Source organism: Acinetobacter sp. 1130196, assembly GCF_000588095.1.
Lineage (GTDB): Bacteria > Pseudomonadota > Gammaproteobacteria > Pseudomonadales > Moraxellaceae > Acinetobacter > Acinetobacter nosocomialis.
Genome location: NZ_JFWX01000008.1, coordinates 1 through 107028, shown reverse-complemented (window position 1 = coordinate 107028; position 107028 = coordinate 1). Strand labels below are relative to the sequence as shown.

The 107028-nt window shown below is 39.8% G+C and carries 95 protein-coding genes, 6 tRNA genes, 3 rRNA genes, 2 pseudogenes and 2 riboswitches; of the genes and pseudogenes, 68 read left to right on the top strand and 38 right to left on the bottom strand.

Going from position 1 to position 107028, the window contains the following annotated elements; genetic code table 11:
• Window positions 1-174: 174 nt before the first annotated feature.
• The 7 genes from J671_RS10590 (at window position 175) to cysK (ending at window position 7401) form a co-directional block, all read left to right on the top strand.
• Window positions 175-1712: ribosomal RNA gene (locus tag J671_RS10590) — 16S ribosomal RNA — on the top strand.
• A gap of 59 nt (window positions 1713-1771) precedes the next feature.
• A tRNA-Ile gene (locus J671_RS10585) sits at window positions 1772-1848 on the top strand.
• Between the two features lie 55 nt (window positions 1849-1903).
• A tRNA-Ala gene (locus J671_RS10580) sits at window positions 1904-1979 on the top strand.
• 340 nt (window positions 1980-2319) lie between these two features.
• Window positions 2320-5210, top strand: a 23S ribosomal RNA gene (locus tag J671_RS10575).
• Between the two features lie 179 nt (window positions 5211-5389).
• A 5S ribosomal RNA gene (gene rrf / locus J671_RS10570) occupies window positions 5390-5504 on the top strand.
• The 16S, 23S and 5S rRNA genes sit together here with 2 tRNA genes alongside, the layout of an rRNA operon.
• Window positions 5505-5707: 203 nt before the next feature.
• Window positions 5708-6250 (top strand): GNAT family N-acetyltransferase, encoded by a 543-nt coding sequence (locus tag J671_RS10565; RefSeq protein ID WP_031982205.1) that lies wholly within the window; start codon window positions 5708-5710, stop codon window positions 6248-6250.
• A 152-nt stretch (window positions 6251-6402) separates the two neighbouring features.
• Window positions 6403-7401, top strand: a complete 999-nt coding sequence (gene cysK / locus J671_RS10560; RefSeq protein ID WP_031982204.1) for a cysteine synthase A — start codon at window positions 6403-6405, stop codon at window positions 7399-7401.
• A gap of 51 nt (window positions 7402-7452) precedes the next feature.
• On the opposite strand, the gene J671_RS10555 is transcribed toward cysK, so the two are convergent.
• From J671_RS10555 to J671_RS10540, 4 genes are all read right to left on the bottom strand, one after another.
• Window positions 7453-8061: a lytic transglycosylase domain-containing protein gene (locus J671_RS10555; protein WP_006581200.1), complete on the bottom strand. Its 609-nt coding sequence runs from the start codon at window positions 8059-8061 to the stop codon at window positions 7453-7455.
• A gap of 280 nt (window positions 8062-8341) precedes the next feature.
• The gene (locus J671_RS10550) at window positions 8342-8575 is read right to left on the bottom strand and encodes a DUF2798 domain-containing protein (protein ID WP_031982202.1); all 234 of its coding nucleotides are present in this window, start codon (window positions 8573-8575) and stop codon (window positions 8342-8344) included.
• A gap of 4 nt (window positions 8576-8579) precedes the next feature.
• Window positions 8580-9146 (bottom strand): flavodoxin family protein, encoded by a 567-nt coding sequence (locus J671_RS10545; protein WP_031982200.1) that lies wholly within the window; start codon window positions 9144-9146, stop codon window positions 8580-8582.
• A gap of 18 nt (window positions 9147-9164) precedes the next feature.
• Window positions 9165-9650, bottom strand: coding sequence for a DUF2938 domain-containing protein (locus J671_RS10540; protein ID WP_031982199.1), 486 nt, complete (start codon window positions 9648-9650; stop codon window positions 9165-9167).
• A gap of 81 nt (window positions 9651-9731) precedes the next feature.
• Between J671_RS10540 and J671_RS10535 the strand changes: the two genes are divergently transcribed.
• The 4 genes from J671_RS10535 to J671_RS10520 all read left to right on the top strand — a co-directional run bounded on the left by J671_RS10535 (window position 9732) and on the right by J671_RS10520 (window position 14953).
• The gene (locus tag J671_RS10535) at window positions 9732-10136 is read left to right on the top strand and encodes a helix-turn-helix domain-containing protein (protein ID WP_031982198.1); all 405 of its coding nucleotides are present in this window, start codon (window positions 9732-9734) and stop codon (window positions 10134-10136) included.
• Window positions 10137-10282: 146 nt separating this feature from the next.
• Complete coding sequence (locus tag J671_RS10530) at window positions 10283-11542, top strand: esterase-like activity of phytase family protein (RefSeq protein WP_009505540.1); 1260 nt, start codon at window positions 10283-10285, stop codon at window positions 11540-11542.
• 216 nt (window positions 11543-11758) lie between these two features.
• Window positions 11759-14137, top strand: coding sequence for a YgiQ family radical SAM protein (locus tag J671_RS10525; protein ID WP_004711003.1), 2379 nt, complete (start codon window positions 11759-11761; stop codon window positions 14135-14137).
• Between the two features lie 315 nt (window positions 14138-14452).
• Entirely contained in the window at window positions 14453-14953 is a 501-nt protein-coding gene (locus J671_RS10520) for a DUF2726 domain-containing protein (RefSeq protein ID WP_002048972.1), read from the top strand.
• A gap of 154 nt (window positions 14954-15107) precedes the next feature.
• Here J671_RS10520 and J671_RS10515 read toward each other — a convergent pair whose 3' ends face one another.
• The 5 genes from J671_RS10515 to J671_RS10495 form a co-directional block, all read right to left on the bottom strand.
• Window positions 15108-15461 carry a RidA family protein gene (locus tag J671_RS10515; protein ID WP_004711002.1) on the bottom strand — a complete coding sequence of 118 codons (354 nt, stop codon included), beginning with the start codon at window positions 15459-15461 and terminating at the stop codon, window positions 15108-15110.
• 321 nt (window positions 15462-15782) lie between these two features.
• Window positions 15783-16838, bottom strand: coding sequence for a DNA polymerase IV (gene dinB / locus J671_RS10510; protein WP_031982196.1), 1056 nt, complete (start codon window positions 16836-16838; stop codon window positions 15783-15785).
• Between the two features lies 1 nt (window position 16839).
• Window positions 16840-17598 (bottom strand): GH25 family lysozyme, encoded by a 759-nt coding sequence (locus J671_RS10505; RefSeq protein WP_004883694.1) that lies wholly within the window; start codon window positions 17596-17598, stop codon window positions 16840-16842.
• Between the two features lie 77 nt (window positions 17599-17675).
• Window positions 17676-19067 carry a multidrug transporter subunit MdtD gene (gene mdtD / locus J671_RS10500; protein WP_006581192.1) on the bottom strand — a complete coding sequence of 464 codons (1392 nt, stop codon included), beginning with the start codon at window positions 19065-19067 and terminating at the stop codon, window positions 17676-17678.
• A 168-nt stretch (window positions 19068-19235) separates the two neighbouring features.
• On the bottom strand, window positions 19236-19859 hold the full coding sequence (locus tag J671_RS10495; RefSeq protein WP_001089658.1) for a TIGR00730 family Rossman fold protein: 624 nt from the start codon (window positions 19857-19859) through the stop codon (window positions 19236-19238).
• Window positions 19860-20185: 326 nt separating this feature from the next.
• Between J671_RS10495 and J671_RS10490 the strand changes: the two genes are divergently transcribed.
• The 6 genes from J671_RS10490 (at window position 20186) to J671_RS10465 (ending at window position 28759) form a co-directional block, all read left to right on the top strand.
• Complete coding sequence (locus J671_RS10490; protein ID WP_031982193.1) at window positions 20186-21778, top strand: TerC family protein; 1593 nt, start codon at window positions 20186-20188, stop codon at window positions 21776-21778.
• Between the two features lie 71 nt (window positions 21779-21849).
• Complete coding sequence (locus J671_RS10485; protein WP_031982192.1) at window positions 21850-22317, top strand: YchJ family protein; 468 nt, start codon at window positions 21850-21852, stop codon at window positions 22315-22317.
• Between the two features lie 45 nt (window positions 22318-22362).
• Complete coding sequence (locus J671_RS10480) at window positions 22363-23007, top strand: trimeric intracellular cation channel family protein (protein ID WP_002048969.1); 645 nt, start codon at window positions 22363-22365, stop codon at window positions 23005-23007.
• Between the two features lie 82 nt (window positions 23008-23089).
• On the top strand, window positions 23090-24409 hold the full coding sequence (locus J671_RS10475) for an MFS transporter (RefSeq protein WP_031982191.1): 1320 nt from the start codon (window positions 23090-23092) through the stop codon (window positions 24407-24409).
• A gap of 153 nt (window positions 24410-24562) precedes the next feature.
• Window positions 24563-26782: a DNA topoisomerase IV subunit A gene (gene parC, locus J671_RS10470; protein ID WP_031982188.1), complete on the top strand. Its 2220-nt coding sequence runs from the start codon at window positions 24563-24565 to the stop codon at window positions 26780-26782.
• A 297-nt stretch (window positions 26783-27079) separates the two neighbouring features.
• Window positions 27080-28759: a long-chain-fatty-acid--CoA ligase gene (locus J671_RS10465; protein ID WP_002048927.1), complete on the top strand. Its 1680-nt coding sequence runs from the start codon at window positions 27080-27082 to the stop codon at window positions 28757-28759.
• A 41-nt stretch (window positions 28760-28800) separates the two neighbouring features.
• Here the strand turns inward: J671_RS10465 and J671_RS10460 are convergent, their stop codons facing one another.
• On the bottom strand, window positions 28801-29184 hold the full coding sequence (locus J671_RS10460; protein ID WP_004883685.1) for a hypothetical protein: 384 nt from the start codon (window positions 29182-29184) through the stop codon (window positions 28801-28803).
• A 106-nt stretch (window positions 29185-29290) separates the two neighbouring features.
• On the opposite strand from J671_RS10460, the gene J671_RS10455 reads away from it, so the two are divergent.
• Both J671_RS10455 and ppa (J671_RS10450) read left to right on the top strand, forming a co-directional pair.
• Complete coding sequence (locus tag J671_RS10455) at window positions 29291-29689, top strand: MAPEG family protein (protein ID WP_002048944.1); 399 nt, start codon at window positions 29291-29293, stop codon at window positions 29687-29689.
• A 127-nt stretch (window positions 29690-29816) separates the two neighbouring features.
• Window positions 29817-30344 carry an inorganic diphosphatase gene (gene ppa / locus J671_RS10450; protein ID WP_002048945.1) on the top strand — a complete coding sequence of 176 codons (528 nt, stop codon included), beginning with the start codon at window positions 29817-29819 and terminating at the stop codon, window positions 30342-30344.
• A gap of 107 nt (window positions 30345-30451) precedes the next feature.
• On the opposite strand, the gene J671_RS10445 is transcribed toward ppa (J671_RS10450), so the two are convergent.
• Window positions 30452-31771, bottom strand: coding sequence for an OprD family outer membrane porin (locus J671_RS10445; RefSeq protein ID WP_031982187.1), 1320 nt, complete (start codon window positions 31769-31771; stop codon window positions 30452-30454).
• A gap of 965 nt (window positions 31772-32736) precedes the next feature.
• Between J671_RS10445 and J671_RS10440 the strand changes: the two genes are divergently transcribed.
• Complete coding sequence (locus J671_RS10440; protein WP_002048960.1) at window positions 32737-33558, top strand: TorF family putative porin; 822 nt, start codon at window positions 32737-32739, stop codon at window positions 33556-33558.
• Between the two features lie 42 nt (window positions 33559-33600).
• On the opposite strand, the gene J671_RS10435 is transcribed toward J671_RS10440, so the two are convergent.
• Both J671_RS10435 and J671_RS10430 read right to left on the bottom strand, forming a co-directional pair.
• Window positions 33601-34479 (bottom strand): dihydrodipicolinate synthase family protein, encoded by an 879-nt coding sequence (locus J671_RS10435; protein WP_002048953.1) that lies wholly within the window; start codon window positions 34477-34479, stop codon window positions 33601-33603.
• Window positions 34480-34494: 15 nt separating this feature from the next.
• Entirely contained in the window at window positions 34495-35271 is a 777-nt protein-coding gene (locus tag J671_RS10430) for an aldolase (protein ID WP_031982186.1), read from the bottom strand.
• A gap of 111 nt (window positions 35272-35382) precedes the next feature.
• On the opposite strand from J671_RS10430, the gene J671_RS10425 reads away from it, so the two are divergent.
• Window positions 35383-36807, top strand: coding sequence for a PLP-dependent aminotransferase family protein (locus J671_RS10425; protein ID WP_031952165.1), 1425 nt, complete (start codon window positions 35383-35385; stop codon window positions 36805-36807).
• A 29-nt stretch (window positions 36808-36836) separates the two neighbouring features.
• On the opposite strand, the pseudogene J671_RS10420 reads toward J671_RS10425, so the two are convergent.
• Window positions 36837-37496, bottom strand: a pseudogene (locus tag J671_RS10420) (ATP-binding protein); the annotation flags it as partial.
• A gap of 147 nt (window positions 37497-37643) precedes the next feature.
• On the opposite strand from J671_RS10420, the gene J671_RS10415 reads away from it, so the two are divergent.
• The 5 genes from J671_RS10415 to J671_RS10395 are packed head-to-tail and all read left to right on the top strand — an operon-like array spanning window position 37644 to window position 43758.
• Complete coding sequence (locus tag J671_RS10415; protein ID WP_016654432.1) at window positions 37644-38354, top strand: heteromeric transposase endonuclease subunit TnsA; 711 nt, start codon at window positions 37644-37646, stop codon at window positions 38352-38354.
• Window positions 38355-40265 (top strand): Mu transposase C-terminal domain-containing protein, encoded by a 1911-nt coding sequence (locus tag J671_RS10410; RefSeq protein WP_016654431.1) that lies wholly within the window; start codon window positions 38355-38357, stop codon window positions 40263-40265.
• A gap of 4 nt (window positions 40266-40269) precedes the next feature.
• The gene (locus tag J671_RS10405; protein ID WP_016654430.1) at window positions 40270-41190 is read left to right on the top strand and encodes a TniB family NTP-binding protein; all 921 of its coding nucleotides are present in this window, start codon (window positions 40270-40272) and stop codon (window positions 41188-41190) included.
• Window positions 41191-41219: 29 nt separating this feature from the next.
• The gene (locus J671_RS10400; RefSeq protein WP_016654429.1) at window positions 41220-42335 is read left to right on the top strand and encodes a TniQ family protein; all 1116 of its coding nucleotides are present in this window, start codon (window positions 41220-41222) and stop codon (window positions 42333-42335) included.
• The gene (locus tag J671_RS10395) at window positions 42328-43758 is read left to right on the top strand and encodes a hypothetical protein (protein WP_016654428.1); all 1431 of its coding nucleotides are present in this window, start codon (window positions 42328-42330) and stop codon (window positions 43756-43758) included. Before J671_RS10400 ends, J671_RS10395 begins: the two co-directional genes overlap by 8 nt.
• Window positions 43759-43760: 2 nt before the next feature.
• Here the strand turns inward: J671_RS10395 and J671_RS10390 are convergent, their stop codons facing one another.
• Window positions 43761-44123, bottom strand: a complete 363-nt coding sequence (locus tag J671_RS10390; RefSeq protein ID WP_016654427.1) for a hypothetical protein — start codon at window positions 44121-44123, stop codon at window positions 43761-43763.
• Between the two features lie 131 nt (window positions 44124-44254).
• Window positions 44255-44322: riboswitch (Fluoride riboswitch) on the top strand.
• A gap of 126 nt (window positions 44323-44448) precedes the next feature.
• On the opposite strand from J671_RS10390, the gene crcB reads away from it, so the two are divergent.
• Genes crcB through ppa (J671_RS10375) form a run of 3 tightly spaced genes read left to right on the top strand, consistent with a single transcriptional unit; the run spans window position 44449 to window position 45708 of the window.
• Window positions 44449-44829, top strand: coding sequence for a fluoride efflux transporter CrcB (gene crcB, locus J671_RS10385; protein WP_016654426.1), 381 nt, complete (start codon window positions 44449-44451; stop codon window positions 44827-44829).
• Between the two features lie 16 nt (window positions 44830-44845).
• Entirely contained in the window at window positions 44846-45175 is a 330-nt protein-coding gene (locus J671_RS10380) for a DUF190 domain-containing protein (RefSeq protein WP_016654425.1), read from the top strand.
• Window positions 45175-45708, top strand: coding sequence for an inorganic diphosphatase (gene ppa / locus J671_RS10375; protein ID WP_025470733.1), 534 nt, complete (start codon window positions 45175-45177; stop codon window positions 45706-45708). Before J671_RS10380 ends, ppa (J671_RS10375) begins: the two co-directional genes overlap by 1 nt.
• A gap of 315 nt (window positions 45709-46023) precedes the next feature.
• On the opposite strand, the gene J671_RS10370 is transcribed toward ppa (J671_RS10375), so the two are convergent.
• The 4 genes and pseudogenes from J671_RS10370 to J671_RS10355 all read right to left on the bottom strand — a co-directional run bounded on the left by J671_RS10370 (window position 46024) and on the right by J671_RS10355 (window position 50803).
• Complete coding sequence (locus J671_RS10370; protein WP_016654423.1) at window positions 46024-47478, bottom strand: SulP family inorganic anion transporter; 1455 nt, start codon at window positions 47476-47478, stop codon at window positions 46024-46026.
• Between the two features lie 304 nt (window positions 47479-47782).
• Complete coding sequence (locus J671_RS10365; protein WP_031982180.1) at window positions 47783-49570, bottom strand: hypothetical protein; 1788 nt, start codon at window positions 49568-49570, stop codon at window positions 47783-47785.
• 100 nt (window positions 49571-49670) lie between these two features.
• Window positions 49671-50510 (bottom strand): annotated as a pseudogene (locus J671_RS10360) (YifB family Mg chelatase-like AAA ATPase); the annotation flags it as partial.
• A gap of 65 nt (window positions 50511-50575) precedes the next feature.
• The gene (locus tag J671_RS10355; RefSeq protein WP_002048939.1) at window positions 50576-50803 is read right to left on the bottom strand and encodes an accessory factor UbiK family protein; all 228 of its coding nucleotides are present in this window, start codon (window positions 50801-50803) and stop codon (window positions 50576-50578) included.
• Between the two features lie 279 nt (window positions 50804-51082).
• Between J671_RS10355 and glnK the strand changes: the two genes are divergently transcribed.
• The 6 genes from glnK to J671_RS10330 all read left to right on the top strand — a co-directional run bounded on the left by glnK (window position 51083) and on the right by J671_RS10330 (window position 56587).
• Window positions 51083-51421, top strand: a complete 339-nt coding sequence (gene glnK / locus J671_RS10350) for a P-II family nitrogen regulator (RefSeq protein WP_000780326.1) — start codon at window positions 51083-51085, stop codon at window positions 51419-51421.
• 57 nt (window positions 51422-51478) lie between these two features.
• On the top strand, window positions 51479-52876 hold the full coding sequence (locus J671_RS10345; protein ID WP_002048891.1) for an ammonium transporter: 1398 nt from the start codon (window positions 51479-51481) through the stop codon (window positions 52874-52876).
• Between the two features lie 160 nt (window positions 52877-53036).
• Entirely contained in the window at window positions 53037-53495 is a 459-nt protein-coding gene (nrdR, locus tag J671_RS0104375) for a transcriptional regulator NrdR (RefSeq protein ID WP_004710970.1), read from the top strand.
• A 15-nt stretch (window positions 53496-53510) separates the two neighbouring features.
• Window positions 53511-54596 (top strand): bifunctional diaminohydroxyphosphoribosylaminopyrimidine deaminase/5-amino-6-(5-phosphoribosylamino)uracil reductase RibD, encoded by a 1086-nt coding sequence (gene ribD / locus J671_RS10340; RefSeq protein ID WP_031952207.1) that lies wholly within the window; start codon window positions 53511-53513, stop codon window positions 54594-54596.
• Complete coding sequence (locus J671_RS10335) at window positions 54593-55885, top strand: DNA adenine methylase (RefSeq protein ID WP_001083669.1); 1293 nt, start codon at window positions 54593-54595, stop codon at window positions 55883-55885. Before ribD ends, J671_RS10335 begins: the two co-directional genes overlap by 4 nt.
• 42 nt (window positions 55886-55927) lie before the next feature.
• Complete coding sequence (locus J671_RS10330; RefSeq protein WP_002048938.1) at window positions 55928-56587, top strand: riboflavin synthase; 660 nt, start codon at window positions 55928-55930, stop codon at window positions 56585-56587.
• Between the two features lie 59 nt (window positions 56588-56646).
• Here the strand turns inward: J671_RS10330 and J671_RS10325 are convergent, their stop codons facing one another.
• The 4 genes from J671_RS10325 to J671_RS10310 form a co-directional block, all read right to left on the bottom strand.
• The gene (locus J671_RS10325) at window positions 56647-56865 is read right to left on the bottom strand and encodes a hypothetical protein (RefSeq protein WP_002048916.1); all 219 of its coding nucleotides are present in this window, start codon (window positions 56863-56865) and stop codon (window positions 56647-56649) included.
• 130 nt (window positions 56866-56995) lie between these two features.
• On the bottom strand, window positions 56996-57634 hold the full coding sequence (locus tag J671_RS10320) for a hypothetical protein (RefSeq protein WP_017393526.1): 639 nt from the start codon (window positions 57632-57634) through the stop codon (window positions 56996-56998).
• Window positions 57635-57672: 38 nt separating this feature from the next.
• On the bottom strand, window positions 57673-58080 hold the full coding sequence (locus J671_RS10315; protein ID WP_031982176.1) for a DNA polymerase III subunit chi: 408 nt from the start codon (window positions 58078-58080) through the stop codon (window positions 57673-57675).
• Window positions 58073-59521 carry a leucyl aminopeptidase gene (locus J671_RS10310; RefSeq protein WP_031982175.1) on the bottom strand — a complete coding sequence of 483 codons (1449 nt, stop codon included), beginning with the start codon at window positions 59519-59521 and terminating at the stop codon, window positions 58073-58075. The genes J671_RS10315 and J671_RS10310 overlap by 8 nt, the downstream gene beginning before the upstream one ends.
• 143 nt (window positions 59522-59664) lie before the next feature.
• On the opposite strand from J671_RS10310, the gene lptF reads away from it, so the two are divergent.
• The 4 genes from lptF (at window position 59665) to J671_RS10290 (ending at window position 64708) form a co-directional block, all read left to right on the top strand.
• Window positions 59665-60765, top strand: a complete 1101-nt coding sequence (lptF, locus tag J671_RS10305; protein ID WP_002048889.1) for an LPS export ABC transporter permease LptF — start codon at window positions 59665-59667, stop codon at window positions 60763-60765.
• Window positions 60765-61835, top strand: coding sequence for an LPS export ABC transporter permease LptG (gene lptG / locus J671_RS10300; RefSeq protein ID WP_031982174.1), 1071 nt, complete (start codon window positions 60765-60767; stop codon window positions 61833-61835). Before lptF ends, lptG begins: the two co-directional genes overlap by 1 nt.
• Window positions 61836-61960: 125 nt before the next feature.
• Complete coding sequence (gpmI, locus tag J671_RS10295; protein ID WP_016803678.1) at window positions 61961-63508, top strand: 2,3-bisphosphoglycerate-independent phosphoglycerate mutase; 1548 nt, start codon at window positions 61961-61963, stop codon at window positions 63506-63508.
• 15 nt (window positions 63509-63523) lie between these two features.
• Entirely contained in the window at window positions 63524-64708 is a 1185-nt protein-coding gene (locus J671_RS10290) for a S41 family peptidase (RefSeq protein ID WP_004883636.1), read from the top strand.
• 3 nt (window positions 64709-64711) lie between these two features.
• On the opposite strand, the gene J671_RS10285 is transcribed toward J671_RS10290, so the two are convergent.
• From J671_RS10285 to J671_RS10275, 3 genes are read right to left on the bottom strand one after another with little or no spacing between them, the layout of a single operon-like run.
• Complete coding sequence (locus J671_RS10285) at window positions 64712-66133, bottom strand: sigma-54-dependent transcriptional regulator (protein WP_031982171.1); 1422 nt, start codon at window positions 66131-66133, stop codon at window positions 64712-64714.
• Between the two features lie 23 nt (window positions 66134-66156).
• Window positions 66157-67725: a sensor histidine kinase gene (locus tag J671_RS10280; RefSeq protein WP_031956174.1), complete on the bottom strand. Its 1569-nt coding sequence runs from the start codon at window positions 67723-67725 to the stop codon at window positions 66157-66159.
• A gap of 10 nt (window positions 67726-67735) precedes the next feature.
• Complete coding sequence (locus J671_RS10275) at window positions 67736-68371, bottom strand: response regulator (RefSeq protein WP_000633799.1); 636 nt, start codon at window positions 68369-68371, stop codon at window positions 67736-67738.
• A 211-nt stretch (window positions 68372-68582) separates the two neighbouring features.
• Between J671_RS10275 and pbpG the strand changes: the two genes are divergently transcribed.
• Entirely contained in the window at window positions 68583-69629 is a 1047-nt protein-coding gene (gene pbpG, locus J671_RS10270; RefSeq protein ID WP_004710943.1) for a D-alanyl-D-alanine endopeptidase PBP7/8, read from the top strand.
• Window positions 69630-69737: 108 nt separating this feature from the next.
• Here pbpG and thrC read toward each other — a convergent pair whose 3' ends face one another.
• The 4 genes from thrC to xerD all read right to left on the bottom strand — a co-directional run bounded on the left by thrC (window position 69738) and on the right by xerD (window position 74361).
• Window positions 69738-70877: a threonine synthase gene (gene thrC / locus J671_RS10265; RefSeq protein ID WP_031982170.1), complete on the bottom strand. Its 1140-nt coding sequence runs from the start codon at window positions 70875-70877 to the stop codon at window positions 69738-69740.
• Between the two features lie 55 nt (window positions 70878-70932).
• Window positions 70933-72234 (bottom strand): homoserine dehydrogenase, encoded by a 1302-nt coding sequence (locus tag J671_RS10260; RefSeq protein ID WP_002048970.1) that lies wholly within the window; start codon window positions 72232-72234, stop codon window positions 70933-70935.
• A gap of 244 nt (window positions 72235-72478) precedes the next feature.
• Window positions 72479-73294, bottom strand: coding sequence for a DsbC family protein (locus J671_RS10255; protein WP_022575142.1), 816 nt, complete (start codon window positions 73292-73294; stop codon window positions 72479-72481).
• A gap of 146 nt (window positions 73295-73440) precedes the next feature.
• On the bottom strand, window positions 73441-74361 hold the full coding sequence (xerD, locus tag J671_RS10250) for a site-specific tyrosine recombinase XerD (protein ID WP_002053149.1): 921 nt from the start codon (window positions 74359-74361) through the stop codon (window positions 73441-73443).
• A gap of 143 nt (window positions 74362-74504) precedes the next feature.
• Between xerD and J671_RS0104370 the strand changes: the two genes are divergently transcribed.
• The 5 genes from J671_RS0104370 to ftsW all read left to right on the top strand — a co-directional run bounded on the left by J671_RS0104370 (window position 74505) and on the right by ftsW (window position 79597).
• A complete protein-coding gene (locus J671_RS0104370) occupies window positions 74505-74765 on the top strand; it encodes a FeoA family protein (RefSeq protein WP_002053176.1) in 261 nt (86 codons plus the stop codon).
• Window positions 74762-76618 (top strand): ferrous iron transporter B, encoded by a 1857-nt coding sequence (feoB, locus tag J671_RS10245; protein ID WP_004710937.1) that lies wholly within the window; start codon window positions 74762-74764, stop codon window positions 76616-76618. The genes J671_RS0104370 and feoB overlap by 4 nt, the downstream gene beginning before the upstream one ends.
• Window positions 76619-76630: 12 nt before the next feature.
• Entirely contained in the window at window positions 76631-76882 is a 252-nt protein-coding gene (locus J671_RS10240; protein WP_002053159.1) for a DUF6587 family protein, read from the top strand.
• A gap of 147 nt (window positions 76883-77029) precedes the next feature.
• Window positions 77030-78376 (top strand): UDP-N-acetylmuramoyl-L-alanine--D-glutamate ligase, encoded by a 1347-nt coding sequence (gene murD, locus J671_RS10235; RefSeq protein WP_016803682.1) that lies wholly within the window; start codon window positions 77030-77032, stop codon window positions 78374-78376.
• A gap of 24 nt (window positions 78377-78400) precedes the next feature.
• Window positions 78401-79597 carry a putative lipid II flippase FtsW gene (ftsW, locus tag J671_RS10230; RefSeq protein WP_004710933.1) on the top strand — a complete coding sequence of 399 codons (1197 nt, stop codon included), beginning with the start codon at window positions 78401-78403 and terminating at the stop codon, window positions 79595-79597.
• 50 nt (window positions 79598-79647) lie between these two features.
• Here ftsW and gluQRS read toward each other — a convergent pair whose 3' ends face one another.
• The 6 genes from gluQRS to J671_RS10200 all read right to left on the bottom strand — a co-directional run bounded on the left by gluQRS (window position 79648) and on the right by J671_RS10200 (window position 86119).
• A complete protein-coding gene (gene gluQRS / locus J671_RS10225; RefSeq protein WP_081404866.1) occupies window positions 79648-80631 on the bottom strand; it encodes a tRNA glutamyl-Q(34) synthetase GluQRS in 984 nt (327 codons plus the stop codon).
• Between the two features lie 2 nt (window positions 80632-80633).
• Window positions 80634-81170 (bottom strand): RNA polymerase-binding protein DksA, encoded by a 537-nt coding sequence (gene dksA, locus J671_RS10220; protein ID WP_001262524.1) that lies wholly within the window; start codon window positions 81168-81170, stop codon window positions 80634-80636.
• A 210-nt stretch (window positions 81171-81380) separates the two neighbouring features.
• Window positions 81381-82193, bottom strand: a complete 813-nt coding sequence (gene cpdA / locus J671_RS10215; RefSeq protein WP_031952226.1) for a 3',5'-cyclic-AMP phosphodiesterase — start codon at window positions 82191-82193, stop codon at window positions 81381-81383.
• Window positions 82194-82197: 4 nt separating this feature from the next.
• Window positions 82198-82824 carry an NUDIX domain-containing protein gene (locus J671_RS10210; RefSeq protein ID WP_031952228.1) on the bottom strand — a complete coding sequence of 209 codons (627 nt, stop codon included), beginning with the start codon at window positions 82822-82824 and terminating at the stop codon, window positions 82198-82200.
• 75 nt (window positions 82825-82899) lie between these two features.
• Window positions 82900-84777 (bottom strand): phosphomethylpyrimidine synthase ThiC, encoded by a 1878-nt coding sequence (gene thiC / locus J671_RS10205; RefSeq protein ID WP_031982167.1) that lies wholly within the window; start codon window positions 84775-84777, stop codon window positions 82900-82902.
• Window positions 84778-84867: 90 nt separating this feature from the next.
• Window positions 84868-85002: riboswitch (TPP riboswitch) on the bottom strand.
• A 34-nt stretch (window positions 85003-85036) separates the two neighbouring features.
• Window positions 85037-86119 carry a hypothetical protein gene (locus J671_RS10200; protein ID WP_200003969.1) on the bottom strand — a complete coding sequence of 361 codons (1083 nt, stop codon included), beginning with the start codon at window positions 86117-86119 and terminating at the stop codon, window positions 85037-85039.
• Between the two features lie 110 nt (window positions 86120-86229).
• Between J671_RS10200 and J671_RS10195 the strand changes: the two genes are divergently transcribed.
• The 4 genes from J671_RS10195 to phoU all read left to right on the top strand — a co-directional run bounded on the left by J671_RS10195 (window position 86230) and on the right by phoU (window position 89966).
• A complete protein-coding gene (locus J671_RS10195; protein ID WP_016803685.1) occupies window positions 86230-86811 on the top strand; it encodes a TetR/AcrR family transcriptional regulator in 582 nt (193 codons plus the stop codon).
• A complete protein-coding gene (locus tag J671_RS10190; protein WP_031982162.1) occupies window positions 86804-87709 on the top strand; it encodes a DMT family transporter in 906 nt (301 codons plus the stop codon). Before J671_RS10195 ends, J671_RS10190 begins: the two co-directional genes overlap by 8 nt.
• Before the next feature lie 94 nt (window positions 87710-87803).
• Window positions 87804-89135 (top strand): TolC family outer membrane protein, encoded by a 1332-nt coding sequence (locus J671_RS10185; RefSeq protein WP_081404865.1) that lies wholly within the window; start codon window positions 87804-87806, stop codon window positions 89133-89135.
• A gap of 108 nt (window positions 89136-89243) precedes the next feature.
• The gene (gene phoU, locus J671_RS10180; RefSeq protein WP_031982158.1) at window positions 89244-89966 is read left to right on the top strand and encodes a phosphate signaling complex protein PhoU; all 723 of its coding nucleotides are present in this window, start codon (window positions 89244-89246) and stop codon (window positions 89964-89966) included.
• 314 nt (window positions 89967-90280) lie between these two features.
• Here phoU and J671_RS10175 read toward each other — a convergent pair whose 3' ends face one another.
• Both J671_RS10175 and argH read right to left on the bottom strand, forming a co-directional pair.
• Window positions 90281-90550 carry an oxidative damage protection protein gene (locus J671_RS10175; protein ID WP_002053140.1) on the bottom strand — a complete coding sequence of 90 codons (270 nt, stop codon included), beginning with the start codon at window positions 90548-90550 and terminating at the stop codon, window positions 90281-90283.
• A 9-nt stretch (window positions 90551-90559) separates the two neighbouring features.
• Complete coding sequence (gene argH / locus J671_RS10170) at window positions 90560-91993, bottom strand: argininosuccinate lyase (RefSeq protein WP_006581161.1); 1434 nt, start codon at window positions 91991-91993, stop codon at window positions 90560-90562.
• On the opposite strand from argH, the gene J671_RS10165 reads away from it, so the two are divergent.
• The 19 genes from J671_RS10165 to J671_RS10075 form a co-directional block, all read left to right on the top strand.
• On the top strand, window positions 91984-93123 hold the full coding sequence (locus J671_RS10165; RefSeq protein WP_006581160.1) for a sensor histidine kinase: 1140 nt from the start codon (window positions 91984-91986) through the stop codon (window positions 93121-93123). The two genes, argH and J671_RS10165, sit on opposite strands and share 10 nt — an antisense overlap.
• Window positions 93124-93183: 60 nt before the next feature.
• Entirely contained in the window at window positions 93184-93924 is a 741-nt protein-coding gene (locus tag J671_RS10160; RefSeq protein ID WP_004710910.1) for a LytR/AlgR family response regulator transcription factor, read from the top strand.
• A gap of 99 nt (window positions 93925-94023) precedes the next feature.
• Entirely contained in the window at window positions 94024-94941 is a 918-nt protein-coding gene (gene hemC / locus J671_RS10155; RefSeq protein WP_031982156.1) for a hydroxymethylbilane synthase, read from the top strand.
• Window positions 94942-94945: 4 nt separating this feature from the next.
• Window positions 94946-95713, top strand: coding sequence for a uroporphyrinogen-III synthase (locus tag J671_RS10150; protein WP_031952237.1), 768 nt, complete (start codon window positions 94946-94948; stop codon window positions 95711-95713).
• An 8-nt stretch (window positions 95714-95721) separates the two neighbouring features.
• Window positions 95722-96561: a hypothetical protein gene (locus tag J671_RS10145; RefSeq protein ID WP_031982155.1), complete on the top strand. Its 840-nt coding sequence runs from the start codon at window positions 95722-95724 to the stop codon at window positions 96559-96561.
• A 9-nt stretch (window positions 96562-96570) separates the two neighbouring features.
• Window positions 96571-97764 (top strand): hypothetical protein, encoded by a 1194-nt coding sequence (locus tag J671_RS10140; protein ID WP_031952241.1) that lies wholly within the window; start codon window positions 96571-96573, stop codon window positions 97762-97764.
• 7 nt (window positions 97765-97771) lie between these two features.
• Window positions 97772-98212: an acyl-CoA thioesterase gene (locus tag J671_RS10135; RefSeq protein WP_004710900.1), complete on the top strand. Its 441-nt coding sequence runs from the start codon at window positions 97772-97774 to the stop codon at window positions 98210-98212.
• A gap of 194 nt (window positions 98213-98406) precedes the next feature.
• A complete protein-coding gene (locus tag J671_RS10130; protein WP_002053185.1) occupies window positions 98407-98733 on the top strand; it encodes an H-NS family nucleoid-associated regulatory protein in 327 nt (108 codons plus the stop codon).
• A 331-nt stretch (window positions 98734-99064) separates the two neighbouring features.
• Window positions 99065-99808, top strand: coding sequence for a type II secretion system protein N (gene gspN, locus J671_RS10125; protein ID WP_004710896.1), 744 nt, complete (start codon window positions 99065-99067; stop codon window positions 99806-99808).
• The gene (locus J671_RS10120; protein WP_002053163.1) at window positions 99808-100647 is read left to right on the top strand and encodes a type II secretion system protein N; all 840 of its coding nucleotides are present in this window, start codon (window positions 99808-99810) and stop codon (window positions 100645-100647) included. Before gspN ends, J671_RS10120 begins: the two co-directional genes overlap by 1 nt.
• 41 nt (window positions 100648-100688) lie before the next feature.
• Window positions 100689-102965, top strand: a complete 2277-nt coding sequence (gene gspD / locus J671_RS10115) for a type II secretion system secretin GspD (RefSeq protein ID WP_002053167.1) — start codon at window positions 100689-100691, stop codon at window positions 102963-102965.
• A 40-nt stretch (window positions 102966-103005) separates the two neighbouring features.
• Window positions 103006-103635 (top strand): FHA domain-containing protein, encoded by a 630-nt coding sequence (locus J671_RS10110; RefSeq protein WP_031982153.1) that lies wholly within the window; start codon window positions 103006-103008, stop codon window positions 103633-103635.
• A gap of 65 nt (window positions 103636-103700) precedes the next feature.
• The gene (locus tag J671_RS10105) at window positions 103701-104369 is read left to right on the top strand and encodes a phosphoglycolate phosphatase (protein WP_002053177.1); all 669 of its coding nucleotides are present in this window, start codon (window positions 103701-103703) and stop codon (window positions 104367-104369) included.
• Between the two features lie 108 nt (window positions 104370-104477).
• Window positions 104478-105971 carry an anthranilate synthase component I gene (trpE, locus tag J671_RS10100; RefSeq protein WP_031982151.1) on the top strand — a complete coding sequence of 498 codons (1494 nt, stop codon included), beginning with the start codon at window positions 104478-104480 and terminating at the stop codon, window positions 105969-105971.
• A 98-nt stretch (window positions 105972-106069) separates the two neighbouring features.
• Window positions 106070-106145 (top strand) — tRNA-Thr (locus J671_RS10095).
• 56 nt (window positions 106146-106201) lie between these two features.
• Window positions 106202-106285: transfer RNA gene (locus tag J671_RS10090), tRNA-Tyr, on the top strand.
• 36 nt (window positions 106286-106321) lie between these two features.
• Window positions 106322-106397: transfer RNA gene (locus J671_RS10085), tRNA-Gly, on the top strand.
• A gap of 13 nt (window positions 106398-106410) precedes the next feature.
• A tRNA-Thr gene (locus J671_RS10080) sits at window positions 106411-106485 on the top strand.
• Between the two features lie 159 nt (window positions 106486-106644).
• On the top strand, window positions 106645-107028 hold a 384-nt coding region (locus tag J671_RS10075), incomplete at its 3' end, for a GTP-binding protein (protein WP_031982150.1).

Genomic DNA, 107028 nt, shown 5'->3' with positions numbered 1-107028 from the left:
ATCATTAAGAGAATTGAAGAACAACTTGTGTGGATTTTTACTGATTGATTAATCGAAATAATTTTCATTGATTGATTGGTTTAAATTACTCGAAGTTTATTTGAGCGAAATTTAAGTCAGTAATTGATGAGCCAGAATTGGCACCTTGTCTATAAATAAGGTGCAAAATGATTTTAACTGAAGAGTTTGATCATGGCTCAGATTGAACGCTGGCGGCAGGCTTAACACATGCAAGTCGAGCGGGGAAAGGTAGCTTGCTACTGGACCTAGCGGCGGACGGGTGAGTAATGCTTAGGAATCTGCCTATTAGTGGGGGACAACATCTCGAAAGGGATGCTAATACCGCATACGTCCTACGGGAGAAAGCAGGGGATCTTCGGACCTTGCGCTAATAGATGAGCCTAAGTCGGATTAGCTAGTTGGTGGGGTAAAGGCCTACCAAGGCGACGATCTGTAGCGGGTCTGAGAGGATGATCCGCCACACTGGGACTGAGACACGGCCCAGACTCCTACGGGAGGCAGCAGTGGGGAATATTGGACAATGGGCGCAAGCCTGATCCAGCCATGCCGCGTGTGTGAAGAAGGCCTTATGGTTGTAAAGCACTTTAAGCGAGGAGGAGGCTACTTTAGATAATACCTAGAGATAGTGGACGTTACTCGCAGAATAAGCACCGGCTAACTCTGTGCCAGCAGCCGCGGTAATACAGAGGGTGCAAGCGTTAATCGGATTTACTGGGCGTAAAGCGCGCGTAGGCGGCTAATTAAGTCAAATGTGAAATCCCCGAGCTTAACTTGGGAATTGCATTCGATACTGGTTAGCTAGAGTGTGGGAGAGGATGGTAGAATTCCAGGTGTAGCGGTGAAATGCGTAGAGATCTGGAGGAATACCGATGGCGAAGGCAGCCATCTGGCCTAACACTGACGCTGAGGTGCGAAAGCATGGGGAGCAAACAGGATTAGATACCCTGGTAGTCCATGCCGTAAACGATGTCTACTAGCCGTTGGGGCCTTTGAGGCTTTAGTGGCGCAGCTAACGCGATAAGTAGACCGCCTGGGGAGTACGGTCGCAAGACTAAAACTCAAATGAATTGACGGGGGCCCGCACAAGCGGTGGAGCATGTGGTTTAATTCGATGCAACGCGAAGAACCTTACCTGGCCTTGACATAGTAAGAACTTTCCAGAGATGGATTGGTGCCTTCGGGAACTTACATACAGGTGCTGCATGGCTGTCGTCAGCTCGTGTCGTGAGATGTTGGGTTAAGTCCCGCAACGAGCGCAACCCTTTTCCTTATTTGCCAGCGAGTAATGTCGGGAACTTTAAGGATACTGCCAGTGACAAACTGGAGGAAGGCGGGGACGACGTCAAGTCATCATGGCCCTTACGGCCAGGGCTACACACGTGCTACAATGGTCGGTACAAAGGGTTGCTACACAGCGATGTGATGCTAATCTCAAAAAGCCGATCGTAGTCCGGATTGGAGTCTGCAACTCGACTCCATGAAGTCGGAATCGCTAGTAATCGCGGATCAGAATGCCGCGGTGAATACGTTCCCGGGCCTTGTACACACCGCCCGTCACACCATGGGAGTTTGTTGCACCAGAAGTAGCTAGCCTAACTGCAAAGAGGGCGGTTACCACGGTGTGGCCGATGACTGGGGTGAAGTCGTAACAAGGTAGCCGTAGGGGAACCTGCGGCTGGATCACCTCCTTAACGAAAGATTGACGATTGGTAAGAATCCACAACAAGTTGTTCTTCATAGATGTATCTGAGGGTCTGTAGCTCAGTTGGTTAGAGCACACGCTTGATAAGCGTGGGGTCACAAGTTCAAGTCTTGTCAGACCCACCATGACTTTGACTGGTTAAAGTTATAGATAAAAGATACATGACTGATGATGTAAGCTGGGGACTTAGCTTAGTTGGTAGAGCGCCTGCTTTGCACGCAGGAGGTCAGGAGTTCGACTCTCCTAGTCTCCACCAGAACTTAAGATAAGTTCGGATTACAGAAATTAGTAAATAGAGATTTCGATCTTGGTTTATTAACTTCTGTGATTTAAGTATCACGGTATTAAGCATGACCTGACGAAGGCATGTTTATTCATTAACAGATTGGCAAAATTGAGTCTGAAATAAATTGTTCACTCAAGAGTTTAGATTAAGCAATTAATCTGAATGAATTGAGAACTAGCAAATTAACTGAATCAAGCGTTTTGGTATATGAATTTAGATTGAAGCTGTACAGTGTTTAAATACACAGTGCTCTAAACTAAAATGTTGAAGTTACTAACTTGTAGGTAACGTCGACTGTTTGGGGTTGTATAGTCAAGTAATTAAGTGCATGTGGTGGATGCCTTGGCAGTCAGAGGCGATGAAAGACGTGATAGCCTGCGAAAAGCTCCGGGGAGGCGGCAAATATCCTTTGATCCGGAGATGTCTGAATGGGGAAACCCACCTACTTTAAGGTAGGTATTGCAACATGAATACATAGTGTTGCAAGGCGAACGAGGGGAAGTGAAACATCTCAGTACCCTTAGGAAAAGAAATCAATTGAGATTCCCTCAGTAGCGGCGAGCGAACGGGGATCAGCCCATTAAGTTATGTGTGTTTTAGTGGAACGCTCTGGGAAGTGCGAACGTAGAGGGTGATATTCCCGTACACGAAAGGGCACACATAATGATGACGAGTAGGGCGAGGCACGTGAAACCTTGTCTGAATATGGGGGGACCATCCTCCAAGGCTAAATACTCCTGACTGACCGATAGTGAACCAGTACCGTGAGGGAAAGGCGAAAAGAACCCCTGTGAGGGGAGTGAAATAGATCCTGAAACCGCATGCATACAAGCAGTGGGAGCACCTTCGTGGTGTGACTGCGTACCTTTTGTATAATGGGTCAGCGACTTATATTCAGTAGCGAGGTTAACCGTATAGGGGAGCCGTAGAGAAATCGAGTCTTAATAGGGCGTTTAGTTGCTGGGTATAGACCCGAAACCAGGCGATCTATCCATGAGCAGGTTGAAGGTTGGGTAACACTAACTGGAGGACCGAACCCACTGTCGTTGAAAAGCCAGGGGATGACTTGTGGATAGGGGTGAAAGGCTAATCAAGCCTGGTGATAGCTGGTTCTCCCCGAAAGCTATTTAGGTAGCGCCTCGGACGAATACCATAGGGGGTAGAGCACTGTTTCGGCTAGGGGGTCATCCCGACTTACCAAACCGATGCAAACTCCGAATACCTATGAGTACTATCCGGGAGACAGACTGCGGGTGCTAACGTCCGTAGTCAAGAGGAAAACAATCCAGACCGCCAGCTAAGGCCCCAAAATCATAGTTAAGTGGGAAACGATGTGGGAAGGCATAGACAGCTAGGAGGTTGGCTTAGAAGCAGCCACCCTTTAAAGAAAGCGTAATAGCTCACTAGTCGAGTCGGCCTGCGCGGAAGATGTAACGGGGCTAAAACTATGTGCCGAAGCTGCGGATTTGACATTAGTCAAGTGGTAGGGGAGCGTTCTGTAAGCCGATGAAGGTGTATTGAGAAGTATGCTGGAGGTATCAGAAGTGCGAATGCTGACGTGAGTAACGACAAAACGGGTGAAAAACCCGTTCGCCGAAAGACCAAGGGTTCCAGTCCAACGTTAATCGGGGCTGGGTGAGTCGACCCCTAAGGCGAGGCCGAAAGGCGTAGTCGATGGGAAATTGGTTAATATTCCAATACTTCTGTGTAATGCGATGAGAGGACGGAGAAGGTTAAGTCAGCCTGGCGTTGGTTGTCCAGGTGGAAGGATGTAGGTATGTATCTTAGGCAAATCCGGGGTACTCTATACTGAGATCCGATAGCAAGCTGTACTTGTACAGCGAAGTGGCTGATACCATGCTTCCAGGAAAAGTCTCTAAGCTTCAGTTACACAGGAATCGTACCCGAAACCGACACAGGTGGTCAGGTCGAGTAGACCAAGGCGCTTGAGAGAACTCTGCTGAAGGAACTAGGCAAAATGGTACCGTAACTTCGGGAGAAGGTACGCTGTTGTTGGTGATGGAACTTGCTTCCTGAGCTGATGACAGCCGCAGAAACCAGGCCGCTGCAACTGTTTATTAAAAACATAGCACTCTGCAAACACGAAAGTGGACGTATAGGGTGTGATGCCTGCCCGGTGCTGGAAGGTTAATTGATGGGGTTAGCGTAAGCGAAGCTCTTGATCGAAGCCCCAGTAAACGGCGGCCGTAACTATAACGGTCCTAAGGTAGCGAAATTCCTTGTCGGGTAAGTTCCGACCTGCACGAATGGCATAATGATGGCGGCGCTGTCTCCAGCAGAGGCTCAGTGAAATCGAAATCGCTGTGAAGATGCAGTGTACCCGCGGCTAGACGGAAAGACCCCGTGAACCTTTACTGCAGCTTGACACTGAACTTTGACCTTACTTGTGTAGGATAGGTGGGAGGCTTTGAAGTTGGAACGCTAGTTCCAATGGAGCCGTCCTTGAAATACCACCCTGGTAATGTTGAGGTTCTAACTCTGTCCCGTTATCCGGGACGAGGACCGTGTCTGGTGGGTAGTTTGACTGGGGCGGTCTCCTCCTAAAGAGTAACGGAGGAGTACGAAGGTGCGCTCAGCGTGGTCGGAAATCACGCGTAGAGTATAAAGGCAAAAGCGCGCTTAACTGCGAGACCCACAAGTCGAGCAGGTACGAAAGTAGGTCTTAGTGATCCGGTGGTTCTGTATGGAAGGGCCATCGCTCAACGGATAAAAGGTACTCTGGGGATAACAGGCTGATACCGCCCAAGAGTTCATATCGACGGCGGTGTTTGGCACCTCGATGTCGGCTCATCTCATCCTGGGGCTGAAGCAGGTCCCAAGGGTATGGCTGTTCGCCATTTAAAGAGGTACGCGAGCTGGGTTTAGAACGTCGTGAGACAGTTCGGTCCCTATCTACCGTGGGCGCTGGAAATTTGAGAGGATCTGCTCCTAGTACGAGAGGACCAGAGTGGACGAACCTCTGGTGTACCGGTTGTGACGCCAGTCGCATCGCCGGGTAGCTATGTTCGGAAGGGATAACCGCTGAAAGCATCTAAGCGGGAAGCCTACCTCAAGATAAGATTTCCCTAGGAATTTATTCCTCTAAAGAGCCGTTCGAGACTAGGACGTTGATAGGTTGGATGTGGAAGCATAGTGATATGTGAAGCTGACCAATACTAATTGCTCGTGAGGCTTGACTATACAACACCCAAGCAGTTGTATATAAAGCATCAATCGATTCATAAATCTACAAAGCAACTTGATTTAGTTATTCCACTAGATAAAATGAACACAGTCAGATTCAATCAGCCCAATCTGTAAAGATTTGGAAAACGCTTCGGCAGTCAATAAGACCAAAGCAAGTATCCATAAACAGTTGTGCTGGCGACCATAGCAAGAGTGAACCACCTGATCCCTTCCCGAACTCAGAAGTGAAACCTCTTAGCGCTGATGGTAGTGTGGGGTTACCCATGTGAGAGTAAGTCATCGCCAGCTCATTATTCTAAACACCCCAATCTCAAAAGAGCTTGGGGTGTTTTTTATTGCGCGGTATAAAGTGAAAACACATAACTAAAAATCAGATTTGCACGGTTGCCGTGCTTCAGAGATATAGGGTCTTAGTTCAATGTAATAAAAAACATTTCATAATATTCCAATCTTTGCTTAATCTATAAATAATTAAATTTGAGTTTTCATCTATGCAGTTCAAAATTATCGCAGCCCAAGATCTAGATAAAAATCAACGTCATCAGATTGCTGAGTTATGTTTTTCTGCTTTTGATGAAGATCCTTGGAGCCAATATGCTTTCATGCAAAAAGCATTTCATATCGTGGGTATATTAGATGATCAAATTGTTTCACATGCCTTATGGACGGATAGAGTTTTTACTATAAATGGTAGCTGCGATGTAAAAACTGCTTATGTAGAGTATGTGACCACTGATTACACCATGAGAGGTAAGGGGCTTGCATCACAATTATTAAAATATTTAGTTGAAGCATTAACGGACTTGCAATATGGACTTGCTGCATTACAACCAGAAGATGAAGCGTTTTATAAAAAATTAGGTTGGACTACTTGGTGGGGAGATTTGTACATCAAACAAGATACATCTACTTATCTGACTGATGACTATGAAATTATGCTATATCCTTTAAGTATTCCTATTAAAGATCTACTATTGTATCGCTCACAGGGCGATAGTATTTGCGCAGAATGGCGAGAGGGTGAGGTTTGGTAGTTAGAATGGTCTAATAATTTTATTATTTTTTTTCTAAGTCTAATTTAGATGTAGCTGTCATTTTTTTATATTACTTAACTTTTTCTACTTTCCTGTTTATTAGACAAGCCTATAATGATTCAGAATCATTCCAAATCTAATAAGGATATAACATGTCTACCGATCAGCAATTTCCAACTCCCAACAATTTAGGTATCGCGGTATATTCCAATAATGCCGAAGCTATTGGTAATACACCTTTAGTACGTATTAACCGTTTGATTAAAACGGGTGCAACCGTATTAGCAAAAGTGGAAAGCCGTAACCCTGCATTTTCTGTGAAATGCCGCATAGGAGCGGCACTTATTGCAGATGCAGAGAAACGTGGTGTATTAAAAGAAGATATGCATATTGTTGAGCCAACCAGTGGTAATACTGGTATTGCATTGGCGTTTGTTGCTGCGGCAAAAGGATATCCAATAACTTTAACTATGCCTGCAAGTATGAGCCTTGAGCGTAGAAAAGTACTGAAAGCTTTAGGTGCTAATTTGGTTTTAACTGAACCCGCGAAAGGTATGAAAGGTGCAGTTGATGAGGCTATACGATTAGCAACTGAACAGCCAGATCTTTATTTCTTGCCACAACAATTTGAAAACCCAGCGAATCCACAAATTCATGTAGACACAACTGGTCCTGAAATTTGGCAAGCTACAGGTGGGCAAGTCGATATTTTAGTTGCGGGCGTCGGTACAGGCGGTACGATTACAGGTATTTCTCGTTACTTTGAACAGGTTCAAAATAAACCTTTGTATTCAGTAGCAGTTGAACCTGCTGAGTCTCCAATTATTACTCAAACCAAAAATGGTGAAAACATTACACCTGCACCACATAAAATTCAGGGAATTGGTGCGAACTTTATTCCAAAGAATCTTGATTTGGACCTTGTGGATGAAGTCTTACCAGTGAGTAGCGAAGAAGCAATTCAATGGGCGAGAAACTGTGCAACCCAAGAAGGTATTTTAGTGGGTATTTCAAGTGGCGCTGCATTAGCAGCCGCTGCAAAAATTGCAGAACGTCCTGAAAATGCTGGTAAAACCATTGTTGTTATTCTGCCAGACAGTGGGGAGCGTTATTTGTCTTCTGTCTTATTTGAAGGTTTATTTGACGAATAAAATTAATCGCATAAAAAAGCCCATCCATTGATGGGCTTTTGTTTAAGTTTTTTATAGAGCACTTTTTAAATTTTTTTGATGATGCTTAATAGATCGAGCATATTTTTTCGCTTTGTGACGGGTCCAGAAGCTTCTCTCATATCCTGTTGGCCCAACATTATAATAAGCTGTAGCTTTAAACCAGCTATCTGCGGTTTGATAGTAATGATTTAAAATATAAGCACCACATTGGATATTTGTAGATTCATCATACAAATTACCAGCACAAGTTTGTTGCCAATAGCTTGGAATAATTTGAGTTAAACCAACAGCCCCAGTCGGAGAGCGGGCATTACTATTATAGTTCGACTCTTGTCTGATAACTGCCGCGAGTAAAAGTGGAGGAACATTATATTTGTCAGCACTTTGAATAATCATTGGAGATAATCGATTGGCTGTACTCGGTGGAACGGAATAAGCTTTTTGTAAACCAGATGATAGCTTATTTGAACGCCAAGTAAATGAGCCACTATTAGGGCCTAAGCTTGTACATCCTGTCATTATGATCATCAAGAAAATTATGAAAAATTTCAGACCAAGGATGTGTAATTGTGATGGTTCAAAACGATTTTGGGTTAAAGATGGGGTAAGCAAAATACAAAACCAATAATGAAGTTTCAAATAAAATGATGGTATTTAGCCGTACTTATAGGATCAATATTAGTTCTGTTGCTCAGCACATCTAAAAAGTAAGAATTTTGTATAATTGAAATGAAAAAACCCCGACATCCTGTCGAGGTTCCTTCGTATTCAGCTTTATGTAGCTAACTCCTGTCAACTACCGCTTCCTGCGTTCTTATTCTTCTTTAATGAGACATCCTGTCTCTCTATGATTCATATATTATGAAATAATACTAAAGCTGAATATCCGCAAATCACCGCAAGTTTTGTAGGTTTTAACTTACAGACGTACTTTTTTAACATTCTTAAATACAAGGTCAACGAGTTTCTGGGCTACAGGAGCACAAATCAATACACTTGGGAAAGCCAGTATCCATGCAATAATCCAAGCTGATACCCATAATGAAACGAAGTGATGATTGAGTCCTACTACTTTAAAAGTTGAAATACCTGAAACGATAAAAGACATCATTCCCGATAAAATTAAGAGGAATAAAAGTTTCTGTGCTTTCATGGTTTTATATTCCTTGATAAGCACTTAAGGTCAATGCAAAATTTTCTCCAAATTGTTGAGCAGTTTTAATATCTCCTTCCTCAAACCTATCGGCATTACTGCCGTGTTCAGCCTGAGCCATTAAGCCTGACCATGAACCAAGACGGTTGGCTGCTTGAGCATAAGGAATACCTTGGTGCTGCTCAGGCATAATCGGATTGCCGACCCAGAGCATGCCGTGTTGCATACAAAAGGTAAAAATCGAAATTAGTGTCGATTGTTTATCACCAGCGGGAAGAGAGGAAACGGTAAATCCAGCTGCTAATTTTCCTTTAAAATTCTGCTTTTTCCATAATGGCCCTGTTGCATCCATGAGTTGTTTTAATTTGGAAGATACGCCACCTAAATAAGTAGGAGATCCCCAAATTAAGCCATCATATTGATTAAGAATTTCTGGGCTCTCGATAAGATCTTCAGCATTAAGTAAATCTACTTCAATATCTTGATGGCTTAAAATACCAGTTTGAATTTGCTGAGCAATAAATTGGGTATGTCCTTGGCGACTATAGTAAATAATGGCAACAGTTTTCATGGATAATTTCCTCTTTATCTAAATTTGAAATATTTTTGCAGTGAGATATAAACCACAGCCAAAAAAGCTATGATTCAGTAAACTTTTTAGACAGTTCAGAAAAGGGTGCGGGGTTTTTGACGAAGCAAAACCACTACCCATGGCCGGTTGCATAATAAAAAAGGGAATTAGAACAGTGACTACACCAAAGATTAGTGCTGAGTAAAACTGAGGATGAATGAGCCAATCTGAGCCGACAATGACAAGAAAGCTCAATGCAAAAATAATCCCGACACTATAATGAGCAATCCAGCCCAATAAATATTCACCCTTAATTTGAGGGCTTTGAGCGATAGATTGATGGATGAGTTTTCCTTGAAATATCCAACCTACCCAGCGTCCAAGAAAGGAAAAATTTAAAGTCGGGATCTTAAATATTTTTAGTATTAACAGCCATATATCCATAATAACTGTTGCACCAACACCAAGACATAAAGCTTGAAAGAATAATGTGGAGGTATTCATTTTTACACCTTCCTTTTATACGTATGAAACGTGATAAATTTATTGTGCAAGTTCAAGTTCACTTGAAGTCAAGAGGATGTTATGGATATTGGTGAAGTTTCTCAGAAGGCAAAAGTCACAACAGCTACGCTACGTTTTTATGAAGAGAAGGGGTTAATTAAGTCAATTGGGCGGCAAGGTTTACGTCGGCAGTATGGTAAGCAGGTGCTTGATCAACTGGCACTTATTGCTTTAGGACGTGCTGCCGGATTTTCTTTAAATGAGATCGCTACTATGTTTGGACAAGATGGTCGGCCTGATCTTGACCGTCAAAAACTAAAAGATAAAGCTGAACAGCTAGAGCAAATGGCAAAGCGATTACATTTTATTAGTCAAGGATTACAACATGCAGCTGTCTGTCCAGCCGAAAATCATATGGAATGCCCAACCTTTCAGAATTTTTTGAAAGCAGCAATTGCTGGAGAATATCAGCCAACAAAACTTTAATTTTTTTGATGAAGTTATTTAGTTTGTAACTGTATTGAATAGTTGGGTTTGTCATATATTCGCCATAAAGATTTCATCTTTTTGAAGTAAAAACTTCATATAAGCTTGATTAAATTTGCTTAATTTTTTACCAAATGTATAAAATCATGAGCAAAAAAACTTTAGTCGCATTATTATGCTGTGCCAGTTTAGGATTGACGGCATGTAATGATGATAACGATCAAGAACAAACTTCACCTGCAGAAAACGTTACCGAACCAACTTTAATTTCTTTTGCCAAATTGCCTGTAGAAACCTATGCTGCTGGCCCAGACTCTGGTGCATATGTAAAAGGTGCAAATGGAATTTATCCGCCATTTAAAGGCCAGCCTGTACAAGGTTTTTCGGCTGCATTAAAAAATGAAGATGGTAGCTATATGGCAATGGCCGATAATGGTTTTGGTACCCAAGATAATTCTTCTGACTTTTTGCTTCGTATTTATAAATTAAAACCTGATTTTAAAACTAAAGCCAAAGGTACAGGGCAAGTTACTGTACAAAGCTTTATTCAATTGCGTGATCCAAACAAGTTAATTCCTTTTAATATCGTGAATGGTAACACGCCTGAGCGTTTATTAACGGGTGCTGATTTTGACCCAGAGTCAATGCAACGTACTAGCGATGGCACTTATTGGATTGGGGATGAGTTTGGCCCTTATTTACTTCATTTTTCAGCGGATGGTGTGTTATTAGATGCCCCAATTCCTTTACCAAATCCGTTAAATCCGACTCAAGAATTACGTTCACCACAAAATCAGTTTAATAAAGCACAAATTAATTTTGTAGAACCTCTAGTTCAGCAAAGTGGTGGTTTTGAAGGTATGGCAATTTCACCAGATGGGCAGTATCTTTACCCTCTTATAGAAAAGCCAATTAAATCAATTCGGGAAACGGAAAGACAATTACTGATTTCTCAATTCGATATTAAGAAAAAAGCCTATACAGGAAAATATTATTGGTTCCAGCTAGATAGTAAGGCAACCAACATTGGAGATTTCCAACTCTTTAATGATAAAGAAGGCATTATTATTGAGCGTGATGCAACTCAGAATAATTTAGGCGGATATAAAAAATTAATTCGTATTAAATTGAATGAGTCAGGCCAGCTAGTAAGCCGTGAAGATTTAGTCGATTTAATTAAAATTGCTAACCCGAATATGTTGTATGGCACAGCTAGAGCGGGGGATATTGGTACGGGACAGGTGTTTGCTTTCCCGTTTGAAACCATTGAAGATGTGATTATTGAAAATGGTACAACGCTCACGGTACTAAATGACAATAACTTCCCTGGTTCAACAGGACGCAACGCAAAACTGGCTGATGATAACGAGATTATTCAAATTCGTTTACCAAAAGCTTTGTTCTAATACCTATAAATAAATTATGTTAAGACTACGGCGGATTTTATTCCGTCGTATTTATTCTGAGAATAAAAATATTGGATAAACTTTAATCAAATTAATTTCTATATTATTGTTTCCGTATGTTTTATAAACAAGGAAAATGAATGAAATTCATGTTAAAATGATCGGCTTTCATCTTTAGATGTCTCTCCTTCATCTGCTAGCCGAGATTCGCAAGCCATGTCTACCGCTTATACCATGCAAACTGCGCCAAAAGCGCTGTTTGATTACGACAAATATTGGGCGTCGTGTTTTGAACCAGCGCCATTTTTGCCGATGTCACGAGAAGAAATGGACCAACTCGGCTGGGATGCGTGTGACTTTATTTTAGTCTGTGGTGATGCTTATATTGACCACCCATCATTTGTGTCGGGTGTGATTGGGCGTGTACTTGAAGCACAAGGTTTCCGCGTCGGAATTATTGCGCAGCCCGACTGGACCAACGTTGAAAGCTTCCGCGTTTTAGGTAAGCCAACGATTGCTTGGGGTGTAACCGCAGGTAATATGGATTCGATGATTAACCGTTATACGGCAGATCGTAAAATCCGTTCGGATGATGCTTATTCTCCAAACAATGAACCAAATAAACGTCCTGACCGTGCTGCAACAGTATATTGCCAACGTTGTCGTGAAGCATTCCCAGATGTACCTGTACTATTAGGTGGTATTGAGGGTAGTTTACGTCGTATTGCGCACTATGATTATTGGTCAGACAAAGTCCGTCGTTCAATTTTAATGGACTCAAAAGCCGATATGCTTATGTATGGTAATGGTGAACGTGCCATTATTGATGTGATGCACCGTTTGGCTAAAGGTGAAAAAATCCACGAGATTACAGATGTTCGTGGGACAGCATTTATTATTAATAAAAATAACAGAGCATCTAAAGCAAAATTTGTTGAAATTGCCAGTAATGACGTAGATACGATTGGGCGTGTTGATCCAATTATTAACCCTTATGTCATGACTGAAGATATTGATGGCTGTGAGGTTGAGAAAGAAAAAGGTAACTCTTTAGCTCAATATCAAAATTTCCAAAAAGAGATTGTTGCAAATCCGATTGTACGTGAAGGCGATAAACTAGATGACGACACTCAAATTGTTCAACTAAAGCCTGCGCAATCAAAAGCAATTAAACACAAATTACCACCACGAGAGTTAGCGGTCATTCGTTTACCTTCTTTTGAAGAAGTGGCAAATGATCAAGTGCTTTATGCGCATGCAAACCGTATTTTGCACCTTGAAACTAATCCCGGTAATGCCCGTGCATTGGTGCAACGCCATGGTGAACGTGATGTCTGGATTAACCCACCTCCAATTCCTCTAACGACTGAGGAAATGGATTATGTATTTGATTTACCTTATGCACGGTTGCCACATCCTACTTATGGTGATGCTCGTTTTCCTGCATTTGATATGATCAAATTCTCGGTCAACATTATGCGTGGCTGTTTTGGTGGTTGTACGTTCTGTTCAATTACAGAACATGAAGGTCGTATTATTCAAAACCGTTCGGAAGATTCAATCTTACGTGAGATTGAAAAAATCCGTGATACAGCACCAAACTTCACAGGTATTATTTCAGACTTAGGTGGCCCAACGGCAAACATGTACCGTTTGCACTGTAAAGACCCAGAAATTGAGAAGAACTGTCGTAAACCTTCTTGTGTTTATCCGGGCGTTTGTCAAAACTTGCATACCGATCATGCGCCATTAGTGCAGCTTTACCGTAAAGCGCGCGAAATTAAAGGTGTGAAGAAGATTCTGATTGGTTCAGGTTTACGTTATGACCTTGCAGTATTGAACCCTGAATATGTCAAAGAGCTGGTGCAACACCACGTGGGTGGTTATTTAAAAATTGCTCCTGAACATACTGAGCAAGGCCCGCTATCTAAGATGATGAAACCGGGTATTGGTACGTATGATCGTTTTAAACAAATGTTTGATCGTTTCAGTAAAGAAGCAGGAAAAGAGCAATATCTAATTCCTTACTTTATTGCTGCGCATCCGGGTACTTCAGATTATGACATGATGCACCTTGCTATTTGGTTGAAAAAGAATGGTTTCCGTGCCGATCAGGTACAGACTTTCTATCCTTCACCAATGGCAACTGCAACAACGATGTATTATTCGGGTAAAAACCCGCTTGCTAAAGTCGCTCGCTATACTGAAAAAGTTGATATTGTAAAAGGTGAAAAACGTCGTCGTTTGCATAAAGCATTCTTACGTTACCATGATCCAAATAACTGGCCATTACTTCGTGAAGCCTTAAAAGAAATGGGCCGTGCCGATTTAATTGGTAATTCAAAGCAGCATTTAATTCCGACTTATCAGCCAAAAGGTACTGAAGGGGAATATAAATCTGCCCGTAAGAAAAATTCGTCTACAGCAGGGGACTCAGTTAAACGAAATAACCAGCAAACGAATAATCATTCAAATCACAAGCGTCCACAAAAAGGTCAGGTACTTACCCAACATACGGGTTTACCTCCTCGTGAAACAGGTGAGAAGAGACCATTTGGTGGCAAAAGTAAACCAAAATCCAAAGCTCGTGGATAATGATAAAAAAGGCTCTTAAACAGAGCCTTTTTTATTTTTGAAGAGGGGATTTAAATCGTATAGTGAGATTTTTGAGAATTTTTAACCTAAAAAATGTAATGAAAAATGATAAATTCTAAAAATCTGACGAACTGCACTTGATTGTTGCTGACTCTATGATTATAAATAATGTGAGGGTGGCTAAATTTAAGCCAAGCTTGATAACTACAAGTGAAATTACTAAGTGAACCTTTTAAAAAAACGGCTATGTCGTTATCAATTAAAACAAAGCGTGATCTAGCAAAATCATTATAAAAAACTTAAAGGATTGGACCCATGTACTATTTAATTACGATCTTATTACTCTTTTTGACTGTCGTGATGGCAGTGAAAAGTCTCTCAAGAAAGCACCAACAAGACAGTGCTTTAAAGCGTCGCGCCGTGTTAAGTAGTCATGAACAAATGACACTAACCCGCTTACAAACAGTATTGCCTAAATTTACTGTATTAGCTCATGTTTCATTTGATGCCTTATTAACGACTAAATATGCTCATACTCGCCGCAAATATCAGAATATGACGGCTGACTTTGTTGTACTTGATCAAAATTATCAGGTTTTTGTGGTGGTTATGCTTGAGGAAAATGGGCTACGTCGAGCACATCAGCAATATGAGCGCCGTTTATTACAACTTGCAGGGTATCGTGTACTTCGTTATAGCAGTGTGCCTGATTATCATGACTTAAGAAGAGATTTATTAACTCCTGAATCGGAGATGGCAACTTTACCTGCCACACCTCAGTTAGAGAGAATTTCAAATGCTTTCGTGAAGTCTTAAAAGTTATAACTAGATGTTATAGCAATTTAATTTTAGGGCTCATTAAAGAAGATTTGAATAAAATGCTGAAATTAAAATTTCTAAAAACATAAAAAACTGAGCACTATCTTAATCAATATTGCTCAGTTTTTTTATTAATTAAAATCAAAGAGAATTAAGGAAGTACTGCAACGACAGTCATTTCTACCAGTACATCAGGTGCATAAAGTTTAGACTCCACACAAGTACGAGCAGGCGGATGCTCTTTGCTAATCCATGCATCCCATACAGCATTCATAGCCGCATAATCCGTTTCAATATCTTTTAGAAAAATCATGACAGAAAGAATATGACTCTTGTCCGTACCAGCTTCAGCAAGTAAGCGATCAATATTGTCTAAAGTTTGTTGGGTCTGCGCTGTAATGTCCACGCTGGTATCATCAGCGAGCTGTCCTGCTAAATGAACCAAATTACCCGAAATCGCCACTTCACAATATCTTGAAGTCACGTGTAAGCGTTTTACCGTCATAAAAATGCTCTAAAGTTTCTTTATGGAATAGTTCGATTTTATGAAGAGTTAGTAGGCAGGTGCAAGCAAGTGCAAAAGAATTTGGGTAGATTATTGTTGTGATTTATAAGGATGGGCAAGCTCCATGTATTTTAAGTGCCCTGTAATATTCGGATTTGGTCGTCGCGCCAATCACAGGACGATATGCCAAAAATAAAGGTTGTTTTTGACATGTTGCAAATACATGGGTAATGAATATGCGCTGATTAGATTACTTCAAACTTTGAGCAAAAGGGAATAGATTTTGTTTAAAAGTTGTTCTTTTGTATAAAAAAACAACACTTACCATAATGACAACTGAAAGTCGTCAGCTTTGGTCTGTAATTGATAAACTCCAATACCAATCAGCCGAAATTGGAAGTTTTCGGGAATATGCATCTCATTTAAAAGTAAGAATAAAACTTGAATCAGGTCTTGTTGAGAATGAATTGGGTTCTTAAAACTTTTACTGTGTTGCAAAGTCTGGAAATTCTTAAGTTTGAGCTTAATATTTACACCACGAGCATTAAGTTGCTTTTTCTCTAAACTTTGCCAGACTTTTTCGGCTAGGCCATGCCAGTAGGGTTGGCACTGGGCTAAAGTAAAGTCACTATCAAATGTGGTTTCTTTTGAAATTTGCTGACGAGCACGTTCAGCTTGAACAGGGCGGTTGTCGATGCCTTGGGCATATAAATAAAGCTGTTGCCCATATTTACCAAAGTGGTGAACTAAAAGAGCTTCTTCAATTTTTTGTAAGTCACCCAGCGTATGTAACTCAAGCTGTTGGAGTTTTTCTTGGGTAACTTTACCGACCCCCGGAATTTTTTTTAAGGGCAAGTCTTGAATGAAACTGGCCACCTGAGAGGGCTTTATCACAAACAGGCCATTCGGTTTATTCCAGTCAGATGCGACTTTTGCCAAGAATTTATTGGGTGCTACACCAGCCGAGGCAGTCAGTCCTGTTAGCCTAAAAATATCTTCCCGAATATGCATGGCCACTTCGGTTGCACTCGCGATTTGTTTTAAATTTTCAGTAACATCGAGGTAGGCTTCATCTAAAGATAAAGGTTCAATAAGAGTGGTGTATTGTTGAAAGATACTATGAATTTGAGCCGAGATAGCACGATATTTTTCAAAATTAGGTTCAATAATAACAACGTGAGGACATAGTTTTCTTGCTTGGCTCATAGACATAGCAGAGCGTAAACCAAACTCACGAGCAGGATAAGAAGCTGCCGCAATAACAGCGCGCGGATGATGTGAAGATATAACGACGGGCAGATGCTTTAGATCAGGACGTTCTCGCAATTCGACCGATGCATAAAAGGCATCCATATCGATATGAATGATTTTGCGCATATTATTGTGCTTTCACGATGCCTTGCTGCTGTAAAAATTGGTGCCATTCTTTGACTGAACCCTCATAAACATTTAAGTCTACTGGCTTGGTCATACCTTCAATTTTACCTTGATTACTATGTTGCCAAAAGAGCCATTTTCTTTTGTCTTTAAGCTCAGGTTTTCCTTCGTAATCTCTGACCCACAGAGGTGTATTAGGGAAACTACCTATTAATACAATGTGGTAAAAAGTTTTGGAAATATAAAAGATAGGCTGTTTACCATAATGCTGTTTTAAGCGGTCATGCATGATGCCTATTTCTTTAAGTAGTTGTTCTTTAGTGTGCGCATTAATACAGTTGCCGTCATATTCCAAATCAATAACAGGGGGAAGGGCATCGGTCTTGTTGGGCACAGTGGCAATAAAATTTTCAGCTTGTGTTTTACCATCACGGCATAAACGATAAAAATGATAAGCCCCGACATGAAATCCATGTTCGCGTGCTTTTAGCCAGTTTTCTTGAAATTTTGGGTCTTTATAATCACCGCCTTCAGTTGCTTTTAAATAAACAAATTGGAATTTTTTTTGGGATATTTTTTTCCAGTTGATATCGTCTTGATGATGAGAAATATCAAAGCCTTGAACAGGGTAATCTTGAGCGATTGCTTTTTGTTGGTAGAACAGACCGAAGTAAGTTAGAACCCCCATAACACAAGCTAAAACAATCCCAATTAGGGTATTGTAGCGTGGTGCAGAAAAGGTTTTTGCCAGCTTGGTCATGCAAAACTCAGTATTGATATGAAGCCCACATCATAGCGTGATTTAAGAAATATAAACCATGCTAAAAATGCAACTGCTTACACAGGTGTATTTTTTGGAATTTGCCAAAAGATAAGCGCAGTAATGACATTAATACAACCTAAACAAATAAGGGTGACATGGAACGCTGTTGTTACATGGGCTGTACCATAGTAATTGGTAAATACATTGATGAGTGTACCTGCTAGCGCAACACCAATACTCATTGAAAGCATCATAATCATTGATAAGAAACTATTCCCACTACTCGCATCTTGCTGAGGCAAATCTTTTAAGGTGAGCGTATTCATTCCTACAAATTGTAATGAGTTTAATGTACCAAATAAGAAGAAGTGTAAAGCTCTAAACCAAGTTGGGGTGTCGACAGTCATAATTGCAAAAGACGCAATACATAGTCCCACTAAAGTTGTGTTAATTAACAGAAAACGACGATAACCCAGTTTCTGAATGATCGGTCTAACAATCGGCTTGGAGAAAAGCGAGCCTAACACTAGCGGAATCATCATTAATCCCGCAATGAATGGCTCAAAACCAAAAGCGACCTGTAGCATGAGTGGTAAAACAAAAGGTAGGGCATTACCACCAAAGCGGGCGAAGAAATTACCTAAAATACCAATCGCATAAATTTTATTTCTAAAGAGACGGCTACGGAATAATGCATTTTGATGTGTATGTGAATGATAGGCATACCAAAGCGTTGCGATTACTCCCACCACTAACAGTGAAATACTGAACCATTTGGAGTATTCAGGCGAGGCAATATGTTCAATACCTAAAGACCAGCCAATCATTGCAACGACTAAGAGCACAAAACCAATAAGATCAAAGGATTTTACTGTAGGTTCTTTTACATTTGGCATGACTTTTAATGTCATTAATATACCGAGTATACCCATTGGAATATTAATAAGAAAAATCCAGTGCCATGTTGCAACTTCAACGAGCCAGCCTCCGAGTGTGGGACCTGCCAAAGGACCAAGTAAACCTGCCAGACTCATAAGGCTCATGGCAGCTAGGAACTGAGTTCGGGGAATAATTTTTAAAAGTGATAAACGACCAACGGGGAGTAATAATGCCCCCCCAACGCCCTGAATGACACGGAAAAATAGAAGTTCATTAAGGCTTTGAGAAAGACCACAACCTAAAGATGCAAGCGTAAAAATAACAATTGCTGATAAAAACGTATTTCTAACACCAAAGCGGTCGGCTAACCATCCACTTAAAGGAATACAGGCCGCCACAGATAAAACATAAGCTACCACCACGCTATGCATACGTAATGGATCTTCATTTAAATGATGTGCCATTGCAGGAATAGCTGTATTTACAATTGTTGTATCTAATGCCTGCATAAAAAAGCCAATGGAAACCAAAAGAACCAATAGGCGATATTCAGGTTGCAAAGCTTGATGAGTCGGCGTGGCATTCATAACATTTGAAAATTAACGTTTTCGCTTAGTGTAAAACAAATTGAAAGTAAAAAGAGTAAGGCAATGTTGAGTACCCCTTTACTAAATCTAATTGCTTTTGAAGGCAATCGTGAAAATAGTTAAAACAAAAAAAGCGGAAGAACCGCTTTTTTATTGAGATAGGAGAGTTTACACAACAAATCTTTTTGGCATTTTTAAATTTTTAATGACGTTATAAATTTGATCGATTTCTTCACATACAATTAATTTAGCTCGATGCTGAAGAGGGAGGAAGCCTTCTTGTACAGCATGGTCTAACTGAGCAATTAATGCATTATAAAAACCATTTACGTTATATAAAATCATGGGTTTTTGATGCTGATTGAGTTGACCCCACGTCGCAATTTCCAAAATTTCTTCGAATGTTCCCAAACCACCAGGTAGTGCGATAAAAGCACTCGCACGCTCTGCCATCATGGCTTTACGTTCATGCATGGTTTCGACCACATGCAGTTCGGTCAATCCTGCATGAGCCACTTCATAATCAAGCATAAATTCAGGAATGACACCTACAGCTTCTCCACCATGCGCAAGTACGCTTTCTGCAACTTGTCCCATTAGACCAATGCTGGCACCGCCGTAGACCAAACCAAAACCTTGTTCAGCAATTCCGCTGGCTAACTCAATTGCCTTTTCGCGATAAATCGGGTTATTTCCTGCTCGTGAGCCACAATATAATGCAATAAGAGGTTGTGTTGTTTTTACAGATGTTATTGGTGAATCATTTACTGCCATTGTTAATACGCTATTCATTGCTTTATTTTCACCTTATCACGTTCATATTTCTTGTCTACACTAAGCAAAAAATATGACAACTTTATAAGCAGTTTTATAGGAAAGATTCATGTTTTGTATGGGTTTGGTGAATACATATAATGATCAAATAAAAATGATGAATTTATGTTAAATCTTGCCTATACTGAAAATTCGTTTAACAACATATGAACAAATATGGGTAGTGGTTGTAGTCGCTCCGTTTTAATTTCTTGTCCTAAAAAAACATTATTCCCCCTTTGTCTAGGCACGCCTGTTGCGTTGTCCAATAAAGATAAAATCCACCCAGCACAGGAGCAGGATCAATGATCTTTGAATGGATGTCTGATCCGTCTGCTTGGGTAGGCTTAGCTACATTAATTGTTCTTGAAATCGTACTAGGGATCGATAACCTCGTCTTTATTGCTATTTTGGCTGAAAAGTTACCGCCAGAACAACGTACTAAGGCACGTATAGTGGGTTTAATACTCGCTTTGGGAATGCGTCTTATTCTGTTAGCTTCAATTGCTTGGGTTGTGACACTCACCCAACCACTTTTCCATATTTTTGACCATCCATTCTCTGGCCGTGATTTGATCTTGTTATTCGGTGGTGTGTTCTTGTTATTTAAAGGCACCATGGAATTGCATGAGCGCATGGAAGGTAAACAGCTTCATAAAGAAGATAATCCAGTTCATGCTGCGTTCTGGATGGTGATTGTCCAGATTGTAGTGCTTGATGCCGTATTCTCACTAGACAGCGTAATTACTGCTGTAGGTATGGTCAAAGAGCTTTCAATCATGATGGTTGCTGTTGTGATTGCTGTGGGTATTATGCTGTGGGCTTCAAGACCACTCATGGACTTCGTAAATAAGCACCCAACAGTCGTTATTCTGTGTCTTGGCTTTTTAATGATGATTGGTTTCTCGTTGGTGGTGGAAGGTTTTGGTTTCCATATTCCGAAGGGTTACTTATATGCTGCGATTGGTTTCTCGATTTTAGTTGAAATGATCAACCAAACCATGCGCCGCAATCAAGAAAAGCTAGTGACGACTACAGATTTACGTTATCGCACAGCTTCTGCGGTTTTACGTATGTTAGGCAGTAAAAATAGCGGTTCTACTTCAGATGCCCAAACGGCTGATAAAGAAGATGTATTGGCTACTCAAGCTTTTGCCGATGAAGTCTTTGATGAAGAAAATGGTGCTTACCATAGTGTGCTTGTACAAGGCGTACTTGGGTTATCTGAACGCCCAGTAAAGTCGGTGATGACTCCACGACCTGAGCTTGAATGGATTGACTTAGATGATGAACCAGAAGTTTTGAAAGAACGCTTAATGTCGATGACACATTCACGTTTAATTGTTGCTCGTGGTGAACTTGATAATATTGAAGGTATCGCGCTTACGCATAAAGTTCTAAATGGCTTCATTGAAACAGGCATTGTTGATTTTCAAAAGTACTTACGTGAGCCAGTCATTGTGCATGAAAATGCTCAAGTGCTTATGGTGATGGAACAATTACGTCAGGCTCCTTTGCAAATGGCGATTGTTCTAAATGAATATGGTTCAATTGAAGGTATTGCGACACCAATTGATATTTTAGAAGCAATTGCGGGTGAGTTCCCTGATGAAGATGAACTAGATGCAGCAGCTGAAAGCTTAGAAGATGGTTCGTTAATACTTGAAGGTTCAACCGATATTCGCCATGTATCGCTTTTACTCGGTCGTGATTTGGTAGATGAAAGTGAACAGTACTCTACTTTATCGGGTTATTTGTTATTCCATTTAGGTCGCTTACCTGAAAATGGTGAAACTGTTGAAGCGGATGGTTATCGCTTTGAAGTTGTAACCATGGAAGGCCACAAGATCGAGAAAGTTCATATTGTTTCTATCGAACAAGATGAAACGAAAGATTAAATTGCGTTCCAAATTTAGAAACATCATAAAATAGCTCAACTTTGAGCTATTTTTTATTTGAGAAGTATCGAATGACCCAACAATCTTGTCCATGTGGAAAAGGTAGCTATTCAGAATGTTGTGAGCCTTTACATTTAGGCACAGCAAAAGCACTCACCGCAGAGCAGCTTATGCGTTCACGCTATAGCGCATTTGCATTGCAGCAAATCGATTATATTGTTCAAACGACGGCTTTAGGTCAGCAAGCTGTTCTTGATAAAGAGGCGATTGCCGAATGGAGCAAACAGAATCAATGGCTCGGTTTAGAAGTCATACAGGCCAAAGAAAAATTAGACAAGACTCATGCACAGGTCGAGTTTAAGGCTCATTATCACGATGGAAAAAGTGCTCAAATCCATCATGAAGTTTCACATTTTGTATATCACCAGCAGCAATGGTTTTTCCTTGATCCAACGGTCGATATGCAGGTCACCATGAAACAACCGTGTATCTGTGGTTCAGGAAAAAAATTTAAGCAATGCTGTGCACAATTCCTATAACTTTATCTTAAAATACGCCCACCGTTTGGCCTGAAGGAAAGGGCAATGTTACTCACCGTTATTTATATTATTGCGATTACTGCCGAAGCCATGACTGGTGCATTGTCTGCTGGGCGACGGAGTATGGACTGGTTCGGTGTTGTACTGATTGCCTGTGTGACGGCCTTGGGTGGTGGTTCTGTACGTGATGTACTACTTGGGCACTATCCTTTAACGTGGGTAAAGCATCCTGAATATTTAGTTTTAACGTGTTGTGCTGCTTTTGTTACCATCATTATTGCCAAGTGGATGCGCCATTTACATAACATTTTCTTGGTACTTGATGCTTTAGGTTTGATTGGATTTACCATTATTGGTTGCCAGATTGCCTTACAAATGGGACATGGCTTTGTCGTGTCGGCTGTAGCAGGCGTTTTAACGGGAGTTTCAGGTGGTATTTTACGTGACATCTTATGTAACGATGTCCCGTTTGTTTTCCGCCGTGAGCTGTATGCAAGTATTTCTTTTGTTGCTGTTATTTGCTATTGGGTCTGTCTAGATTTAGGTTTAAGTCTAGAACTTACTGTTATTTCAACCTTGGTATTTGGTTTTACGCTTCGTTTAATTGCCATTTATTTTGGTTTGGAAATGCCTAAATTTATTTATAAAGATGATGATGCAGAGTCGGCTTCTTCAACCGACGAACATTAATCATGCAGAACTTCATGTGGGCATGATATAACAATTCTATATATGGTCTTGTCCACTTATTCTTTCCAGTAGAGTTGTTCCTATGGATCTGGTTTCACGTATACAAAATCTTCCAATTGGCAAATTTCACTACACACTTTTATGGGTAGTGGGTTTAGGTTGGATGTTTGATGCGATGGATACCGGTATTATCGCTTTTATTATGACGACCCTTGTTAACGACTGGTCATTAACACCAGTTGAAAGTGGCTGGGTTGTCAGTATTGGCTTTGTGGGAATGGCCATAGGAGCAGTTTGTTCTGGTGCCTTGGCAGATCGTTTTGGCCGAAAAACTGTATTTGCGATGACTATGGCCATCTATAGTATTGCGACTGCGTTATGTGCTTTTGCTCCAGATCTGAAGTGGCTATTAATTTTTCGTTTTATTGTGGGACTAGGGCTAGGTGGACAGTTACCTGTAGCAGTTACATTGGTCAGTGAATATGTTCCTGCTCATGTTCGTGGACGGTTTATTGTTCTGCTTGAAAGCTTTTGGGGATTAGGCTGGCTAGTCGCAGCACTTATTTCTTATTTTATTATTCCTAAATTTGGCTGGCATATTGCCTTTCTTGTGGGAGGTCTTCCACTTATTTATATTTTAGTGATTTGGAAAAAAGTCCCTGAGTCGATACCGTATCTAATTAACCGTGGTCGTATTGAAGAAGCGCATGCACTTGTACAAAAACTAGAAGCTAAAGCAGGCGTGCAAATTGTTCATCATATTGAAGTCGTGCCTGTGGCGATGCGACAAAAAGTTTCATTTAAACAGCTCTGGAGTGGCCAATTTGCTCGCAGAAGTCTAATGCTCTGGCTGATCTGGTTTGGAATTGTGTATTCATATTACGGTATCTTCACGTGGTTACCGAGTTTATTGGTGAAACAAGGTTACGACATTGTCAAATCATTTGAATATGTATTGCTTATGATTTTGGCGCAGTTACCGGGTTACTTGGCGGCCGCGTGGTTTGTTGAACGATTAGGCCGAAAAATTACACTCGCGGCATTTATCGGTTTTTGTGCCTTGTCAGCATATTTCTTTGGACAAGCTGATAGTGTAAATAGCATTATGTTTTGGGGCTGTCTCATGTCATTCTTTAATTTGGGGGCATGGGGAGTGTTATATACCTACACACCAGAACAATATCCAGCCAACATTCGGGCCTTTGGTTCGGGTTGGGCATCGGCAATGGGGCGTATCGGTGGAATTGTTGCGCCAATGGTCGTGACACATATGATGGTTGCTAAAAACGGGTTTAATCATGTTTTTATGATGTTCACTATTGTTTTACTTGCTGTGGCCTTAGTTATTTTGGTATTAGGTGAAGAGACTCAAGGTAAAAGGTTAGAGTCGATCGGGCTATAGTTTTTGCCTAACTTTATAGCAAGTAACTAAAAATATAGAGAGATAAGACACAATTTGACGCTCAGGTGACAGAGTCCCTCTTGTGTCTGTAACATAGCCCACTTAGCATAATACACACTTAAAATAACGACTGATTTGGAAGATAAGCTGACTATGACCAGCCTTGCGCATCATGCAACAGAAAACCGCTCTGTAGCCGAATTTACTGAGCAGGCTTACTTGAATTATGCCATGTACGTCATTATGGACCGTGCATTGCCGCATATCAGTGATGGCTTAAAGCCTGTACAGCGCCGTATTGTCTATGCTATGAGCGAACTAGGCTTAAAAAATAGTGGTAAGCCTAAAAAATCAGCGCGTACAGTGGGTGATGTACTGGGTAAATACCATCCACATGGTGACTCGGCTTGTTATGAAGCCATGGTCTTAATGGCCCAGCCATTTAGTTACCGCTATCCTTTAATTGAAGGTCAGGGGAACTGGGGTTCACCAGATGATCCTAAGTCTTTTGCTGCGATGCGTTATACCGAAGCCAAACTCTCGGCTTATAGTGAATTGTTGCTGAGCGAATTAGGTCAGGGCACTAGCGAATGGCAAGATAACTTTGATGGTTCGTTAAAAGAACCGATCACTTTACCTGCACGTGTACCTAATATTCTTCTCAATGGTACAACTGGTATTGCTGTGGGTATGGCCACCGATATTCCACCGCATAATTTGCGTGAAGTGGTAAAAGGAACGATTGCCTTAATCCGTAATCCACAAACCTCAGATGAAAAATTAGCTGAATATATTCCGGCTCCAGACTTACCAACCAAAGCTGAAATTATTACTCCGCCAGAAGAGTTACTTAAAATCCAGACGACTGGTCGTGGTAGCTACCGCATGAGAGCGGTTTATTCTGTTGAAAAGCATGAAATTGTGATTACTGAGCTGCCATATCAAGTATCTGGTTCTAAGGTGATTACTCAAATTGCTGACCAGATGCAGGCTAAAAAGCTGCCATTGGTCGTTGATGTGCGTGATGAGTCGGATCATGAAAACCCGACACGACTCGTGATTGTGCTGCGTTCTAACCGTATTGATGCGGAAGCAGTGATGAGTCACTTATTTGCGACCACCGATTTAGAATCAAGCTATCGTGTCAATTTAAATATGATTGGCGAAGATGGCCGCCCTCAAGTTAAATCGATTCGCCGTATTTTACTGGAATGGATTGAGATCCGTAAAAAAACGGTCACTCGTCGTTTGCAGTATCATTTAAACCGTATTGAAAAGCGTCTGCATATTTTGGCAGGTCTTTTAATTGCTTATCTCGATATTGATACAGTCATTCGTATTATTCGTGAAGAAGATCAGCCTAAACCAGTGTTGATGGAACACTTCAATATTGATGAGATACAGGCCGAAGCAATTTTAGAGCTTAAATTACGTCATTTGGCAAAACTTGAAGAGATGGAAATCCGTCATGAACAAGATGAGCTTTCGGCGAAAGCTGCCATTATTCGTGAACAACTCGAAAATCCTGAATCTCTAAAAAATCTGATTATTGGTGAACTAAAAGAAGATGCGAAAAAGTTCGGTGATGAGCGCCGTTCTCCAATTGTCGCACGTGCTGAAGCGGTTCAAATTAAAGAACAGGATTTAATGCCAGCCGAAACGGTAACAGTTGTGTTGTCTGAAGCTGGCTGGGTCCGTGCGGCAAAAGGTGCAGATGTTGATGCTGAAAATCTGAACTACCGCGCAGGGGACCAATATTTAAGTCATGCTGTCGGTAAAACCAATCAGCGAGTTTATTTCCTTGATGAAACAGGGCGTAGTTATGCCTTACCGATTAGTAATTTACCTTCAGCCAGAGGCTTGGGGGGTCCATTAAGTTCTAAGCTTTCTCCAGCAAGTGGTGTATCGTTTATTCAGGTTTATTTAGATGATGATGAGTCTGAATTGATTGCTGCAAGTTCCGCAGGTTACGGTTTTAAAACTCAAACTAAGCAATTAGATACCACTGCGAAAGCCGGTAAGACATTTTTAACGGTACCAGAGAAGTCAAAAGCTCTACCACTCATTTCTGCCCAAAATATGACGCATTTGGCTGTACTGAGCTCAGCAGGGCGTTTGTTAATTTTAGATTTGGCCGAGCTGCCAAATTTAAATAAAGGTAAAGGTAATAAGTTGATACAACTTGAAGCCAAAGAGCAAATTTTATCCATGACAACCCTGAACTTAGATGAAATAATTCAGGTGGTTGCAGGTCAACAACATCTCAAATTAAAAGGTGATGATCTACAAAAATACATGGGTAAACGTGCTTCGAAAGGTCAGCTCTTACCACGTGGATATCAAAAAGCAAATAAACTGTTGATTCAGAGATAAAGCTAGCGTCTGGCAACATAAATACGCTATATATGGCAACAAGTTCAAGCAGTGAACTGAACTTGTTGGTATGGAATAATGATTAAAAGGGCAGCAATTTGGAGTACATAATTTGTACTCCATGCAAAAAATTTGGCAGGGTCAAATTGTCAAAACTTCTGTCTCATAATCTTGTTCGAAAGTGTCATGAATGTGCCAATAAGTTTTAAATATGTTCTGGCACCAAGAAGCTAAAGAATAGCTGGGGCATTGAATAACAGTTATTACTAAGGATTACGAATCGGAGATAATGGCATTATGGAAAAGATTTGGTTTGCAGAATACCAAAAGACAGGGATTCCAGAAACAGTAGCATTGCCTGCAGAAAATACCTCACTTGTTGATATTTTTGAGCGTAATTTCCAAAAATTTGGTTCTCGTGATGCCTTTATCTTTATGGATAAAGCCATGTCATTTAACGAGTTGGAACTTGCAAGCCGTAAGTTCGCGACCTATTTGCAAAATTTGGGGTTAGCAAAAGGTACGCGTGTTGCAGTAATGATGCCAAACGTATTGCAGTACCCTGTAGTGGCATTGGCAGTCTTCCGTGCTGGCTTGATTTTAGTGAATGTTAACCCGCTATACACAGCACGTGAGCTTGAACATCAGTTAAATGACTCAGGTGCTGAAGTTCTCGTCATTATTGAAAACTTTGCGAGTGTTTATCAAAGTATTTTAGGTAAAACTCCAGTCAAGCATGTTGTAGTTGCTTCTGTTGGAGACATGTTGGGTACACTAAAAGGTACTTTAGTGAACTTTGTTTTACGTAAAGTGCGTAAACAAATTCCAGCTTGGAATATTCCTGGCCATGTTAAATTTAATAGCGCATTAAATAAAGAAAACCCAAGCAATTATAAACGCCCGACTTTAACTTTAAGTGATACTGCTGTGCTTCAATATACGGGTGGTACAACAGGCGTTTCAAAAGGTGCTGAGCTGACGCATCGTAATTTGGTTGCTAACCTTTTACAGTGTGACGGTATTTTCCAAAGTAAATTTGGTGCAAATGATGGTGCTAAAGGTGATCGTATCGTTTGTGCATTACCTCTTTATCATATTTTTGCATTCATGGTTTGTGCGATGTACGGCATGTACAAAGGACAGGCAAATATCCTGATTCCGAACCCGCGTGATTTACCAGCCGTGATTAAGGAATTACGTAAATACCAACCTTCTTTCTTCCCAGCAGTAAATACATTGTTTAATGCCTTGGTAAATAATGAAGAGTTCAAACAACTTGACCATAGCAATTTAAAAATGGCAATGGGCGGTGGTATGGCAGTTTTACCTTCTACAGCAGAAGCTTGGAAGAAAATTACTGGCACTACCATTATTGAAGGTTACGGTTTATCAGAAACTTCTCCGGTAGCGACTGCAAACCCTCCAGCTTCTACTGAATTTAGCGGCACCATTGGTATTCCATTACCTTTAACAGAAGTTGCTATTTTAGATGATGACGGTAAAGAATTACCTTTAGGTGAACAAGGTGAAATCTCCATCCGTGGTCCTCAAGTGATGAAAGGTTATTGGAACCGTCCAGATGAGACTGCTAAAGTGATGACAGCTGACGGCTTCTTCCGTACAGGTGACATTGGTGTAATGGACAGCCGTGGATATACAAAAATTGTAGACCGTAAAAAAGATATGATTTTGGTTTCAGGCTTTAACGTTTATCCAAGTGAAATTGAAGAAGTTATTGCTAAACATCCAAAAGTGTTGGAAGTTGCTGCAATTGGTGTTCCAGATGAAAAATCAGGTGAAGTACCAAAACTCTTTATTGTGAAAAAAGATCCAAGCTTGACCACAGAAGAAATTTTGAACTTTGCTAAAGAAAACTTAACAGGCTACAAACGCCCTCGTTATGTTGAGTTTATGGATGAATTACCAAAATCAAATGTAGGTAAAATTTTACGTAAAGATCTACGTAAACCTGCTTAATCGTTAGTGATTAAAAAAAGCGCCGTAGGGCGCTTTTTTATTTAGTGGCTTTTCATAAACCAGCGATCTACATAAGGACGGCCGATTCCAACCATACCCACAAAAACAATCATTGTGCCGAGTTGTAGGCGTAAGTGAGACAAGTCAAGTTGGCCATAACTAAGGTAATTATCTATCAGACAATACACGGTAATTACAATGAGCCAATGCCATAAAGGAAGTCTTTTGACACCCACTGCAATAAAAGTGATTGTCAAAATGACAAAGGTACCCAGTGTCGATTGCCAATTGAAATTCGCGCAAATCACACTCAGTAAAAAAGCGACAATGGGTAATACAATTTTGAAGATAAGATCTACCTGAAGCTGGTTCTTCTTTTGCTTTTCTAAGACCTCGAGCAATTCTTTTTGATCAGGTTGTTGCATACATAGCCCTATAAATCAGTGATGACATGCGATTGCATAAAATTTCAGGTAAAAACGATGAGTTATGATAGCATGATCAACAGTATTTTCAGTGATGGATGGCACTATGCACGGCATCAGCAGCATTATCTATATTATTTTAGTGGCATGTTTGCTGCCATACGCATTTACCGTAATTGCAAAATTTAAGGGTGGTTTTCAGCCCTCTGATAATCAGAACCCAAGAGATTTTCTTGCTAATACAAAGGGGATCGCTGCTCGGGCAAATGCAGTACAACAAAACAGTTTTGAAAGTTTACCTTTATTTTTAACAGCTATTCTGATGGCTGAATATATGGTGGTGCCTGAGTACTTTATTTTGAGACTGGGCTGGGCATATATTATTTTGCGCGTGATTTATGGCATTTGTTACTTGAGTAATTGGGCAACTTTACGCTCGATTGTCTGGTTTTTATCATTGTTATGCCCAATATTCTTGTTGATCGTGACAATTAAGTTGACTTGAGTGTCATTCTGTCACCATTCATATCAACTTTCGCGTGTGCGCATTGTATAATCGGCATCATTTTGATGATATCCACGTTATAATCGAGTGGATTTTACATCTGACTTCATAACGAAAGAGTATTGATATGAGTTACAGCAATATCCCAGCAGGTAAAGATGCACCAAATGACATCTATGTCATCATTGAAATTCCTGCAAATGCAGCGCCAATTAAATATGAAATTGACAAAGATTCTGATGCATTGTTTGTAGACCGTTTCATGGGCACAGCAATGTTCTATCCAGCAAACTATGGTTATGTACCAAATACTTTGTCTGAAGATGGCGACCCATTAGACGTACTTGTTGTAACTCCGCATCCTGTTGCTGCTGGCTCTGTAATTCGTTGCCGTCCAGTGGGTAAATTAAACATGGAAGATGACGGTGGTATCGACGCGAAATTAATCGCTGTTCCACATGAGAAATTATCTCCACTTTACAAAGACGTGAAGGAATATACAGATCTTCCTCCATTGTTGATTAGCCAAGTTGAGCATTTCTTCAGCCACTATAAAGATTTAGAACCAGGCAAATGGGTAAAAATCAGCGGTTGGGAAGGTGCGGACGTTGCTAAAGCTGAAGTATTGAAAGCAATCGAAGCTGCTAAAAAATAAGTTCTGATTTTATGAGTCTAGTGTGTCTCAATTGATATTCTAGACTCAATAAAAAACCTACCTGTGTTACCAGAGGTAGGTTTTTTTATGCTTGATAGATCTATGAATTAGAATAATTTCACAGGGATATCAAGGAAGATACGCCATTCGTTTGTATCACCGATGTACGCATTAGATTGGTAAGCATCGCTCGCACGGTAGTAAGAGTTACGAATACGAAGACTTGCATCTTTAGCAAAACCACTTTGAACTGTGTATTTTACTTGGTTAAAGAATTCACGTTCTTGAGCATCGTCAGTTACATTACGAACTTTGATGTCCCAGCCGTATACAAATGCAGTTGTCCAGTTCAAACCAGGTAATACACCTAATTTACCGAAATCAACGTTGTATTGGATTTGTGCAGATTTCTCGTGGTTACCGATGAAATCAGACATATAAGAGTTTGGTAAATAAATACTTTGGAAACCATCAGCATTTTGACCATAGTCATAACCAACATTACCAGTGTTTTGTTGGTAAGCAAGCATCACACTATGTGGACCAGTAGCATAAGTTCCTGAAACTGCCCAAATGTTGTTGGTCTTTTCTTCACCAGCTACACCAGTGTTACCATAATTTGGTGCTACAGCTCCAGTCGCTGAATAAGTATGTGCATTTGCATCAAACTTAGTATGGTAGCCACTAAAGTCATAAGTTAATGAGCTGTCATTTGTTAAAGGCTGTTTAAAGTTCACATTAGCGTAATGACGTTCAAGTGCATTTTTGCTGTCTAAGCCATAGTAAGATGCATTTAAGTTGTCATTAAACTTATATTTACCGCCCCAAACGATTGCACGATCAAGACCTCTGCCAGACGCATCGGCATCGGTATTAATTTGATCAGACATTTGGTCTTTAGTGAATTTACCAGCTACTAATTCAAGATTCTTGATTTCATGGCTTTTTAATAAAGTACCTGTAAAATATTCAGGAACCATACGGCCAGTGTTACTTGCTAAAACTGGTAAATCGAGTACTTGAGTACCATAACGTACAGTCGTATTTGAGAAACGAGCTTTAACGCTACCGCCACCACGGCCCCAATGATCGTAAGCTGAACCATCGTTGTGCTTAGGAATCATTTGGTTACCGGCATTATTATTTTCACCGATTTTAAATGAACCGTCACCAACAACGCCTACACCGAAACCAACAATACCAGGGGTAAAGCCAGATTCAAGATTTACAATTGCCGATTGAGCAAATGAACTAGTATCTTTCGCGCCTTGTTTTTTGTCGCGAGTTAGATAACCTGTACGGAAGAGAATAGAACCGTTCGCATCTTCAACAAATCCTTTTGCCTCACTTTGCTCGCTTGCCTGAGCTGAGGAAATTATTGCCGCAGAAATGAGAACTGCTAATGTAAGTTTTTGTGCATTTAGCATATTTAAAGAACCTCATAAAAACGATAAATCCTGTGCCTTGTTATAGTTCAGGGCCTAGGATTTCCATCAATTGTATAAGTAATCTATAAAAAAGATATATTTTTGTTGATTTTATTTTATATATGCTATGCAGAAATTGATTAATGTGCTACCGGTTATTTAGTAAATTTACTCATAGCCTTTTGTACTTAATGTATTGTTTAAAATAAAAAAAGTAATTTATTTTTTAGTTGATTTTTACCATTTATTTTATAGTCAAACTTCAAAAAATACGTGATTCTTGTGTTCATTTTTTATCCTTTTTTGCTGGATATGTTTACTTTTTAACCTTGCTTTGAGTTGATTTTTTCAACGATTTATTTTAAGCCTACTTATAAATTGTTACTGTATAACATTATTTTTAGAAGTACTGTATATATGAACCGATTGTTATAATAAGCCAATAGAATTTAATTGAACTGATCAAATCTAGTGCGATATTTTGCATAAATTCTGTGCAGTACTTTTTTTATTTATATTGGTGCCTAAAAAAGACCCAAAATAGTTCATCGACTTTAACTCAGAAATAAATACAGAAATGAAGTAAGCAAAAATGCTCAATCACAGATCATTTCATCTACCGCCTTCAATAATTTACATACTTTTTATATCTCAACTTTAGATCTAAATAGAAAATTTACGCGTATCAAAGGAATACTTCTTACCTCGGTTACTAATTTCCGATAAGGGGTTTTTTCTATGTTGAGTATTTTTAGATTTGTAATAAATCTATTTTATATATTTGTTTTTTATAAATATATTTCTATGAGCGTTAGGCGATATTTTCATTTTAAAAAGAATTTGATTTCAAAACTTATGCAGCCCAGCGATACGAAATATGGACTTGGCACAGCAATTGCTAAAGCTTAAGTAACAAAATTTGTTTAATTCAATTAAATCGTGCGTTCATTGTGGGGGAGATCAAAATGATGAAATTTGCACTTAAAGCAGTAGCAGTCGGCGTACTCACAGCAGGTTCAACCATGGTTATGGCTGAAAGTGCTCCATCTTTCTATGGAATCACGACAACAGGTAGCGTAGCAGCAACCACAGATTATCGTTTCCGTGGTGTTACACAATCTTCAAATAACCCTGCCATTCAAGGTGGTTTTACTTTTTCTCATAAATCAGGTGCTTATTTATCACTTTGGGGTTCAAGTGTTGATTTTGGTGTAACAGGTAACTCAACTGAAACAGATGTCGCTTTGGGTTATACCAATACGTTAAAGTTATCCGATAAGCTTGCGCCAACTTATGATGTAGGTGTGATCCATTATGGTTACATTGGTTCGGGCCATAGTTTTGACCGTAACGGTATTGGTTACGATGGCAAAAATGGATTAGATTTTAATGAAGTTTACGGTAAGTTAACGTTTGCCGACTCTTTATTTAAAGGTGATGCACTCAGTGTGGGCGTTAACTATTCAAATGACTACTGGGCGAACTCTAAACAGTTCTGGTATTTTAACGTAGGTTATTCGGCACCAATTGCAAACACTGGATTTACTGGACTTGCATCAGTTGGTTATAACAAATTCAAAAACAAAGAGGCTTTAGCCGTAGTTGCGGGCGGCCCTGGTACAGACGACAGCTATATCGATTATAAAGTTGGTGTAAACCGTAACATTTTAGGTATTTTGGCTGAATTAGACGTAGTGGGTACCGATGTGAGCACTTCTGGTATGACTGATGCTCAGAAAAAGCCTTATGACGCCGGTCTAGTATTTAGTTTAACTAAAACTTTCTAAGTTTATGCTGTAAAAAAGCGGGTAAATAAACCCGCTTTTTTATTAGTTTTCTATTTCAGAAAGTAGTTGTTTTAACTGATTAAGCTCAATATTTGTGGCTTTAGACAAAGGCTTACGTGGTGACCCCGCAGAAATACCTTTTAACTGTAAACCTGCTTTAATCGTTTTAGGCAAACCACCAGTTACAATAAAACGTAGGACAGGAAGTTGTTGGTAAAATGACTTCTGAGCTTGCTCTAATTCACCATTTTTGACGTGTTGAATAAGCTGTTGAGGTTGTTGACCTAGCAAGTTTGGTGCTGCTGTACACCAACCGCTTGCTCCCGCACATAAGGCCTCTAAAGCTAGAGGATTACAACCGTTATAAAATGGAAGTTCACCTTTTGATAGTTCATAAATTTTATGCATGCGCTGAATATCGCCGCTGCTTTCTTTTACCATCGTGATATTTGCGATGTTGTTAAACATACGCACAATTAACTCTGGAGACATATCAACGCCACTGGTTGCAGGGTTGTTATACACCATAATCGGTAAACTCGTGGCCTGAGCAATCGCTTGATAATATTCAAAAATCTCTTGATCAGTTAGTTTCCAATAAGATACAGGAATCACCATAAGTGCATCTGCACCATAGCTTTGCGCGATCTGGGCTTTTTTGATGGCTTGATCAGTGGTGAGTTCTGAAATTCCAATAATGACAGGCACGCGCTTATTAATGCTTTCAATTGAGGTTTTTGCGACTAAGCACCATTCATCCCATTCAAGATAAGCGCTTTCGCCTGTACTGCCTAAAGGTGCAATTGCATCGCAACCATTTTCAATAAGCAAATTCAGCATTTGTTTTAGAACAGGAAGATTAATGGTGTTGTCATCAGAAAATGAAGTAACAGGGTAGCCAATAATGCCTTTTAGTTTCATGGTCGAAGTCTCTTTTTAAATACAGTCAGAATGGTTTTTCAAAGCTTTACGTGCGTAGTAAGCAAAGTTCACTTTGTTGCGTTTATCGTTAGATACCCAGTCATGTGCTTCTGTTGCTAGACTGTGGGGGATAGGCTGAATTTGCCCGGCAGACATTGCCAGTAGTTGCAGTTGGGCTGCGCGTTCAATTAAAAGAGCCAAGTTACATGCTTCTTCAATGGTTTTTCCTGTGACCAGTTGGCCGTGGTGAGACAACAAAACAGCGCGGTTTTTACCCAGAGCAGAGGAAATCAAAATGCCTTCTTCATTACCTACAGGAACACCTGGCCAATGACCTACAAATGAGCAGTCCTCGTAAAGTGCACAGACGTCCATTTGAGAAATCATGAGTGGAATCTGTAGCATAGATAAAGCAGCTACATGGGTGGGATGTGTGTGAATAATGCAATTCACCTCTGGATGTTCTTTATAAATCCAAGTGTGAAAACGGTTGGCTGGGTTTGCCATTCCTTCTTGATTGATGGGTTCTAGATCTTGATTTACTTCAAGTAAGTTTGAAGCAGTAATTTCATCAAAACCTAATTCGAAACGCTGAGTAATAAAAGTTTCTTTATTTTCACTACGGCAAGTAATTTGTCCCGCTAAACCAGCATCATGACCATGATCAAATAAAATACGACAAGTGAGTGCAAGCTTTTGACGATCAGTTAAATCTGAGTCGCTTATCCACTTTTGCATGTTTTGCTGTGCGTGTTGCATCAGCTCTTGTTTATTTACAGAAACAGTCTTCATCTTTTCTCCAGTCCAGTTGACCAAATTAAGTAGGTGGAGGCAGAATAGAAAACAACTGGATGAATCAATACATCCAGTTTTAATAAGTTATATGGTCCAGATGGGGCGAATATGTTAAGACCTTGGCAAGTACATTTTCGTATCGATGAGAGAGAAGAAAAAACAGTTTTTTTAAAGCTAACTAACTTGATTAGTCAGGAAATTTTAAGTGGCCGTTTAGGGCAGGGGACTATGTTGCCGGGGTCTCGTAGCTTGTCAAAAGAACTAGGAATTAATCGGAAAACCGTACAAGCAGTCTATGAGGAACTAGAGGCACAAGGATGGTTGGTGACTCGGCCCCGAAAAGGCACATTTGTGGCAGATGTTTTGCCTGAAAAACAGCTTCAAATAGAGTCAGTAGCTGAGCGAAAAGTTAATGAGAAGCCAATTATTCAAGAAGTGATTCAACGTCCACATAACGATGGTGTACCAGATCCACGTCTTATTCCATACGAATTATTTTCGAGGGCCTATCGGCATGCACTGATTAAAATTACGCAAAACCAGTACATGGGCTATGGCGACCCGCGGGGAATGATTGAGCTAAGACAAGCCTTACAACAAATGTTATCGATGGAACGCTTTATGAATGTTGCTGAAGATGAAATTTGTATTGTACGTGGTAGTCAGATGGGAATTTTTCTTGCATCTCGTGCATTACCTAATCGGCAGGGGGTTATTGTTGTTGAAGAGCTTTACTACCCATCTGCTTTTAAAGCGTTCCAATCAAATGGTTTTCAGGTCGTTTCTGTCAAATTAGATGAACAAGGTATTGTCCTTGAAGATTTAGAACGGATTTTAAACGAACACTCGGTTGCAGCAATTTATACAACGCCACATCATCAGTACCCTACAACCGTTACTATGCCAATGAGCCGTCGTCTCCAACTCTTAGAGCTTTCAAAAAAATGGGGTTTTTATATTATTGAAGATGACTATGACCATGAATTTCACTATGACAGTCGGCCTATGCCACCCTTAGCAAGTTTGCCTCATTCTGAATTAGTCATTCATGTGGGTTCATTGTCTAAAGTTTTTGCACCCGGTATTCGCTTGGGTTACATCGTGGCATCTTCACCAATCATTCAATCCATTACTGAAGATATTTTATTGATTGATCGGCAAGGTAATAACATTACGGAACTTGCGTTAGCAGATTTAATGCAGCGAGGGGAGATCAAACGACACATCCGTAAAATGAAAAAAATATATCAACTACGCCGTGACCATGCCTTAGCTGAGTTTCAGCGAGTTTTTGCTGAGTCTGTTCAGATACAACCACCTGCGGGCGGAATGGCTTTATGGGTGAAGTTCCAGAAACCATTTACTCAAGATCAGCTTATAAAGTTAAAAGAACTCAATATTGATACAGAGCATAAGTTTAAACAGGGAGAACACCCTAATCATAGTATCCGCTTCGGTTTTGCAGCTTTATCAGAGAAAGAAATTACGGCTTTAATTGAAAACTTAAACAATATTCTTAATAGAAATAAATGAACAGCGGACACATAATCCGCTGTTTTATTTTAAGAATGATTGCCTCGATAGGAGAGAGCTTCTGTAAGGTGAGGACTTTGAATCATCTCACTTTGAGACAAATCGGCAATGGTACGAGCAACCCGTAAAACACGATGATAAGCACGAGCTGATAGATTTAAACGCTGTTGAGCCATTTCAATCATTCGCTGTGACGTGTCATCCAGAATAGCGAACTGCTCTAATTGTTTAGGCGAAAGCGCTTGATTTAAACAATTTTGTCTTTGCATTTGTTGTTCATAAGCTGAAATTACACGCTGTCTTACAGCCGTAGAACCTTCAACAGGCGTTGGATCTTGTAGTTCCTGAGCTTTTAAAGGTGGTACATCAATATGTAAATCGATACGGTCAAGTAAAGGTCCTGATATACGATTTTGATAACGTTTAATACTCTCTGGTGAACACTGACAACGACTGTCTTGATTAAATGCATAACCACATGGGCAGGGGTTCATGGCTGCAATGAGCTGAAAGTTTGCAGGATAAGTAATTTGCCGGGCTGCACGAGAAATAATAATTTCTTTTGACTCGAGCGGCTGGCGTAAGACTTCTAATACTTTGCGATCAAACTCGGGCAATTCATCTAAGAATAGAACACCTAAATGGGATAATGTAATTTCACCCGGTTTAGGGTGTGAGCCGCTGTCATTTACAGCAATAGAATAGAGTGGCATTATAGATAATCAATAGGTTGCTACTCTATTTTTACACAATTAAATTAGATTATTTACATTAATAGAGGCGAGTGGCTTGCATAATTACATTAATAAGCACGAGTGGCTGTAAGGCGATTTTTTATGAAAAAATTGAGTGATGAGTACTCTCCTGTTAGAAAAGCACAAACTGTTTATGGGAGTATTTCAGGCAATTATGCATTTAGAGGTGAAAAAACCATTTGGTTTGAATCTACCCTTGAGCGAGATTTCATACTCAAGCAAGAATTTAATAACAATGTGATTGATGTTGTAGGTCAACCTGTAGTTATTCCTTACATTACCGAATTAGGCAATGAATCTACCTATACACCTGACTTTTTGGTGCAGTTTTCAAGTTTGAATTGCGATGATTTTGAGGATTTTCCAGTACCAATGCTCATCGAAATTAAGCCTAAGAAAAAGCTTGTTGAGGACTGGGATAAGTTAAAACCAAAATTTAGAGCAGCGCACCGTTTTGCTGCCGATAAAGGATGGAAGTTTAAAATTATCAGTGAAACAAGACTATATGATCAATATTGGGAGAATATTAACTTTTTACGAAAGTTTAGACGCTCTCATGTAGATGCTGTTGATCAACAACTATTACTCGATACCCTACAAAAGTTAGGTCAATCAACAATTAATCAATTACCTGCTCATATTTTTAAAGATAAAACCAATATTTTAAAAGGGATTCACCAAGTTTGGGCGTTAGTGGCAAAGCGAATGATTGCTTGTGACTTATATTGCCCCCTGACGGCTGAAACAGTGATATGGGTGAACCAAAATGATGCAATTGCGAGGAATATCTAAATGATTGAATCTAATGCTATCAGTATTGATCGTAGTCGTATCACACTTAAACCCAATGTGGTGGTCGGTTATGAGGGACAACCCTATAAAATTGTGAATGTTTTGAACGCAAATGATATTGTCATTTCTAGTCTGGATTCTGTGCGTAGCTTACAGGTTAATGCTAAAAGTTTGACGGTTTTTGATGGAGAAAATACGCTCACTGAAAATCTGAATAAGGGTGATCAGGATATCAGTAATGAAGCGTGGCAGATTGCTTTACAGCGTTATGAAATTATTAAACCACTGATTGAGTATTCCACGACTGAACTGGTCGAAAATAGGGCGAGTGAATATGATGTGAATCGTTCAACATTGTGGAAATGGCTTAAAGATTATCGTGAAAATAACTCTTTAATGGCGTTGATTCCCAAAAAACGAGGTTGGACGAATGACAAATCAAGGTTGTCACCTCAAGTGAGCAATATTATTAAACAAGCCATCAATGATGAATATTTGAATGCGAAGAAACCCAGTATTTCCAAAACAATTGAAATTGTAAAAGCAGAGTGTTCTCGGCTTCAGCTTGAAGCACCGCATGAAAACTCTATTAGAAGAAGAATTGAGGCTTTAAATGATTACCAAGTAACGAAAGCACGTCTTGGATCAAAAGCTGCAATAGATAAATTTAAGGCTGCTGCGGGTTCATTTCCAAATGCGGACTATCCATTGGCATATGTTCAGATTGACCATACCCCTTTAGACATTGAAATCGTGGACGATGAGTTTAGAGAGGCGATTGGAAAACCTCACTTAACCTTGGCAATCGATGTTTTCAGTCGGATGATTGTTGGTTACTACTTATCATTGGAAGCACCCAGTACGACCTCTGTGGCGATGTGTATAGCATCCTGTATTTTGTCTAAAAAGCGCAAGTTGATCGAATTGGATATTGATGCTGAATGGCAAGTTGAAGGGATCATGGACTCAGTTCATACAGATAATGGGTCGGACTTTAGAACCAATCACATTAGCAAAGCTTGTCTAAAATATGGGATTCATTGGGAATATCGACCAATTGGTGGTGCAAGGTTTGGCGGTCACATCGAGCGTATGCTTGGTATTGTCAATCTTGAAATGCATGTCTTGGATGGTACAACTTTTTCAAATGTACAACAGCGTGGAACTTATGATTCCGCTAAACAAGCCTGTATGACATTAAAGGAACTTGAATACTACATCGTGTATTGGATCACCAAAGTCTATCATCAGAAGAAACATTCAGCTTTAGGAACATCCCCAATAGTTAAATGGGAAGAAGGTGTTTGGGGAACGAAGACGACAGCAGGAACAGGTTTGAAAGAACGTGTATCGGATGAGGATACTTTATTTATTGATTTTCTACCTGAATTTGAAGCGACCATTCAACGTACAGGTGTGCAAAAAGATAACTTATTCTATTTTGCCGATTGCTTAAGACAATGGGTTAATTCCATTGATCCAGAAGATAGTAATCGAAAACGGAAAAGAAAATTTTTATTCAAGCGTGATCCGAGAGATATTTCATTGATTTGGTTTTATGAACCATTTTCAAATACCTATTTTAAAGTGCCCACAGCAAAGCGAGAGATTCCACCGATTAGTTTATTTGAATATAAACAGGTTCAGAACTATCTCAAGAATGAGCGTCAGGATGTTCAGAATCAGGATGAAATTTATAAGGCGATTTTGCATCTACGTGAGCAGCTTAATCAAGCTCGAAGCTTGACTCGAAAGCAACGTCGCTCAAACCAAAGAAAAAAGGAAAATGAAAAAGCCGTCACTCAGCTTTCCGAACAGAATCAGTCTAAAAATGCTGTAGTTTCTGAAAGCCTTCAGACAAGTGATGATTTGTGGAGTACTCCTTTAACTGCATTTGATGATTTAAGGTGATGTGATGGAAAAATATGAGCATCTTGCAGAGCATGTACTTGAAATCATGCAATTAAGCGATAGTGAGCGGATTGAGACATTATTTACTGATCGCTGGATTGGCTATAAAAAAGCCATGACGATTATGAATACATTGACCGATATTTTGAATCGCCCTAGGAAACTAAGACCCGAATGTTTGTTGATTGTTGGTGACTCCAATATGGGAAAAACAACCATCATTCATGAGTTTGCCAAACAGTATTATACGAAAACAGTAAGTGATGCCGACATGGACTTGCTCTCGGTAACTAAGCCAGTTTTGCCGATACTTGCCCCTGCAAAAGCCAATGTTAAAGAACTCTATATCAATATTCTAAATCATTTTTTTGTACCATTTCGTGCAAGTGATCCTGAAGCTAAATTACGAAACCAAGCCGTACACTTGATGCGGAAGTATGAAACAAAAATGTTGATCATTGATGAAATTCATAATTGTTTGACAGGTTCAGCCAAATTACTTCCTGAAGTTATGAATACCCTTAAGAATCTCAGCAATGAATTGAGTCTGAATATCGTGGGGGTCGGTACTCGTGAAGCAATCACGATACTTCACACTGATCCGCAATATGCCAGTCGTTTTGACGTGGTGAATTTACCCAAATGGGAACTTAACCAAGATTTTTTAAGATTATTAGTGAGCTATGTTCGACTATTGCCATTAAAAAAACAGTCTAATCTTGCGTCCAAAGAGATTGCTACGTTGATTTTTGAGGTATCGGGTGGAAATCTAGGTGATTTAAATCGATTACTGGTGGAGTGTGCCAAAGAAGCCATTTTACAAGGTGATGAAGAAATTACCTATGACATCGTACATAAGTTTAAATGGCTTAAACCTACGGAGGGTTTAAGAAATATTAGAAATATAAATCTCAGCCTGAGTTAATTCTGCGAAATCCTTATAGGGAGTTAGAGATGAGTCAACCTGAACAATGTTGGTATATCAGAACTCCCATTCAGCAAGGAGAAGTATTCTCATCGTGGTTGATTCGTTCCGCCTTAGATGTAGGTTGCTCACCTATGGTTCTCATTGAGGCTTTATGGGGGAAATGGAGAGCATTAACGATTGATTTAGATAAAGGAGTAAATGCAGAAAGGTTCGATGCTCTGTTATCTCATAGTATGGAGTCAAAACAAAATATACAGCAATCGATGTTGAGTAGCGTTGTTTCTCAGATACATCCAAATTATGATCCAAAGCAAAATATCCCTTGGGTTTTATCTTTGGGCACACGAAACCGCTCAAATACATCAGGTCGGCAAGTGTGTGTTGAATGCTTGAAAAGTCGTGAAAATCCACCTTATTTGCGTTCAATGTGGCGTATTGGGTGGCATTGTAGTTGTGTTGAGCATCAGGTAAGTTTAATTGACCATTGTCCTGAATGTGGTGTGACGATCCAACCATTTAAAGCCGATATGCAACATGGTTGTTTAGCGATCTGTACGACATGTGGTTTTGATTTAAGGCATTGTGAGGAAAGCCAAAAATTCAATTTAAATGCTTTAAACTTCCAAAATAAAGCAGAGCAAGTCTTAAATCAAAAATTTGGTTTTTATAATCAATCTCCAGTGACTGCTCAAGTATGGTTTGAAATTGCTCGTGCATGGCTTAGTGAGATCAGATTTTTGGTCAATACGACCAATAAAAATGTGATTCAATTATTTGAAAGTTTTGACGTAAATTTACATCTTTCACATCCAGTTACCCCATTAGCATTTGAATATCTAAATACTCAGGAACGAATAGTTTTGCTTTCAATACTGGATCAGATTATGGATATTCCATGTGACTTATTGGTACAGCGATCAAAGGAATATGGAGTAGGTCGTGCAAACTTTTGGGATAAACGTAAGAAGCTGCCTGTTCAGCTTCAACAGATGAAAGATTTAATGATTAAGCCTACAAGACATTATCCTGTCTCTCGTGCAGCAATAACTGTTACTAAGCCAAAATCTAAAGCAAGTGTACAACGTCAATGGTTAAATTTATTAAGAAGAAGCAATAATAGTGGAGCGAGGCATATTGACTGAAAATGTTATTGAACATGACTGTCATGGATGCAACCAGTCAGTTTCTTTCATAAAAAAACGATATAAAGGCAAGAAATATTGTTCGACTTGTTATGCTCGTAACTTTAAAAAACGATTATGCCCAAGTTGTGGTGACTTTGCCCGACTCCCTAGAGATGATGAACAAGCCATTTGTAATGAATGTATTAAGAAACAACCCTGTATTCGATGTAATCAGACAAATAAACCAATAGGTAAGCTGACCGAATATGGTGTGGTGTGTAATAGTTGTTCCGTGTATTTTAGACCCATTGAGCCTTGTGAACGATGTGGTACGCCATCACAAAAATTGACTCAAATTTCGCGATTTAATGATGATCTACGGGTATGTCCAAAATGTGCGACACGAGATTATGAGACATGTCCATCGTGCCAGAAGCATCGCTTATTAGAGTCTGATGCATCAGGACAAAGAATGTGCAAAAAATGTAGAAATAAGCCTCAGAAATCCTGTAAAGCATGTCATTGTATGATTGCAGCAGGTTGTGCTGATTTATGCGATGATTGTTATTGGCATCAAAATTTATGGAATAAATTTGATCAAAATCAGAAAGTATTTGAGTCTAGTTACTTAAAACAGCAGTATGAAAACTATACAGGCTGGTTAGAAAAGAAAGTGGGATCACATAAAGCCGCATTATATATAAATAAACATATCCATTTCTTTATGAAAACCGAAATAGATTGGAATCAATCTGTGCCTACCCCAAAGCAGTTATTAGTAAGGTTACGAAGTAGTGGGCTTAGAAAATTTGAATTGGTGATGCAATGGCTTGAAGAGGTGCATGACATTCGAATAGATACGGATAACAAAAAAAGTTGTTCAGAACGAGATCAGATGGAAAAGCTTGTGCAACATATTTTGCAACCATCTTTGGCTTATGATGTTGTACTGGAATACAAGAATAAATTAGAAGAAAAAATCAAACGAGGCGATACCTCAATACGTTCAGCGAGGTTGGCAGTAAAGCCTGCTGTTGCGTTAATGCTGTCAATTGAGCAAGAGGATATCCAATTACCAAATCTAGAGCATATCAAAGCCTATTTGTCTGACTATTCAGGTCAAGCTGCTGCACTGACAGGGTTTATTAATTTTTTAAACGAAAATTATGGTACTTCAATTGATTATTTAACACTTAAAAAGTCTGAATTTTTAAATGTTAAACGAAAACTAAAATTGGAAAATAAGATTGCTGAATTAACCCATACCAATTTAGCAAATAGTAATGATATGGTTAGTTGGGTTAGGAGTGGTCTCAGATATTTCCATCAACTCCCATATGTGGATGCTGTAAAGGTAAAGGCTGAAATGGTTAGGGAAGTTGATGATGGATATGAGATTGAATTAAAGGGGCAGTCTTATTGGCTGCCCAAAAATCAATAATCTTAATAATTTGCCCATAGATCATTAATAAAATATTGCTTAGAAGATTCAAAAAGAACACAAACCAATAGTTTGTGTTTCTTAATTTTTTTGGCATCAGTAATTGCTTGATCAGGCTGATCATATACTTTTGCTAATTCTGGTAGTTTTGCATAGCCTACTGAAAATATACTGTCATTGTCTTCTATAGTTGAAACGAACTCATCTTGATCGGGTAGATGGATTATATATCCAAGTGCTTGAGCATCTTCGGGAAGACCGAGAGCCTGTCTGACTTCTTCAATAGTAGATTCTTGACCATAGTAACGATCTTGTGCTTGTTTGATTCGTTCTTCTAGTGAACCACGTTTTTTAGCCTGCCCCATTAGTGAAGTCTCTCTGTTTTAAATTTTAATGTTGTTGAGTTTTATAACATTTTTACCAAAAAATAGTCAAAAGCATTAACAATGGGGGTTTTTAAATTCTATTTGCAAATCACCTCAAAAGATTTAATATATTAATTCAAGGAAATGGCTATCTTCCTTCTACAAACCGCCACTAACGGCTGATGATACCTACGTTACCCTTATGCAGGGTGCGTAGTTGTGCGCTCTGCTTTTTTCTAATGGAGCTGTGCTATGTTGTATCAAATTCTTAAATCAATTCCTCTTAGTTTTTTAGTTTTCTCTGTTTAACTGGCAGGGGAAATGCATGTACATCTCCTTACTTTCAATAGGTCTTGGTGCTGTTCTAGGTGCTTGGATACGTTGGGGAATTGGTCTTCAATTTAACCACTATTTCCCAAATATTCCTTTAGGCACAGTCCTAGTGAATCTTGTTGGTGCATTCGTTATTGGCTTTGCCGTCACTTTTTTTGCCAGTAGCTCTTTGAATCCTAATTACAAGTTGTTCCTCATTACTGGTTTTTGTGGTGCTTTAACCACGTTCTCAACATTTTCAATGGAAGTTGTTTCTTTACTTCAAAGTGGCAAATTTGAATATGCCATTTTGACAATTACAGTCCACGTTTTAGGTTCATTGCTATTTACTTTGCTTGGCATATTTACCTATCAACTAACGACTACACATTAGTCAGGAGTAGGATTTAATGAACGGATATTTAGTCACATTTTATACCGAGATGAATCAAAGGCATAAAAACATCCCCATCCATGAATGGCTCTTAGAACTGACAAGAGAGTTAGGATTTAAGGGTGCTACAGTCATTCATGGATCAGAAGGCATTGACCATACAGGGCGATTACATTCAGCTCACTTTTTTGAATTAGTTGACCAGCCTGTGCAAGTCCAACTTGCTCTGAGTGAAGCAGAATCAGAACAATTGTTTACACATCTGAATCAAGAAGATGTCAGAATTTTTTATGTAAAAACTCCCGTTCAGTTTGGCACTGTCGGTACTCAAAAAGGAAAAGAATGATGAGCTATAAAGATATTCCACCTGGCATCAATCCACCAGATGATTTCTACAGTATTATTGAAATTCCTCAAAATATTGACCCAGTTAAATATGAAATGAATAAGGAATTTGATTCTATTTTCATTGACCGCTTTTTAACAACATCAATGTTTTATCCTGCGAACTATGGTTATATTCCTAAAACGCTGAGTGAGGATGGCGATCCATTAGATGTATTGGTTATCTCACCTTATCCAGTAGCAATTGGTGCAGTAATCAGGAGTAGACCTGTGGGTGTGATGTATATGGAAGATGAACATGGCATTGATGCAAAAATCATTGCAGTTCCTCACACTAAACTATCAAAGCTTTACGATCATATTTTAGATATCAATGATGTAGATCAACTTACTTTAAATCGTATCCATCATTTCTTTGAGCATTATAAAGACTTGGAAGAAGGCAAATGGGTAAAGCTTAAAGGTTGGGGAAATGTTGAAAAAGCACGAGAAGAAATTTTAAGCTCAATACAAGCCTATCCTGATCATCATTGACCATTAAATAGGGAGCAATCAATAGCTCCCTATTTTTTTGAAATAATAAATAATCCTAGAACAATACACGCTGCGCCTATGATCATTCTGACTGTGATCACCTTAAAATAAGCCAAGCCAATAAAATTGCAACAACCGCACTGCCTTTATCAATAAGTGCAATTGTAGATACATCTCCTAATTTTAAAGCTCTATAGTAATTTTGACAAATATTTGTTCTAAACATTCTTATCAAGATAAATTCTAAGATTTAGAAAAAAGCAGATACCTGAACCTTAAATACCTGCTTTTTAAAACCTTAATTAAATTCTTAAGTTATATTCTTGCGTGTGTTCCATATTTATCGATCATAATCGAACTCGCTTCGTTCAACCCACGCACCGCTACATTCACACCATTTTTTTGAAACTTGTTTACCACAGAGTCAAGCATAGCGACTGAGGTAACATCCCAAATATGGGAATGCGTTAAGTCAATCACCACATCTTTCACATCTTCCTTAAAATCGAAACCTTGCATGAATTTCTCTGAGGAACTAAAAAAGATCTGACCATGTAAATCATATAAACGAGTATTACCTTCAAATGAAGCGATGACTTGAATATCATTCTCTAACTTATTCGCCAAGAACAATGCCGACAATAAAACCCCTGTTAAAACGCCTAATGCCAGATTGTGAGTTGCGACAACAACGATAACGGTCGCAATCATTACGACATTACTACTTTTCGGATTGTCTTTTAATTGGGTGACTGAACTCCATTCAAAAGTACTGATCGAAACCATGATCATCACAGCAACCAATGCAGCCATTGGAATGACTTTAAGCCAATCACTGATAAAGACAACTAGAATGAGAAGAAAAATACCCGCAGAGAACGTCGATAATCGGGTTAAACCACCTGACTTCACGTTAATCATCGATTGACCAATCATGGCGCAACCTGCCATTCCCCCCATAAAACCAGAGGCAATATTGGCAATTCCTTGTCCTTTGCATTCCTGATGCTTATCGCTTGGTGTATCTGTCATTTCATCGACAATTGTTGCAGTCATCATTGACTCAAGCAACCCCACGGCTGCCAGAGCAATCGCATAAGGGAAAATGATAGTCAGTGTTTCGAGGTTTAAAGGAATCTCAGGGATTAAAAATACAGGAAGCGTATCAGGTAATGATCCCATATCACCAACAGTTCTGACATCGATACCTAGAGAAATGGCAATAAGCGTAATCACAATGATGCAAACAAGTGGAGATGGGAGTAATTTGCCTATTGTTGGAATTAATGGAAATAGATAAATAATTACCAAACCTAAAGCGACTAAAATGTAGACATGCCATGTCACATTAATCAGCTCTGGAAGTTGAGCCATAAAGATCAAGATAGCTAAAGCATTTACGAAACCAATAACGACTGATTTTGATACAAATCGCATCAACTTAGCGAGCTTTAAATAACCTGCTAATATCTGGATCACGCCAGTTAAAATCGTCGCTGCAAGCAAATATTGTAATCCGTGCTCTTTAACGAGTGTGACCATGAGTAATGCCATAGCACCTGTTGCGGCTGAAATCATTGCTGGGCGACCACCTACAAATGAGATCACAACTGCAATACAGAATGAAGCATATAAGCCAATTTTGGGATCAACACCAGCAATAATTGAAAATGCAATTGCTTCTGGAATAAGTGCTAGACCGACGACTAGACCTGCAAGCACATCCCCACGGATATTCGAGAACCATTGTTCTCGTACATTAGAAAACATAGAAATAGCCTATTTATATAGTTTTAGATAAAGGCTAGTGATGTGATATATACAACACAAGCGACTACACCACATCACTAGACAGCGATGAGTTATTTACAAAAAAGATGGGTAAATAATCTAGGGTGGAGTCAAAATCATAAGTGTTTGAATACGAATAGAAATGTAAATTGAACAGATAGTATAGGCGAAATAGACTATAATTTCACTCCTTTCTATTTCGCAATTATATTGAGAACAGGAAATATCAAGTAATTTCATCTACCTGTGGTTATGTAAAAATACTTTTTAATTTAAAAACTATCTACTTCTGTAGACTTATGAATAAGCTTTTAAAGCGATTTTTCCATTCATCAGGTGTTGCATATAAGTGTTTTATTGCAATCATTTTATGAATGAAATTATCACAGTAGAGTGCCCATTTTTTGATTCCTTTAGCACTTTCTAGCTCAATGCAGATTTTTTTGATTTGTTCGCTTGTTAACTTATGCTGTGTAAAGATAAGAAAAGCACAAAATGCTTCATGATTTTTATTTTTGTGTATATCGATGAGATAGGAAAAACCTTTTTGATCTTTTAAGTCTAGTTTTAAGAACAATAATTTTCGTCCTTTTTCATAATCAATCCATGAAGGGTATTTGGGTTCAGGCACAAGTTTTTTGATTTGAAGCAAATTAATACTTGCTATCATTTCACCATGCTCATTAATTGCTGAAAGGTGTTCTAATGGGGAATCAGTTTCTGATGCAAGTTGTTGGAGAGATTGGACTATATACTGAATATCATAACGTTCATCTCTGCTAGGTGGTGTATCTGTCATTTCAGATTTTTTTATCTTGTTATTTTTATTGCCATAAGGTTCATCAGATGATGTTTCGACATCTTCTGATTTATCTGAATATGAATGATTGGGTGTGCCAACTTCAATTGGATCATTGATTGGTTCATTAAAAGAATACTTCAATATACCTTGTGTATTTCCAGTTTCCACATCAGAACGCTTACGGTATTCACCACTTGTTCTTGATGGTGGTTTTTGTGTATTGATATGCTCATTTTTATTTTGACTTTTTTCACGAGGTTGAGGATTTTTATCATCAGGCTTTGAAATTGTATTGGTCAGGTCTTTGTTGACATCAATGATGTGATCATTAATAGGATCAAACTTTTTCACTCTAGTGATAAAAAAACGTGTCTTATTATCATCGAGCCATATTCCTTCTGCTTCTAGAAAAAGCTTTGTAGGGTGTGGCGGAAATACAATTGGATATCGTGTTCCTGTGCTATGCTGAAGATGATTAAACTCAGTAATCTCCATACTTCTTTGGATTTTATCAACTATCATTTGCACATGAGGATTTAAGGCTAGATTGGCAAGAAAAATAATTGCTGTCTCACCAATATCTTCATAGGGCTTTCTGATTTTTACTTTATATTCAACATTATCATTCTCAATTTCTGTTGTATAAGATTCTAAAAAGCGATTAATGATGGATTGGCTTGAAGTTCCTAATAAGAGTCCACGAATATCTTTACGATTGACGAATAAGCTATGCATAACATGAATTGAAGAAGTGATGACTTGAGTTCCATCATTAGCATGCATTAAGCAGTGATTCACTTTCCGATATGAATCACTGGTGTATTTAGTGAAAGGATATCCCTGAAGAACATAATCAACTTTGTTGGGGAGAAAATAGTTCTTCAATGGGATGTAGTAATCTGATGTATTGGGGATTCTATCTGTAAGTTTTATATTTTTAGGCTTTTTATTGGTGAAGTCGAAAGAAAATCGTTTTGTGACAAGCTTTCCTGAAAATCTATAAGTTTGATTGGTCAGAACATTTCCATCCCAAATGCTACCATGTTGAACAGCATCAAGATCAAGTACTGGAACTAGGAATGTGGAACACCTATCTAAAAATAACCATTGGTCACTCTTTCTAATTTCTATTAATAACACTTCAACAAAAGGATTAGTTGAGTCGTTATCTTCGTTTCGGACAAGTCCACCATATCGATAAACTACTCGACTAATATTGTCATTCGGAAAGCAGTCAATAGTCGTTATTTTTTCATTATTAACAGGCATGTATTTTTACAAAAAGAAAAATTAAAGCATATAGATAATATACTTTTTATTCTTGCTCTAGTTTATTTGTGTAAACTCTGATTTATTTGTGGAACTGACAGCCGCCCCCAACTAGTGCAATTGCTGATGCTGTATGGTGGGGTGCACGAAAAGGACGCTGCCCAAAAGTATGGGGCGTATTTGAAATCGAATAAATACTAGCAACTTCAAGCGTTTCTTGAGTAGAAAGTGGTGGCAAAATTGAAGGAAGACGTGAGGCGAGTAAAGTCTTCCCTGTGCCCGGTGGTCCTTTAAAGAGCAAGGAGTGCCCTCCAGCGGCTGCAATTTCCAATGCACGACGTGGGCGTAGCTGACCTTTTACATCTGCAAGGTCAAATTTATACGGCATGTCATTTGAGCGGGAAGATGATTGCACCTGAGATAGCTTAGTATTTCCTAAAAAGTGTTCACAAACTTCTTTTAAATGACTAACCGGATAACACTCAAGATTTGGTAAATGACTAATATCCTGACTATTATCTTGGGGTAAAACAATTTTATGCTGGGCTTGCTGGCATGCCATGGCCAAAGTTAAAGCGCCTGAAACTGGTCTTACATGACCATCTAGTGCTAACTCTCCAATAAATTCAAAGTCTTCAGTGCAGTTCTCTGGAAGCTGACCTGAGGCAATTAATATCCCTAATGCAATCGGTAAATCTAAACGTGAACCATCTTTGGGCAAATCTGCGGGAGCAAGATTAATAGTCAGCCGTTTAGTCGGAAACTGAAATCCACTATTAATAATGGCTGAGCGAACCCTGTCCTTACTCTCCCTGACTGCTGCTTCAGCAAGCCCTACGATCGTTAGAGAAGGTAAGCCTTGACTCACATGTACCTCTACTTCAATGAGAGGCGCATGTAAGCCTAAAAGTCCCCGAGTATAAATTTTAGAAAAAGACATCTTCTTGTTCCATTGTGGTGCTTAATTTTTAATCGTTGTAAAGTATAAGTGCGCTACATTGGTGCTTATTTTTTATTCTTTAAAGTTTCTTCTAATAGACTTACTTGTTTTTGTAGCTCTTCTAAACGTTGGTTGGCTAAATGAAGTGCAGTTTTTTGTCTTTCGATTTCTTGTTTAGACACGAGGTCTAATTTCTCGACAGTTTCATTTAATAATGCACGTAAGTTTTTTTCTAAATCTTTTTTAGGCTCGTCAATTTGTTCCAAAATAGCCTGTAATAGAGTTTCTAGCATGAGATATCCAAACTGTTGTATTACCTTATGCTTGCCAGTTTAACACTGCTTGAACCTCGTATATAGGCTTCTTGGCTTTTCCATATTGGATAACGATAAAATGAAATAAAAACAGGACTGCAAATTCATTTTATTTTTAGTAGCTCATCTACATCTTGATAACTAAATAGGTTATAAAGAAAGCTCATGCAAAAGATTCATCTCCTCCAACCTTTGAAATATTGGCATGAAAATTGAACATAAAACCTTACTGGTGAAAAGAAGCCGAAGGAAACAAACATGAAGCTTGTAACTGCAATTGTAAAACCGTTTAAATTGGATGATGTGCGTGAAGCACTCTCTGACATTGGTGTACAAGGGATTACCGTAACTGAAGTTAAAGGTTTTGGTCGTCAAAAAGGGCATACAGAACTTTACCGCGGCGCGGAGTATGTGGTTGATTTCTTACCTAAAGTAAAAATCGAAATTGCGATTAGCGATGAAATGGTCGACGCAGTAATTGAGTCAATTACTCGTGTGGCAAGCACTGGGAAAATCGGCGACGGTAAGATTTTTGTGACTAATCTGGAACAAGTCATCCGTATCCGTACGGGTGAAACAGGACCAGATGCTGTCTAAATTGGCACAAAGCTTGCTGAGCAATAAATAGCTCGCAAATGAGGTTGGGGGACACGAATGAAAAAAATGCTTATGGCGCTGAGTCTAACAGGCGCACTTTTGGGTGGTACTGCCGCTTGGGCAGAAGAGACTGTAACAACACCGACATCTGAGGTTACAGCAACATCAACGTCTGCAGCACCTGCAACATCTGCAGCAGCACCAGCAGCTGCCGCAACTCCGGCAGCTCCAGCACCGACACCAAAACTCGATACAGGCGATACATCTTGGATTTTAGTTTCAACAGCTTTAGTACTGTTGATGACGATTCCTGGCTTGGCATTGTTCTACGGCGGTATGGTCCGTAAGAAAAACGTATTAAGTACCATGATGTTCAGCCTTTCTGCCGCAATTTTGGTAAGTTTGCTTTGGGTGATTGCTGGTTATTCACTCGCGTTCTCTGGCACAGGTGCATACTTTGGTGACTTGTCTAAAGCGATGCTCAATGGCGTAGGCTTTAATGCACTAAGTGGAACAATTCCTGAAAGCTTATTTGTTATTTTCCAAATGACTTTTGCCATCATTACTGTCGCAATTTTGAGCGGTTCGATTGCTGACCGTATGAAATATTCAGCTTTCATGGCCTTTATTACAATTTGGGTACTTGTGGTTTATGCGCCAATTACTCACTGGGTGTGGGCAACAGATGGTTGGTTATTTAAAGCAGGCGCATTAGATTTTGCTGGTGGTACAGTTGTACATATCAACTCTGGTGTTGCAGGTTTAGTCGCAGCTTACATGCTTGGTAAACGTATTGGCCTTGGCCGTGAATCTATGGCACCGCATAACTTAACTTTAACTGTAATCGGTGCAAGCTTACTTTGGGTAGGTTGGTTCGGCTTTAATGGTGGTAGTGCGTTAGGCGCTGGTGCTCGTGCAAGTATGGCAATTTTAGTGACTCAAGTTGCTGCCGCTGCTGCTGCGTTCTCTTGGTTAGTTGTAGAACGTATGATTCGTGGTAAAGCTTCTGTATTAGGTGGTGCATCTGGTGCTGTGGCTGGTTTGGTTGTGATTACACCAGCAGCAGGTTTCGTCGGCGTAGGCGGAGCTCTAGTGATGGGCTTAATCGGTGGTGTAGTCTGCTTCTGGGGTATTACAGCACTTAAACGTTTACTCAAAGCGGATGATGCATTGGATGCCTTTGGTTTACATGCAGTAGGTGGTATTGTCGGCGCGATTTTAACTGGCGTGTTCTATAGTGATGAAATCATTAAAGCAGCTAGTGTGACTTTAGCACCAACATTTGCAGGCCAATTGTGGGTACAAGTTGAAGGTGTACTTGCAACTATGGTTTACAGCGGTATTGCAACCTTCATTATTCTTAAAGTAATTGATGTGGTGATTGGTCTGCGTGTTAATGCCGATGATGAACGTATGGGTCTGGATTTAAGCCAACATGGCGAACGTATTGAATAATTCGTAATATATTTGCTGTACTAAAAACAGTCTTGGGCTGTGATCAAAGCGATGCTTTGATCTGGCTCAGGGCTGTTTTTTTGTCTCATAGAATGCTGGTTCAGTAAGCGTAGAAATTTTGCTACACTAGGTCAAAGTAATTGACCCTATTAAGTCCGCTATGCATTGTCCATTTTGCAACGCCGCAGATAGTAAAGTCATCGATTCTCGGCTAGCCGCAGAAGGCTGTCAGATTCGTCGACGTCGTGAGTGTGTAGTTTGCGGTGAACGTTTTACCACTTTTGAAAGCTATGAAGTGGTGATGCCCCGTGTGATCAAATCGAATGGAAAGAATGAACCGTTCGATGAAGCCAAGCTACGTCGTTCACTTATGCATGCTTTACAAAAGCGTCCAGTGACACAAGAGCAGATCGAAACGGTTCTGAGCGATATTCAATTGCAGATTCGCCGTTTAGGTGAGCGTGATGTTAAGTCTAGAACTATTGGTGAAATTGTTATGCAATCTTTATTTGCACTTGATCATGTTGCCTATGTTCGTTTTGCTTCGGTTTATCAAGACTTTCAGGATGTTGAAGCGTTTCGCCGTCAAATTGAGCAAATGCAACAACGTGAACACTAATCATTTGAGATTTATATGTCTGAGTTGAAACAAGATCAGTACTGGATGCAGCAAGCCATTGAACTTGCCAAACGAGGACTCTATTCGACAAAACCAAATCCAAATGTCGGTTGTGTTATTGTCAAAGACAATCAAGTGATTGGTGAAGGTTTTCATCCGAAAGCTGGTCAACCTCATGCTGAAGTTTTTGCGCTGCGTCAGGCGGGTGAACAAGCACAAGGCGCAACTGCTTATGTGACGCTTGAGCCGTGTGCTCATTATGGACGAACCCCGCCGTGTGCTGAAGCATTGGTTAAAGCACAGGTTAAAAAAGTGGTGGTGGCATGTCCCGATCCCAATCCGCTTGTTGCAGGTAAAGGTGTTCAGATCTTAAAAAATGCCGGTATTGAAGTAGAAATCGGGATTTGTGAAGATTTGGCAGCTCAACTTAATCAAGGCTTTTTAAAAGCGATGTCTACGGGCATGCCATATGTGCGTTTAAAAGTTGCTTCTAGTTTAGATGGGCGTACTGCAATGGCATCGGGTGAGTCGAAGTGGATTACTGGTTCTGCTGCTCGTCAAGATGTCCAACATTGGCGTGCGATTTCAGGTGCCGTGATTACAGGTATTGATACTGTGATTGCTGATGACTGTCAGCTTAATGTACGGTCACTCCATAATCTTGATATCGAAACAGTTGCGCAGCCAAAACGGGTAATTCTAGATCGAAAAGGGCGTTTACCGCTCACTGCTAAAATTTTAGAAAATCCTGAAACTGTCATGGTGATGGGGCCATATCGTCAGGAACTTGCTGACTTAGGCGTGATACAATTAGAAATTCAGCCTTTAAAAACACTATTACAGGCCTTATCTAAGCAATACCAAATTTATGATGTGCTGGTTGAAGCTGGCGCAACATTGTCTACCGTCTTTTTGCAAAAAGGTTTGGTAGATGAAATGATCAGTTATGTTGCCCCGACTTTATTGGGGCAAAGTGCAAGAGCCATGTTCAACGCAGATTTTGAATATATGGCACAGCAACTTCGTTTTAAACTTCTTGATGTAATACAACTTGATCAAGATATACGCTTAAGGTTAATCCCTACGCAAGAGAAAGTATGAATTCAGAGCCTTCGGTTTACCACAAACGTCGTCATGCAGCCCGCACGACAGACGAATATCTTTTTCATCAGCTTGTACCATACTTGGGTAACAAGCGCCGATTGCTCCACTTGATTTTAGAAGCTCTGGAAATTACAGGGACGCTGAACAGCAAGAAAAAGAATCCTCCGATTTTTGCCGACTTCTTCGCAGGTAGTGGTGTGGTGTCTCGCTTGGCACGCCAAAACGGTTACCGAGTCATTGCAAATGACTGGGAACCTTATAGCCATGCTTTAAATCATGCAATTTTAGCGTGTGTCGATGCACCCGCGTTTAAAGAGCTTGGTGGCTACCAGAAAGCCATCGATTATTTAAACCGCTTACCTGAGGTTAAAGGTTGGGTAACGCATAACCTTTGCCCTCGTAATGATGATGTCTATGATCCATCTCGTGACCGTTTGTTCTTTAAGCGTCGTAATGGTATGCGCATTGATGCGATTCGCCAGCAGATTGCAACATGGCAGGCACAAGGCGCAATTAATGATGTAGAAATGAGTGCCTTGCTTGCGCCATTACTCTATTCGGCAAGTTTTGTGAGTAATACCAGTGGTGTATTTAAAAGCTTCCACCAAGGGTGGGGCGGACGTACACAAACGGCCTTAGAACGAATTGAATCATTGCTGTGGCTCACACCGAGCCGTTTTTGTGAGATTGGTGACCGTAAACGCCCTGCTGCTGAAATGTGGTGTGTAGATGCTCAGCATTTAGCAAACCAGATGAGCGGTTTTGAAGTAGATGTAGCCTATCTTGATCCACCTTATAACCAGCATGCTTATAGTAGTAACTACCATGTTCTAAATGCATTGACGTTATGGGATCAAGTCGATTTACCACCGCCAGATACGAAAGGCTATAAGAGTGGTATTGACCGTGCATGGCGTAAAGAACGTCCAAGTCCTTATAACTCTTCTAAACATGCAAAAGATGCGTATGAAAAATTACTTTCAACCATCAATGCACGTTATATTCTGACCAGTTATTCGACCGATGGTAATATTGAGCCAAAAGACTTACTGATGGCCAATCTGGAGCGTGGAAAAGTCACTTTATTGACTCAAGATGTTCCACGTTATCGCGTAAGTAAACAACGTCAGTCAGAGCGCGCACGTGTGCTTGAGTTTATTGTGATTACAGATACTCATGCCAAACCAGGGCCGCCGTTACGTCAGTTGTTAGGCCAGCTTTACCACTTTGCCGAGCTAGGTGGTGTAGATACTTCAGGTAACAGTACGCAGCTCGCACTTTGGTAAGCGCTGCAATTTAAGCAGTGTAAAAGATTTGGAGATTGAGCCATGTTTACAGGCATTATTGAAAGTTTAGGTAAAGTAGAAAGCCTGCAAAGTGTAGGTGGCGATGTGCGTTTACGTATTCAAACCGATTTGGATATGTCGGATGTACATTTAGGTGACTCAATTGCAACCAATGGGATCTGTCTCACCGTTATTGAGTGGGGAGACAACTGGTACGCAGCTGATGTTTCTCGCGAAAGTTTAAACCGTACCACTTTAAGTAACTGGAAAGTGGGTCAACGTGTCAATGTGGAAAAGGCGATGCTGCCAACAACCCGTTTTGGTGGACACATTGTAAGTGGTCATGTTGATGGTGTAGGTGAAATTACCGTAGTCCGTGAAGATGCTCGCTCAATTTATTATGAAGTGACAGCACCTGTAGAACTTGCTAAATACTTAGCAGAGAAAGGTTCTGTGACAGTAGATGGTATTAGTTTAACCATTAATCATTTACGCGGTAATATTTTAAGTTTGAACTTAATTCCGCACACAGCAGAACGTACCAATATTGGAACTTGGCAAGTCGGTAGCAAAGTTAACCTAGAAGTCGATGTATTAGCGCGTTATATTGAGCGTTTATTACTGGGTGATAAAGCTGCTGAACAAAAAACCGAGTCAAATATTAGTATGGCTTTCTTAGCTGAAAATGGCTTTTTAAAATAAAGTTTTAAATCGCTAAAATAAAAAACCGGACATATGTTCCGGTTTTTTTATTTTAAAAATTAATGTTTGGTCAGAGTAACCGAGTGTGTGCCTACCCAGGGTTTATTATGCTGGGTGCGTGTAATTGAAAACTCACCTTTTTCTGACGCTCGTGTGAGTAAAATTGAAAGTGAATTAAAGTCGTTGTGACTCATATAAAGTTCTTGTGCTGAAAATGTCCATTGCTCACCCTGATTAAGCTGCTCAAGTTGCATTGAAATCTGATGTGGAATGTCCATTTTTACCCTCATTAATTTTCATAAATACATATGCATTATTCTAATAATTATTTGAACTAAAAGAATATTATGCATGACTATTTTGTGACAATTAAATGTCATTTTTATGACAAGGAACGTTGTATAAACTTTACTTTTCTATTTTTTCATCAGAAAACTTAGAATTTTTTAAAATATATTCAATTTCTTCTTGAGCTGCCGAATTTAGCTTAGCTCGGAAAGCCGTAACAGACTGTTCAATTAAGTTCTCAGCTTCAAGCTCTAAACGAATACGTAAACTTTCAAGCTCAGATAAGATTTGGTCATCGGTAATGCTAAGCTTTACCCCAGAAGAGTAGTTCACTGCTGGTGTTTCAGGATTTTTCTGATAACGCGCAGTGTGTTCAGCAACTTCTTGTTCTAAATGACTGCGGAAAGCTTGTAGAGCTTGAGTTTGTTCACTAAATTTACGAACTTCGTCTGCTTGTAATTCAGCAGCATAGGCTGCTTCCATTGCGCGCTTATCTGCAAGAGACTTTTCTAAAGCAAGCTGACGACGAATACGTGCCTGTTCGATTAACTCTGCTTTTAAGTCAGCATAAGCTTGTTCAATGTTTTGCTGTGATTCTAACTGTGCCTTCTCATCATTGAGTACCCAAAGTTGAATAGGCGTCTGAGGCTCTAATAAATCACAAATACGTGCCAAATCCTGTTGATAGGCATGACGGACAGCTTCAGGCGCATTTAACCATCTTTTTTTAAAATCTTGCCCGACATTTAATGCCACCACAGTTCTCCTTTGCTCAACAGTATCTACATTTTAGCGCGTTATAATTTAAAGGTTCGAGGTTCTATACCTAAACGACGATACATTTTAAATTTTTCTCGGCCAATTTGCTTGGCTGCTTCATTATTTTCAACAATTTCTATAATGTGGCTAAAATGATTCACTTGTTCAAGTGCATGATTGTTAAAATTAAATACCAACCAGCCTTGTTCAGAAGGTTGTTTAGCCGAAATACATACTGCTGCGTCTGCCTGATCAATCCCATGTGTAATGAAACTGGTCGGATCAAAGCTCCACAATTTTTCATCAAGTGTTTGTTGTAACTGTACATCTGGGCAATACCACCAGATATTTGAATGTTTCAGCAAGATCTTTCGACATAAACGGCAAGCACTATCGACTTGCCGTTCTTCACTGGTTTCAAACAGATAAAAGCTAACTTTAGCCATTCGTATTTACACGGTTAGCCAAGAATTGCATAAGTAGTGGTACTGGACGGCCAGTTGCACCTTTTGCTGTACCTGATAACCAAGCTGTTCCTGCTACATCTAGATGAGCCCAACGATAGTCACGAGTAAAACGCTCAAGGAAGCAGGCTGCTGTAATTGCACCACCATGTGGTCCACCAATGTTAGCGATGTCTGCAAAAGGTGAGTCCAATAGTTCTTGATAATCATCAATCACTGGCATGCGCCACACACGGTCAAATGACTGCTCACCTGCTTGTTGAAGCTCAGCTGCCAAGGCATCGTCAGGAGAGAATAAACCGCTTAGCACTTTACCTAATGCCACTACACAAGCACCGGTTAATGTTGCGATATCAACAACTACTGCTGGATTGAAACGTTTGATATACGTTAACGTATCGCAAAGAACTAAACGGCCTTCAGCGTCAGTATTTAAAATTTCAACAGTTTGGCCGCTCATGGTCGTTACGATATCGCCTGGGCGGGTCGCTTTACCCGAAGGCATATTTTCTGCTGCTGCAATCGCACCCACCACATGAATTGGAAGGCGTGCTTCACATAGTGCGCGAATCGTACCAAGTACAGAGGCTGCACCACACATATCGAACTTCATTTCATCCATGCCAAGGCCTGGTTTTAAAGAAATACCGCCTGTATCAAAAGTAACGCCTTTACCGACAAGTACGACAGGGGCTTGTTCAAGCTGTGCTTGGTATTCAAGAGTGACAATACGACCCGGACGCTCAGATCCTTTACTCACAGCAAGGAAAGCATACATGCCTAAGTCAGCCATTTGCTGCTCATTTAAGACAGTCACTTTGAGTAAATCAGGGAATTCTGCTGCTAAAGCTAAAGCCTGTTCAGCCAAATATTCAGGGAAACAGATATTACCTGGACGGTTACCTAAGTCACGCGCAAAAGATTGACCAGATTGTACGGCATGTACTAAAGCAAGTTGATTTTCATCAAGGCTAGTGTGTGGACTAATTAAATCAACTTGTTGTAACACAAATTCATTTTTTTTCGATTTAAACTCATCATAACCATAAGCTGCTTGAGTTAAGCTTAATGCAAATAAATAATGGTATTCGACAGGTAATGCAGCAATATCAATTGCGATATGCTTAAATTTATTTTGTGTCGATTTGATAATGGTTTGTGCCAATTTTGCTAACTTAACTGCTTGAAGTTCAGCTGCTTTTCCTAAACCAAGTAGTTGGCTGTGAGGTTGAGTGCTAAGCTGACCAAATAATGGCAGTGTCTCATTGAAGTTAGCTTTATATTGAGTCGCCGTAAGAATACTTTCTAGGTTATTGATTTGATATGTATTGAGGTTGCTTTGTAGCTGTTCTGAATCAACTAAAACCCACAAAGATTCATTAGATGTTTGTTCAGGAAAAGTTGTATAAGTTGTAAATTTCATGGCTGCCGTGATTGCCTATAGAAAGTTATGTTGGATTAAAACATTGAAACACTTTCAAGCATAGCGTTGCAATGTGCGGTTTTATATTTTTAACATTCGGGTAAACTAGCGTTCGTCCCGTTTAGCCTTTTGGAAGTATTAATTTGATTATTCGGCGTTATCTCGTCAAGCAAGTTGTCTCTACCTCATTGGTGGTCATCGCATTATTGACCCTAATCATGATGGGTGGTCGTCTGATCAAATACTTTGGTGTGGCGGCACAGGGGCGTTTAGATGCAAGTATTTTATTTAGCATCATTGGATACCGTTTACCTGAATTTTTAACCCTCATTTTACCACTGGGATTTTTTATTGGTTTAATGTTGGTGTTTGGTCGTTTATATGTTGACCATGAAATGGCTGTCTTGAATGGTAGTGGCGTAAGCCGTCATCAATTGGCACGCTTACTCATTCCAATGACACTGGTTTATATGGTTTGTCAGTCTGTGCTTATGCTGTGGATGACGCCGTGGGGACTACGTGAATTTGAAAAATTAACAACGACCCAAGCTGTACGGACAGGCTTTGACTTGGTTCGACCAAGAGAGTTTATTTCTTCAGGACCTTATACGATTTATGCAGGTTCACTGTCGGAAGACCGTAAAAACCTCAAAGATATTTTCTTTTACCAGCGGGCTGCCAAAGAAGGCAAACCAGATGTCATGATTTTGGCGAAAGAGGCGACACGTGTTGAGGTTGCCAATGATACTGCCAATGTCGTCGATCTGGTTCAAGGGCGCCGTTATGAAATATATCCGGGACAACCTAAATATACGCAAGCAGAGTTTCAGTCTTATCGTTTAAGACTTGAGAATGATAAAGACGTCAAGTTTGAGAGTAGTGACGTAGAGGCACTTCCAACCTCTAAACTATTGGCTAAAACAAATGATCCAGTCATTAGAAGTGAATTAGGTTGGCGTTTATTCGGTCCGTTTACCATTATTGTTGCTCTCATGATGTCGGTTGCGTTGTCTGAGGTGAGTCCTCGACAAGGTCGTTATTATCGTCTCATTCCATCTATTTTTATTTTTGCGAGCTTGATTGTACTTATGATTGCGATTAAGACTCGTATTAGTAAAGGTGAGCTCGATATTTGGGCGTATCCAGCGGCTTTATTGGTTTATGCAATTGCAGCTGCCTTATTTTCTCGTAAACAGAAATTAGGGCCGAAAATCAAGAAACAGATCAAGCGAGTGAAATTATAATGTTAGCACGTCGAATAGTCGCCAAATATGTGACGAAAACCACTGCGCTTGCAATGTTTGGTACCACCATTGTCTTATCTGTTTTGCAAGTCTTGTTTACCTATTTAGGTGAACTGGGTGAGTTAAAGCCTGACTATAATGCATGGCAAGCTTTTATCTATGTGTTATGGGGTGCTCCTCGTTATCTATATGAAATTTTGCCTATTTCAGCCTTAATTGGTGCGGTAATTGGATTGGGCGCTTTAGCATCCAACAGTGAACTCATCGTGATGCGCTCGGTTGGGATCAGTTTATGGCGTATTGTGGGCTGGGTAATGCGTTCAGCTTTGCTACTGATTGTTTTATCTTTTGCGTTAAGTGAATGGGTTGTTCCCTATACCAATGAGAAAGCACAAAGTATCAAAAGTCATCGTTCAGTTGCTGCTCTAGGCGAAGTAAAAGGCTATTGGTCAAGAGAAGGGCAACGCTTTATTTATATTGACTATGCGAACTCGCAAGGAAACTTAAGAGATATTCAGGTTGTCGACTTTGATAAAGAATATCACTTGCAGTCTGTAATTAATGCAGAGCAAGGAAAGTTTATTAAAGACGGTCAATGGTCTTTGCAAAAAGCCAGCCAGACAGACATTCTTACAGATGGTAATTCGATACTAAATAATCATGATCAGCAGTCTTTAGGATTGGCTCTACAACCTAAATATGTCCACATGGTGACTTTAGACCCTGAAGACTTATCTCCAAGTCAGCTCATTAGTTTTATGCGCTATATGGATGAATATAGTCAAGTTCCTAAAACTTACCAATTGGCTTTCTGGCAAAAAGTTGCTTCTCCATTTTCATTGATTACGCTTGTATTAGTGGCTTGTTCTTTTTTTTTTGGTCCACTGCGTCAACAGTCAATGGGCTTTCGTTTGGTGATCGCACTCTTTATTGGTTTAGGCTTTTATTACTTACAAGATTTCTTGGGTTACGCAAGTTTGGTATACGCGCCTTCACCAGCGTGGTTTGTACTTGTACCTATTATTTTAATGTTTGGTGCCGGTAGTTACTTACTTTACCGTGCTCGCTAATTCGAAAGAATATAAATGGCTTTCTCAATGAGATGCATTGGTGAAAGCCATAGGAAAAAATAGAGTCTTCACCGAAAATTCGGTAAGATATTGCGATGAAATTGTAGACAAAAGAGAAATTGATTATGACGGATGCAACTGCTGGCAAGATCCCTCACGTTCTGGTCATTATGGATGGTGTTGGACACCGTGAAGCGATTGAAGATAATGCTTTTCTTGCAGCAAAAACCCCGAATTTAACTGCAATGAAAGCAAAGCATCCAAATAGTCTTATTTCTGGTTCTGGTGAAGATGTAGGTCTACCTGATGGACAAATGGGTAATTCTGAAGTTGGCCATATGAATCTTGGCGCTGGACGTGTGTTGTATCAAGATTTTACCCGTATTACTAAAGACATCCGTACTGGCGACTTTTTCAAACATGAAGTATTAATTGATGCTGTTGAAAAAGCCAAAGCTGCTGGTGGTGCAGTTCATATTATGGGCTTGCTCTCAGAAGGTGGCGTTCACTCACATGAAGACCACATTGTGGCGATGTGTGAACTCGCATTAAAACGTGGTGCAAAAGTTTATCTTCATGCATTCCTTGATGGTCGTGATACTCCTCCACGTAGTGCACAATCTTCACTAGAAAAATTAGACGCTCTATTTGCTCAATATGAAGGCAAGGGCCGTATTGCAACTATGATTGGCCGCTATTTTGCAATGGATCGCGATAATCGTTGGGACCGTGTAGAACAGGCTTACCGCCTATTGACCGAAGGTGAAGCAGTTCGTACAGCAAATACTGCTGTTGAAGGTTTAGAACTTGCATATGCAGCCAATGAAAATGATGAATTTGTGAAAGCAACTCGTATTGGTGATGTGGCTAAAGTTCAAGATGGCGATAGCGTTGTTTTCATGAACTTCCGTGCTGACCGTGCTCGTGAAATTACACGTGCGTTTGTTGAAAAGGACTTCGCAGGTTTTGAACGTAAAGTTGTACCGAACCTTTCTAAATTTGTCATGTTGACACGTTATCAGGCCAGCATTGATGCACCTGTGGCATATATGCCTGAAGAGTTGAAAAACTCACTTGGTGAATATTTATCTTCTCTTGGTAAAACGCAATTACGTATTGCTGAAACAGAAAAATATGCGCATGTGACTTTCTTCTTTAGTGGTGGTCGAGAAGATGAATACCCAGGTGAGAAGCGTATTCTAATTCCATCACCAAACGTTGCGACATATGATCTAAAGCCTGAAATGAGTGCTTATGAAGTAACTGATGAACTCGTTAGGGCAATTAACTCGGGTGAGTACGATTTACTTGTTGTGAATTATGCCAATGGTGATATGGTCGGTCATACAGGCGTATTTGATGCCGCGGTTAAGGCGGTTGAAGCAGTTGATACATGTTTAGGTCGTGTATACGAAGCTGTGATGGCCAAGAAAGGTCATATGCTTATTACTGCTGACCATGGTAATGTTGAGCAAATGCAGGACTACGAAAGTGGCCAAGTTCATACACAACATACAACAGAGCTTGTACCATTTATTTATGTTGGTCCAACACAAGCGACTATCGCAGAAGGTGGTGTACTTGCAGATGTTGCACCGACTATCCTTCATCTAATGCAGATTCCTGTACCTGCGGAAATGCAAGGTCGTAATCTGATTACATTATCTGCATAAGCGATAGGTGACTAAATGCTGCAACACAATATATATAAAGCTTTTTTGGGTAGTGTATTGATGTGTTGCAGCCAGTTTGCTCTTGCTGCTCCTGTTGTAAAAGAAAAATTATCGCCTCAGCATGCTGATTCACCAGAATCAGAAGAAAGTTATGCAGAAGTCCCTATTGAGTCGATTCAGCAGTTTGTACAAATTTATGGGATTGTTCGCGATAACTATGTCGATGAAAAATCGGACGATGCTTTATTTTTACAAGCAATTAAAGGTCTTGTTAGTGGTCTAGACCGTTACTCACGCTATTTGTCAGCTGAAGAATACCGTCAGCTCATTCAATACACCGAAGGTGATCTTGCTTCGGTTGATTTTGCATTAAGCCCAGAAGCACATGTCCATAAATGGATGATTCGTGACTTAAAGGCAGGTTCTGATTCATATAAACTAGGCTTGAGAAATGGACAGACCATTTTAAAGATAGATAATCAGGAACTTAAAAATCTAACCCAAGATCAGGTGCTTGGTTTGTTGTATGGTTCAATAGGTTCAACGCTGCAAGTACAGACAGAAGAGTCAAATACCCCAATCAGTTTAGTCCGTAATAAAAAGATTGAAACTGATATCGAACCTGTCATGTTACATAATCAGGTATTGGTACTAAAAATTAGAGTATTCCAGCAAGATACCGCCAATGAAATTAAACGTTTAATTGAAGAAAATAGTTCTTCGCGTTTAAAAGCTGTATTAATTGATTTAAGAAATAACCCAGGCGGGCTGCTCTCTGCTGCTGTTGAGTCAGCCGATTTATTTTTAAATCATGGCATTATTGTTTCTACAAAAAGTCGTTCAGAAGGTAATCAGCAATTTCAGGCCTTACCTGGAAATGATTTTCAAAATATAAAAGTTGGTATTTTAATTAATCACCGATCTGCCTCGGCAGCAGAAGTTTTTACTGCTGCAATGAAAGAGCATCAACGTGCTTGGGTTATGGGTGAAAAAAGTTATGGAAAGGGCGTTGTACAGAAACTTTTCCCTTTGCCAAGTGGGGCAGCCTTGCAAATGACGGTCTCACATTACTACACGCCAAATGGTAATATGATCGAAGGTCAAGGTATTCAGCCTAACCAGACCTATCCCTTGCCTCCAGAAATGAAAGACGAAGTTTATTTAGAGCGTGTTGCCGACCTACTTCTAAAAAGGAAGTAAGCTTTATACTTCCTGTTCAGTTTCAGTATCTAACCCAAATTTCTTCAAACGGTAGCGTAAAGAACGGAAAGTCATTCCTAATTTTTTAGCTGCTAAGGTTCGATTCCAATGGGTCATATTGAGTGCATTGAGCAGAATATCTTTTTCAATACTCTCTAAATAACGTTCTAGACCCTCACTTGGTAATTTTTTTACAATCTGTGGCGTAGCTACGGGATTCTGCAAGCTTTGAGATACCGTTGCGATTGAATTAGAAATATTAGCTCTTAAAGGGGCTGGGTGCAAATGCGGTACATCAATATTGGCATCGTCACTTAAAGTAATTGCTCGCTCAATCATATTTCTTAATTCGCGAACATTGCCGGGAAAGTGTTGTTGTAGCAGATAAGTTTCAGCAGCCTCAGTTAATTGTTTAAGTGGGGTTTCCCACTCCATACAAATTTTCTGAATAAAGTGATTCGCAAGTAACAAGACATCTTCACCACGTTCGCGTAAAGGCGGTAACATGAGATCCATAACATGGATACGGAAGAATAAATCCTGACGAAATTTGCCTTGTCGAACCAATAAATCTAAGTCTTGATGACTCGCGCTAATCACCCGAAAATCAACATCAATTTCCTGATCGGAACCGACAGGACGAATCTTTTTTTCTTGTACTGCGCGTAGTAATTTAACCTGCATACTAAGTGGTAATTCGGCAATTTCATCTAAAAATAAACTGCCACCATGAGCAGATAAAATGAGGCCCTGTTTGTCTTGAGTCGCTCCAGTAAAACTGCCTTTTTTATGTCCGAACAGCTCGCTTTCCATCAGTTCAGTTGGAATAGCGCCACAGTTAATCGCAATAAAAGGCCCTTCACTACGGTTACTCAGCCGATGAATTAGGTTGGCAACCACTTCTTTACCTGTTCCAGACTCGCCAGTAACAAATACAGGTGCTTGTGAGCGCGCAATTTTTTTAATTGCGATGCGTAGTTGTTGAATAGGCTGAGAGCGGCCGATTAATAATTTGTTTTCTAGAGCACTCTCTGCAAAATCATGCTCTATTTTTTGCCGATTTAAGGCTTTCTGTAATAATTGATCTAGATGTACTTGGTTGACCGGTTTGCTTACAAAATCAAAAGCGCCTGCTTTTAATGCTGCAATTGCAATATCCATATTGCCGTAAGCAGTTAAAACCGCAATGGGTGTGTTGGTATAATTTTGAGAGACATGTTTGACTAAGTCTAATCCACTCCCATCGGGTAAGTTTAGATCGGTTAAACATGCATCGTAATGAAACTGTGTGAAGAGTTGTTTGGCCTGTTCAACCCGATAAGCAAGATGTGTTTTAATCCCCATTCGTGCAAGTGTCATTTGCATTAAAAGGCACAAATCTTCCTCATCGTCTACAAGCAAAACGAGTGGTTGCTGTTCTGCCATTTCCCCAAAAACCTAATAAAAAATCAATATATTATTGGGCATTCTATTCTGAAGCATGCCCCTTGTTTTTGCTCTACATAGGTGAGCTTTGCATGGTTTGCCTCACAAAAACTATGAGACAAGTATAATCCTAAACCAGTTCCATTAATTTCGGTACTAAAAAATGGTTTAAATAATTGAGATATATCACGTTTTGAAACACCTTCACCGTAATCGATCACATCAATATAAATTTTATTTGTTTGTGAATGAATGTTGATCATGACATTCGGTGAGTCGGGTGCATTATGTCGTAAAGCATTTCGCACTAAATTGATCATGACTTGTCTTAGTTGTTTTTCGTCAAATAAAAATTTTAAAGAACGATCAGAAATTTTGAGTTGAATTGAGTGCTTAACGTCAGATAAATCTTCATCGAGTAGCGTATTTATAAAATTGTTTAAGTCAATCTGAATAGGGTGTGTTCTTTCGCTACGAGCAAGTCCTAAGGTGTCCTGAACAATACTATCAATGCGTTTAGTTTGCTTGCCAATCATATGGCGTAAAGTATTTTGTTGTTCGAGATCACTATCTTTAAGTAACTCATTTGCTTGAACAATTGCAGCCAGGGGATTGCGGATTTCATGTGCAATACTTGCCGAGAGTTGCCCTAAAGCGGCAAGTTTAAGTTGCTGTGCTTGCTGATTAATTTGTTGGGCATCTTGTAAAATGAGTAGTGTTAGAGCTTGTTGCGGCACTAAAAGATGCTGTACTTTAATATTAATGGAATAAGCCGATAGCCGAGACTCAAAAATAAATCGGTCATTTTCTTTTAAGTCGCCAAACTTCAATATTTCAAATAAATCGGGATGCCATTTAGCTAAAGGATATTTTTCATTGGCAAACTGGGGAGGAATACCAAGTAGTGAACAAGCAGCGGGATTGCTAACAACAATGTCGTAATTTTCGTCTAAAACTAAATAGCCTTGTTCAATTTGCTCTAAAATATAACGGTTAATATTTTGAAGCTGGTAAAGCTCGATTGACTGGTGAAAGGTGAGTGCCTCAAGTAATTTAAAGCGCTGCACTGCAATTTGTCCAATCCCGTGAACAACGAAAAATAAAAAAGCTAATAAAGCGCTATTACCGATTGTGTTTAGATTGTTGTAGTCAAATAAACTACCCACGAAGCGTTGATAAATAACCGCAATAACCGCAAGTAAGGTAATAACTAAAGACACTCTTGCACTGAGCAAAATCGCCGAAGTAAAGATTGCAATCACATACAGCAAACTAATTTGTAAATTAGGCTCCCCAGCAGAAAATGAAAGGAGGCTTAAACAAATAATGTCGACAATAAAAAATAAAATAAGCTGCCGAGTAGTTTGGATAGCAATAAATTTAAAGCATAACAATTGCACAAGACTTACAATTGAATAGCTTAGTAAGGTGTAAAAATATAAAGAGGGTTGCTGCAAACTATTGTCGGTTTGAGCATTGGTTAAAACCAAAATAATATTCAGGCTAACCGCAATAATAAGACGGTATAAACCATACCAAGTGCCCAAACGAAAAATCGTATGGGACAGGGATGAATTTAAAGGAGAGTGCATGTAAGTCTGATTATGGTTTGATCAGACCGTAACGAATCGCAAGATGTGTGAGTTTTACATCACTATCAATTCCTAACTTTTCAAAAATACGGTAACGGTAAGTATTTACAGTTTTCACACTTACAAAAAGTTTATCGGCAATTTCTTGTGCGCTAATACAGTTAACGACCATCATCGCAACTTGCATTTCCCGCTCCGATAACGAATCAAAAGGAGATTGTTGAGTATCAGATAAATAAGAGCTTGCCAGTTGCTCGGCAATATCGGCACTAAAATATTTACCACCCTGCATGACCTTATTAATTGCACGAACCATCTCGGCAATTGGGGCTCCTTTGGTGATATAGCCTTTTGCTCCAGCTTTTAGCAATAAAGATGGGTAGGGTTCTTCGGCAAGGCCACTTACAGCAATGACTTTCGTCTCTGGAGCTGTTTGTAATAAACGACGAGTTGTTTCTACACCACCGATGCCTGGCATGTTGACATCAAGTAGTACGACTTGCGGATGTTGCTGGCGAACGATAGCAATAGCTTCTTCCCCAGATTCGGCTTGTCCAATTACCTCAACATCTGCATGATCTTCTAACATACGGCAAATACCCGTACGTACCAGTTCATGGTCATCGACAACTAAAACTGTAATCAAGAAGACCTCCTTTCTTTCAAAAAACAAGTTTTTTGTTACATAAAGCAAAATAAGCTTGCAATGGAATGACAAAATTAGCAATCCTATTCTTCTATAGTGAGCGAATAGTTGTGCACAATTGTGTCGGTAAAGCTTTATACCTTATATCTCAAATGTAAGGCATAATGATAGTAAGCGCAAATGTGTGTCACCCTGAGTCGAGTATTGTGCCGTGAAAAATTCTAAAAAGTCTTTAATGCATGTGCTAAGCATGTCTATTTTGCTTAGTTTGAGTTCAACAAGCTTTGCAGAACTCGTCAATAACCCGTCCTCAGGGAGTACTGGTACTGCAAGTTTAAATTGGTCTGCAGCGGATGCTAGTCAACTTTTAAATGATGAAGATGATGAGCCGACTCCGCAAGGTTCAACGTCTGTTACTACAACTTTACGTGGCAGTAATGCACCGAAAGTTATTAGCTCTACACCTAGAGTTGCTCCAATCCGTGATACCGTGGGCTATAATGCCCAGCCGAGTGTTAGTGCACGTGCTGCACTTGTAATGGATGCGCAAACGGGTGAGGTCCTTTATAGTAAAAACACCAACGCGTCAGTACCGATTGCGTCTATTACCAAATTAATGACAGCAGTTGTAACCGCAGATGCGCGTTTAAACATGTCAGAAGAAATTACACTTGAGCAAATCGATTTTGCCGGTGCAAATGGCAAGAACTCAAGCTCTACCTTACGTGTGGGCGACAAGATGAACCGTGCAGAAGTTCTTCTGTTTGCTTTAATGAAGTCAGAAAACCCAGCGGCAGCAGCTTTAGCGCGTACTTATCCGGGCGGACGTCCTGCATTCGTAGCAGCGATGAATGCTAAAGCACGTTCTTTGGGTATGAATGCCACTCATTATTACGAATCAACTGGTTTAGACCCACGTAATGTCTCTTCGGCGCGTGACTTGGGGATTTTGGCGAGTACAGCGTCTCAGTATGGTTTGATCCGTCAATTCTCAACAACACCAACTTACGACTTTAATTTAGGCTACCGTGTACTCAAGTCAAACAATACCAATGCTTTAGTGCGTAATGGTGGTTGGAATATCAACTTATCTAAGACCGGTTATATTAATGAAGCAGGCCGTTGTGTTGTTATGCATACTACTGTGAACTCACGTCCAGCAGTCATTGTATTGCTTGGTGAACCAAGTACACAGGCGCGTAATAACGATGCAACTAACTTGTTAGGTTGGTTGAGTAATTTGCCAAAACGTATTTAAGTTAAATATTTTAAAAACGCTTCTATTAAGAAGCGTTTTTTTATGCCATTTTAAATAGCATAAAAAAACGGCTGTTTAATACAGCCGTTTTTTATAAAAATTCAGATTTTACATATTAGATAAAATCGAATCTTTTACTTGATCCATTGTTGCATCAATTGACAACATCACTGCATCAGCACATTGTTTGATTGCAGTATCAGGATCTTTCAAGCCATTACCAGTTACTGTACATACGATGACAGAACCTTCAGCAATTTTACCCGCTTTAATGTCACGGATCGCACCACCGATAGAAGCAGCAGACGCTGGCTCAACAAATACACCTTCATACATAGAAAGTAAGCGTTGAGCTTCTAAAATTTCGCTGTCTTGAAGTTCATCAACCCAGCCATTAGAGTCGCGTACCACAGCTTTTGCATGGTTCCAGCTTTGTGGATTACCAATACGGATTGCAGTTGCAACTGTTTCAGGGCTTTCAACTGGAGCACCACGCAAGAATGGAGCTGCACCAGAAGCTTGGTAACCTACCATTGTTGGTAAGCCTTCTGGTTTAGGACCGGTAAATTGATCGGTCGCAGCATCATAAATCACTTGTTCAAACTGATCAGCAGGTTGGTTTGCTACAGCTTCTGTATAACCCATCCAGTGAGCGGTGATGTTACCTGCGTTACCTACTGGCAAGCAGTGATAGTCAGGTGCACGGCCTAAAGCTTCAACAATTTCATAAGCAATCGTCTTTTGACCTTGCAAACGGTAAGGGTTGATTGAGTTTACAATCGTTACAGGAGCTTGATCAGCCACTTCTTTTACTAGACGCATACCATCATCGAAGTTACCACGGATTTGCATAGTGATCGCACCATACATCATGGCTTGAGCCATTTTACCCATCGCAATTTTGCCTTCTGGAATCAAAACAAATGCTTTGATACCAGCGCGAGCAGCGTATGCAGCAGCAGCAGCAGACGTGTTACCCGTAGATGCACAGATAATTGCTTTAGAACCTTCTTCAACCGCTTTGGTTACAGCCATGGTCATACCACGGTCTTTAAATGAACCAGTCGGGTTTAAGCCCTCATATTTCACATAAATTTCAACATCTTTGCCAATAATACGTGGAATATTCTCAAGTTTAATGAGAGGGGTGTTGCCTTCACCCAAAGAGATAGCACGAGTAGTTGCCGAAACTGGCAAACGGTCACGATAACGATCTACAAGACCAGTATAACGATTGGCATTAGACATGATGGTGTTCCAATTATGAGGTGAAGCGGGAGAGGGAATCTTTCCCTCAACCTGATTAACTATCGAGCGATTCTAAACGAATTCTTACGATTTCGCCACGAATTGCAGGTAATGCTTGAATTTGCGCAAGAGCGTCATCCATTTTTGATTCAACGATTGGATCGGTCAAAATTACGATTGGAATGAGGTCTTTTAAGCGTGATTGTTGCATGATGGCATCAATACTGATTCCAGCACGGCTTAAGATGGTTGTTACATCTGCAAGTACACCAGTCTGATCTTCAGCATTTAAGCGGATGTAATAACCTGTAGTCATTTGTTCACGGCTTAAAATTGGCATATTTGTTAATGCTTCGAAAGCCAGTTGAGGAATTGTGCCTGCACCATCTTCTGTATAAGAGATGTCACGAACAATATCAATCACATCGGCAACGACCGCAGAAGCTGTTGGACCAGCGCCAGCACCAGCGCCGTAGTACAGCGTTGGACCAACGGCATTGGCTTGAACTAAGACAGCATTTTTAACGCCGTTTACGTTGGCAATAAGCTGCTCATCTGGAATAAGCGTTGGGTGAACACGTAACTCAATACCATGTTCAGCACGACGTGCAATACCTAAATGTTTAATGCGGAAACCAAGTTCTTCGGCATATTTCACATCTTGCGCAGTGATTTTGCTGATACCTTCGGTATAGACTTTATCGAACTGCAGAGGAATACCGAACGCACAAGACGCTAAAATTGTAAGTTTATGCGCAGCATCAATACCTTCAACATCAAAAGTTGGGTCTGCTTCTGCATAACCGAGTTCTTGAGCTTCTTTTAATACATCATCAAATGCACGACCTTTCTCACGCATTTCAGTGAGAATAAAGTTACCTGTACCATTAATGATGCCTGCTAGCCATTCAATATGGTTTGCAGCAAGGCCTTCACGAATCACTTTAATAATTGGAATGCCGCCAGCAACTGCTGCTTCATAAGCAATTTGGACAGCGTTGTCTTCTGCTGCTTTAAATAGTTCATTACCATGTTCAGCGAGTAAAGCTTTGTTTGCAGTAACAACTTGTTTACCGTGCTTGATGGCTTCCATAATGACTTCGTAAGCAGGGTGAATACCACCCATCACTTCTACAACCACATCTACATCGGGTTGACGAACGATATCAAGTAAGTCTGCGCTTTGTTTAATCCCTTCTAATTCGAGATCTGGACGAGGGCGACGTGTTCCAACGTGGGTAATTTGAATTTCTCGACCGGTGCGACGTTTAATTTCAGCGGCATTTTCTTGTAGTAGTTTAAGGGCTCCTCCACCTACGGTACCTAGACCGAGTATTGCCAGGCGAACTGGTTTCACGTCACACTCCATATCATCATTGAATCATTTAATTGAAGCTAGATCATAGCTAAAAAAAACGCCAGACTCTAGCGCTTTTCGTGCCTGTTCAATCAATTAGAGTGCGATGTTCGGAAAAGCAGAGTAGATCAGTCTTTAAACACTGGCATGTAAAGAACTATTTATTGAAAAAACAAAGCGCTGCAATAAGAGCAGCGCTTTGTGTACAAGATAACTGGTGAACTATTCATCAAAATTGAGAATATTATTTATCCAGACGTTTAACTAACTCATCTGGTGTTAAGTAGCCACCGAGATATTGTCCGTCAACGTTGTAGATGGCTGGAGTACCATTCACACCCATGTTTAAACCAAGTTGATATTGTTCGCGAACAGGATTTTTACATTGAGCAGGTGGAATATTAATGCCTTGTACAGCTTGATTAAATGCAGCTTTACGGTCTGCACTACACCAAACGGCTTCCATCGTTGGCATAAATTGTTCGCCACGTGGCCACGCAATGTAACGAACCTCAATGCCTTTCTCATTAATCTCGGCTAAATGCTCATGTAGTTTGTGGCAATAAGGACAACTTGCATCGGTAAACACATAAATTACATGTTTAGCTTTACCACCCTTAGCTGGGTAAACAATCAAATCTTCATTTTTTAAAGCAGCAAGGTGCTTTTTGTTTTCTGATGCTTGAAGGTTGTCACCAATATTATGCAGCTCTTTACCGCCTAAACGGATGACATCACCTTGAATAAGGTACTTACCATCACTTGTCGTATAAACAGAAGTCATACCTTCAAGGTTTACCCAATATAAATTAGGTACTTCAGTCGGTTTGATGTCTAAAATTTTGACGTTGATGTTTGCATTCTTAAATTGTTTTTGCAAAGTTTCGATTAAACGTTGTTTAGCATTACGTTCAATGATGGTTGAAGCTTCCCCAGTAGCAGGTGCGGTCGCTGTGAGCGCATCTTCTTTTTGTGGTTTGTTTTCTTTAGAACAAGCACTGAACAACAAGCTAGAAGCCAAAGCACAGGCAAGAAAAATTTGAGATCGGGTAAAGGACATAGATAACCCTTATTTCATCAGTATTTATAGTCAGAAGCTGCTAAGCATAACAAAAAATCTAATGTGTATTGTTAAAACTTTCTTAACCTTTGTGAACGAAATCAAATGATTGTTCGGTGTATTTCATATAATTCGTTTAAAAATTTTTAACCCCTAGGGTGATGTTTTTCATGTAATTGTTGCATTCTTACTTGCGCTACGTGGGTATAGATTTGGGTGGTAGATAAGTCACTATGGCCCAGTAACATTTGTACTACGCGCAAGTCAGCGCCATGATTGAGCAAGTGTGTTGCAAAGGCATGGCGTAAGGTATGAGGCGACAGCTCAGCCTGAATATTGGCTTGTAGTGCATATCGTTTAATTGCATACCAAAAATTCTGACGGCTCATGATTCCGCCATGTTGAGTTAAAAATAAATAGTCAGTGGAAGTTTTATAAAGTTGTGGACGTGCATCATTTAAGTAGCGTTCTACCCAGTCACAAGCATATTGGCCTAATGGTACTAAACGTTCTTTATTGCCTTTACCAGTAATACGTAAATAGCCTTGTTTTAAATTGATTAGCTCCAAGCGCAAGTTGATTAGCTCGGAAACACGTAAACCACATGCATAAAGTACTTCAAACATCGCTCGATCACGTAACCCCAAAGCTGTTGTAATGTCAGGCGCTTGAATCAGTGCTTCGACATCTTCTTCTGATAAATCCTTAGGTAAAGCTCGGCCAATTTTGGGCGAGTGATGTGTCGCTACCGGGTTATCGCTTCGTAATTTTTGCTCACGTAAAAATTTGTAAAACTGGCGTAGGGCAGATAAACAACGTGCAATTGAGCGTGGACTTTTTCCTATTTTGGTGAGTTCAATGAGAACATCAGAAATGTCATCACTCGACCATTTCGGCAAGCTATTTTTTTTATGAAGTTCAGCACATTGAATCAGGTCAGATAAATAAGCATTACGAGTATGTGGACTCACTGTTTGTGCAACTAAATAGTCGCGAAAACCTTGTAAAAAGCTCAAATGTTCAGGAATTTGAACAGGGCTTGGAATACGCGGTTTCTTATTTATCATAAACAATGTCCTCTAAACCACTGTACTTTAAAAGAAACTTTAAGATTTGTCGATTAAAGTAGGTGAGAATTGAAATTTAACCTTATTTGGTAATTATTCTCATTTATATGTATACTAGTAAAAAAGGTTTAGGATCGGATGCGGTGCGTTTATCAGCGTTGAAAGTGAAGCAAGCGGCTACCATCACCAAAGTAGATCGGATGACACAAACATCCGAGCAACAAGATTTGGTCGCAATTCGTTTGGAAAGCTTGGGCTTTGTACCAGGTACTCGAGTAGAGGTGATTACCAAAGGTATTTTTGGTGGTGATCCGATCTTAATCCAAATTGGCTTTACTCGTTTCGCTTTACGTAAGGCGGAAGCGGAAAAAATCGAGATTCAGTTAGAAGGAGTACCCGCATGAGTAATGCGCTACGTATTGCCCTTGTGGGAAACCCGAACTGCGGTAAAACTTCGCTGTTTAACCATTTAACTGGAACAAGACAAAAAGTTGCTAACTATGCGGGTGTAACTGTAGAGCGTAAAGTCGGTAACTTTCAATTACCTTCAGGCCGTGCAGTTCGTGTACTAGATTTACCGGGTACCTATAGTTTGCAGGCAACTAGCCCAGATGAAGAAATTACCCGTGATGTCTGCCAAGGCAAAATTGCCGAAGAAGGACAGCAAGATGCTTTTTTATGTATTGTCGATGCGACGAACTTAAAACTGCATTTGGGTTTGGTGCTTGAAATTATTGAATTAGGGCGTCCAATTCTGGTTGTATTGAACATGATGGATGAAGCGCGTCGTCGCGGTATTCAAATCAATACACAGAAACTCTCTGAGCGTTTAGGTGTTCCTGTTGTTGAAACGGTTGCCGTACGTAATTCAGGTATTGAAAATTTATTGCATGCGCTTGATCAAGAAAAATATACCGTACCTCATACTGAACTGAGTGGTTTAAGTGGTGGGCATCATCAGAAAATCGAAACGATTTTTAAAGATGTGGTTAATTTTGTTGATCATGATGATAAGCGTACTGACTTTCTAGATCGAATTTTCTTACATCCTGTGTTGGGCTTACTCAGCTTGGCAGTAATGATGTTTATTGTCTTTCAGGCAGTATTTGCTTGGGCTGAACCTTTTAAAGCTGCAATTGAAGATGGGGTAATCCCATGGTTAGGTGAGTGGTTAAATGGAGCCATCCATCAACCTGTGCTACGCAGTTTAGTCGTAGACGGTGTTCTGGCAGGAGCGGGCACAGTACTGGCTTTCTTGCCACAAATTTTGATTCTCTTCTTCTTTATTTTGGTACTCGAAGAATCAGGTTATTTACCGCGTGCAGCGTTCTTGCTCGATAAATTAATGTTTAAAGCCGGCTTGAGTGGTCGCTCTTTCATTCCATTATTATCAAGTTTTGCCTGTGCGATTCCTGGCATTATGGCAACCCGAAGTATTAGTGATTCACGTGACCGTTTTACCACGATCATGGTTGCACCTCTCATGACATGTTCGGCACGTTTGCCTGTCTATGCCTTGTTAATTGGTGCATTTATTCCAAGTCAAACTGTTTTAGGCATCTTTAACTTACAAGGTTTGGTGCTGTTTGGTTTATACATGGCAGGTATTTTAAGTGCACTTTGTGTTGCCTTTGTGATGAAGTTTTTGCGTAAAGACAAATCACAGCATGCCTTGTTAATGGAATTACCAAGTTATCGTTTTCCTGATCCAAAAAGTATCGCTATTGGGTTGATGGAACGCGCAAAGATTTTCTTACGTCGTGTTGGTGGGATTATTGTTGCATTGACCATTATTCTTTGGTTCTTGTGTACTTTCCCTCAACCACCCGAAGGCGCAACGCTACCAGCAATTGATTATAGTTTTGCGGGTATGGCAGGGCACTTTATTCAGCCTTTATTCGCACCGCTTGGCTTTAACTGGCAAATCGTGGTGGCTCTCATTCCCGCAATGGCTGCTCGTGAGGTGGTGGTTGCTGCATTAGGTACGGTATATGCGTTATCTGGTGCTGATGATAATGCTGTTGCACAGGGGCTTGCTCATTTGATTAGTGCAAACGGCACGGGTTGGTCATTGGCTACAGGACTATCTTTATTGGTCTGGTTTATTTATGCACCACATTGTTTAGCAACCTTGGCAACGGTACGCCGTGAGACAGGTTCATGGAAACATGTGGCTGTCATGACGGCTTATCTATTTGGTTTGGCTTATCTCATGTCATTTTTAACCTACCAAATTGCATCACGCATTTGGGGTTAATAGGAGGCGCTTATGTTTGATTACCTTATTGTTGCTGTATTGGTGTTGTGGAGTGCCATTGTTGTCTTTAAAAAGGTATTTCCTCAAACGTCCGCTTCAGTATTTCTTGCATTATCAATCCAGTGTCAACGCTTGGGTTGGCAGCGTTTGGCGTCATGGTTGAAGCCTAAACAGGCTGCCGGTTGTGGTGGCAATTGTGGCTGTTCTACTGATGATGCACCTACCCAAAAGTCCGCTCCGGTACAAACGGTGAAGTGGCGTTAATTTTTCTGTATAAAAAGCCATCGAATGATGGCTTTTTTACGCACTGACACAAAAAAAGTAGAATAAAAGTCAAACTGAAAAAGTATTCAAAACAGCAAAGTGCTAACATTTTTGCCATTCTGTCGATTGATAAATTGTGGGGCAAAAATGTTAATACAACGTGGTGGGTTAAAAGTTGTAGCAGGCTTGGGTATATCAGGTGTTTCTGCTGTAAATTTCCTGCATGAACAAGGCTACCAAGTTGCAGTAACGGATTCCCGCCCCACACCTCCCGGACATGATCAAATTCCTGCAGACGTGAAGACCAGTTTTGGTAAACTGGATCAAGAATTATTACTACAAGCAGAAGAAATTATTTTAAGCCCAGGCCTTGCACCACAATTACCAGAAATTCAGGCTGCTATTGCTAAAGGTATTTCTGTAGTAGGTGATATTCAGCTACTTCGCCGTGCAACTGATGTACCGATTGTTGCGATTACAGGCTCTAACGCGAAGAGTACTGTTACTACTTTAATGGGCTTAATGGCTAAAGATGCAGGTAAGAAAGTTGCCGTTGGTGGTAACCTTGGTCGCCCAGCTCTAGATTTACTTAAAGATCAACCAGAGTTATTGGTACTTGAGTTATCAAGCTTCCAGTTAGAAACCACATCTCACTTAAATGCTGAGGTAGCTGTGGTACTGAACATGAGTGAAGATCACTTAGATCGTCATGGCAATATGCTGGGGTATCACCAAGCAAAGCACCGTATTTTCCAAGGTGTCAAGAAAGTTGTATTTAACCGTGATGACGCTTTAAGCCGTCCTCTTGTACCTGATACAACGCCAATGCAAAGCTTTGGTCTAAATGCACCTGACTTAAACCAGTACGGCGTTTTAAGAGATGCTGACGGTACACTTTGGCTTGCTCGTGGCTTGCAGCGTTTAATTAAAAGCTCAGACTTATATATTCAAGGTATGCACAATGTAGCTAATGCTTTAGCGTGTTTAGCATTGGGTGAAGCAATTGGCTTACCTATGGAATCTATGCTTGAAACTTTAAAACACTTTAAAGGTTTAGAGCACCGCTGTGAGTATGTAAAGACCGTACATGATGTACGTTATTACAATGACTCAAAAGGAACCAATGTGGGCGCCACACTTGCAGCAATTGATGGTTTAGGTGCTGCGATTGAAGTGAAAAAAGGTAAAGTTGCCCTAATTTTAGGTGGGCAGGGTAAAGGTCAAGACTTTACTCCTTTACGTTCTTCTATCGAAAAGTATGCCAAAGTTGTGGTATTGATTGGTGAAGATGCGCCTGTCATCGAGCAGGCCATTCAAGGCGCAACTAAAATTTTACATGCGGCAACACTTAAAGAAGCTGTCGAGCTATGTCAACGTGAAACACAAGCTGAAGATGTGGTATTGCTATCACCAGCATGTGCGAGTTTTGATATGTTTAAAAGTTATAATGATCGTGGTCAGCAGTTTGTTGCCTGCGTCAATTCGTTGGTTTAAAGAAAATATGATTAGGAATGTAGTATGGCAGGCTTAGCTCAGACCACAATCCAGAAAATCAATCATTGGTATGAACGGATATTGCCGAAATGGCCAGCGGAAGTGACGCCACGTAATGTCTTGATTTTCTGTGTCGTTGCATTGTTATGTATCGGTTCGGTGATGGTAGCATCTGCTTCGATGCCTTATGCAGAATATATGCATGAGAACCCGTTTCACTATGTCATCCGCCATGCAATATCTATTGCGGTTGCTGGGGTCGTGGCGTATTTGACCTACCGAATCTCACTCAATACATGGTTTAAAAATACGTTTCCGCTGTGGTTGTTAACCATGGTTCTGTTACTTGCTGCTTTGGCGGTAGGTTCGGAAGTCAATGGTTCTACACGTTGGATTAAAATCGGTGGTTTTACCTTACAACCTACAGAGGTTGCCAAAGTCATGATGGCAATCTTTACGGCAGACTACGTGGTACGCCGTGCTAAAGAAGTTCGTACGCACTGGAAGGGTTTACTGCGTTTAAGTGGTGTGATGGCGATTACGGTCGGTTTAATTATTGCCGAGCCTGACTTGGGTGCGACGATTGTTATCGTCATGATGATGGTGGGTGTATTCTTTTTAGCTGGTGCGCCGCCAACACAGTTCTTAATTATGCTTGGTGCGATTGTCACTGGTATCGTGTTTTTGATCTTGTTTGAGCCTTACCGTTTCCAGCGTTTGATTTCGTTTACCGACCCATGGGCAGATCCATTAGGTGTGGGTTATCAGTTATCAAATGCACTCATGGCTTTTGGCCGTGGTGAATGGTTTGGAACAGGTTTAGGGCATAGTGTTCAAAAGCTATCTTATTTACCAGAAGCGCATACTGACTTTATGTTGGCCGTGTTAGGCGAAGAGTTTGGCTTCTTTGGTATTTCGATTGTCATTGGCTTATCTTTCTTGATGTTGGCTTGTTGTATCAAAATTGGACACCGTGCCTTGAAACATCATTATCTTCGCGCGGGCTATTTGGCTTACGGTATTAGTATTATTTTCTTACTCCAGATTTTGGTAAATGCGGGTATGAACATGGGCTTAATGCCAACCAAGGGTTTAACACTACCATTTATTAGTTATGGTGGTACGTCTTTAATGATGTGTGCAGCTATGATTAGCTTGATCTTAAAGATTGATGCGTCAACTCAAGAAGTAAACCCTGAAAGAGAAGAATCGAACTTCTAAACTATTTCAGTTGTTATGAAAAGCCCGATATCGAATCGGGCTTTTTTTATTTATAAATATATTCCGCCAAGCTCTTGTCCGTGAGGAATTAAATCTACATTCCACTGAGCTACAGCTTGCTTGAGCATCACTTCAGGGCGATCTAAATCAACCTTGGGTTGACCTAGGGCTTGTATGGCGTGTTGTAGTAATTGAGGAGCTTTAGTTAAATCGAGTGCTTGAGCAAGATTTTGTTTAGAAAGCTTTTGCCCCTGATCATTCATAGCCAGAGGAAGATGCATATAGCTTAGTTTAGGGTAACCGAGGAGCCGACCCAGCCAGATTTGGCGTTCAGTGTTATCTAAAAGGTCTGCACCACGAACAACGTGTGTAATACCTTGTAGATAATCATCCACGACAACAGCAAGTTGGTAGTTAATAATGCCATCACGGCGTTTAAGAACAAAGTCACCAAGGTCATGTTGTAGATTAGAACAATGAAGTCCTTGCAATCGATCATCGAAACAGATCTGCTGATCCTGAACTTTTACGCGAATCGCTTGATCTTGAAAATCGAGATGCAAATCACGGCAAGTACCTGCATAGATTGCATTTGAACCGAGCATTTTACGGGTACATTGACAGGCGTAAACTAAACCTTCTTTTTTAAGTTGGTCTAATACGCTTTCATAAATATTTAGGCGGTCTTTTTGAAAGATGATCTCTGCATCAGGATCGAACTGAAAAGCTTCAATTGATGCGAGTATATGGTCTTCACTACCAGGATAGATGCGCGGAATGTCAGTATCTTCAACACGAACAAACCATCGCCCTTTGTGAGCTCTAGCATCACAGTAACTGGCAACAGCAGTAATCAGTGATCCGAAATGTAAAGGGCCGGTTGGCGAGGGCGCAAACCGGCCTGAGTATGAGCAGCGATTAAGTGGAACATTGTTCCGCCGCTGCGCAAGAGAAAAGCTATGCTTTTCTGGCAAGCGATTTAACTGCTGCGCAAAAGTCGAGTCGAACTCGGCTAGAGAATTCTTAACCGTCACAATTAACCGTTATTTTGCTTCTCTTTAATTTCTGCCAAGGTTTTGCAGTCAATACATAACGTTGCAGTTGGACGCGCTTCTAAACGACGTAAGCCGATTTCGATACCACAAGTTTCACAGAAACCGTAGTCTTCGTTTTTAATCGCTTCAAGAGATTGTTCGATTTTACGAATTAATTTACGTTCACGGTCACGTGTACGTAATTCAATTGCAAATTCTTCTTCTTGGGTAGCACGGTCATTTACGTCTGGCAATGCAGTTGATTCATCTTGCATCGTATTTAAAGTACGATCAACTTCAGACATTAATTCAGCTTTCCATGCTTGCAGAATTTGTCGGAAATGCTCGAGCTGTCCTTCAGACATGTACTCTTCATTTTTCTTAGGTTGATAAGGTGCAATACCAAATAAACTTGCAGTTGAGCCTACGTCAGAAGTTTTAGGTTTCACTTTACGTGCACGTTTTGCAGAAGCTTTATCACCTTCTACTACAACTTCTGTATGTTCATCCAAAACTTGGTTGTGGTTGTCATTCGCCATAATAGGGCATTCCTCATCATACACGTATTATCTATACGCAAAAAATATGGTGATATGCAAGTGTTTTTATAGAAAACCATCGATGGATTTTTCCATCGGGTCGTCATCATATAGATTTTTCCTGCAAGATGATAGTCATTCTATCCCGTAAATAATTTCAAAACGTGTTTGCCCTAGTCATAATTCCTCATAGAGGTATTCAATTTAGGACTAATATCCTGAAATATCAGTGTTTATATGGGTTTCGAAATTTTCAAGTCGAAACACTTTTGTTTCAAAAGTACCATCATTATTCAGACGAATGTAACGGTAACCCGGTGCATTTTGATCGAGTGCAAAATCGTTACTAAACGGTTTAAATTGTACACTTGTGGAAGGTGTCGAGAAAAATTCGATACCTTGCCAAATATTAAGAGAGTCTTGATGTACGTGTCCACAAACTAAAGCCTTTACATTTTTAAATGGGCTTAACGTATCTAGCAGTGCATTTGAGTTTTGTAGCTTATGATGATCAATCCATTTTGATTTCATGGCAAATGGGTGATGATGGCAAGCCAGCAGAACTGGATGATCTGCAAATTGCTCAAGTAAGTTTTCTAAATTTTCTAATTGTTCCAATGACAAATGACCATCTACTTTTCCCTTTACGGCACTGTTGAGCATAATGATGCGCCAATTCCCTAAACCGACCACCACAGGTTCCTGATGATTTTCGTTATGCAGTGGAAAGTAGTCCACATTGTCATGATTACCGAGCGTGTGGAAAAAAGGCAAACCTAAGGTTTGCATAAAGCTGATATAACGCTTGTAGGTAATAGGGGTTGGGGCTTGTGCGAGGTCTCCGGTATGAATAATCGCGTCCGCTTCTGGATGTTGTTTCAATATCTGCTGGATAATGGCATGGAAACTTTCTTCAGGATTCATCCCCACAAATTCTAGCTGTGGATACTCCAATAAATGTGTATCGGTAATTTGTATGATGACATGATTTTTTTGTGAAAGTGTTGAGACTTGGAAAGTCACCGTCCTACCTCTTCGGATTTATTATCGTTTTGCTGTGTTGAGCCAGCCATTGTAATGCCATAATAACAGGGGCATTTCTTAAACGTCCGCTGTCGAGTAGTGTTTGAATTTCGCTATAACTAAACAAATGCAGCTGAATATTTTCACCCTCATCATCTACTCCAAAAACACCGCCTACAGCAGGTAAATTGGTTTCGGCGACATATAGATGAAATAATTCTGAACAGGCGCCTGCTGATGGGTAAAAACTAAATAGATGCTCTAAATCCTGAACTTCACAACCTGATTCTTCAAGGCTTTCACGGCGAATACAACTTTCTGGTGACTCATTGCCATCTAACACGCCTGCAATAATTTCGAGTTGCCACGGCGATTGAGAGTCATCTAAAGCACCAACACGAAACTGTTCAATTAGGGCAAACTGTTGTTTTTGGTCATTGTAGAGTAGGACACCAGCCGCTTCAGGTCGATGCACAAGTTCGCGCTGCAATACAGGAGTATATTCAGATTGATTAAATAGACGATGTCGAAGGCTGACTTTTTCAACTTGAATAAAACCACTGAACAGAGGTTCACGTGATGTTACTTCGACATCTTTAGATGTATAACTTGGATGCTCGACAATACTCATGATTCGATCAGGACGAAATCTATTTATTTCATCCTAACCGAGAATCATGGCTAGGCAAGTGTTTTTTTTGAATATTTACACTTTATGATACAGTTTTTGTCCTTGCTCTTGGTAAACCTCTTTCATTGCTTTGAGGCCTTCTTCAACCTCTGAATCGCTATTGGTGAGATTGTTGGCATAGTCACGTACATTCTGGGTGATTTTCATTGAACAGAATTTTGGACCACACATTGAGCAAAAGTGTGCAGATTTATGCGCTTCTTTTGGTAAAGTCTCGTCATGCATGCTGCGTGCTGTATCTGGATCTAGGCTTAGGTTGAACTGATCATCCCAACGGAATTCGAAACGTGCTTTAGACAAGGCATTATCACGAACCTGTGCACCCGGATGGCCTTTGGCAAGATCGGCTGCGTGTGCTGCAATCTTGTAGGTAATAATTCCGTCTTTTACATCTTTCTTGTTTGGCAAACCTAAATGCTCTTTTGGTGTCACATAACAAAGCATTGCTGTGCCATACCAACCAATCATAGCTGCGCCAATTGCAGAAGTAATGTGATCATAACCCGGAGCGATGTCTGTAGTTAAAGGCCCAAGTGTATAGAATGGTGCTTCTTTACATACCTCTAACTGCAAGTCCATGTTCTCTTTAATCATGTGCATTGGTACATGGCCCGGACCTTCAATCATGACCTGAACATCATGTTCCCATGCACGGTGTGTAAGCTCACCCAATGTTTTAAGTTCACTGAACTGCGCTTCGTCATTTGCATCTTGAATACAACCCGGACGTAAGCCATCGCCTAAGCTAAATGACACGTCATAGGCTTTCATAATTTCACAGATTTCGTCGAAGTGTGTGTATAAGAAGTTCTCTTCATGATGAGCGAGGCACCACTGCGCCATGATTGAACCACCACGAGACACAATACCCGTTAAACGGTTTGCTGTAAGTGGCACATAGCGAAGCAATACACCTGCGTGAATGGTGAAGTAATCAACGCCTTGCTCAGCTTGTTCAATCAGTGTGTCTTTGAAGATTTCCCAAGTTAGGTCTTCTGCAACACCATCCACTTTTTCAAGCGCTTGATAAATAGGTACGGTACCGATTGGAACAGGTGAGTTACGAATAATCCATTCACGTGTTTCATGAATATTTTTACCTGTAGACAAGTCCATAATAGTGTCAGCACCCCAACGGGTTGCCCATGTCATTTTCGCAACTTCTTCATCAATTGAAGAGCCAAGCGCTGAGTTACCAATATTGGCATTAATCTTAACCAAGAAATTACGGCCAATAATCATTGGCTCAAGTTCTGGGTGGTTAATGTTGGCAGGAATAATAGCGCGGCCTTCGGCAACTTCTTGGCGAACAAACTCAGGTGTAATTTCTTTTAAGTTTTTCGCACCAAAGTTTTGACCTGGGTGCTGGCGCATATCTACAGCTTCACATTGACGCTGATTTTCACGAATCGCAATATATTCCATTTCAGGCGTAATAATACCTTGCTTGGCATAGTGCATTTGAGTGACATTTTTGCCTGCTTTAGCGCGGCGTGGGTTTTGAATATGTGCAAAGCGAATATCAGCAGTACGAATATCTTTTAAACGCTCCTGACCAAACTTTGAAGTTAAACCCGAAAGTACGTCAGTATCGTTACGTTCTTCAATCCATTTTTGGCGAACTGAAGGTAAACCTTTGTTTAAATCAATTTGAACATTTGGGTCAGTATAAACACCTGAAGTGTCATATACCATAATAGGTGGGTTGTGCTCACCACCAAGGCCAGTTGGGGTGTCAGTTAAAGAAATTTCTCGCATTGGAACCTGAATATCAGGGCGAGAGCCTTCAATATAAACTTTTTTTGAAGCGGGTAAGATGCGGGTTAAATCTTTTGCATCTTGTTCATGTTGTGCTGAAATTTCAGCAGAAGAGAGATTCGTTAATTGGTTCATCACATGATCCTTATGAATAACATCAACGAATCAAGCACGACCAAAAACGATGGCGGATTTATCTTGAACTAGATAAATTGAGGGCTTTAAGTTTTCAGATGGCTTGATTCCTACGCAGGTCTTAACCTGATCAGGTTCAACGGTACTTGTGATCAAACTTGTGTTGCGATAACACGGAATTTACACAATCTCAGCGAGCTATTACTCGCGCTCCGTCAAGCGATTTAAAGACTAACATGTTTTAGGTTGGCTGGCATTGTCAATTTGTATCTATACAAACCGCATCCATGTGGCAGTCACGATAACTTTTGGTATTCCACGGTGACTCTAATTCTAATAATTGCTCAAGTTGTTCATGCACAATCTGGTAAGTTGATTTTTTTTGTCCATTTTCATCAATTAAATCTGTCTTGAATTGTTTATTACGCTCATCCACAGGAGTGGCAATAAACTTCAGAAATTGTTGAGCGGGTTTTGCTAAGCTGGATTGTTTTTGTGTAGATAAGAAACGAATTTGTTGTAGAGCATCTTTATCAATCCATGTGTTTGGAGCAAACTCATTGGATACAGGCGTATTATCTAGCCCAAAGAAAATAAAATATCGGTACTCATTAAATAATAATTTTACATCACTAATAAAATAACTCTTTGGATATTTTTGAATAAATTTTTCCCAAAATAATGCACGCTCAGTAAGCTCTTTCCATGAGATAGCCAACGCACCATCGTCATAGAAAATGTCTTTATTGTCTTTTGCCATGCGAGTTAAGAACTCTTTTTGGTCAGCGGGTAGGGCTTTAGCAAAAACATCAACTAAATAGTTTGGCTGACGGCGGTAAGTAAACATGCCCTCACCTTGATAGAGTAGCTCAATATAGGCTTGGCCCTCGTGTTGAATCAGATATTGATCACGAGTACTAAGCTGATCGAATAACTTTTTCTTGGTTTTCATTGTTTTTTTAGCATCTAATAGTTCTTGTTCTAAAATGGCATATCCAAAAGCTTCAAACGCTTTTGCTGTTTTTTCATTATGTTCTTGTTTTAGAAAACGCTGATACATAGCCGTCGATGCTTCAATTAGCTTAAGCTGTTCATTATTTTTTAAAGAGGGAACACAGGTTTTAAGTTTTTCATTAATTTGATTTAGGTCTTCTATTTTACTATTTTGATTAATTTTCTGCATAGCAGCCATAATTTGTAAGCAGCTACTGTCTCGCTGTTCGGTGGACTTTTGTGCAGTTGATTTTTGCTCTTTAGATACAGCCTGATCTTGCTCTGATGTTTTACTACATCCAGCTAAAAGTAGTGCACTGCACATACTCATCATTAGAATTTTTTTCATCTTTATATTTTTATCAAAATTAATATTGCTCAAATTATAACGCTTAAAAAGATTGCATCACTGTTAGAAATCTTTATTATTAGGTAGGTCGGTCTACTTAATTTAATACCATGAATGATAAAACAGCAAGACAGAAAATTCTCGATGCAGCAGCTACACTATTTTATAACGATGGTATTACTGCAACTGGCATTAACTCGGTTACGGCTAAAGCAGATGTAGCCAAGATGTCGCTTTACAATAATTTTTCTTCAAAAGGAGATCTTGTTGATGCCTACATTGCTGCACGACATCAAGAGTGGTTAGACCTTTATCAAAACCGTTTAGAAAAAACAAAAACAGCTAAAGAAGCTATTTTGGCCGTATTTGATGCCTATCAAGATCATGCCGAGTTTGCTTATGAAAAGGGTTTTAGGGGATGTGGACTTTTAAATGCTGCTGCTGAGTTTCCTGCAAATAGTGCAGGACGAAGTTCGGTAAGAAGGCATAAAGAAGAAGTTGAGGCTATTGTTGCTGAGCATTTAAAAAAATTAATACCAGACTCACAGCGTATTAGCTATATCGCCTCACAACTTTCTTTTCTTTTAGAAGGTTCTATGGCAAGAGCTGGTCTAGAAGGTAGTAGCCGTCAACTTCAATTAGCGAGGCAAATGGCAGAAGATATTTTAGATCGAGAATGCCAACATGATTAGCCTTATTAAAAATAGTAGTTATGGTGGCACAATTGCAATTTTAGTTGCCTCTGTTTTGTGGGGGACAACAGGAACTGCGGCAGCATTTGCCCCAACACTTGGACCACTGGCAATTGGTGCTGTAGCGATGGGCGGTGGAGGCCTTTTACAAGCTCTGGTTGCTTCACGAGCTATACGGGAAAACCGGCAATTTATTGGGCGTAATATTCCTATTATTCTTTTGGGCATTGCAGCAGTTGGGATATATCCCTTAGCTTTTTATTCTTCTATGCATTATGCCGGAATTACAATTGGTACAGTGGTTTCAATTGGTTCGGCTCCACTCATTGCAGCAGTTTTAGAGCGATTCTTTGACCGTAAAGTTTTATCTAAAACATGGTTCCTGAGTTTTGTGTTTGGTGTTATGGGAGTAAGTTTATTATCTATGGGTGAAAGCCACACAGCACAAGAGAGCACAAATGAATGGAATAAAATCTTTGGTATTTTTCTTGGGCTGGTAGCGGGAGCAACATATTCACTTTATTCATGGGCTGCAAAAAGATTAATAGACCGAGGTATTGTTGCTAAAGCTGCAATGGGCATGATTATGGGTGGCGGAGCAGTTATTTTACTTCCTACTTTGTTGCTTACAGGGGGCGGTTTATTAGAGAGCTCAACAAATTTACTTGTGGCTGGCTATATGATGCTAATTCCTATGTTCCTCGGTTATTTACTTTTCGGCTTTGGGCTAAAGACTGTAAATGCGAGCAAAGCGACTACGTTAACTTTATCTGAGCCTTTAGTTGCTGCGATTTTTGCGATTGTGTTGGTGGGTGAACATGTATCATGGGGGGGCTGGCTAGGCATGTTTTTGATTTTCATTTGTATTTTGATGTTATCAAAGCCTGAAAATACATAAAAATGAAAACTTTTACTGGCTTGAGTTTAAATCAAATTTTTCTTAGTCTTAAAGCCAAGTTTTATCGTTGATTTAGACAATGAAAATAAAATTAATGCTTGTGGCGAGTTTATGGAGTTTTGCATCGCCGAGTTTTGCTTTAGATTTAGTTGAAACTTATGAGCGCGCAAAGCAAAATGATCCGACATGGCAAGCGAATCAACAACAATTTGAAGCAGATCAGCTCAATTTAGGCTTAGCAACTGGTGCTTTATTGCCTACAGTCACCTTATCTGGAAAGATTAATCGTAATAGCCAAACCGTAAAGCGTTCAAATTTTCCCGGTGTTGATCAAGAGGGACTGTCCGATGCTTTGGTAAGTAATACATCAACAACCAAACAAGCAACTTTATCTGCTCGTCAGCCTCTTTTTCGTATGGATGCATGGGAAGGTTATAAACAGGTTAAAACCTCGGTTGCTCTTAGTGAAATTACTTTACGCTTGCAAAAACAAGATCATGTTTTAAACGTGGCAGAAGCCTATTTTAATGTACTACGTCAGCAGGCACTTACCGCTGCATATTTACAAGAAGAAAAGGCTTTACTTGAACAACTCAATATGATGAATGCCAAGCTTAAAGAAGGTTTGGTGGCACGTAGTGATGTAAGTGAAGCAAATGCTCAATATCAAAGTGCCAGAGCCAACCGTATTGCGACCAATGTACAGATTCTATTAGCTCAAGAGCAACTGTCGGAATATATTGGTCCTTATCAAGATAAGCTTGCAGTACTGCGAAGTGATTTTACTTTTCAAAAACCTTATCCAGCCCAGCTTGATGATTGGTTAAGTTTAGCCCAACAACAAAATTTAAAGATTCAGCAAGCGCGTTTACAACGACGATATGCTGAAGATCAACGCCGTGTGGAAAAAGCTGCACTTTATCCACAGATAGACGCAGTTGCGAGCTATGGTTATACCAAACAAACCCCAGAAACGCTGATTTCGACTGATGGGAAGTTTGATCAGGTAGGGGTAGAGATGAACTGGAATCTATTTAATGGAGGTCAGACCCGAACCTCTATTAAAAAAGCCAGTGTAGAGTTAAATAAAGCGCAAGCCCAACTCGATGCGGCCATTCGCCGTGCCAATGTCGATGTAAAAAGTGCTTTTATGCAGGTAGATACCGACCGGGCAAAACTTGAAGCAAGAAAGGCGGCAATGGACTCTTCGGCACTTGTTTCTCAAGCTTCAAAAGCCAGTTATAACGAAGGCTTAAAAAGTATGGTTGATGTTTTATTGGCGCAGCGTAATGCTTTTTCTGCAAAACAGGATTATCTTAATGCTCAATATGACTATTTATTAAATGTACTGCGTTTAAAAGCTGCTGTAGGCCAGTTAGGTGAAAAAGATCTGGTCGAATTAAACAGCTGGTTAACGTATCAGTAATAAAAAAATGCTTTTATCTGAAATTTAATTTTGTCATAAAAATTTAATGATTGATGTGTTTTAATGCTCAATCATTTTATCCCTGCGCCATCATGTTGGAGGCTTCCCTTGAGTCCGAGTAATCCGGTGTTAAGCCATCATATTTCTTCTCAATTTAATGAAGATTTGCAAGATGTGAACACAAAGTTTATGACCATGGGTGGCTTGGTCGAACAACAGGTTGCCAATGCAATTCATTCTTTGCTTGATACAGATGCAAACTTAGCAATTGATGTTCAATTTAAAGATAATGCAGTCAATCAATATGAGCGTGATATTGATGAAGGTCTGACACTGATTTTGGCGCGTCGCCATCCAGCAGCGATTGACTTGCGTATGGTGATTGCGATGAGCAAAGCCAATACCGACCTTGAGCGTATTGGTGACGAAGCTGCAAAAATTGCCCGTATTGCACAAAATCTATGTGAAGAGGGTGGATCACCTCGTGGTTACATGGAAACCCGCCATATTGGTAACCAAGTACGTGTCATGATTCATGATGCCCTAGATGCTTTTGCGCGTTTAGATGCCGATCAGGCATTACGTGTACTTTTAGCCGATGCTGACATTGACCGTGAATATCAGTCAGCAACACGTATTTTAATGACTTATATGATTGAAGACCCGCGTCATATTGCACGTGTAATTAACGTGATGTGGGTTTTACGTTCTTTAGAGCGTATTGGTGACCATGCTCGTAACATTGCTGAACAAGTGATTTACATGGCAAAAGGTTTTGATGCTCGCCATACCAAAATTGAAGAAATTGAAGCAAAAGTTCACGAAAAGTAATACTTGAGTTGAAGTATCGAAAGGCCTTGTTTGAAACAAGGCTTTTTTATTTGTTTAAAACAATAGATAAAAAAATGTCCCGAACTTTGGGGGGAAGTTCAGGACAGAAAATCAAGTGCATTAAGAGAAAACACGACAGGGATCGTGTCTTACTTGCTATGAAGTGATATTAAGGTGTGAGCCAATTTATGTCATGTAGAGTCCTGTGCGCTCTATGTAAGGCTTTATATGTTTGTGTAAGTTTCACGTAAAAAAAGGCAGGTCTATGTATATAAACCCGCCTTTTTAATGATGATGAGCTTAGAAAAAACGAATTATTCTGGCTTCCAACCTTCTGCTTTTTCAACGCTTTCATCATTATTGAAGAACTTCTCACGTTGTTCTTCAAGGAATTTTTTCGCTTCTGGATCAAACACGTTTAAACGCTTTTCATTAATTAGCGTAGTTTGGTGTTGTAGCCATTCTTGCCATGCTTGCTTAGAAACATTTTCAAAAAATTCTTGGCCTTTAGCACCCGGAAACGGAGCAAAGTCTAATCCTTCCATTTCCTTTTGATATTTACGGCAAAATACTTGTCGACTCATTTTGTATCCTTAAGCGTATAACTGTTCTAGACGTTTATGGGCACGGGCAATCGCAGCTTCAACCTGTTTTGGTGAAGTTCCGCCAATATGATCACGTGCATTTACCGAAGCTTCTAGTGTCAAAGCTTTATCAAATACATCTGCTGTAATTAGGTCAGAGAATTGTTGTAATTGCTCAAGTGTGAGTTCAGATAAATCTTTTTCTTCAGCCACACCTAATGCAACAGCTTTACCCACAATTTCATGCGCATCACGGAACGCAACGCCTTTTTTCACTAAGTAGTCAGCAAGGTCTGTGGCAGTCGAGAACCCACGAAGTGCAGCTTCACGCATGATTTCAATATTTGGAACCAATGCAGGAATCATGTCTGCAAATGCCATGAGTGAACCACGAACCGTATCGATTGCATCAAATAAAGGTTCTTTATCTTCTTGGTTGTCTTTGTTGTACGCCAATGGCTGACCCTTCATGAGCGTAAGTAAGCTAATTAAATCACCAAACACACGGCCAGATTTACCACGGATGAGTTCTGGAACATCAGGGTTTTTCTTCTGTGGCATGATTGAAGAACCAGTACAGAAGCGATCAGGAATATTCACAAATTTAAACTGTGCAGAAGTCCAAAGAATAAGTTCTTCAGACATACGTGATAAGTGCATCATGATTAAAGATGCTGCTGCATTAAATTCGATGGCAAAATCACGGTCAGATACAGCATCGAGTGAGTTTTCAGATACAGCTTCGAAACCGAGTAATTCTGCTGTGTAAGCACGGTCAATCGGGTAAGTTGTACCAGCAAGCGCCGCAGAACCAAGTGGCATACGGTTTACACGTTTACGGCAGTCTTGAAGACGCTCAGTGTCACGAACCAACATTTCAAACCATGCCAATAAGTGATGGCCGAAAGTTACTGGTTGAGCTGTTTGCAAATGAGTGAAGCCAGGCATAATGGTGTTTACATTTTTGGCAGCCAAGCCCAACAAACCTTTTTGTAAACGCTCTAATAAGCCTAAAATATCATCAATTTCGTCGCGAAGATAAAGACGGATATCCGTTGCAACTTGGTCATTACGACTACGACCAGTGTGTAATTTTTTACCTGTAATGCCGATACGTTGAGTCAAACGTGATTCAATGTTCATGTGAACATCTTCAAGATCGATACGCCATTCAAAGTTTCCAGCTTCAATTTCTGCGCGAATGGTGCTTAAACCTTCAATAATGTCGTCTCGTTCTGCTTCTGTCAGTACGCCAACTTTCGCAAGCATGGTAGCATGCGCAATAGAACCAGCGATGTCTTGCTTATAAAAACGTTGGTCAAACTGAACAGAGGCAGTAAATTCTGCTACAAAAGCGTCTGTCGCTTCAGAAAAACGACCACCCCACATACCTGAGGTTTGGTTTGGGGCTGCTGAATTAGGGGGATTTGAAGATGTGGTCATGGTGGCTCAGTAAAATAAAAAAGAGTATATCACTTGCCGAAGCTCAACAAACAAAGTTGTTTTCTACAGCATATCGAAATCAAAATTCCTCCTATTTTTTTACGAAAATTGATCGTTGGCAACACTTATTAGAATTAATTATTGCAAGTAATGTTTTGGCATTGGTTCTGGCCTTGGCGGAAGCGCAGTCTTGGCACGCATTAAGTGGGTCACGCTTTTTACAATATATGATTTTTATTAACTGGGTGATTTTGTCTTTTTTTGCTTTAGTTGAATATTTTCAAAATTTTTTTAGTCAGCTTCAGCAAAAATATGCTTTGGCCATTGGTTTTGTCTTGTTGCAAGCGATTGTGGTGGCGACCACCATCATAACTAATTTTTTTCAATTCGGAATTTTGAAAAGGATGTCTGCTACAGGACAGGACTGGAGTATTTATTTTACTCATGTCCCATTATATTTAAGTTATGGAATATTACTTGGCGCATTTTGTTTGCGCTATTTATATGTTCGGGAACAATGGTTGCATCAACAATATGCAGAATTAAATGCTCGTATTCAGGCTATGCAAGCACGTATTCATCCTCATTTTTTATTTAATAGTTTAAATAATGTGGTGAGTTTAATTACGATAGACCCAGATAAAGCAGAAAGTATGCTGATTAGTCTGTCACGTTTATTTAGAGCGAGTTTTCAAGAATTAAAATTGGTAAGCTTGTATGAAGAAATTGAGCTTAGTAAACAATATTTAATAATTGAACAAATACGTTTAGGTGAGCGTTTACAAGTTGACTGGAAAATGGAAATTGAACCTTTGCAATTAAAGCAGGTCACGATTCCTTTATTGACATTACAACCTTTGTTAGAGAATAGTATTTTTCATGGGGTCGAACCAATGATAGGTAAAGCAACCATTGGGGTATTGGTTGAAATATTGCAAAATCAGGTCAGTATAGTCATTACCAACCCTTATACAGACGATACAATAAAATCACGGAAAGGGCATGGAATCGCTCTTGAAAATGTTAAGCAGCGCTTGAAGGCGTATTATGGGAACTCTGTTAGGTTCCAGGTGTATAAGGGTGAAACTTTATATACCACTATTATGAGCTATCACTACCAATCAAAATAATAAGTCAGTCAGAGTTAACCATAAAAAAATGGACCAAGTTAACGGTGACAAGGAGGATGAATGAAGGTGCTAATTTGTGATGACGAGCCACTTGCAGTGGAACGATTATCACGTTTAGTTTCAAAGATGGGACATGATGTTGTCGCAACAGCTCATCATGGCCAAGATGCCTTGGAACAGGCACGGCTTCATCAACCGGATGTGATTTTACTTGATATCCAAATGCCGGGTATGAATGGTCTCGTCTGTGCGGAGCAATTAAGTCAGCTTAATCCTCGACCTGCTATCGTATTTTGCACAGCCTATGATCAACATGCTCTAGAAGCATTTAAATCACAGGCGCAAGCTTATCTTCTTAAACCGATTGACCCTCAAGAACTTGAGCAGGTTTTTAAGCAATTAACTCAACTTACTCAAGCGCAGCTCAGTGCCTTACCTAATCCTACGCTTTTGCAGGATTTAAAAACGCAAAGACATCAAATTGCTGCTAAAACTTATCGCGGTGTTGAGCTGATTCCTGTTGAAAATATCTATTATTTTTTGGCAGATCAGAAATATGTCACGGTACGACATAAAAATGGCAGTGTCTTGATTGATGAAACGCTAAAAGAACTTGAAACTGAATTTGCAGATCAGTTTATTCGTATTCATCGAAATGCTTTGGTCTCAATTGCTTATTTAGATGGTTTAGAGCTTGTGAGTTCAGGTCAGTATCAGGTTCGATTACGTGGCTTGGATGAAAGACTTTCTGTAAGCCGCCGTCATTTATCTACCCTTAGAGAGCGAATACACCAACTTTAACGAGTCAGCATCCTATTTTGTCAGTGAGATTTTACTTGCAATTTTAAGGGATCAAGTTAAGTTTAGGGTGTATTGTTTGACCAGCCCATGCTTGAATTTATGAAAACCTTGAAAATTGCTACACGACAAAGCCCACTTGCTCTTTGGCAGGCAGAACATATTCGTGCCCGTTTACAGGAGCTTCACCCAGATTTAACGGTGGAGTTGGTTAAGTTTGTCACGCAGGGCGATAAAATTTTAGATACACCTTTAGCAAAAATTGGTGGTAAAGGGTTGTTCGTTAAAGAGTTGGAAGCAGCACTTTTAGATGGTCGTGCCGACCTTGCTGTACATTCAATGAAAGATGTTCCGATGGCATTACCGGAAGGTTTAACTTTAGCGGTCATTTGCGAACGTGAAGATCCTTTAGATGCTTTTGTTTCGAATCAATTTGAAAAATTTGCTGATTTGCCGCAAGGAGCAAAAGTTGGCACCTCAAGTTTACGTCGTAAATCACAAATTTTAAAACAACGTCCAGATCTACAAATTATTGATTTACGTGGAAATGTTGGAACTCGCCTAAGTAAGTTAGATGATGGTCAATACGATGCGATTATTTTGGCGAGTGCTGGTTTAAAACGTTTAGGATTAGAAGAACGCATTCGTCACTGTATCGAGCCAAGTGTAAGTTTGCCTGCGGTTGGGCAGGGCGCTCTTGGTTTAGAATGTCGTGCAGATGATCCAGACGTATTGGCTTTAATACAACCTCTTTTACATACAGAGACTGATGTTTGTGTGCGTGCTGAGCGTGCTTTTAATGCCTATCTTGAAGGTGGTTGTCAGGTACCGATTGCGGGCTATGCAACCTTACAAGATGGCAAAATTCATATTGAAGGTCGCGTCGGAAGTCCTGATGGGCAAACATTACTGCGTGCTGAACTCACAGATGAAGCACACAATGCTCAGCAATTAGGTGAAAACCTTGCTCGAAACTTACTTGAACAAGGTGCTGGCGATTTATTAAAGGCCCTTTACTAACGTTATGCTGTTTATTAATACTCGACCTGATTCACGTGCGGCTGAATTAACTCAAGCTTTGCAAAATAAGGGGTTTCAGGTCGAGTCTTTACCTCTTTTAGAGCTGGTTGCTGAACCTTTTTTAGAATCACTCGCTCAACTCTATCAGCAGTTATCTGGCGCACAAGCGATTGTAGTTGTGAGCCCCACTGCTGTTGATGTGGGGATGCAGTATTTAACACAAAGTGGTTTAAAGCTAGACGACTTAAAACATATTCAGTGGATTGCGGTCGGACAGGCAACGGCACATCGTCTTTATGAATATGGAGTTGAAGCACATGTTCCAGATGTTGAAACGTCTGAAGGAATGCTCAATCTTCCTATTCTTCATAATATGCGACAGACGGGTAGTGTGGCTTTTTGGAGAGGTGAAGGTGGCCGTCAATTTATGATGGAAACTTTGCAGCAGCAAGGCATTCAGATTTTGAATTTTGTCTTATATCATCGACAGTGCCCAGAAGTTTCATATTCAAAGTTCAAACATCTAACACAAAATTCAAATTATAATTTAGAAAAATGGCTTGTCTTAATTACCAGTGAGGCAAGCTGGAAATATTGGTTAGAGCTTTGTTTAAAAAATAATGTACAACCTGATTGTGTATATTTGGTTTTAGGGCCACGTCTTTTTCAACTTGTTAAAAAATATCGCGATCAACAACAGGCCTATTTTCACATTATTCAACTTGAAAATTTATCGCCTTCGGGGATGATTCATCACATTCAGGCATTATAAGGATTCGTATGAGAAAACTTGTTTCTATCATCATTTTGCTGAGCATCGCTTGGTTGGCTAAGCTCAGTTACGATATGTGGCAAATTTCTCGTACTGTTCCTGAGCTTCAGCAGAGCTTACTGCAATCGGAGCAGCAGTATGCCAATTTAAATGATCAATTGGTGGCATTAAAAAGACAAACACAGACTCAGTCGAGTAGTGACGTTCAAATAGCACCTTTAACAAATCATGAAATCATTCATACTGGTATTACGCCAACGGTAGTCATTAAGCAAAAATTAGATTTAATTCAGTTTGCGATAGATCAACAACAGTTTATTTATGCGGTAGATCATTTAACTCAGCTACAACAATCCTTGCCTCAATATGAAATTGCCCCGGCATTACAACACAGTTTAAATCAGGCGATTGAACAGGATAAACAGGCAATACAGCAATACGTAATTGCTCAAAATCAGCGTCATCAATTGATTGATGACTTACTGCAAACTATTGATAAGAATATTCAACAAGCATTAGCTCAACCTAAACTTGAAATGGATCAATCCGAGGCAGTGTCTTGGTGGAAAAAATGGTTCCGTATCGAAAAAATAGAAACGCCGTCTATTAATTTAATGAATCGAAGTGTTGTATTTAAAGAAGTGCAATTAAGACTCTTAATTGCTGAGCAGGCATTAAATCAAGGAAAGATGGCAGAGTACCAAAATGAGCTGCAATCAGTAATGCAAAAACTAAATGAACTACCAGACGCCACCAGTCAACAATTGAAAAACCGTATTGCTAAAGTGGCTCACTTATCTATCGTGCCTGTGCCTAAATTATCAACTCTTGGTCTATTAGGCTCATAAGGAGGACATATGAAACATCTCCTATGGGTTTACCTGCTCATTAGCTTAGTACTTTTTGCGGCTTTAGCTTTATTGAGTTATGGCTACGGCATGGGTTACGTCTATATCTACTGGCGTCAATTGCAACTGCAAACAAATGTGTGGGGCTTAGTCCTTACCTTTGTTGTGATGAGTTTTATTGCTCAGTTAATATGGCTTTGGATTAAACGTTATTCCTCGCGTGAACAGAGGAAAAGAGAAAATATTTTTCAATTTAAAAATCTTCATCCTTATGAGCAATTAGGTATTGTCTGGCTATTAGAGGCGGCCGAAGACCAACGGGTATTTATCGAACGCGTTTTTACTCAGTCGGGCCTTTTAAAAAATATTATTGATGCCAAGTTTTTAGTTTTAAGTGGAGATTATCAAAAAGCATTAGATGCTTTAGATCAATCCCCACCAATGGCTTTTGAATTAGCCGAGTTGCAGCGTATTGAAATATTTCTAGCTCAAAATGAAGCTGAACGTGCATTAACTCATCTTGAGTTTCTATATCAACATCAATTATCACCTTGGCTTGAAGAGATCGAGACTGCATATCAACAACGATTAACTGCGTTATGGGGGGAGCTTGCTTTACAGCAACCATGGGTATATTTGCGTTCAATGAAGTATGGATTATTGGATGCTGAGCATCGTGATTTATGGTTGCAACAGCTTCTTCAACAATTCGATCAAGCTTCGGTAGACGATTTACATGCACTGCAACAGCGCTATTTAGATTTAGAGTCTGAAATTCAAACCAGACCTTATAGTAGTAAATTGCTATGGCTAAAACTTTTGGCACGTATGCCAGAAATGAGTATTCAGCATGAAGCATTAACCTTGCATTTACTCAAAGAGCAATTTGATCCAGACGTATTTTACTTATGGTTTCAGCAACAATTGCTTAAGCAGGTTCCTGACTATGCAGATGTTGAGGAAAAGATTAATCAATTCGAATCTCAATATATGAATTTGCCGGTTTTAACATTTGCAAAATGGCATGTTTACAAGGCAACGGAGCGTCAAGCTGAAGCAGAAATATTATTAAGTTTATACCCAGATAATATTTTAATGAGCTATTTACGTATTAAATCAACCTTAAAAGAAGATGATGAGTTAATCAAACAGTTAAACCTAATCTTTGAAAATGATGCGAATTTTTTAAAATTTAAAATATGAGGTAAAAATGAAAGAACTGTCTGTCTACCCTGTAATATACGACCAGAAAGTAGCATGGGGAGATATGGATGCTTTTGGTCATGTCAATAATGTACAATATTATAGATATATTGAAAGCTCACGTATTTTATATATGGAAAATGTAAATATATTGACCCCAAATATATATACTGTTGTTGCTTCAAGTCAGTGCAAATATTTAAAACCTGTGTTTTATCCAGATGTATTGAAAGTAGGGGTTCGTGTAGAAGAGATGCGCAATAGCGCATTCCGTATGGCTTATATATTATGGAGTGAAACGCAGCAGCAAATCGTTGCTACAGCTGAAGCAGTAATGGTTTGTGTAGATAAATCTACAGGTTTAAAATGTGAAATACCAAATGAAGTAAAAAGTAAAATTATTGAATTAGAAAAATCAGTAGGACATGACTTAATACATTTAGCTTAAATAAATATTAAGAAAATATATTTCAATTATAATTATTAATGTAATTAAAAAGTAAATTTATAGCATTATTCTGACGAACTCGTCTTTCAAACTATTGCTTATTGAATAGATTATAAATACTATTGGTTATGATTTAATGTTTTTAAATTTTGTCTGTATTATTTGAATTGTCTGTAAGACTGGAGTATTTATTAATGAAACCGGATATTAGTGAATTATCTGTTGAAGAGTTAAAACGCTTACAAGAAGAAGCAGAAGCTTTAATTGCAAGCAAAAAAGATCAAGCAATTGAAGATGCATATAATCAAATTATCGAGATTGCTGAAAATGTAGGTTTTAGTGTTGAACAACTTCTTGAGTTTGGTGCTCAAAAACGTAAGAAAACAACACGTAAATCTGTAGAGCCACGCTACCGTAACAAAAACAACTCTGAAGAGACTTGGACTGGTCGCGGTAAACAACCACGCTGGTTAGTTGCTGAAATCGAAAAGGGTGCAAAACTTGAAGATTTCTTAATCTAATTGTATTGCTTCTTAAAAAGCCAAGCGATTTAGCTTGGCTTTTTTATTTTAAAAAGAATTAAAACTTTTATTTAAAAAATAAAGTATTCAATAAAGTGTTTAAATTCCTGAATAAATACATTGTTGAGACTAAATTTGCATTTAGTGAGATCAATCGTCAATTTTCATGATTTTGTCATACGTACAACTTATAGTCTTTAAGAAGACGCCAAGCCTGATTGCTTGGTTTTTTTATATGAAGTGAATTGGCGATGTTGAAAAAGTATGCATAATGTCAGACTAGAGAGGAACTCTCATATAAGGACGATAATTTGCATGTTGGTAAGGCTGAATGAAGAAAAAGTCTAAGCAATGGAAGTGGTGGTTTTTTGCCCTCATTGCATTTTTAATTTTTATTATTTTACAGATTCCGGCGACTTGGCTTATCTCTAAATTTTCAAAAAATAATCAAACTGTCCATAATGTAAGTGGCAACATCTGGCAGGGGCAAGCAGACTGGCATCGTGGTGCTTTACGGGGAACCATTCACTGGAAAACGAGACCTCTAGATTTACTTTTATTACGCTTTGCTGCAGATGTTGATATTCATAGCGGTAATACACAATTAGCGGGAATCATGGCATATGGTTTTGGCAAAAAAGTAATTGTACGAAATATGAATGGTCAAGTTGCTCCAGAAACACTGAAGCAGATTGTGAACTGGCAATGGCCTGTAAATAGTATTCAACTTAAAGATATCCAATTTAATTATAAAAAAGAGCAAGGCTTTGCAGCGGTTGATGGACAGTTGCATTGGGGTGGTGGAGCGCTAGTTTATAATATTGGTGATCGTCAAGATCGTATGAACATGCCTTCTTTAAGTGGGCAGTTGGCTGACCACAATGGACAGCTACAAGTTGACATCCGTGATCAGCGAAATCAAAAAATGGCGAATCTTTTACTTGATGCCAATATGATGCTTGATGTTCAACTCACGCAGCGTTTATTGCTTAACGTTCCATCTTATGACGGAAAAGCTGGTTTAGACACTTTTGTCATTAGTTCTCGCCAACCATTACTACAAGGTGGTAACTAATGAAAGCATGGCTTGATAAATTACAGCAATTACAATGGCAAAAGCTAGATCGACTTAGTGTAGTCGTCTTAGCCATTTTAATTTTATGGTTGTGTTGGAAATTGGCTTCATTTTTTTGGTTGGTGATTGCTCCTCCACAAATGATGCAGTTTGATCGGGTAGAGCTCGGTTCTCAGCAGGCACAAATACCAAACATTAGTACTTTTTCACTTTTTAATGAACCTTCTGCCAATGCGGCTCAGGAAAGTGTGAATCTAGAATTACAAGGCGTAATGGTGGGTTATCCAAACCGCTTCTCTTCGGCTGTTATTAAAGTTGATAATATTGCTGAGCGTTATCGGGTTGGTGAAACCATTGGTTCTACTTCTTATCAACTGGCAGAAGTTTATTGGGATCATGTGGTGTTACGTCAAGGAAATGGCAGTACCCGCGAACTTGAGTTTAAAGGTTTGCCAAATGGTTTATATCAACCGATGACGCCAGATGCTTCACAACAACAACCTACTACACCTTCTCAACCTGCGGCACCTGTAAATACGACTCAACAAGCCCTAGGGCAAGCGATTCAGCAGATGCAAGGTAACCGAGAGCAGTACCTCAAAGATATGGGGGTCAGTGGCAACTCAAGTGAAGGTTATGAAGTTACAGAACGTACACCGACTGCGCTTAGAAATAAGTTAGGTTTAAGACCTGGCGATCGAATTGTCTCTTTAAATGGTCAAACGGTTGGGCAGGGGCAAACGGATGTGCAATTACTTGAACAAGCTCGTCGAGCAGGGCAAGTAAAAATAGAAATAAAACGTGGTGATCAAGTGATGACCATACAACAAAATTTTTAGTGATAACACGTCACCATAAGAGTTAGGAAATATCGCGAGTTATGGCTTTATTGAATCATCAACGTCCACTTTGGGCATTACTTGCAGCAGCCCCATTGATTGCGACAGTGAGTAGCAGTGCCTATGCCCAAACATGGAAGATCAATTTACGTGATGCTGACTTAACTGCCTTTATTAATGAAGTTGCAGACATTACAGGAAAGAACTTCGCTGTAGATCCAAGAGTACGTGGTAATGTCACGGTTATTTCTAATAAGCCATTAAATAAAGATGAAGTTTATGACCTATTTCTTGGGGTTTTAAATGTAAATGGGGTTGTTGCAATTCCTTCTGGTAATACGATTAAGCTTGTGCCGGATAGCAACGTTAAAAACTCAGGAATTCCTTATGATGCTAGAAATAGAGTTCGTGGAGATCAAATCGTTACACGAGTGATTTGGCTTGAAAATACTAATCCAAATGACTTAATTCCAGCACTTCGCCCTTTAATGCCTCAGTTTGCGCATATGGCTGCGATTGCAGGGACCAATGCACTGATTGTTTCGGACCGTGCCGCAAATATCTATCAGCTTGAAAATATTATTCGTAACTTAGACGGGACTGGGCAAAACGATATTGAAGCGATCAATCTTCAGTCGAGCCAAGCAGAAGAAATCATCACACAACTTGAAGCAATGAGTGCAACAGGTGCATCTAAAGATTTTAGCGGTGCTCGTATTCGTATTATTGCAGACAATCGAACAAACCGTATTTTAGTAAAAGGTGATCCAGAAACACGTAAGCGCATTCGCCACATGATTGAAATGCTGGATGTGCCTTCTGCTGATCGTTTGGGTGGCTTAAAAGTTTTTAGACTAAAATATGCAAGTGCTAAAAATTTATCAGAAATTTTACAAGGACTAGTCACTGGTCAAGCAGTATCTTCTTCTGGCAACAATAAGAACTCATCTAATTCATCAAATTCGATTAATGGTTTGATTGGGAATAACCAAAACTCTAGTTCAAACACGTCGGGTTCAAATGGTAGTTCAATATCTACCCCATCAATCAATCTAAATGGTAATTCAAACAATAGTAATCAGAACAATATCACCAGCTTTAACCAAAATGGTGTAAGTATCATTGCAGATAATGCTCAGAACTCATTGGTGGTTAAAGCTGATCCCCAATTAATGCGTGAAATTGAATCTGCAATTCAACAACTAGACGTCCGTCGTCAACAAGTACTCATCGAGGCCGCAATTATTGAAGTCTCTGGAGATGATGCAGATCAACTTGGAATTCAATGGGCGCTCGGCGATTTATCTAGTGGAATTGGTTTACTTAGCTTTAGTAATGTAGGGGCGAGTTTATCTTCTATTGCTGCTGGTTATTTATCGGGTGGTACGGCTGGGGCTGCATCTGCTATCGCTAATGGAGCTAATAAAGGTAATGGTGCAACTTTAGGATTGGGTAATTTTGATAACTCTCGTAAGGCGTATGGTGCATTAATTCAAGCTCTCAAAACCAATACAAAATCAAACTTACTTTCAACGCCATCCATTGTAACGATGGATAATGAAGAAGCTTATATTGTTGTAGGTCAAAACGTTCCATTTGTCACAGGATCAGTCACTACCAATAGTACGGGTATTAATCCATACACTACTGTGGAACGCAAAGACGTCGGCGTAACATTAAAAGTTATTCCACATATTGGTGAAGGCGGTACAGTGCGTCTGGAAGTAGAGCAAGAGGTCTCTGCTGTTCAGGATAGTCGTGGGCAAGCTGCTGACTTGGTGACAAGTAAACGTGCTATTAAAACAGCTGTTTTGGCCGAACATGGGCAGACTGTAGTGCTGGGTGGTTTGGTATCAGATGACACATCACTTTCAAGACAAGGTATACCAGGATTGAGTAGTATCCCTTATGTTGGGCGATTATTCCGATCGGATAATAGAAGTAATGTAAAACGTAATCTACTTGTCTTTATTCATCCAACAATTGTAGGCGATGCGAATGATGTTCGCCGTTTATCTCAGCAGCGCTATAATCAGCTTTATAGCTTGCAATTGGCTATGGATAAAAATGGTAATTTTGCAAAATTACCTGAGCAGGTTGATGATGTTTACAATCAAAAAATGACACCTCCAAGTATTGGAACTCAATCCAAAAATTATCAACAGGTTCCATCAGGTGGAAAAAGCACGACCATAACCACACCTGTGGCGGTAGAGCCTGCTGTTCAGAAACAGACCTTGCAGTTACCTGATCCAGAAGTGAATCGAACTAAAAATACAGTAACAACAACGACACTGCGTCCAAGCACGGCACCGTAGTAGCATGTTATGATTGATAAAAAATGAATAGGACATAGGCATGACTTGGAAACTGCAAGCAATTACTGGTGAATTTACTGGTCAAGAAATTAGTATTGATCGTGATATGTTGGTGGGACGTCATCAAGATGCTGATTTGCTATTACAGGCCGCTGAAATTTCGCGTCGCCATGCGGCATTGCTTTTAAAGGACCAATTGTTATGGGTGCAAGACCTTAATTCATCAAATGGTACATTTGTAAACGATATTCGTATTGAGCAAGAAAAGCAGCTGCATGATGGTGATATTGTTCAATTTGCAAGTTTTAAATTTTCAGTACTAGCGCCTGCTCAAGAAAATAATGATTTACCTGAAATTGAAGCAGAGCCAGTACAAGCTGCACCGGCACAAGATTTAAGTGATCAAGGCATGCCAAGCCTTGCAGAGCGTGCTGCAGAGGTGGAAGTTCGCCACGATGGTATGCCGCAGAATATTTCTATTCCAAAACCTGCACCGATTCCTGAAGGAGTGAATATTCATGCTCAGCCTGAGCAAACTCCGGTTGCTATTGAAGAACCTGTTTCTCGTGTAGCTGAAGAAAAAGAGCAGCAAAAGAATGCATCTATTGGTTTAATTACTATTATTATTTTAGTGATTTTGGCTGTATTGGCATGGTTATTCTTTAAATAATTCGTTGGTGCTTTTACAATCAAGGCATGCTAAACGCATGCCTTTTTAATTTTGAGTAGAAGAAAATGTCTGTTGCACAACTAAGTAAGCGCGATTTAATTTTATTTGACCTAGATGGAACCTTGGTTGATTCTGCTGCCGATTTATATCGGTCTATGAACTTAAGTCTGCAATCACTTAGTTGGCCATTGGTAACAGAAGCACAAATACGGGAATGGGTAGGTAAAGGAGCTTCAAAACTTTGTGAAAGTGTTCTGCTTCATATATTTGGAAAATTGGATGCTGAACAACATCAGGTTTTATTGCAAAAGTTTGTAGACATATATGGTGCAGAGCTGTGTGTAAATACTCAAATTTACCCTGGCGTACCTGAATTTTTAAAACATTGCCAAACTTTGAATATAAAAATGGCATGTGTTACCAATAAGCCTGTCAAGCTTGCTCAAGGGTTACTAGATGCATTAGAACTTTCTCCTTATTTCCAAGTTGTACTTGGAGGAGATAGCTTACCTGAAAGAAAACCACACCCACTGCCATTATTACATTGCATGGAAAGCCTAAAAACATCTGCTTCACAGTCCTTAATGATTGGTGACTCAAGTAATGATATTGAAGCTGCTCGCCGTGCCGGAATTGATTGTATTGTGGTTAGCTATGGCTATAATCATGGAGAAAATATCTATGATTGCCAACCTCAGCAAGTTGTTGATAGTCTTGCTGAGTTAATTGTCTAATGAAGAAAATGGAGATAAGAATGAATAAGCGTATGGTTTTTCGATGGCGTGTCTAACTCGAATCTAGAAAAACACACTTTTAAATCGAAACCATATTAGAGAAGATTCATGACAACATTAGCGCAATTTGAGCAACTTAAAACTGCTGGTTACAATACTATTCCAGTCTATCGTCAACGATTGGCAGATACTGAAACTCCATTATCGGTTTTTGCCCGCTTTAAAGATCAAACACAAGCTTACTTGTTTGAATCAGTTGAAGGTGGAGAGAACTGGGCTCGCTATTCTATGATTGGATTGGGTGAATCAACAGTTTTTTCCTGCAATGCTGGTGTTTTATCTATACAGCATGCTGATGGATCAATCACACAACAAGATTGTCTAGATCCATTTCAATACATTCGTGAATTCCAAAAACAATTTAAAGTACCCCCAGCCGATCTATTACCAGATTTACCAAGCTTTACAGGCGGATTAGTAGGTTATTTGGGCTATGACGCAGTCCGTTATATCGAGCCACGTTTAAAGAATGTTCCTACAGCCGATCCAATTACGCTTCCAGATTTATGGTTGATGCTTTCAAAGACGGTTATTGTTTTTGACAATCTTAAAGATACGTTATTTTTAATTGTTCATGCGGATGCAGAGCAGAGTAACGCCTATAATGATGCTCAACAAAAATTAGATCAATTAGAACAACTGTTGGCAACACCAGTTAGTTTGCAAGCGAAGCCGCATACACCTCCACTTTTTGAATCGATCACTGGTAAAGCAAAATTTTTAGAGACAGTAGAAAAAGTTAAAGAATACATTCGTGCTGGCGATGTGATGCAGGTTGTTCCAGGGCAACGCATGGTTTCCGAATTTGATGGAGAAGCTTTACAGGTTTACCGTGCATTACGTCATCTAAATCCTTCACCTTATCTATTTTTAGTTCAAGGCCAAACGATTACTGATAAAAAACCATTTCATATAGTAGGTTCTTCCCCAGAAATTTTATCTCGTTTAGAAAATGGTATTGCTACGGTTCGGCCGTTAGCGGGAACCAGACCACGCGGTAAAACTAAAGAAGAAGATATTGCACTAGAAAAAGATTTGCTTTCTGACGAAAAAGAGATTGCTGAACATTTGATGCTGATTGACCTTGGTCGAAATGATGTAGGGCGTGTATCAAAAATTGGTAAGGTCCAAGTAACGGATCAAATGGTAATTGAGCGCTATTCACATGTCATGCATATTGTTTCAAATGTGCAAGGTGAAGTGCGTGATGATATCGATGCACTTGATGTATTTAAGGCAACCTTCCCGGCAGGAACCTTATCCGGTGCCCCAAAAATACGCGCAATGGAAATTATTGATGAAGTAGAGCCCGTAAAACGAGGTGTCTTTGGTGGAGCAGTGGGATATTTAGGTTGGCATGGTGAAATGGATATGTCGATTGCAATCCGTACTTGTGTTATCCGTGATAAAAAAGTGTATGTGCAAGCTGGAGCAGGGCTTGTTGCTGACTCAAATCCAGAATCTGAGTGGAATGAAACCCAAATAAAAGCTCGCGCAGTGATCAAAGCGGTTGAATTATCATCAAACGGATTGATTTTATGAGTTTTTAGCGGTTTTTTTTAAAAAACCGCTTGCATCGTTTGGGAGTTTTGCTAAACTGCACACCGTTCCGATACGAAACGTACGAAACACTAAGAAACGCCGGCATAGCTCAGTTGGTAGAGCAACTGACTTGTAATCAGTAGGTCCACAGTTCGAATCCGTGTGCCGGCACCATTTTAAAGTGTTAAGTTGAATGAGTAAAGAACAGCACTGTAGATAAGTGCGATATTGGTGAGATTCCCGAGCGGCCAAAGGGGGCAGACTGTAACTCTGTTGCGAAAGCTTCGAAGGTTCGAATCCTTCTCTCACCACCATCCTAAACTTCGAATGAAGTGGTTATTACCAACGTTGCGGGAGTAGCTCAGTTGGTAGAGCGGCAGCCTTCCAAGCTGCATGTCGCGAGTTCGATCCTCGTCTCCCGCTCCATCGAAGGATAGTCGCTCTTATAGCTCAGTGGTAGAGCACTCCCTTGGTAAGGGAGAGGTCTCGAGTTCAAATCTCGATAAGAGCTCCAGATATTAAAGTTTGAGTGGATTTCCACAAAGTTTTCAGAAAGCAGGCTATATAGTCTGCTTTTCAAGTATTGGGTGTCTGTTTTTTAGGCGATATGTCGATAAGCTGAGTTAGTTCAGCGCCATTTGTAGTTGGTTCGACGTAAACGAGGAAGATCATCATGGCTAAAGCCAAGTTTGAACGTAATAAACCACACGTAAACGTGGGTACAATCGGTCACGTTGACCATGGTAAAACAACTTTAACTGCTGCGATTGCAACTATTTGTGCAAAAACTTACGGCGGTGAAGCGAAAGATTACTCGCAAATCGACTCAGCACCTGAAGAAAAAGCACGTGGTATTACAATTAATACTTCACACGTAGAATACGATTCTCCAATTCGTCACTACGCACACGTTGACTGCCCGGGCCACGCCGATTACGTTAAAAACATGATCACTGGTGCTGCTCAGATGGACGGCGCGATCCTTGTGTGTGCTGCGACTGACGGTCCAATGCCACAAACTCGTGAACACATCCTTCTTTCTCGTCAGGTTGGTGTA

Excerpts from the sequence above, each read along its gene's own strand:
- J671_RS10545 (WP_031982200.1), bottom strand. The coding sequence starts at position 9,146 with ATGAAAACTGTTGCCATTATTTACTATAGTCGCCAAGGACATACCCAA.
- J671_RS10430 (WP_031982186.1), bottom strand. The coding sequence starts at position 35,271 with ATGAAGACTGTTTCTGTAAATAAACAAGAGCTGATGCAACACGCACAG.
- crcB (WP_016654426.1), top strand. The coding sequence starts at position 44,449 with ATGTACATCTCCTTACTTTCAATAGGTCTTGGTGCTGTTCTAGGTGCT.
- J671_RS10110 (WP_031982153.1), top strand. The coding sequence starts at position 103,006 with ATGACTTGGAAACTGCAAGCAATTACTGGTGAATTTACTGGTCAAGAA.
- J671_RS10390 (WP_016654427.1), bottom strand. The coding sequence starts at position 44,123 with ATGGGGCAGGCTAAAAAACGTGGTTCACTAGAAGAACGAATCAAACAA.
- nrdR (WP_004710970.1), top strand. The coding sequence starts at position 53,037 with ATGCATTGTCCATTTTGCAACGCCGCAGATAGTAAAGTCATCGATTCT.
- J671_RS10550 (WP_031982202.1), bottom strand. The coding sequence starts at position 8,575 with ATGAAAGCACAGAAACTTTTATTCCTCTTAATTTTATCGGGAATGATG.
- J671_RS10515 (WP_004711002.1), bottom strand. The coding sequence starts at position 15,461 with ATGACGGTAAAACGCTTACACGTGACTTCAAGATATTGTGAAGTGGCG.
- hemC (WP_031982156.1), top strand. The coding sequence starts at position 94,024 with ATGAAAACCTTGAAAATTGCTACACGACAAAGCCCACTTGCTCTTTGG.
- J671_RS10130 (WP_002053185.1), top strand. The coding sequence starts at position 98,407 with ATGAAACCGGATATTAGTGAATTATCTGTTGAAGAGTTAAAACGCTTA.
- dinB (WP_031982196.1), bottom strand. The coding sequence starts at position 16,838 with ATGCGCAAAATCATTCATATCGATATGGATGCCTTTTATGCATCGGTC.
- J671_RS10400 (WP_016654429.1), top strand. The coding sequence starts at position 41,220 with ATGAGTCAACCTGAACAATGTTGGTATATCAGAACTCCCATTCAGCAA.
- J671_RS10330 (WP_002048938.1), top strand. The coding sequence starts at position 55,928 with ATGTTTACAGGCATTATTGAAAGTTTAGGTAAAGTAGAAAGCCTGCAA.
- J671_RS10520 (WP_002048972.1), top strand. The coding sequence starts at position 14,453 with ATGTACTATTTAATTACGATCTTATTACTCTTTTTGACTGTCGTGATG.
- mdtD (WP_006581192.1), bottom strand. The coding sequence starts at position 19,067 with ATGAATGCCACGCCGACTCATCAAGCTTTGCAACCTGAATATCGCCTA.
- lptG (WP_031982174.1), top strand. The coding sequence starts at position 60,765 with ATGTTAGCACGTCGAATAGTCGCCAAATATGTGACGAAAACCACTGCG.
- gspD (WP_002053167.1), top strand. The coding sequence starts at position 100,689 with ATGGCTTTATTGAATCATCAACGTCCACTTTGGGCATTACTTGCAGCA.
- J671_RS10325 (WP_002048916.1), bottom strand. The coding sequence starts at position 56,865 with ATGGACATTCCACATCAGATTTCAATGCAACTTGAGCAGCTTAATCAG.
- J671_RS10565 (WP_031982205.1), top strand. The coding sequence starts at position 5,708 with ATGCAGTTCAAAATTATCGCAGCCCAAGATCTAGATAAAAATCAACGT.
- J671_RS10280 (WP_031956174.1), bottom strand. The coding sequence starts at position 67,725 with ATGCACTCTCCTTTAAATTCATCCCTGTCCCATACGATTTTTCGTTTG.
- thiC (WP_031982167.1), bottom strand. The coding sequence starts at position 84,777 with ATGAACCAATTAACGAATCTCTCTTCTGCTGAAATTTCAGCACAACAT.
- argH (WP_006581161.1), bottom strand. The coding sequence starts at position 91,993 with ATGACCACATCTTCAAATCCCCCTAATTCAGCAGCCCCAAACCAAACC.
- ftsW (WP_004710933.1), top strand. The coding sequence starts at position 78,401 with ATGGCAGGCTTAGCTCAGACCACAATCCAGAAAATCAATCATTGGTAT.
- J671_RS10525 (WP_004711003.1), top strand. The coding sequence starts at position 11,759 with ATGTCTACCGCTTATACCATGCAAACTGCGCCAAAAGCGCTGTTTGAT.
- ppa (WP_002048945.1), top strand. The coding sequence starts at position 29,817 with ATGAGTTACAGCAATATCCCAGCAGGTAAAGATGCACCAAATGACATC.
- J671_RS10535 (WP_031982198.1), top strand. The coding sequence starts at position 9,732 with ATGGATATTGGTGAAGTTTCTCAGAAGGCAAAAGTCACAACAGCTACG.
- dksA (WP_001262524.1), bottom strand. The coding sequence starts at position 81,170 with ATGGCGAATGACAACCACAACCAAGTTTTGGATGAACATACAGAAGTT.
- J671_RS10290 (WP_004883636.1), top strand. The coding sequence starts at position 63,524 with ATGCTGCAACACAATATATATAAAGCTTTTTTGGGTAGTGTATTGATG.
- thrC (WP_031982170.1), bottom strand. The coding sequence starts at position 70,877 with ATGTCTAATGCCAATCGTTATACTGGTCTTGTAGATCGTTATCGTGAC.
- J671_RS10480 (WP_002048969.1), top strand. The coding sequence starts at position 22,363 with ATGTTACTCACCGTTATTTATATTATTGCGATTACTGCCGAAGCCATG.
- J671_RS10370 (WP_016654423.1), bottom strand. The coding sequence starts at position 47,478 with ATGTTTTCTAATGTACGAGAACAATGGTTCTCGAATATCCGTGGGGAT.
- J671_RS10190 (WP_031982162.1), top strand. The coding sequence starts at position 86,804 with ATGATTAGCCTTATTAAAAATAGTAGTTATGGTGGCACAATTGCAATT.
- J671_RS10540 (WP_031982199.1), bottom strand. The coding sequence starts at position 9,650 with ATGAATACCTCCACATTATTCTTTCAAGCTTTATGTCTTGGTGTTGGT.
- feoB (WP_004710937.1), top strand. The coding sequence starts at position 74,762 with ATGAGTAATGCGCTACGTATTGCCCTTGTGGGAAACCCGAACTGCGGT.
- xerD (WP_002053149.1), bottom strand. The coding sequence starts at position 74,361 with ATGATAAATAAGAAACCGCGTATTCCAAGCCCTGTTCAAATTCCTGAA.
- J671_RS10440 (WP_002048960.1), top strand. The coding sequence starts at position 32,737 with ATGATGAAATTTGCACTTAAAGCAGTAGCAGTCGGCGTACTCACAGCA.
- cysK (WP_031982204.1), top strand. The coding sequence starts at position 6,403 with ATGTCTACCGATCAGCAATTTCCAACTCCCAACAATTTAGGTATCGCG.
- J671_RS10465 (WP_002048927.1), top strand. The coding sequence starts at position 27,080 with ATGGAAAAGATTTGGTTTGCAGAATACCAAAAGACAGGGATTCCAGAA.
- J671_RS10285 (WP_031982171.1), bottom strand. The coding sequence starts at position 66,133 with ATGGCAGAACAGCAACCACTCGTTTTGCTTGTAGACGATGAGGAAGAT.
- J671_RS10490 (WP_031982193.1), top strand. The coding sequence starts at position 20,186 with ATGATCTTTGAATGGATGTCTGATCCGTCTGCTTGGGTAGGCTTAGCT.
- murD (WP_016803682.1), top strand. The coding sequence starts at position 77,030 with ATGTTAATACAACGTGGTGGGTTAAAAGTTGTAGCAGGCTTGGGTATA.
- J671_RS10495 (WP_001089658.1), bottom strand. The coding sequence starts at position 19,859 with ATGAATAGCGTATTAACAATGGCAGTAAATGATTCACCAATAACATCT.
- J671_RS10365 (WP_031982180.1), bottom strand. The coding sequence starts at position 49,570 with ATGCCTGTTAATAATGAAAAAATAACGACTATTGACTGCTTTCCGAAT.
- gpmI (WP_016803678.1), top strand. The coding sequence starts at position 61,961 with ATGACGGATGCAACTGCTGGCAAGATCCCTCACGTTCTGGTCATTATG.
- glnK (WP_000780326.1), top strand. The coding sequence starts at position 51,083 with ATGAAGCTTGTAACTGCAATTGTAAAACCGTTTAAATTGGATGATGTG.
- J671_RS10530 (WP_009505540.1), top strand. The coding sequence starts at position 10,283 with ATGAGCAAAAAAACTTTAGTCGCATTATTATGCTGTGCCAGTTTAGGA.
- J671_RS10335 (WP_001083669.1), top strand. The coding sequence starts at position 54,593 with ATGAATTCAGAGCCTTCGGTTTACCACAAACGTCGTCATGCAGCCCGC.
- J671_RS10475 (WP_031982191.1), top strand. The coding sequence starts at position 23,090 with ATGGATCTGGTTTCACGTATACAAAATCTTCCAATTGGCAAATTTCAC.
- J671_RS10460 (WP_004883685.1), bottom strand. The coding sequence starts at position 29,184 with ATGCAACAACCTGATCAAAAAGAATTGCTCGAGGTCTTAGAAAAGCAA.
- ribD (WP_031952207.1), top strand. The coding sequence starts at position 53,511 with ATGTCTGAGTTGAAACAAGATCAGTACTGGATGCAGCAAGCCATTGAA.
- J671_RS10380 (WP_016654425.1), top strand. The coding sequence starts at position 44,846 with ATGAACGGATATTTAGTCACATTTTATACCGAGATGAATCAAAGGCAT.
- J671_RS10140 (WP_031952241.1), top strand. The coding sequence starts at position 96,571 with ATGAAACATCTCCTATGGGTTTACCTGCTCATTAGCTTAGTACTTTTT.
- J671_RS10185 (WP_081404865.1), top strand. The coding sequence starts at position 87,804 with ATGCTTGTGGCGAGTTTATGGAGTTTTGCATCGCCGAGTTTTGCTTTA.
- J671_RS10240 (WP_002053159.1), top strand. The coding sequence starts at position 76,631 with ATGTTTGATTACCTTATTGTTGCTGTATTGGTGTTGTGGAGTGCCATT.
- J671_RS10255 (WP_022575142.1), bottom strand. The coding sequence starts at position 73,294 with ATGTCCTTTACCCGATCTCAAATTTTTCTTGCCTGTGCTTTGGCTTCT.
- J671_RS10315 (WP_031982176.1), bottom strand. The coding sequence starts at position 58,080 with ATGGCTAAAGTTAGCTTTTATCTGTTTGAAACCAGTGAAGAACGGCAA.
- J671_RS10160 (WP_004710910.1), top strand. The coding sequence starts at position 93,184 with ATGAAGGTGCTAATTTGTGATGACGAGCCACTTGCAGTGGAACGATTA.
- J671_RS10485 (WP_031982192.1), top strand. The coding sequence starts at position 21,850 with ATGACCCAACAATCTTGTCCATGTGGAAAAGGTAGCTATTCAGAATGT.
- J671_RS10210 (WP_031952228.1), bottom strand. The coding sequence starts at position 82,824 with ATGAGTATTGTCGAGCATCCAAGTTATACATCTAAAGATGTCGAAGTA.
- J671_RS10355 (WP_002048939.1), bottom strand. The coding sequence starts at position 50,803 with ATGCTAGAAACTCTATTACAGGCTATTTTGGAACAAATTGACGAGCCT.
- J671_RS10195 (WP_016803685.1), top strand. The coding sequence starts at position 86,230 with ATGAATGATAAAACAGCAAGACAGAAAATTCTCGATGCAGCAGCTACA.
- J671_RS10135 (WP_004710900.1), top strand. The coding sequence starts at position 97,772 with ATGAAAGAACTGTCTGTCTACCCTGTAATATACGACCAGAAAGTAGCA.
- J671_RS10200 (WP_200003969.1), bottom strand. The coding sequence starts at position 86,119 with ATGAAAAAAATTCTAATGATGAGTATGTGCAGTGCACTACTTTTAGCT.
- J671_RS10145 (WP_031982155.1), top strand. The coding sequence starts at position 95,722 with ATGAGAAAACTTGTTTCTATCATCATTTTGCTGAGCATCGCTTGGTTG.
- trpE (WP_031982151.1), top strand. The coding sequence starts at position 104,478 with ATGACAACATTAGCGCAATTTGAGCAACTTAAAACTGCTGGTTACAAT.
- J671_RS10165 (WP_006581160.1), top strand. The coding sequence starts at position 91,984 with ATGTGGTCATGGTGGCTCAGTAAAATAAAAAAGAGTATATCACTTGCC.
- J671_RS10410 (WP_016654431.1), top strand. The coding sequence starts at position 38,355 with ATGATTGAATCTAATGCTATCAGTATTGATCGTAGTCGTATCACACTT.
- J671_RS10415 (WP_016654432.1), top strand. The coding sequence starts at position 37,644 with ATGAAAAAATTGAGTGATGAGTACTCTCCTGTTAGAAAAGCACAAACT.
- J671_RS10105 (WP_002053177.1), top strand. The coding sequence starts at position 103,701 with ATGTCTGTTGCACAACTAAGTAAGCGCGATTTAATTTTATTTGACCTA.
- J671_RS10505 (WP_004883694.1), bottom strand. The coding sequence starts at position 17,598 with ATGACCAAGCTGGCAAAAACCTTTTCTGCACCACGCTACAATACCCTA.
- J671_RS10445 (WP_031982187.1), bottom strand. The coding sequence starts at position 31,771 with ATGCTAAATGCACAAAAACTTACATTAGCAGTTCTCATTTCTGCGGCA.
- gspN (WP_004710896.1), top strand. The coding sequence starts at position 99,065 with ATGAAGAAAAAGTCTAAGCAATGGAAGTGGTGGTTTTTTGCCCTCATT.
- ppa (WP_025470733.1), top strand. The coding sequence starts at position 45,175 with ATGAGCTATAAAGATATTCCACCTGGCATCAATCCACCAGATGATTTC.
- J671_RS10405 (WP_016654430.1), top strand. The coding sequence starts at position 40,270 with ATGGAAAAATATGAGCATCTTGCAGAGCATGTACTTGAAATCATGCAA.
- parC (WP_031982188.1), top strand. The coding sequence starts at position 24,563 with ATGACCAGCCTTGCGCATCATGCAACAGAAAACCGCTCTGTAGCCGAA.
- J671_RS10345 (WP_002048891.1), top strand. The coding sequence starts at position 51,479 with ATGAAAAAAATGCTTATGGCGCTGAGTCTAACAGGCGCACTTTTGGGT.
- J671_RS10150 (WP_031952237.1), top strand. The coding sequence starts at position 94,946 with ATGCTGTTTATTAATACTCGACCTGATTCACGTGCGGCTGAATTAACT.
- J671_RS10435 (WP_002048953.1), bottom strand. The coding sequence starts at position 34,479 with ATGAAACTAAAAGGCATTATTGGCTACCCTGTTACTTCATTTTCTGAT.
- J671_RS10120 (WP_002053163.1), top strand. The coding sequence starts at position 99,808 with ATGAAAGCATGGCTTGATAAATTACAGCAATTACAATGGCAAAAGCTA.
- J671_RS10310 (WP_031982175.1), bottom strand. The coding sequence starts at position 59,521 with ATGAAATTTACAACTTATACAACTTTTCCTGAACAAACATCTAATGAA.
- J671_RS10425 (WP_031952165.1), top strand. The coding sequence starts at position 35,383 with ATGTTAAGACCTTGGCAAGTACATTTTCGTATCGATGAGAGAGAAGAA.
- J671_RS10455 (WP_002048944.1), top strand. The coding sequence starts at position 29,291 with ATGCACGGCATCAGCAGCATTATCTATATTATTTTAGTGGCATGTTTG.
- J671_RS10175 (WP_002053140.1), bottom strand. The coding sequence starts at position 90,550 with ATGAGTCGACAAGTATTTTGCCGTAAATATCAAAAGGAAATGGAAGGA.